The organism is Kitasatospora sp. NPDC005748 (genome assembly GCF_040630735.1).
Lineage (GTDB): Bacteria > Actinomycetota > Actinomycetes > Streptomycetales > Streptomycetaceae > Kitasatospora.
On sequence record NZ_JBEXYD010000004.1, the window covers coordinates 1 to 115343 of the forward strand.

Here is a 115343-nt window from a genome sequence, read left to right on the forward strand (position 1 = left end):
GACGACGAGGCGGCCGCCGGCGTTGAGGGTGGCGCCGGTGACGGTGTCGCCGACGGTGACCTCGACCGGGACGGACTCGCCGGTGAGCATCGAGGTGTCCACCGCGGAGGAGCCCTCGACCACGGTGCCGTCCGTCGCGATCTTCTCCCCCGGACGCACCACGAACCGCATCCCGGGGGTCAGCCGGTCCACCGGCAGCCGGACCTCGACGCCGCCGCGCAGCACCGCCACGTCCTTGGCACCCAGCCCGAGCAGGGCGTGCAGCGCGGCGCCGGCGCGGCGCTTGGAGCGGGCCTCCAGGTAGCGGCCGAAGAGGATCAGCACGGTGACCGCGGCGGCCGTCTCCAGGTACAGGGTGGAGGAGGCGTCGGTGGCGCCGATCGACAGCGAGAACTCGTGGCGCATGCCCGGCATCCCGGCCCGGCCCCAGAACAGGGCCCAGCACGACCAGCCGAAGGCGGCCAGCGTGCCGAGCGAGACCAGGGTGTCCATGGTCGCGGCGCCGTGCTTCAGGTTGGTCCAGGCGGCCCGGTGGAACGGCAGCCCGCCGTAGACGACGACCGGGCCGGTGAGGGCGAAGGCCAGCCACTGCCAGTTGGCGAACTGCAGGGACGGGATCATCGACAGCATGACCACCGGCACGCTGAGGACGGCGCTGATCAGCAGCCGGTCCAGCAGCGGGTCGGCCGCGGGTTCCGCCGTCGCGGGGGCCGGCCCGGCGGGCGCGGCGGCCGGTTCGACGGCCGGCGGTGCGGGGAGCTCGGCGGTGTAGCCGGTGTTCTCGACGGTGCTGATGAGGTCGGCGACGCTCACCGCCGGTCCGAAGTCGATCCGGGCCTTCTCGGTCGCGTAGTTGACCGTGGCCTCGACGCCCTCCATCCGGTTGAGCTTCTTCTCGATCCGGGCCGCGCACGCTGCGCAGGTCATCCCGCCGATCGACAGCTCGACGCGGTCGCGTACCGGGGCGGTGCCGTCCTGGTCACGCGGGCCGCTCGGGCCGGCGGCGGTGGTGGCCGGGGTGGCGGTGCTCATGCTGATCAGCTCCTTGGGGAGGGCGTACGGCGGGGGCCGGGGCGAGCGGCCCCCGCCGCGCCGCGGGGCTCAGACGGACCGGCCGACCAGCTCGTAGCCGGCCTCGTCGACGGCCGCGCGGACCTGGTCGTCGTCGAGCGGGGCGGCGGAGGAGACCGTCACGGTGCCGGCCTTGGCGTCGGCCGCCACCTGGGTGACGCCGGCCAGCGCGGTGAGCTCCTTGCTGACCGAGCTCTCGCAGTGGCCGCAGCTCATGCCGGTCACGGTGTAGGTGATGGTGCTGGACATCGGGGCCTCCGGGAGGTCTGTTCGGCCGCGGGCGTGCGCCCGGGCTCCCACTCTTGATGACACCATACCCCGGCGGGGTATTCCCTGAAGGGGGTGGTGTGGTGCGGATCGCATCGGGGACGCGGTCCGACAGCAGAGCGTATGCGCCCGGACACGCTGCGCCCGAATCCGCGCCGCGCGGCGGGCGCGTCCGGGGCGGCCGCCTCCCGGGGGGTGCGGACGATGAGCGTCCGTTATGTTCGAGAGGTGTTCCCGATCCGCCGAGCCCAATCGCCCGCGGCCCCCACCGCCACGGGACTGCCGCCGGAGCGGCGGCGCGGCGCGCTGCTGGCGGCCGACCTCCAGGACGTACCGCTCTGGCGCCGGGCGAGCCCCGCGCTGATCGCGATCGTCCTGGTCGGGCTGGCCGACCTGTTCTCCGGCAAGGACCGCTACCTCGCCCCGCTGATGACGGTCGTCCCCACCATCGCCGCGCTCACCCTGCGGCCGCTCGAACTGCTGATGGTCTGCCTGCTCGGCCTGTTCGCGGTCTTCGGCCTCAGCCACTACGACGAGGTCGACAACGTCAACGACGAGCGCTTCCTCTACGGCGCGATGGTCAGCTATCTGCTGCTCACCGTGTTCTCCGCCTGGGTGGCCAAGATCCGCATGCGGCGGGCCGCCGCCTTCGCGGCCGTCAGCTCCGTCGCGGAGGCCGCCCAGCGCGCGCTGCTGCGGCTGCCCGGACCGGTGGTCGGTCCGCTGCACCTGGCCGTGCGGTACGTGTCCGCCGCCGACGCCTCCCGGATCGGCGGGGACCTCTACTCCGTGCTGGAGACCCCGCACGGCACCCGGGTGGCGGTCGGCGACGTCCGCGGCAAGGGGCTCGGCGCGGTGCAGACCGCCGCCGTGGTGCTCGGCTCGTTCCGGGAGGCGGCCTACGACGAGGCCGGGCTGCGCGGGGTCGCGGCGCGGATCGAGGCCAGCGTCGAGCGGCACGCCCCGGACGGGGAGTTCACCACCGCGCTGTTCGCCGAGTTCCGGGTGCCGGGCGTGATGCAGCTGCTGCAGTACGGGCATGTCCCGCCGATCCGGGTGGACCACGACGGCGGCGCGCACGTGCTGCACGCGCCCGACCCGTGGGTGCCGCTCGGGCTGGGCCGGCTGGCCGTCGGCGAGCCGACCACCTGGGAACAGCCGTTCGGGCCCGACGACGTGCTGGTGCTCTGCACCGACGGCGTGATCGAGGCCCGGCACCGCGAGCACGGCGACTTCTACCCGCTGGCGGAGCGGGTCGGCCCGCTGGTCCGGGGCGCGGCCCGCTCCGCGACGGAGCTGGAGGCGGCGGTCGGCCGGGTCTACGCCGACCTGCTGGAGCACACCGGCGGGGAGCTGCGCGACGACGCGCTGCTCCTGCTGATCTCCCGGACGGACCGGTAGGGCCGGAGCCGCTCCGGGGCTACTCCGCGCCGACCACCTCCGCCAGGGCGCGGAAGAGCAGGGCGGTGGAGGTGGCGCCCGGGTCCTGGTGGCCGACGCTGCGCGGGCCCAGGTAGGAGGCGCGGCCCTTGCGGGCCTGGAGCGGCACGGTGGCCAGCGCGCCCTGCTCGGCCGCGTCCGCCGCGGCCCCGACGGCCCGCGGCAGGTCGGCGCCGGCCGCCACCGCCTCGGCGTACGCGGCCAGCGCCGGGGTGTAGGCGTCGACGATGGTCTTGTCGCCCGGCTCCGCCTTGCCGAGGGCCTGGACCGCCCGCAGCCCCTCGGCCAGCGCCTCGCCGAAGGCGACCGGGTCGGCCGGCCCGGGCAGTGCGGCGCCCAGCGCGCGGAAGGCCTTGCCGTACAGCGGGCCGGAGGCACCGCCGACCTTGGAGATCAGCGTGCTGCCCGTTTTGCTCAGGACCGCCCCCGGGCTGTCGGGGGCGAGCGAGTCCAGTGCGGTGAGCACGGCGGTGAAGCCGCGCCGCAGGTTGCTGCCGTGGTCGCCGTCGCCGATCGCGGAGTCCAGCTCGGTGAGCCGCCCCTGTTCCTCGTCGACCGCGGCCGCGATCGCGCGGACCCAGGCCTCGGCCAGTGCGGTGTCGAAGTCCATGACCGTCCCTCCTCCGTCAGGCCCGCTTGAGGGCGGGGGTGTCCACCGGGGCGTCCCAGAGCTCCAGGAACCGGGCGTCGGCCTTGGTCAGGGTGAGTGAGAAGCCCGCCATGTCCAGGCTGGTCACGTAGTTCCCGACCAGGCTGCGGGCCACCGTGATGCCGCGCTCGGCGAGCCGGGCGGCGACCTCGCCGAAGACGACGTACAGCTCCAGCAGCGGGGTGCCGCCGAGGCCGTTCAGCAGGGCGATCACCTCGTCGCCGGCGCTCAGGTGGTGGTCGGCGAGCACGGTCTCCACCACCTCGGCGGCGAGCTCACGGGCCGGACGGAGCTTCTCGCGGCGGCGGCCGGGCTCGCCGTGGATGCCGACGCCGACCTCGATCTCGTCCTCCGGCAGGTCGAAGCCGGGCTTGCCGGCGGCCGGGGTGGTCGCGGCGGTCAGCGCGATCGCGAACGACCGGGAGGCCGCGTTGACCCGGGCGCCCATGGCGGTGACCTCCTCCAGCGCGGCGCCGCGCTCGGCCAGCGCGCCGGCGATCTTCTCCACCAGCACCGTCGCGCCGGTGCCCCGGCGGCCGGCCGTCCAGGTCGAGTCCTCGACCGCGACGTCGTCGTCGACCAGCACCGTGCGGACCTCGATGCCCTCCTCGGTGGCGAGCTCGGCGGCCAGCGCGAAGTTCATCACGTCGCCGGTGTAGTTCTTGACGACGAAGACCACCCCGGCGCCGGAGTCGACGGCCTTGGCGGCGGCCAGCATCTGGTCCGGCACCGGGGAGGTGAAGACCTCGCCGGGGCAGGCGGCGTCCAGCATCCCCGGGCCGACGAACCCGCCGTGCAGCGGTTCGTGGCCGGAGCCGCCGCCGGAGACCAGGGCGACCTTCGACGCCGCCGGGCGGACCGCGCGGGTGATCACCCGATGCGCGATGTCCACCGTCAACTCCCGGTGGGCGGCGGCGATTCCGGCCAGGGCGTCCTCCAGGACGCTCTCCGGGGTGTTGATCAGCTTCTTCACAGCGCTTCGCTCCCTCGGCAGACGGTGCTGACCCGACGCTACGCCAGACGGGGGTGCCCGGCACGGGGTGCGACACGCCCCCGGGCGGCCCGCGGTACGACACGCGGGGCCGGCCGGCCCCCTCCCGCGGAGCGCCGGGGCGGTCGTAGGGTCGGCGGTATGAGCGACTACGTGGGCATCGTCCTGGTCTCGCACAGCGCACAGCTCGCCGCCGGGCTGCGGGAGCTGCTGGCGGAACTCGCCTCCGGTGCGGTGCGGGTGGTGGTGGCGGCCGGGACGGAGGACGGCGGGCTCGGGACCAGCTACGACCTGATCGCCCGGGCCGTCACGGAGGCGGACGGCGGAGCGGGCGTGGTGGTGCTGGCCGACCTCGGCAGCTCGGTGCTGACCGCCGTCACGCTGCTGGAGGACGAGCCGCGGCCCGGGGTGGTGCTGGTGGACGCCCCGTTCGTGGAGGGCGCGGTCGCGGCCGCGGTGACGGCCTCCACCGGGGCGGGCGTCACCGAGGTGGCCGCGGCGGCCGAGGAGGCGCGGGCGTTCCGCAAGCTGTAGCGGGCGGCCTGCGCGGCCGGCGCCGGTGCGCGGCCGGTCCTGGGCGCGCGGGCCGGCCCCGGCTACTTGGCGTCGGCGTAGCAGTCCACCACGGCGGTGGTGAGCGGGAACCGGACCGGGGTGTCCCCGAAGACCAGCCGGCGGGCCTCGTCGGCGGACTCGGCGACGGCGGCGGCCACCTCGTCGGCGAGGTTCGCCGGGGTGTGCACCACCACCTCGTCGTGCTGGAAGAACACCAGGTGCGGCCGGTCGTCCGGGCCGGTGGCGGGCAGCGCGTTCAGCCGGCGGCGCAACGCCGCGAGCAGGGCGAGCGCCCAGTCGGCCGCACTGGCCTGGATCACGAAGTTGCGGGTGAAGCGGCCCCGGGCCCTCGCCGAGCGGCCGCCGGCCTCCCCGGCCGTCTCCGGCGCCTCGGTGAGGTCGAGCCAGTCGGCCGAGGGCGGTGGGCAGGCCCGGCCGAGCCGGGAGGCGACCACACCGCCGTCCTCGCCGGTCCGGGCGGCCGCCTCGACGTAGCCCATCGCGGCCGGGTAGCGCCGGCGCAGGGTGGCGAGGAGCACGCCGATGTCCCCGCTGGTCTGGCCGTACATGGCGCCGAGCAGACCGAGCTTGGCCTTGTCGCGGTCCCCCTGGAAGGCGGAGGCGGCCAGTGCCTCGTAGAGGTCCCCGCCGGCGGCGGTGCGGGCCAGGCCGGCGTCCTGGGAGAGCGCGGCCAGGACGCGGGGCTCCAACTGGGCGGCGTCGGCGACGACCAGCAGCCAGCCCGGATCGGCCACCACGGCGCGGCGCAGGATGCGCGGGATCTGCAGCGCGCCGCCGCCCCGGCTGGCCCAGCGGCCCGAGACCACGCCGCCGACCACGTACTCGGGGCGGAACCGGCCGCCGCGGGCCCAGGCGTCCTGCCAGGCCCAGCCGTGCGCGGCGTGGATCCGGGAGAGCTCCTTGTAACGGATCATCAGCGCGGCGGCCGGGTGGTCCACCGCCTTCAGCTCCCAGGAGCGGGTGGAGCCGAGCTGGACGCCCCGGTCGGCGAAGGCGCGCAGCACCTGGCTGTGCGAGTCGGGGTTGAACGGCCGGCCGCCGAGGGCCTCCTGGAGCTCGACGGCCAGCTCGGCGAGCAGCCTGGGCTGGGTGCCGGGGACGGTCGGACGGGGGCCGAGCAGCTCGGTGAGCAGCCGGTCGTGGACGTCGGTGCGCCAGGGCAGGCCGTCGTGCGCCATCTCGGCGGCCACCAGCGCGCCGGCCGACTCGGCGGCGACCAGCAGCCGGAACCGGGCGCGGTCACCCGGCTCGGCGATCGCGGCGAGCCGGCGCTGCTGCTCGGCGTGGACGGCCGCCACGGCGGCCAGCGCGTCGGCCCCGGGCGGGAGTTGCAGCCGGTCGGGGGCGAACAGGGTGTCCTGGCCGTCCCCGGAGTCGGCGGAGCCGGGCTCGGGCAGGTCGGCCGGGACGGGCCGCCCGTTCAGCCGGGCCCAGGCGGCGCCGAGCGAGCGGGGCGCGCCGAACCGGCCCTCGTACGCCAGCAGCAGGGCCTCGGTCAGCCGGAGGTCGTGGCAGCGGGAGAGCCGGTCGGGCAGCCGGGGGAGCAGCGGCGCGTAGGCGCTGTCGGCGGCCGCCCAGACCCAGCGCGGGTGCTCGGCGGCCTCCCGCTCGGCGACGGCGGCCGCGAGGTCCGCCACGGCGGCGGGCGGCCCGAGCGGGGCCCCGGCGTCGTCGAGGGGCAGCAGCCGGCCGCCGGGGCCGTGCGGGTCGGGGACGAGGGCGATCCGGGGTGCCACGGGGGCTCCTCCTCTCGGGCGTACGGGCTGCGGACCTCGACGGTAACCGGTGGGTACGACAACCGGCGCAGGCGCGCGTGCCGATCCGTGCGCCCGTGCGCCGACGGTGCGCCGCCCGCCGGGCCGGACGCGTGTGCCCGGCCGTTGCCACGGCGTAGGGTCGGCGAAATGACCGAGAACCCGTTCTTCAAGCCCAGCGCCCTGGTCTACGAACTGCCTCCTTTCGCCGAGATCCGGGAGGAGCACTACCTGCCCGCGTTCGAGCGCGGGATGGCCGAGCAGCTCGCCGAGATCGCCGAGATCGCCGCCAACCCGGAGCCGCCGACCTTCGACAACACCCTGATCGCGCTGGAGCGCTCGGGTGCGCTGCTGAAGCGGGTCCGGGCGGTCTTCGACAACCAGGTCTCCTCGGACACCACCCCGGGCGTGGACCGGCTGGACACCGAGATCAGCCCGAGGCTGGCGGCCCACCGGGACGCGATCCACCTGGACGCCGCGCTGTTCGCCCGGATCGAGGAGCTGCACGGGCGACGGGACGGGCTCGGCCTGGACGCGGAGTCGCGGCGGCTGCTGGAGCGCCGGCACACCGCCTTCGTCCGGGCCGGCGCCCGGCTCGGCGCCGCCGACCAGCGGCGGCTGCGCGGGCTGAACGCCGAACTGGCCGCCGGCGCCTCGGCGTTCCGCCGCAACGTGTCGGCGGACTCGAAGGCGCGGGCGCTGGTGCTGGACTCCGCGGCCGAACTGGCCGGGCTCTCGCCGGACGCGATCGCCGGCGCGGCCGCGAACGCCCGGGCGCTCGGCCACGAGGGCAAGTACGTGCTGAACCTGAAGAACTTCTCCAACCAGACCGAGCTGGCCTTCCTCACCGACCGCTCGGTGCGCGAACGCCTGCTGGCGGCCTCGCTGGGCCGGGCGGCCGACGCCAACGGCCCGCTGGCGATCCGGATGTCCGCGCTGCGCGCCGAGCGGGCCCGGCTGCTGGGGTACGACACGCACGCGGCCCACGTGGTGGCGGACGAGACGGCCGGCACCGTCGAGGCGGTCGACGCGCTGCTGACCCGGCTGGTGCCGCCGGCGGTGGCCAACGCGCGGCGGGAGGCGGTCGAGCTGGCCGCGGCGGCGGCCGTCGACGGCGTCCAGGAGATCGCCGCGCACGACTGGGCGTACTACTCGGAGCTGGTCCGGCAGTCCTCCTACCAGGTGGACGCGGCCGCGCTGCGCCCGTACCTGGAGCTGGAGCGGGTGCTGCGCGACGGGGTCTTCTTCGCCGCGAACCTGGCCTACGGGGTGACCTTCACCGAGCGGCCGGACCTCCCGGCGTACCACCCGGACGTGCGGGTCTTCGAGGTGTTCGAGGAGGACGGCGGCTCGCTCGGCCTCTTCCTCGCGGACTTCCACGCCCGGGCGTCCAAGCGCGGCGGCGCCTGGATGGACGAACTGGTCACCCAGTCGCGGCTGCTGGGCCGGCGGCCGGTGGTGATGAACAACCTGAACGTGCCCCGCCCGGCCCCGGGCGAGCCGGTGCTGCTCTCCTGGGACGAGGTGCGCACGCTGTTCCACGAGTTCGGCCACGCGTTGCACGGGCTCTTCTCGGACGTGCGCTACCCGTACTTCGCCGGGACGGACGTGCCGCGGGACTTCGTGGAGTTCCCCTCGCAGGTCAACGAGATGTGGATGGTCCGGCCCGAGGTGCTGGCCAACTACGCGAAGCACCACGTGACCGGCGAGCCGCTGCCGGCCGAGCTGGTCGAGCGGATGGCGGCGGCCGACGGCTTCGGGCAGGGGTTCCGGACCGTGGAGTACCTGGCGGCGGCCCTGCTGGACCTGGCCTGGCACACCGTGGCGCCGGGCCAGGAGATCGCGGACGCCGAGGAGTTCGAGGCGCAGGCGCTGGCGAAGGCCGGGCTCGCGGTGGCGGCGATCCCGCCGCGCTACCGGACGGCGTACTTCTCGCACATCTTCGCCGGCGGGTACAGCGCGGGGTACTACGCGTACATCTGGTCCGAGGTGCTGGACGCGGAGACGGTGGACTGGTTCGAGGGGAACGGCCGCGGGGTGCGGGAGAGCGGCGAGGTGTTCCGCCGGGAGCTGCTCGCGCGCGGGGACAGCCGGGACCCGCTGGACTCCTTCCGGGCGGTGGTCGGGCGTGACCCGCGGACCGGGCCGCTGCTGGCCCGCCGCGGTCTGGCCTGAGCCGGTTCGAGCCCGGTAGGAGCCCGGTGCCGGGCCTCGCGCGGTGGCCCGTCCCGTGGTCCCGGGTTCTCGTGGTCGGGGCGGGCCACCGGGCCTCAGCGGGGCGTGACGGTCACCGTGACCGGGGTGCCCGGGCGGGTGTGCGGCAGGCGGATCCGGGCGGTGCCGGCCCGGCCGCCGGCCGGCTGGTCGACCTCGACCCGGGCCGCCGGCGTGACGGTGATCCGCGCACCGGCCGGGAAGGCGGCGGCGGGCAGCACCAGGTCGGTGGTCCGGCCGCTGCCGTCGGCGTTCCAGCGCACCAGGTGCCCGCCCGCCGCGGCGCCGGTGCGCACGGCCGTCCCGGCGACCGCCGCCGGGTAGGGGCCGAAGACCGGCTCGTCGCCGGGGGCGGGCCGGCCGGCCGGATCGAACGCGCAGTAGCCGCCGTTGCCCCGGCACCAGTACCACATCGTCCAGCCGGCGGCGAAGCCGTCCATGGCGGCGACCTGGCGGCGGACCAGCTGGGAGTTGCCCGGGGTCCGCGCGTCCGGCGGCCCCCACTCGCCCACCAGGACCGGCAGGCGGTGGGCGGCGGGGTAGGCGGTGATCGCGGCGGTGTAGTTCTCGACGAAGCCGCCGGAGGGGTCCCAGTCGGCGCCGCCCTCGACCGTGGTGTCGTAGAAGTGCGGCGCGTAGCCGAGCCGGGGCGCGCCGGGGCGCGGGTCGCCGAAGCCGGGCAGCCGGGTGGGGACGCCCTGGCCGACCAGTACCGTCGGCTCGACGAACAGCCAGGCGCGGGAGTCCACGCGGCGCACGGCCCGGATCAGCCGGCGGTACATGTCGGCGAGCCGGCCCTCTTCGAGGGCGGCGGAGGAGGCGGCGAGCACGGCCGGGTCGGTCGGGTCGCCGTCCACCGGGCCGAACGGCTCGTTGAACAGGTCGTAGCCCAGCAGCGAGCGGTGGCCGCGCAGTTCGCGGGCCAGCCGGGTGTAGAAGTCGGCCTGCCAGGCGCGCAGGTCGGGGTCGTCGTAGAGGTGGCGGAAGGCCGCCTGGACGGCGGGCTGGAAGTAGCCGGCGAACCAGTCGTCCGGGTCCGGGGTGAACGGCAGGCCGTCGTCGCGGGTGGCCCAGAGCGGGACGCCGCGGTCCCCGCCGCCGAACTTGGGCCCGTAGACGTCCTGGTGGAAGTCGACCAGGGCCAGCACGCCGTAGCGGTCGGCCCAGTCCAGCACCCGCTGCACGCGGTGCAGTTCGGTCGGGTCGAGGTGCCCGCGGACGGGCTCCAGCCTGGTCCAGGAGACGGCCACCCGGACCAGGGTGAAGCCCTGGGCGGCCAGGGACGCGACGTCCTGCTCGGTGGCCTCGGCGTACTTGTCGAGGTTGAAGCCGCGGAGCCGCAGCCGGCGGCCGGTGGCGTCGGTGAGGTCGGTGGTGCCGTCCGGCGCGGTGGCGGTGCCGGTGGGGAACCCGGCCCGGAACGGGGCCGGTGACCGGGAGGCGTCCGGCGACGCGGCCAGGGCGGGGGTGGGGGCGGCCAGGCCGGCGGTGGCGGCGAGTAGGAGGGCAACGGCGGTGCGGCGCAAGCGCATCGGTACCTCGCGGGATCTCGCGGAGCGTGGGGGGGCGGGGCCCGATGATGCCCGAACTGGCATGCACAGCACAAGAGTTCAGCCCGACGACGGGTCCTGCGCCGGAGCCGGCAGGGCGGCGGTCGGCAGGTCGGCGGCGGCGGCCAGCCGGCCCCAGAGGAGGTCGGCGAGCGCCTGCACCATCCGGGTGCGCGAGCACGGTCTGGACTCCAGCCACCAGTCCCCGGCGGCCAGCACCATGCCGGTGATCCCCCGGCCCCAGGCCTCCGCGAGGAGTTCCCGGTCGGCCCCGAGGTCCACCTGGCTCTGCACGGCCCGGGTGATCTCCTGGGCGATCTGCCGCAGCGCCGGGGCGAGCGCGTTGCCGACGCCGGACGGGTCGCCGGGCTCGGGGTGGGTGAGCAGCCGGTAGACCTGCGGGCGGGCCTCGATCCCCGCGAGGTAGGTGTCCAGCACGTGCTCGACGCGGTCGCGGCGCTCCAGCGGTTCGCTCAGCGCGGCCCGTACGGCGGCCAGCAGGCCGCTGGTGTGGCGTTCGGTCAGTGCCCGGATCAGGCCGTTCCGGTCGCCGAAGTGGCGGTAGAGGATCGGCTTGGTGATCCCGGCCTCGGCCGCGATGGCGTTCATGCTGGCGCCCGGGCCCTCCCGCTGGACCACCCGGTCGGCGGCGTTGAGCAGCTGCTCCCGGCGGGGTGCGTCGGAGGGCGGCATGAGGTCTCCTGGCGGGTCTGGCCGACGGGGGTTGCGGCTGCGGGGTGGTGCGGGCGCGGTGCGGGCGGTCGGGTGGAGCGGTCGGGTGGAGCGGTCGGGGGCGTACGGGGGCGTGGCGCGGGGCAGGCGTGCCGCGGAGCTGCCCGGCGGGGGCGTCGACGGCCCCGGGGCGTTGACATTCCTACCTATGAGTAGCAGACTCCCCGCGATGTTACCCCCGGTAACACCTGTCCGACACCCCCACTGCCCCGCCTTGCGTCCGCCGCCCCGCCGGGCGGCGAGGGGCCCCTTCGACCGGAGGCATCATGAGCACGTTCTCGCTGGACCCGGGTGCGGACCAGCTCGCCGTACGCGACTGGCTGCACGGCTTCGCCGCCGACGTGATGCGCCCCGCCGCGGCCGAGTGGGACGAGCGCGAGGAGACCCCCTGGCCGGTCATCCAGGAGGCCGCCAAGCTGGGGATCTACTCCCTGGACTTCTACGCCCAGCAGTACTTCGACCCCTCCGGCGTCGGCATCCCGATCGCCATGGAGGAGCTGTTCTGGGGCGACGCGGGCATCGGCCTCTCGATCGTCGGCACGACGCTGGCCGCCGTCGCCGTGCTCGCCAACGGCACCGACGAGCAGATCGGCACCTGGGCGCCGCAGATGTTCGGCACCCCGGACGACCTCAAGGTGGCCGCCTTCTGCTCCTCCGAGCCGGACGCCGGCTCCGACGTGTCCGCGCTGCGCACCCGGGCCGTCTACGACGAGGCCAAGGACGAGTGGGTGCTGAACGGCACCAAGACCTGGGCGACCAACGGCGGGATCGCCGCCGTCCACGTGGTGGTGGCCGCCGTCGACCCGGCGCTCGGAGCGCGCGGCCAGGCGTCCTTCGTGGTGCCGCCGGGCACGCCCGGGCTGAGCCAGGGCCAGAAGTTCAAGAAGCACGGCATCCGCGCCTCGCACACCGCCGAGGTGGTCCTGGACGGCGTCCGACTGCCGGGGCACTGCCTGCTCGGTGGCAAGGAGAAGCTGGACGAGCGGCTGGCCCGGGCCCGCGAGGGGGCCAAGCGCGGCGGCGGCCGGGGCAACGCGGCGATGGCCACCTTCGAGGCCTCCCGGCCGGCCGTCGGGGCGCAGGCGATCGGCATCGCCCGCGCCGCGTACGAGGTGGCGCTGGACTACGCGAAGACCCGGGTGCAGTTCGGCCGCCCGATCATCGACAACCAGGGCGTGGCCTTCCAGCTGGCGGACATGAAGACCCGGATCGACGCCGCCCGGCTGCTGGTCTGGCGGGCCTCCTGGATGGCGGCGAACAACCAGCCGTTCACCGCCGCCGAGGGCTCGATGTCCAAGCTCTACGCGGGCGAGACCGCCAAGTGGGTCACCGCGCAGGCGATGCAGATCCTCGGCGGCAACGGCTTCACCCGCGAGTACCCGGTCGAGCGGATGCACCGGGACAGCGCGATCTACTCGATCTTCGAGGGCACCAGCGAGATCCAGCGGCTGGTGATCGCCCGGGCGATCTCGGGGATGCCGATCCGCTGAGTGCGGCGGGGCCGGGCGGCGCGACCGGCGGGTGCGCCCGTGCGTCCGTCCGGCCCGGGCCGGTCAGAACCGGGGCGGCCGGCCCTCCAGGAAGGCGGCGAGACCCTCGCGGACGTCCGGGGCCTGCCGGGAGCGGCGCTCCCAGGGGTGCAGCGCCTCGGCGGCCCGCTCCGGCGGGACGGCCAGCGCGGCCTTGACCGCGCCGATGGTCTGCGACGAGCGGGTGGTCAGCAGCCGGGCGAACTCCAGCGCCCCGGCGTCGAGTTCGGCGCCCGGCAGGACCCGGTCGGCGAGACCGAGCGTGAGGCACTCCCGGCCGGTCACCAACTCGCCGGAGAAGAGCAGGTACTTGGCCCGCGACGGGCCCACCAGCCGGGCCAGCCGAAGGGTCGGCACCGCCGGGTAGACCACCCCGAGCTTGGCCGGGGTGATGCCCAGCCGGGCGTCCTCGGCGACGAACCGCAGGTCGCAGGCGACGGCCAGCTGACAGCCGCCGCCGACGCAGGCGCCGTGCACCACCGCGACGGTCGGATGCGGGAAGTCCGCCAGCGCCTCCTCGGCCGCGACGTTGACGGCGTGGTAGTCGTCGGCGCGGTCCGGGTCGGCGTAGATCCCGGACAGTTCGGCGATGTCCGCGCCGGCGCTGAAGGTGCCGCCCGCGCCGGTGACCAGCAGGGCCCGCAGACCGGGCTGCTCGGCGAGCCGGAGCAGGACCTTCGGCAGGGCCTGCCAGATCGCCAGGGTGACGGCGTTGCGCCGGTGCGGCCGGGCGAACTCCAGCACCGCGACGCCGTCCTCGCCGGTGTAGGCGTGGAGGCCGTCGACGTGGGTGGGCAGCGGGGAGCGGTCCCGCGTGAGCAGCGGCTGGTCCATGCGCACCTCCGGAGTTCGTGGTGCGGACACTCTCTCAGGCGCGGCCGCGGCCCTGTCGGGCGGACCGTCCGCCGCCGGGCGGCGAACGGTCAGGCGGGCCGGGTGCCGTAGTCGCCGAGGCCGTGCTCGGCCAGGTCGAAGCTGCGCCGGGCGTTCTCCAGGGCCTCCGGCAGCACGTCGGCGGCCCGTTCGCCGGCCAGCATCCGGCGGTGGTTCTCGTTGGTCAGCGCCAGCCGGACGCTCATCAGCTGGGCGGCCGCGACCTGGGCCCGGAGCCGGTCGCCGGCCGGGTCCTGGGCGAGCAGCTCGGCGGCGAGCAGCTCGTTCGCCGCCCGGCCCCACGCGGTGGTCGCGCGCAGGGTCAGTGCCGGTGTCCGGTGGATCAGGCGGATCACGTCGAGCACGAAGCGGTCGTCGCTCAGACCGGTGGCCGGGTCGAACCGCTCCAGGCCCGCCGCGAACCCGGCGCGCAGCGCGGCCACCGCCGAGACGCCCGGGGCACGGTCGCGGACCGCCTCGGCGGCCTCGCCGGTGTGCCGCTCCATCGGGCTCATGACCAGGTCTTCCTTGGACGGGAAGTAGTTGAAGACGGTCATCTTCGAGACGTCGGCCGCGGCGGCGATCTCGGCGACCGACACCTCGTCGAAGCCGCGCTCGGCGAAGAGGGCGATCGCGCTGTGCCAGATCCGACGGGCCGTCTGGCGCTTCTTGCGCTCGCGCAGGCTCAGTGCCGCGTCCGCGGCCGCCTCCACTGCCTCGGGCCCGGTGGTCGTGCTGCGCTCTGCCATGGCATGACTGTACCAGGATCAAAGATTGACCGGGCTTAATGATGGACTGCGGCGAACCATTGACTCCAGCAAACAATTGACCGGGTCAAAAATACCTGCCATGGTGAGGGCGTGCCGCCGAGCCGCACCTGTCCGGTGCGGTCCGGTCCGTAGCCGAATGCCCGAATTCCGCGATCCCCGGGGGGACTTCCCATGGCCGCCACCGCGCCGGCAGCAGCTCTGATGACGGAGCCCCAGCGCAAGCTGGGCATGCTGCTCTGCCTGATCACGATCGTCCTGGCGGTGCTCGACATGAACATCGTGTCGGCCGCCACCGTGCCGATCGTCCAGGACCTCGACCCCGTCCACGGCGTCGACCGACTGCCCTGGCTGGTGAGTGCCTTCGCCCTGGCGGCGACGGCGCTGCTGCCGCTCTACGGCAAGCTCTGCGACCTCTACGGTGCCAAGCGGGCACTGCTGGGGGCGGTCGGCGTCTTCCTGCTCGGCTCGGCGCTCTGCGGAGCGGCCCAGTCGATGACCGAGCTGATCGCCTTCCGGGCGGTCCAGGGCATCGGCGGCGGCGGGCTGATGAGCGTGACGATGGTGGTGATGGCGCAGCTCAAGGACCCGGACGACGCCAAGGGCGGCGGTGGCGGCGTCGGCGGCATCGTGGGCGGCGCGGGCATGGCCGTGGGCCCGCTGATCGGCGCGCTCCTGGCGGACCACCTCGACTGGCGCTGGATCTTCTACATCAACCTGCCGCTCGGCCTGCTCGTCCTGGTCGGCTCCGCGCTCGTGCTCAAGCTTCCGCGTTCGGCCGGCCGGCGCGGCCTGGACTTCCCGGGCGCCGCCCTGGCGGCCGCGTTCGCCACCGGGCTACTGCTGGTGACCGAGTGGGGCGGCAAGACCTACGCCTGGACGTCGCCGGAGATCCTCGGTCTGGCCGCCGCCACCCTCGCGGCCCTCGGCCTCTTCCTGTGGCGCCAGGCCACCGCCGCCGAGCCGGTCCTGCCGCTCTCGCTGTTCCGCATCCCGGAGATCCGGATCGGCTTCGCGGTGCAGGGGCTGGTCGGAATGGGCCTGATGGGCGCGATCATGTACGTGATGCTGTACCTGCAGGTGGCCCGCGGGGTCGCCGCGACCTCCGCCAGCCTCTATCTGATCCCGATGGCGCTCGGCATGACGGCGGTCGGTCTCGCGGCCAACCGGTTCGCCGCACGGGGCTGGTCGGTCCGGGCGATCCTGGCCTCCGGCGCCGCCTGCGCCACGGTCGCCCTGCTGCTGCTCGGGCTGAGCGGCCCGGAGACCTCGCTCTGGCTGGTGCGGGCCGAGCTCGTCCTGCTGGGCCTCGGCCTCGGCCAGTTGATCGGCCGCCTCATCACCGTCGTCCAGGAGGCCGCCCCGGCCCACCAGCTGGGTGTCGCCACCACCGGTGTCCGGTTCTTCCAGACGCTCGGCAGCGCGCTGGGCGCCGCGCTCTTCGGTACCGTGCTGGCCCGGGTCTTCGACAGCGGCGAGCCCGGTACCGCGCTCGGTGCGGTGGGCCGGCTGACCGGCGCCGCCAGGACGCACGCGGTGCACAGCTTCATCGGCGCGGTGGACGTGGTGTTCCTCTCGGCGGCCGGGGTGATGGCGCTGGTCCTCGTCCTGGCCCTGCGGCTGCGCCCGCGCCCGGTGCCCGAGCCGGCGGCGCAGGGGCAGGCACTGGCCGCCTGAGCGGGAGCGGTACGGGGTGGGAGTGGTGCGGCGCGGGAGTGGTGCGGCGCGGGGCCCGGTGGACGACCGTCCACCGGGCCCCGCGCCGTGCGCCGCCGTCAGCCGGTCGGCTGCCACTCGTGGGCGAGCAGCGACCAGATCTCGGAGTCCTGGTGGACGCCGTTGACCAGGTACGACTCCCGCATGACACCGTCCAGCCGCATGCCCAGCCGCTGCGCGAGCGAGCGGCTGCGGAGGTTGGTCGGGCTGGTGTGCCACTCCAGGCGGTGCAGGCCGCGGGTGGTGAACGCGTAGTCGACCAGGTGGCGGACGGCGGCGCCCACCAGGCCCCGGCCCTCGCCGGCGGGCTCCGTCCAGACGCCGATCTCGGCGACCCCGGCGACGGCGTCGAAGGAGACGAACATCGTGCCGCCGACCAGCGTGCCGTCCAGCCAGATGCCGTAGAGCCGGCCGGCGTCGGCGGCCTGCCGGTCGGCGTAGCCCTGCAGGGTGGCGCGGGCCGACGCCAGGTCGGTGGAGCGGTGGGCCCAGGTGATCCACGGGTTCATGTGGTCGCGGGCGCGGTCCATGTGGGTCAGGAACTCGGTGGCCTGCCACGGTTCCAGAGGGCGCAGTTCGGCACGGTCGGCGAGCGGGACGGCGAACATCGGCGGGCCTTTCGGGCGGGGCCGGGTGTGGGAGCGGGGCGCGGCCCGGCCGTTCCGGCATGCATAACAAACGTTTGGTAGGTACCATACCGCTTATGACACCAGCCCGGGGAGACCATGAAGCCCGCCGCGAGGACGTCTCCGAGGCGGTCTGGCGGGTGCTCTCCTCGCGCGGCTTCGAGGGGCTGACGCTGCGTGCGGTGGCCTCCGAAATGGGCGCCTCCACCGGTTTGTTGACGCACTACTTCCCCAACAAGCGGGCGCTCGTGGCACACGCCCTCGACGTACTGGACCGGCGTTCCCAGCAGCGGCCGCGCCGGACCGCCCCGGCGGACGGCAGCCCGCCGCCGCCCGCCGGACTGCCCAGGCTGCGGGCGGCTCTGCTCGACATCCTTCCGCTGGACGGGGCCGGCACGGCCGGCAACCGGATCTGGGTCGGCTCCTGGGACGTCGCGCTGGCCGACCCGGAGCTGGCCGCCGCGCACGCGGCCCGCTACGGGCGGGCGCGGGCGCTGCTGGCCGAGTCGGTGGCCGCCGCGCAGCGGCTGGGGGAGCTGCCGGACGGCGTGGCCGCCGAGCAGCTCGCCGCGGGGGCGCAGGCCTTCGCGCTGGGGCTCGTGGTGCAGGCGCTGTTCGCCCCGGCGGAGTTCCCGCCCGAGCGGCAGGTGGCGCTGCTGGACGCCTATCTGGCGGGGCTGCCCGGAGCGGCCGCCGGCCCGGGTTGAGCGGAGCCGAGCGGGACTTCGCGGTGCTGAGTGGCGCTGAGCGGGACTTCGCGGTGCCGGGGACGGCCCGCAGCTGCCGTCCGGATCGGCACCGGAGGCGAGGGGCGCGGCGGCCCCGGGGGTGTTGTCTGATTCGCCCGTTGTTTCCGTTCGGGCCGTACGACCGGTTCGTGCCGGTGTTTCCCCCGGTGTCGTTTCCGCCCCTGCCACGACACGCATTGTCACGGGCTATGCGCGTTGGGTACACGGGATTATCCGGCGGTCCGGCCGGGCAAAGCCCTCGCCGAGGGCGTGGCCTGCGGGAATTCGGTGCGGTGCCCCCAGCAGGATTCGAACCTGCGACCTACCGCTTAGAAGGCGGGTGCTCTATCCGCTGAGCTATGGGGGCGGGACGGACGGCGCCCTGATGGGCGTGACCGTTGCCGGGATCGGGCGACGAGCGCGCGGGGCGCCCGCTGTCCGGCCCCGTGCCTGAGGGTGGGGTGGGGGTTGGCGGGGCCTTGCCCTGTCGGGGACAGGATAAGGGTGTCCAGAACCTCGGCCGGGTGTAACAACACCGTCGCGGGTGTGTCGGCTTCGGTGGAGCGGTCCGATAATCGCAGGTGACGGCCGTGCGTGCAGCGGTCTGGCCCGCTTCGGCGCCGGACGTTGTGCAGTCGTTACGGGGCTGCCGCCCCACCCGTTATGGATTCGGCACGGAGAAACTACCGGTCTCGGCGCGGGTGGGGGGCCGTATTCGGGTTCGTTCGGTCGGATGACGTGGGCGGACGGCCGGGCAGGCCACCCCTGGGGGTGCGCGGGTACGGCGGGAAGCGGGGCGTTTGTTGTCATGGCCCCGTAGAAGCCAGGCCGAAAGTAGGACCGGAAGGGCCGAAATTCACCCCTGTGAGTGACACCGGTTTTCCACAGGGCCGACTTGTCCACAGGATTTCCGATCTGCCTGGTGCGGATTTTCCGGGAAGCGCACTCTCAACTCGCGCCGGTCGATTCCGTACGGTGCATCCGGGAGAACGGAGCGTGTTCTGTGAACGAGACCCAGGTGACGGTCATCGGCAATGTCGCGACCGAGGTGAGCTGCACGCGGACGGCGGACGGGGTGGCGGTGGCCAACTTCCGGCTGGCGTCGACGGAGCGCCGGTACGACCGGCTGCGGGAGGCCTGGGTGGACGGCGAGACGCAGTGGGTGACGGTGACGGCCTGGCGGGCGCTGGCCGCTCATCTGATCGGCTCGCTGTCGAAGGGTGATCCGGTGGTGGTGAGCGGGCGGTTGAGGGTCCGGGAGTGGATGGACGGCGAGGCGCGGCGCAGCAGAGTCGAGATCGACGCCCGGTCGGTCGGGCACGACCTCAGTCGTGGCACCGCCGTCTTCACATGGGGTGCGGCCTCGCGGGCGGAGCCGGCGGAGGGCCGGGAGGTGTCCGTGGGCGAGGCGGTACCGGGCTGGATCGCGGACGCACTGCAGGCGCGGAGGGCGGCGGTCGGCCCGCCGGTGGCACCCCTGTTGGAGGTCGCCGGGGTAGGGGCGCGGGTGGACGGCGGAGGAACGGAGAGTGACGCCCTGGCTTCTTCGGTCTGACCGTCGACCGGTCTCAACTGTCGACAAATATGTTGATCGAGACGGTTGTTGTGCCCGCGCGTGCAAACACCGGACCGGTTAAGTGAAAGATCGGGAGTTTCTGGCTGATCGTCAGCTTGTGTGGATGATGGGAGCATTGATAACGATACAGATACGGAATCGTCCTGATTTCGCATGGGGGTTTGCGCGCCTCCCTGGCTCAATAGGATTCGTCTGGTTCACACACGTGCAGCGGCGCCACAGGGGGCGCGGCAATGCAAGGCGGGCAGCCCATCGGCATGGCCCGGCCCGGAGGGATCCCAGATGTTCCAGAGGCAGGGGCGGAGTCTTCCGCGCATAACCACTGTCATGCTCACGACCAGCGTAGCGCTGGGTGGGAGCCTGCTCGCAGCCGGTGCGGCGGCTGCGGCCGACGCACCGGGTGCGGGCGTCACGGCGGTGATCCAGCCGACCATGCAGAGCGAGGAGATCGCCATCGAGGGCGGTCACTCCGTTCAGGGCGGTCTGTTCACCCTCAAGACGGCCAACGGCGAGCTTCGTACGTACTGCATCGACATCGACCACCCGGTCAACATCGAGAGCAGGGTCGAGTACCAGGAGTCGGACTGGAAGTCGAGCTCGCTCGGCCGCAAGGAGAAGGCTCAGGACGCCGCCAAGATCCGTTGGATCCTGGAGAACTCCTACCCGCAGGTCACCGACCTCAAGAAGCTGGCCGACGCGGCCGGCATCAAGGACGGTCAGCTCACCGCCGACGACGCCGCCGCGGGCACCCAGGCCGCGATCTGGAAGTTCTCCGACGGCAAGAACGCCACCCCGGTCGACGCGCAGGCCAAGAAGCTGCGCGACTACCTGGTCAGCGACGCCAACAAGGGCATCGCGGCCGAGCCCAAGCCCTCGCTGAGCCTCACGCCGGACTCGGTGTCGGGCAAGCCGGGCAACAAGCTCGGTCCGTTCACCATCAACACCAGTGCCTCCGAGGTGAAGCTCGCGCTCTCCGGCGACGCCGCGGACAAGGCGAAGCTGGTCGACAAGGACGGCAAGCCGGTCACCGGCCTGACCGGCCCGGTCGCCAAGGACACCCAGCTGTTCCTGGACGTGCCGGCCGGCACCCCGGACGGCACGGCCACGGTGACGGCCTCGGCCGAGACCGTCGTGCCCAACGGCCGGGTCTTCCTGAGCAAGGGCTACACCCCCGAGAAGCACAGCCAGACCATGATCCTGGCCGGCTCCACCAAGCTCAGCGTGGTGGACGCGGCCAAGGCCGCGTGGAAGGCCGGCAAGGGCCCGCTGCTGGACAGCAACGCCCAGGTCGAGTGCGACTCCAACGGTGTCCGCGTCAACGTCGCCAACGGCGGCGACGAGGCGGCCTCCGTGACCGTCGCACCGGGCAAGACGGTCACCGTCCAGCCCGGCAAGATGGAGAGCGTGCTGGTCCAGGTCAACGAGGACACCGCCTACGACATCAAGGTGACCGGCCCTAACGGCTTCACCAAGGAGTTCAAGGGCATCCTGGACTGCAAGGTCACCAGCGTGACCACGCCGACCGCCACCCCGTCGGCCGGCACCAGCGCCACGGCCACGGCCACGCCGACCCCGAGCGGTACCGGTACGCCGACCGCCGCTCCGTCCAGCTCCTCGGCGCACCCGGCCCCGGCCGCCAGCAGCCCGGCTCCCGGCACCACGGGCGGCCTGGCCGCCACCGGTGGTAACGACGCCACCCCGATCCTCGCCGCCGTCGCCGGTGGCCTGGTCGTGGCGGGCGGTGCCGCGGTCTTCGTCCTGCGCCGCCGCGGTCGCCACGGTCGCAGCGCCGCCTGAGGCAGCGCCGCACCGGTACTGAAGTAGTACTGAACGCAGTGAAGGGCGCCCGGCCTGCTCCGGCAGGGCGGGCGCCCACCACCCGGCCCGGTTCCCCGCACTCGCTGCGGGGAACCGGGCCGCGGTGCGTCCGGCGGGGCCGCGCCGGGCGGTGGTGGCCGGGGCCGGCGCGGGCGTCCGGGGCGGGATACCGGCGGGATACCCCAGTGGGGCAAGGCTGGCGGTTCGGGCTCTCGGCCGGGTGCGGCACAATGGAAGGCTGCAAGCCGAATTACTCCCGACGACGCCGGAGCGATCTCACGTGGCGGAATACATCTACACGATGCGCAAGGTACGCAAGGCGCACGGAGACAAGGTCATCCTTGACGACGTGACGCTCAGCTTCCTCCCGGGGGCGAAGATCGGCGTCGTGGGCCCCAACGGCGCGGGTAAGTCCACCGTGCTGAAGATGATGGCCGGCCTGGAGCAGCCGTCCAACGGCGACGCCTTCCTCTCGCCCGGGTTCACCGTCGGCATGCTGCTCCAGGAGCCGCCGCTCGACGAGACCAAGACCGTTCTGGAGAACGTCGAGGACGGCGTCAAGGAGATCAAGGGGAAGCTCAACCGCTTCAACGAGATCGCCGAGCTGATGGCCACCGACTACTCGGACGCGCTGCTCGACGAGATGGGCAAGCTCCAGGAGGACCTGGACCACGCCAACGCCTGGGACCTCGAAGCCCAGCTGGAGCAGGCCATGGACGCGCTGGGCTGCCCGCCCGGCGACTGGCCGGTCACCAAGCTCTCCGGTGGCGAGAAGCGCCGCGTGGCGCTCTGCAAGCTGCTGCTGGAGGCCCCCGACCTGCTGCTGCTCGACGAGCCCACCAACCACCTGGACGCCGAGTCGGTGAACTGGCTGGAGCAGCACCTGGCCAAGTACGCCGGCACCGTCGTCGCCGTCACCCACGACCGGTACTTCCTGGACAACGTGGCCGGCTGGATCCTGGAGCTCGACCGCGGCCGCGCGATCGGCTACGAGGGCAACTACTCCACCTACCTGGAGAGCAAGCAGTCGCGCCTCAAGGTCGAGGGCCAGAAGGACGCCAAGCGCGCCAAGCGGCTCCGCGAGGAGCTGGAGTGGGTCCGCTCCAACGCCAAGGGCCGTCAGGCGAAGTCCAAGGCGCGTCTGGCCCGCTACGAGGAGATGGCGGCCGAGGCCGACAAGATGCGGAAGCTGGACTTCGAGGAGATCCAGATCCCGCCGGGCCCGCGTCTGGGCAGCATCGTCATCGAGGTCGAGAACCTCAACAAGGCCTTCGGCGAGAAGGTCCTGATCGACGACCTGAGCTTCACCCTGCCGCGCAACGGCATCGTCGGCATCATCGGCCCCAACGGCGCCGGCAAGACGACGCTGTTCAAGATGCTGCAGGACATGGAGACCCCGGACTCCGGCACCGTCAAGGTCGGCGAGACCGTCAAGATCAGCTACGTCGACCAGAGCCGCGCCAACATCGACCCGAAGAAGACGCTCTGGGAGGTCGTCTCCGACGGCCTGGACTGGATCAACGTCGGCCAGGTCGAGATGCCGTCCCGCGCCTACGTCTCGGCGTTCGGCTTCAAGGGCCCGGACCAGCAGAAGCCGGCCGGCGTGCTCTCCGGCGGTGAGCGCAACCGCCTGAACCTGGCGCTCACCCTCAAGCAGGGCGGCAACCTGCTGCTCCTCGACGAGCCCACCAACGACCTGGACGTCGAGACCCTCTCCTCGCTGGAGAACGCGCTGCTGGAGTTCCCCGGCTGCGCCGTGGTCATCTCCCACGACCGCTGGTTCCTGGACCGGGTGGCCACCCACATCCTCGCCTACGAGGGCGAGAGCAAGTGGTTCTGGTTCGAGGGCAACTTCGAGTCGTACGAGAAGAACAAGATCGAGCGGCTGGGCGCCGACGCGGCCCGTCCGCACCGGGCCACCTACAAGAAGCTGACCCGAGGCTGACACCCAGCTGTCACAACGGCCCGGCAGACTGCCCCCGGGGGCGGCCTGCCGGGCCGCGGCCCACCGGCCGTCACCCGCCGGCGGGTCACCGGACATCGAGGAGAACACCCGTGGCACGCCACATCTACGCCTGTCCGCTGCGTTGGTCCGACATGGACGCCTTCGGGCACGTCAACAACGTGGTCTTCCTGCGCTACCTGGAGGAGGCCCGGATCGACTTCATGTTCACCCAGGCCGCCGCGGCCGGTGCGGGGGAGTTCGCGGGCGGCTCGGTGGTGGCCCGCCACGAGATCGACTACAAGCGCCCGCTGGTGCACCGGCCCGAGCCGGTCACCATCGAGACCTGGGTCACCAAGATCGGCGGCGCCTCGCTGACCGTGTCGTACGAGATCAAGGACACCGCCGAGGACGGCACCGAGACGGTGTACGTCCGGGCGTCCACCGTGGTCGTCCCCTACGACCTGGCCGAGGGCCGCCCGCGCCGGATCAGCCCGGTGGAGCGGGAGTTCCTGGGCCGCTTCACGGACGACGACCGCGGCGCGGACGGGCACAGCCGGGACGGACGCAGCCTGGACGCCGCGGCGGCCTGAGCCCCCGGCCCGGACCACCACCCATCACCGAATACACGGATTCGAGCTGAAGCGCGTTGACCCCCACCGCCGCCCTCGCCCTCGCCGACGCCGGGGAGGCCGCCGACCTGGGTGCCTTCCTGGTCCGTCTGCTGCGCTTCGACCGGGCGGCGGCGGTGCGCCTGCAGGCGGTGGCGAAGCAGGCCGGCGGCGACGGCGTGCTGGCCGTCTTCGGCCGGCTGCCGCTGGGGAGTTCCGGCGCGCTGGCGGTCCGGACCGCGCGGCTCGCCGGGCCGGTCGGGCCGGCCGACCGCACGGTCTCGGCGGGGCAGTTGCTGGACGGCCTGGACAGTGCCGGGAACACCGTGGAGCTGCCCGCGCCCGTGACCGGTCCGGCCTGGGCCGGCCTGTTGCCGCCGCGCTCCGGCTGGCGCCCGGTCGGCGAGCCGCCGGTGGCCGAGGTGTACCCCGAACTGATGGCCGGGGTGCGGGAGTTCCGTGAGCGCAGCGAGGCCGTCCCGGCGCACCACCGGACCCGAGCGGTGCTGGACGGGCTGGCCGACGAGATCTGGTCCCGGCCGGTGGGCGCCCTTCCCGAGCTGCCGCTGCGCGCCGCGCACGCGGCCTATGTGATCGGGTTCCTCAAGCCGGGTGCGCCGCTGACCGTGCACCGCGCCGGTGGCTGGCTGCGGTTGAGCGCGCCGGCGGGGTCGGTGGCGGTGCGGACCGCGGCGGCGCCCGGGGCCGGGCTCGGGCTCAGCCCGATGCGCTAGACCCCGATGCGCTGGAACCGGATGCGCTGGACCCCGATGCGCGGGGCCAGGGCGCGGGGCCCCGGGCGAAGGGGCCCGGGTCAGCCCTCGGTGTTGACCATCGAGGCGGCGGCGTAGGTGAGGTAGTCCCACAGCTGCCGCTCGGCGTCGGCCGGCAGCGCCAGCTCGTCCACCGCGGCCCGCATGTGCTTCAGCCAGGCGTCGTGCGCCGCGCGGTCGACCCGGAACGGCACGTGCCGCATCCGCAGCCGCGGGTGCCCGCGCTGCTCGCTGTAGGTGCGCGGGCCGCCCCAGTACTGCATCAGGAAGAGCGTGAGGCGCTCCTCGGCCGGGCCGAGGTCCTCCTCGGGGTACATCGGCCGCAGCAACTCGTCCCCCGCGACGCCCTGGTAGAACCGGTGCACCAGTCGCCGGAAGGTCGGCTCGCCGCCGACCTGTTCGAAGAAGGTCTCCTCGCTGAGCGTGCCACGCCGGATCTCTTTCACCCGACCATGGTCGCAGACGGCGGCGGGGCCGTACACCGGGACCTGGGGACCAGGACCGGGGGCGTACGACCCCGCCGCCGTCAGCGTTCGGCTCAGGCGTCCTCCCAGCGGAAGAACCGCCAGGCGATCGCGGTGAGCACGGCGGCGAACGCCAGCAGCCCGCCCATGGTCGGCAGCGCGTCCATCACGCCGCCGCCCCGGGAGAGCACCGACTGCGCCGCGGTGACCAGGTGCTTGAGCGGCAGCGCCTCGGAGACGGCCTTCAGCCAGGTCGGCATGTCATCGGTCGGGAAGAACGAGCCGGACAGGAACGACATCGGCAGCACGATGATCTGCGAGATGCCGTTGGCCGCCTCCTCGGTCTTCGCCAGCGACCCGGCCAGCAGGCCGATCGACATGAAGGCGATCGTGGCGCAGACCACCAGCGGGATGATCAGCCACCAGTCGCCGGTGAGCTTCAGCCCGAAGAACGGCATGGTGGCGACGACGAGGAAGACGGCGGTCTGGACCAGGGCCGTCAGCACCGAGACGGCGATCCGGGAGGCCACGATCGACCCGGCGCTCACCGGGGCCAGCCGCAGCCGCCGCAGCACCTGCTTCTTCCGCCAGGACACCAGGGTCAGCGAGGCACCGAACACCGCGCCGGTGGCCACCGCCCAGCCGAGCAGGCCGGGGGTGAGGAACTGGATCGGCTTCAGCGAGTTGTCCTCGACCTGGCCGGAGTCCAGGACGAAGGCGGCGGGCTTGCCGCTGGCGGCCTGGTTGGCCTGCTGGACGACCGAGTTGACGATGCCCTGGACGGAGCCGGCGCGGACCTGGTCGGCGGCGCTGAAGCGCAGCACCACCTTGCCGTCCGGGCCCTCCTTGATCATCGCGTCCAGGTCGCCCTTGCGGACCTTCTCCAGCGCGGCGGCCTCGTCGTCGCCGCGGCTGATCGTGAGGACCTTCTCCAGCGCGGCCCGGCCGTCGCCCTGCACCGAGTCCAGCACCTGGACCGCGCCGACCTGCGCCACCTTGGCGTGCGGGCTGGTCGCGCCCTTGAGCAGGGTGCCGAACAGCAGCAGGAACATCAGGGGGAAGAGGATCACGAAGAAGACGGCGGTGCGGTCCCGGAGGAAGGCGACCACCATCACCCGCGAGAGGCTGGCGAACGCGCTCACCCGCTCGCGCTCCGGCTGCCCGGCGGGCGCGCCGGCGGGTTCGGGCGTGCGCTGGGCCGGAACGGCCGCGTCCCGCGTGCGTTCGGCGCTCATGCGCGGTACTCCCGTCCGGTGAGCTGGAGGAAGACGTCCTCCAGGGTGGCGCCGCGGACTTCGAGTCCGCGCAGCGCGTTCTGCTCGGCCAGCACGGCGAGCACCGGGGCCGGGAGGCGGGTCGAGACCGAGAGCGAGACCCCGTCGTCCTCGACCGAGGCGATCTCGGCGCCGGTCGCGTCGAGCAGGTCACGCACCCGCTCGACGGTCAGCAGCCCCGACTCCACGCTGATCCGCACCGTGTCGTCGATCTCGCGGACCAGCGCGGCCGGTGCGCCGGTGCGCAGGACCTTGCCGTGGTCCATCACCGAGACGCGGTCGCAGAGCACCTCGGCCTCGTCCAGGTAGTGGGTGGTCAGCACGACCGTGCGGCCCTCGGCGTTGATGTCCCGCAGGAGGTCCCAGAGGTTGCGGCGGGCCTGCGGGTCGAGACCGGTGGTCGGCTCGTCCAGGAAGACCAGCTCCGGGTCGTGGGCCAGCGCGCAGGCGATCGAGAGGCGCTGGGCCTGGCCGCCGGACATCTTGTCGGTCATCACCCCGGCCGACTCGGTGAGGCCCACCCGCTCCAGCATCGCGTCGGCCCGCTTGGGGCCGACGCCGTAGAACGAGGCGAAGGTGCGGATCGTCTCCCGCGCCGTCAGTTTGTTGAAGAAGGCCGAAGCCTGGAACTGCACGCCGATCCGCGGCAGCAGTTTCGCGTTGCGCGGCCAGGGCGCCATCCCCAGCAGTTCGATCCGGCCCTCGTCGGGCTTCCGGATTCCCTCCAGAATCTCCAGTGTGGTCGTTTTCCCGGCGCCGTTCGGGCCCAGGATCCCGTAGAACTCGCCGACCTCGACGGTGAGGGACACCCCGTCGACGGCCTGCACATCCCCGTACCGCTGACGGATTCCGTCGGCGGATATAGCTGCAGTCATGTGGCCTGAGCGTAGGGGTACACGGGGTGTGCTGGGGAGACCGGGCGGACGTGATTTGAAGATCATTTTGCCGGGCCGCCGGGCCCCCGACCAGGGGTCCGGACCGTGCGTGTACGGGGTGAGGGCCACTGCGCGCGGTGGCGGACGCCGAGGGGCCCGGGCGGGAGCGGACTCCCGCCCGGGCCCGGGCGTCAGGGGCCCGACCTCGGGGTCAGGCGCGGTGCAGGGTGATGGTGGTCCACGCCCCGATGTGGATCCGGTCGCCGTCGTTCAGCGGGACGGCGGTGTGCGGGGTGAGCGACTCGGCGCCGCCGTTCATCGTGGTGCCGTTGGTGGAGTCCTGGTCGACCAGCACCCAGCTGCCGTCCGACTGTTCGGCGAGCAGCGCGTGCTGGTGCGAGGCGCCCGGGTCCTCCGGCGGGACGGAGAGGTCGATCTCCGGCACGGTGCCGCGGTGCTGGCTGCGCCGGCCGATCCGCAGCTGGCCGCGGCCGGTCAGCGGGATGCGCCGCTCGGGGCAGTACGGGGGGAAGAAGAGACCCGCGGCCTCCGGACCGCTGCGGGCCATCATGTCGGTGAAGTAGTCGCGGTCGGCCGAGACCACGGCGATCCAGTTGGTCCGGACCGGCTCGGGCTGCGCGCCCTGGTACGGCGGCTGGTGCGCCTGCTGCTGGGCCTGCTCCGGCTGCGGGGCGGGCTGGGGCGGCTGCGGGACCTGCTGACCGTGCGGGTGCTGCTGCGGAGCCTGCTGCTGGACCTGCTGCGGAGCCTGCGGCGGCTGCGGAGCCTGCGGCGGCTGCGGCAGGACCGGCGGGGCCAGGTTGAACGAGGTGCCGAACTCGGCGCCGCGCCCGTTCGGACCGGGCTGGGCGTAGACCGGACCGGAGTCCTCGCGCGGCCGCTCCTGGTAGGGCTGCTGCTCCTGGTAGCCGGACTCCTGGTACGGGGCCTCCTGGTAGGGGCGCTCCTGGTACGCGGCCTCCTGGTAGGGCTGCTCCTGGTACGCCGGCTCCTGGTGCCGTGCCTCCTGGTACGGCTCGCCGCCGAGCTGCGGGTAGCCGTAGGCGGGCCGCTGCTGCTGGGCGTGCGGCGGCTGCGGCTGCTGGGCCGGCGGCTGGGGGCCGCCGTACGCCGCCGGGATGTTCAGCGGGCCGGGTCCGGGCCCGCCCGCCGGTGCCCCGCCGGACGGCGGGGGCTGGCGCCGCGAGGGCGAGGAGAGGTCGTAGTCGTACCCGCACTCCTCGCAGAACCGGCCGGTCTGCGGGCTGCGGCAGATCGGGCAGACCACCAGGCCTTCGGTGAGGTCCGGGAAGCCCTGCGCGCCCGGCGGGACGGCGCCCGGGCCCGGCTGCTCGGGGCGCGGCTGCACCGGCCCGCCGAACGGCGCGCCGCCGTGGCCGGGGTACCCCTGCCCGCCGTGCGCCCCGGGGCCGCCGAAACCGTCGTGCCCGCCGTGACCACCGTGCGCCGCCGGTGCCCCGGGCGCGCCCGGGTGGGTGCCGGGCGGCGGCGGGATCGGCGGTGGCGGTGTCATCGGAAAGCCGCAGAAGTCGCACCAGTCCTCGGCCTGCGACTCGTGCCCCCTCGGGCAGATCGGCATCAGGTCCCCCCTCGATTTCCAGCCAGCTGGGGCAGCGTCCGGCCGGGCCGCGGCCCCACCGGTACTTCAGCGGTCATTTCTTCACACGGACGGTTTTGGTCGACCGGGTCTCAAGGGTCATCGAGTCGGCCTCACTCACATTCTTACGGAACCGAACCGTACCCTCCTTCGGGTCGACCACGTCCACCACCTTCTGCAGCAGCTTGAAGGTGCCCTCGTTCCCGGTCGCGTGGGCGATCCGGACGGCGGCGCCGAGCTTGGCGGTGGCGCGGTCGACGTCCCCGGCGCGGTGCGCCTCCAGGCCCTCCTGGATCGAGGAGGCCAGCTCGGCCTGCCCGGTGTAGTGGGCGACCTGCGGGCTGATCCGGGTGGACGAGGCCAGGTCGTCCGTCCAGACCGCCTTGACCAGGCCCTGCGACAGCACCTCGGGGGTGCTCCCGGTCTGCGGCGGCAGGACGAGGCTGATCCGGGCGGCGAGCATCTCGTTGCCGACGGCGGCGGCCGGGACCTCCACGCAGACGTGGTAGTCGCGGCTCTCGTCCCCCCAGGAGCCGGTGGGGTAGTCGCCGGCCCGCGGCCCGGCCTCGGTGCGGCGGCCGGTGAGGTCCTCCACGGTGGGGGCGACCTGCTTGACGAAGGTCACCACGGCGTTGGCCGGCGTCCAGATCCGCAGCGCGACGTCGGCGACCTGCTTGCCCATGGCGCCTTCCATCATGGAGCGGAAGTCCTCGGCGAGGCCGGACGGTTCGGCGACGATGTCGACGGTGCCGAGCAGCGCGGAGGAGATCCGGCGCAGTTCGTCCACCCGCCAGTCGGTGCCGACGCCGCGGCAGTCGGCGGTGAAGTGGCCGGTGACGCGCTCGATCACCCGCTCCAGGTCGGCCGCCGACTCGTGCTCGTTCTTGCCGTCGGTGAGCAGGATGGCGTGCCGGATGGCGATGTCACGGCGGGTCAGGAAGAGCGCGTCGGCCTTGGCGAGCCAGGTGCTCATGGCGGTGCCGCCGGCCGCGCTGAGCCGGCGCAGCGCCTCCTTGGCCTGGGCCCGGGTGGCCGGCGAGGCGGTCGCGAGGCCGCCGTCGCCGGGGAAGATCTCCCGGGCCTCGTGGGTGCCGGCCACCACGGCGAAGGCGACGCCGTCGCGGACGGTGTCGATGGCGGCGGCGGTGGCCTCCCGGGCGCCGCGCATCTTGCTGGCCGGGTAGTCCATCGAGCCGGAGCAGTCCACCATGATCACCACGGCGGCGGAGTGCGCTCCCGCGTCCAGCGGCCCGCTGTCGGTCACCCCGAGCGGCCGGCCGCCGGAGGTGCCGCCGCCGGTCGCGGTGACGGTGACGATGGCGTTCACCTCGCGGGCGCCGTCGGCGAGGAACGCGTTCTGGAAGATCTCCACGTCGAACCTGGGCAGGTTCGGCTTAGCCAGTGTTGCCATGGGCCGGTGGCTCCCGTCGGGTGGTCGGATGGTGCGAACGGTCGGTGGAGTGGGCCGCGGCAGGGCGTCAGCCCAGCGGCGGCTGCGGCGGGCGCGGCGGGACGCCGGGCCGCGCGGGGGGAGCCGGCGGGGCCGGCGGCAGGGGCGCGGCGGGCGAGCCGATCACCGGCAGGTCCGGCAGCGTCGGGTCGTGGTCCTCCTCGTCGTCCGCCGGTCCGCCGGCGGGGGCGGCCGCCGGGCGGAGCACCGGCAGGTCCAGGGCGGTGGCGGTGCGCTCGTCCTCGGCGTCCGGCCACGCCGCGCCGGCCAGACCGGTCGGCGGGTCGATCGGCAGCACGGCGACGGTGATGTTGTCGTGCCCGCCGGCCGCGACCGCGAACTTCACCAGCGTCCGGGCGGCGGCGAGCGGCTCGGCCCGGGCGTCCTGGCGCACGTAGAACGCGAGGTCGGTGGCGGCCTCGGCGTAGTTCCAGAGGCCGTCGGTGCAGATCAGCAGCACCCCGGGGACGTGCGGGGTGAAGTCCAGGGTGTGCGGGACGACCTCCTCGGCGTCCGCGCCGAGCCAGCCGGTGATGGCGTGGGCGCGCGGGTCCGCGTAGGCCTCGGCCTCGCCCATCAGCCCGGCCTCGACCATCCGGGCGGCCCAGGAGTCGTCCTGGGTGAGCCGGAACGGCTCGGCGGCGACCCGGTCGTCCGGGATCCAGTACGCCCGGGTGTCGCCGACCCAGCCGATGGTGACCCGGCCGCCGGAGGCTATGGCGCTGACGTAGGTGCAGGCCGGTGCGTTGACGTCGGGCCGGGCGGGCGCGCCGCCGTCCTCGGCGAGCGCGGCGACGGCGGCGGCCGCGTCGGCGATCGCGTCGCGCATCGCGGCCTCGGGGTCGCGGCCGGCCTCCAGCGCGGTCAGCAGGGATTCCGACGCCGCGTCGACGGCGGTCTCGGAGGCCTGGTCGGGCCGGTCGGAGGAGGAGACCCCGTCGCAGACCACGGCCACCACGACCGGCTCGCCACCGGGCAGCGAGGTGGCGGCGACGGTGAAGGAGTCCTCGTTGCGGTGGTGGCGCAGACCGCGGTCGCTGACCCCGGCGACGCCCCCGAGGGCCTTCTCCATGTGGTCGCGCGGGCGCGGCTGGGCGCCCCCGCAGGCCTCGCAGTAGCCGTCGGAGGTGACCTGCGGCAGGCCGCAGTGCACGCAGCCGGGGCCACCCTGGGCGGGCACGGCCGCTCCGGGCGCGGCGGCGGGCACCACCGGCACCGGCACGGTCGGCGCGTGGTCCGCCCCGCCGGCGCCCTGGGCGGCGGACCAGCTCGCGGGCATCGCGCCCGGAGCCGGACGGCCGTTCCGGCTCGCCCCGCAGGAGCCGCAGTACGCGTCCTCCTGGTCCAGCGGCTCGGAACAGCTCTGGCACACGGTCTGCTGCGGCATTGCTACACCCACGTTCTGGGGCGGGCGCGGTTGGCCCGCTCCACCATCTCGATCCTGATCTCGGCCCGGTCGGCCAACCGGGCTAGTACCCGGTAGGACTGCTCCAGTGCGAGCCGCAGTTCCCGGTCGGCGGCCGGCCGTCCGAGGACGGTGACCTCGCCGGTCGTCGCGGTCCCACCGGTCCCGTCCGCCCCGCTCGCCCCGGCCGTTGCGCCCGCCTGCCCGGCGCCGCCGGGCGAGCCGGCGGACACCCAGCCGAGCGCGCTGTCGAGCACCTCGACGGAGAGCTCCTCGCGGGTCCGGTCGTCCAGCCGCAGGGCGGTCAACTGCTCGGAGCAGGCGCCGAGGTCGGCGCCGAGCGGGTCGGTGGCGGGCCGTTCGCGCAGCCGGGCCCGGACGGCGGCGATCCGGGCGGCGGTGAACTGGCTGGAGGTGGCCGGTACCGACTCCAGCGCCCGGACGGCGCCGGGGCGGTCCCCGTCGGCGAGGCGGACCCGGGCCAGGCCGAAGGCGGCGCTGAGGTAGGCCTGGTCGGTCGTCCACACCAGGCGGTAGAACTCGGCCGCGTCGCCGCCGTCGCCGAGCAGTTCGGCGCAGATGGCGAGGGCGAGCTTGGGGGCGGACTCGCCGGGGAAGGCGTCGTAGACGGCGTCGAAGGCCTCGGCGGCGGCCCGCAGCCTCGCCTCGTCGGGTTCGCCGGGGGACCCGGGACCGGAGGAGCCGCTGACGGAGTCGACCAGGGCGACGAGGCCGCGGTACCAGACCACCCGCCAGTCGTCCGGGTGGTCCTTCTCCAGGGCGGCGAGCATCCGGTCGGCGTCGGCGCGGCTGCGCAGTTCCAGGTGGGCGCGCAGTTCGCGCAGCCGGCGCTCGGTGGAGACGGCGGGGGCGCCGGCCAGCGCGGCGAGTGCCTCCGCCGGGTCGGCGGCCAGCAGGGCGGCCAGGAAGCCCGCGTTCGGGTCGTTCGGGTCGACCCGCGGGACGGGCAGCGCCAGGGCGGCGGCGGCCGGGTCCAGCGCGGTCACCCGCAGCTCGCCGCGGCGCACCGCGGGGAGCACCAGCTCGGTGTCGACCACCCGCAGTTCCGGGCCGAAGAGGGTGGAGAGGGCGGGGCGGGGCCGCTGGTCCTGGAGCGCCAGCACCTCGCGGAGCACGCCGGTGAGCTGGTCGGCCATCTCCTCGGCGGAGCCGAAGCGGCGGGCCGGGTCCGGGTCGGTGGCGCGGACCAGGAAGCGGTAGTAGGACTCGTACTCGGCGAAGGCCGGCACCGACTCCGGCCCGGGCAGGCTCTCCTGGTAGGTGGTGCTGTAGCCCTGGAAGTCGAAGGTGAGCACGGCCAGCGTGCGGGCCACCGTGTAGAGGTCGGAGGCGGGGGAGGGGCCGTCGGTGGCGATCTCCGGGGCCTGGTAGCCGATGGTGCCGTAGATCGGGCCGTCGTCGTCGAGGCGGCGGACGGCGCCCATGTCGATGATCTTGAGCGCGTCGCCGCTCTGGATCACGTTGTCGATCTTGAAGTCGCAGTAGACCAGGCCCCGGCTGTGCAGGTACCCGAGCGCCGGCAGCGCCTCCAGCGCGTACGCGATGCCCTGTTCCACCGGCAGCGGCAGCCGCCGGCCGTCCGGCGCCCGGCGCTCGTTGGCGATGTCCTTGAGCGACTTGCCGCCGACGTACTCCATCACGATGTAGCCGTCGGTGGAGCCGGTGCGCAGGTCCGGGTGCTCGGCGAAGTTGATGATGCGGACGATGTTGGGGTGGTCCACCTCGGCGAGGAAGCGCCGCTCGGCCACGGCCACCGCGAGCGCGTCCTCGTCCCCGGTGTCCAGCAGGCCCTTGAGGACCACCCACTTGTCGTTGACCCGCCGGTCGATGGCGAGGTAGATCCAGCCGAGCCCGCCGTGCGCCAGGCAGCCGACCACCTCGTACTGCCCGCCGACCAGGTCCCCCCGGCGGAGCTTGGGCGTGAACGAGTACGGCGTGCCGCACTTGGTGCAGAAGCCGTCGGGGCGCCCCGGCCGGCCGTTCTTCTCCCGGCCCACCGGGGTCTCGCACTTGGAGCAGAACCGCTTGCGCTCCGGCACCTCCGGGTCGGCCAGCACCGCCGCCGTCGGATCGGCCGCCGGCACGGTCGGCACCGTCACCAGACCGGCGCCGAGCCGGTGGCGGGTGCCCGCGCTGACGCTGCCCCGGCTGCTGCGCACCGAGACCGAACGGCCGCTGCCGGTCCGGGTGGAGCGGTGCGAGCGGGAGCGGCCGGACAGCGAGCGGGACGAGCCGGTCCGGGAGGAGCGCGCCGAGTCGGGATCGACCCGCGCGGACGGCACGTACGGCTGGGTCAGTCCGGTGTCACCGCCGGGGGCGGTCAGGCCGCACTCGTCGCAGTACCCGTCGTCGTCGATGGTTCCGGCGCACTCCCGGGGGCAGGGCGAGCCGGGGCCCGCCGCGGCCGTGCCCGCCGGGGCGGCGGAGCCCGTCGAGGGGGAGCCCGTCGGGGCGGCGCCCGCCGGGGAGCCCGCGGCCGCAGGGGAGCCCGCGCCCGTCGGGGCGAGCCCGCACTCGTCGCAGTAGCCGTCCGCGTCGATCGTCCCGTCGCCGGTGCACTCCGGCCGTACGCACGCCTGCGCCATGAACCTCAGCCCCCCAGTCCGTGTTGCTGTGTCTGTCCGTCGACCGGCCCGGCGCCGGGCGGCTCGACCTGCGCCGGCCGCAGCGACTGCTGGAAGCGGGCCACCGCGCCGGCCGCCGCCCGCAGGTCGCAGGGCGCGCTCCAGAGCAGCCAGCGGGCCTTCTCGTAGCGCTCGATCACGACCGGGTCCTCGGCCACCCGCAGCCGGGCCGCCATCGCCTTGTACGCGTCCAGGCGCCCCCGCAGCTCGGAGCGGACGGCCAGCGGCTGGGTCACCTCGGTCAGCGACTGCCGGGCCCGGCCCAGCTCCTTGGCGGCCGCGTCCTCCAGCGCGTCCAGCAGCGGCGCCAGCCGGTGCCACTGGCCGCTCTGGCGCAACTCCAGGGCCAGCACGATCTGTTCGCGCAGCGCCGAGGCCGGTCCCGGCACGGCCGGCACCTCGGTGGCGGCTATCTTCGCCAGCACCTCGCCGCGCGCCCGGCGGGCCTGCGCCAGCGTGGCGTCGGCCCGTTGCAGCAGGTCGCCGACGCCCTGCAGCCGTTCCTCCGCGTCGTCGCGCAGCCGCAGCAGGTCCTCCAGCTCGACCCGGACGCCGTCCAGCGCCCGGCCGGCCCGGTCGAAGCGCTCGGTGTCCACCACGCCGGACGGTGTGGCGAGCGCGGTGCCGTCCGGGCGGGTGCCGCGCTGGGCCGGTACCCGGGCCGGGCGCCAGAGCGCCAGCGGGTCGCCGCGCACCTCGGTGCGCAGCTCCGTCAGATCGGCTTCGAGCCCGGCCAGGTCGTCGCCGAGCGGGTGGTTGCCGGTGTGCACGCCGAGCGAGGCCGCCAGCGTCTGCACCCGGCGCAGTTCGGCCAGCAGCAGGTCGATCCGGGCGGGCAGCGCCGACCAGACGGCGTCGGCGGCGCTCACCACCTCCAGCACGGTGGCGTACCAGGAGTTCATCCTGGTCATCAGGTCGTCCAGGCTGACCCGCTCGACCAGCTTGGCGGGTGCGCCGAGCAGCTGCGGGCCGTCCGGCACCGCGCCGCCGGGCACGGTGACCGCCTCGCCGGTGAGCAGTTCGCTCAGCTCGGCGAGTTCGGCCGCGCCCGGCCTGGACCGGCGGGCGCGCACCGCGCGGGCCGAGGCCAGGGCCTCCGAATAACGGTCGAACAGCGACCAGAGCAGCGGCAGGCCCTGCCCGGCGACGGACCAGCGCTCCTGCGTCCGCCCGGTCAGCGCGGCGCCGTCGAGCAGCCGCAGGCCCGCGTGGTCCTGGAGCGAGAGCAGCGCCGACTCGACCGCGTCGCGGTCCGCGCCGAGGCGTGCCAGCGCACGGTCGACCTCCTCCCGGCTCAGTACCGGGCCAGCGGAAGCTGCCAACGCCCTCTCTCCTTCTCTGTCCTGGATCGTTCTCGCTGCCCCGGACCGATCCGCCCCGACCCTAGCCTGTGGCCGCGGGGCCGGACCGGGGCCGGGCGCCGACGGGCCGTCATCGGGCCGTCATCGGTTCCTCGGGGGGCGCCGGGGTCGCCCCGGGCCGGTCAACGCTGCGCCGGCCAGTAGTGCTCGGCGTCGTTCAGCATGTACGGCTTGAGCCAGCGGTCGTACGCCGCCCGCCACGCGCCGCTCGCGTGGTAGTCGGCGAGCACCTGGTTCACCCGGGCGGTCAGGTCGGTGCTGTTCTTGAGCATCGCGATGCCCATCACGGCCGGCCGGACCTCGCCGTCGACCAGCCGGACGGTCTGGTCCTGGGCGGCCTGGCTGGCCGCGAGGCCGTCGTCGGTCATGGTCGCGTCGACCTTGCCGAGCTGCATCAGCACCAGGCAGTCCAGGTGGTTCTCCACCGAGACGATCTTCGCGACCTTCGGACGGGACTTCAGCTCGTCCTCGGCGGAGGAACTGGTCGCCGCGCAGACGGTCTTGCCGTCCACCGCCTCGTCGATCGTCCTCGCCGCAGACGCCTTGGGGACCACCACGCGCTGGCTGGTGTTGAAGTACGGCTTGGAGAAGGCGATCTGCTGGAGCCGGTCGCAGGTGATGGTCATGGTCCGGACGATCAGGTCGACCCGGCCCTCCTGGACGAACTTGACCCGCTCGGCGGTCGGGACGGCCTTGAGGGTCACCTTGTCCGGATCGCCCATGATCGCGGCGCCGATCGCCCGGGCGAGGTCGATGTCGAAGCCCTCGATCTGGCCCGTGTTGGGGTTGCGGGAGCCCCAGCGGAAGCTGTTCTGGTCGACGCCGATCACCAGGCTGCGCTTGGCCTTGACGGCCTTCACCGCCGGGCCGTCCTCGCTGCTCGGCGGCACGCTCTGGTAGACGTCGCAGTCGTTGCCGGCCTGCTCCTGCCGGGGCGCCGTGGCCGGCGCGGCGGCGCCCGCCGACAGCACCGCGCCCTGCGGGCCGCCCGCGCCGAGCACCGCCGCGCAGCAGGCGAGCAGCGCCGCCGCGGTGGCCGATCCGGCCCGTACCGTTGTCCTGCCCATCGTGTCCGTCCCCCTTCTACCGGTACTCGGCCAGTCGCCGGCCGAGGCCGCGCAGGGCCGCGGCGGCGGCCACCAGGGCCAGCACCGCGACCGCCGCGGCGGCGGTGCGCAAGTCCCCGCCGGTGCCCTCGGCGGCCCGCTTGAACTCCTGGAGCTCGGTCGCGGCGGCCTGCGCCAGCCGCTGGTCGGTGGCGTTGAACGCGGCGTCGGAGGTCTTCGGCGCGTCCGCCTCCTTGACGGTCACCGTGGCGTCCAGCGCGCCCTGGTAGTCCGCTTGGACGTTCTCCAGGTCGCTCGCCGCCTGGTGCCGCTGGCGCCACTGGTCGTACTGCCGCATGGCGTCGAGGATGGCCGCGCCGGCGTCCTCGGGTGCCAGCCGCCGGGCCTCGGCCAGGGTGCCGCCCGTCCCGGGGCGACCGGTGTCGGAGCTGAAGAGGTGCTCGGTGGTCTTCGCCCAGAGGTCCGCGTACTGGGTGCTGGAGCCGCGGGCCACCAGGTGGAGGTTCTCCGCCAGCCGGGCGGTCAGCACGTCGACCCGGGCGGCGTTGAGGGCCTTCAGCGGGTTGGCGCCGTCGAGCTGGCTCTTGCGCAGCGTGGAGTTGGCGCCCGTCCCGGCCACCGTCAGCCAGAGCACCGCGGCCAGTACGGCGGCGGTCGAGCCGAGCAGCCCGATGTTGAAGACCCGGTTGGTCCGCCGGTACAGCGTCGTCTGCACCCAGACCAGCGCGGTGAGCGTCACCACGCCCAGGCCGTACGCGGCCCAGGGGATGGACTGCGCCTCGGCGTAGTCGTCCGCCAGCGCCTGGTTCTCGGCGGCGCTGAGCTGGGCCGCGGCGGGCAGCAGCACGGTGCGCATCTGGTCCGAGGCGTGGCGCAGGTAGGCGCCGCCGAGCGGGAAGCCCTGGCGGTTGTCGGCCCGCGCCGTCTCCACCAGGCCGGCGTACACCGGGACCTGCTGGTTGAGCGTGGCGAGCCAGCCCTGGGCGGGGGAGGAGGTGGTGGTGCGCGCCGCCGCCTCGGCGATCAGCCGGGACGCCGTCGCGAGGTCCTGTTCGTAGCGGTCCCGGACGGCCTTCGGCTCGGCGCCCGCCAGCAGGAAGCCGGTGGCCGCCGTGGTGTCCGCGTCGGCCAGCGAGCGGTGGATGTCGGCGGCCGCCTGGCTCAGCGGCTGGCTGTACGAGACCACCCGCTGAGCCGCCTGTGCGCGGGAGTTGACCTGCCAGGCGGTGAGCGCGCCGAAGGCCACGGTGAGCACCGCCAGCAGCGCTCCGGCCAGCCGCAGCCGGCCCGGTGCCGTCCGGGTGGCGCGGCGCAGCCGGCCGAGCGGGCCGGTCTCCCGGGCCGCGGCCGTGCCGCCGGGCCGCGCCGGCGCCACCGTGCGGGGCCGCTCCGTACGTACTGGTGTCGCCACCGGCCTCACCCTCCCCTGTGGCCGGCTCCGTCATCCGGGGCCCGGCCGTTGCCAGCAGTATGGCCGTCACTCCCCGCGGCCACACCCGACTTGCGCCGATCTTGAGCATCGCGGGGGCCCGGTCCCGGGCCCCCGCTCCGCGGGCACTGCTGCGATCACTGGTACGAGTGCGGCCGACCACGGGGTCGAGCCCTGCCGGCGGCCGCCAGGGCTCGCCGGGGTCCGTCGCCCCGGTGCGCGGGGCGGGTCGGTGATCGGGTCGACGCGGGATGCACCCTATGCGGTTCCCCGGACAGTCGGAGGGGAGGGGTCCGGTTGTGCCGCTCCGGTCTCCGGAAGGGCCGTCCGTACCATGGCGGCATGCGACTTCTGGGAACGATCTCCGCCGACCGTCCGCTGCTCGTCGTCGCCGTCCGGGAGGAGGCCGCGTACCTGGGTGACCGGCTCCCGGTCCTGCTGACGGGCATCGGCAAGGTCAACGCGACCGCCGCGCTGGCGACCGTCCTCGCCCGTGGCGAGCACCCCTCCGAGGTGGTCAACCTCGGAACCGCGGGCGCGCTGCGCTCCGGCTGGGCCGGCACCCACACGGTCGTCCAGGTGATCCAGCACGACCTCGACAGCCCGGCGCTGCTGGAGCTGACCGGCCGTACCTACGGCGCTCCGCTGATGGTCGGCAAGGGGGACGGCCCGGTGCTGGCCACCGGCGACCAGTTCGTCTCCGGCGCGGCCGCCCGTGACCGGCTCGCCGAGCACGCGGACCTCGTCGACATGGAGGGCTACGCCGTCGCCACCGTCGCCCACCGGGCCGGACTCCCCGTGCGGCTGGTGAAGCACGTCAGCGACGAGGCCGGCGAGGGCGCCGTGCACTCCTGGCGGGAGTCCGTCGACGACTGCGCCCGCCACCTCGGGGACTGGGTCCACCACCAGGGCTGGTGACGGGACGGCTCGTTAGCCTGGCGGGCGTGACCGACAACACCGCCGCGAACGAGCACCGTGACGTCCGCCCGCCGGGCCTCGACGCCGACGAACCGACCACCCTGCTGACCTTCCTGGACTACCTGCGCGAGGCCGTCATCGGCAAGACCGACGGCCTCACCGACGAGGACGCCCGGCGCCCCGGCGTCGCCTCCGGCACCAGTCTGCTCTGGCTGGTCCGGCACCTCACCGCCGTCGAGCTCAACTGGTTCCTCTGGGCCTACCGGGGCGAGGGCGACCAGCCGTGGGACGACGAGGCCGCCTCGCGCGGCGACGAGACGGTGGCCGGGTCGGTCGCCGCCTACCGGGCCGCGATCGCCCGCGCCAACGAGGTGATCGCCGCCGCCTCCGACCGGCTCGACCGCCCCGGGGTCCGGTCGCTGCGGCCCGGCGCCGAAGCGCCGTCGATGCGCTGGCTGCTGGTCCACATGATCGAGGAGACCGGTCGGCACGCCGGCCACGCCGACATCCTCCGCGAGCAGCTGGACGGCTCGGTCGGCCGGTAGGGCCCTGCCCGGACCCCGCCCCGCCCCCGGACCCCGTTGCCGGGCACCCGCCCGCGGCGCGACGCCGGGGGCGGGTGCGCCCGCACCTGACGGACAGTGGAATACTCCCCCGCGCACCGCGGCGCCGTCTCGACGGCGCCGCGCGCTTTCACACATGGGGGATTCGGAAGTTCATGTCATCGTCAGTCAGATCCACGCGTTCCGCCCGGGCCGTCCTCGGGGCGTCGGTCCTCGCACTCACCCTGCTCGGCACCTCGGCGTGCGGGCCGGACAACAGCTCGGCGGACACCGCCGCCGCGGCGGGCGCGCCGGCCCTCGGCCTCCCCGCCAACCTCGACGACCTGAAGAAGTGGAAGTTCGAGGACTGGGAGAAGTGGGCGAAGGACTACGCCCTCCCGGCCGCCACCAAGGGGTTCTGGACCCTGGAGAAGCTGCTCCAGGCCAAGCCGAACGAGCCGATCGAGCCGCCGGCGCCGCAGCCCGCGGGCACCCAGGCGCCCGCCCAGCCGTCGGCCCCGGGGCCGAGCACCCCGGCGGCGGGCAGCAAGCCGCCGGCCGGCCAGCCCACCCAGCCGGGGCACCCGACCACGCCGGCCGCCGCGACCACCCCGGCGGCGCCGAAGCCGTCCAACACCCAGCAGCCGGCCTCGCAGGCCCCGGCGCCGCCCAAGCAGCCGGCGCAGCAGCCCTCCCAGGCCCCGGCCCAGCCGACCCAGGCCCCGGCCCCGGCCCAGCCTTCCCAGCCCGCGCAGCCGCCGGCCCAGCCCGGGCAGCCGCCCGCGCAGCCCGCCGACAACGGCAACGACCCGCTGCCGAAGACCGTCAACGCCCAGCCCCTGCAGCACCCGTACACCAAGCTCGCCGTGCACGGGAAGCTGTTCGCGGACGAGCCGGGCGCCGGAGCGGCCGGCGGCGGTCTGGGCCGTTCGCAGTGCTCGGCGACCGTGGTGGCCGACCCGGCCCACCCCGGCAAGAGCAACCTGGTCTGGACGGCGGGCCACTGCGTCCACCAGGGCAAGGGCGGTTCGTTCTACAGCAACATCTCCTTCATCCCGGCCTTCAACAGCAATGCCGCGATGAGCGGTGGCAAGCAGGCGGACGAGTCCCAGTACGCGCCGTTCGGCATCTGGGGCGCGACCCAGGCGGTGACGTCCCCGCAGTGGAAGGCCGAGGGCGGCAAGACCGGTGACGCGGCCACCCACTACGACTTCGCGGTCATCCGGGTGAAGCCCGCGGACGGCGCGAAGTCGCTGGAGGAGACGGTCGGCGGTGCGGTGCCGGTCTGGTTCAACGCGCCGCGCGACCAGCTGAGCGTCACCGAGTACGGCTACCCGGCCGCCCCGCCGTTCGACGGCATGGAGCTGAACCGCTGCGAGAGCGGCAAGCCGGGCCGGCTGTCCTACGAGCCGACCCGCCCGCCGATGCTGGTCATCGGCTGCACCATGACCGGCGGCTCCAGCGGGGGCGGCTGGCTGGCGGTCAAGGACGGCAAGCCGGCGCTGGTCAGCAACGTCTCGGTCGGGAAGCACACCGGCGACCCGATGTACCAGGCCGGCCCGTACCTGGACGACGTCGCCGCGGGGGCGTACGACTTCCTCTCCAAGAAGGGCTGAGCCCCCGGCGCCCGCCCCCGCACCCCGGTGTGCGGGGGCGGCCGCCGCCGGGTCCTGTCGGTGCCTGGAGTGACTGCCGGGGCGGGGTTTCGTCCTGCTCGACGCGGTGGAGGGCGCGGCCCATGAGGCGCTGATCAGCTGACCGCCGCCGCCAGGACGGCGCCGGTGGTGACCACCTTGGCGAAGCGCATCGCGTGCAGCACCGTCGCGGTGGCCCGGGCGAGTTCGGCGGCCGGCACGGTCACGCCGTCCGGCCCGGCCATGTCGAAGGTGTGCATGGCATCGGTCGGGAAGATCGTGTCGTACCCGAGGTTGCCCGCCATCCGCGCGGTGGTCTCGTTGCACACGTTCGTCATGATCCCGACGATGACGACCTGGCGGGCGCCCCGCTGCCGGAGCCAGGCGTGCAGGTCCGGGGTGCCGTAGAAGGCGCTGTTCACCGGCTTGGTGATGTGCAGGTCCGCCTTGACGTCCGCCACCACGTCCTTCAGCTCGTACCCCGGGGTGCCCGGCGCCAGCGGCCCGGTCTGCGAGGCGTGCTGCACCACCACGACCGGGCGCCCGGTCTCCTGCCAGGTGCCGATCAGCTCGCCGATCCGCCGCTCGGCCTCCGGGTTGTCCCGCTCGCCCCAGAACGCGTGGTCGTCGAAGCCCTTCTGGACGTCGATGACGACGAGTACGGCGTCGGAGTCGATGCTGAGCGGGGCGTCGAATGCGTCGGTGTTCGTCATGCGTCCATCGTGTCGGCGCCCGGGCAGCCCGGGTGAGGGGCGCCGGCGCCACCCATCGATCGATTCCTGCCACCGCGCCCGGGCGCCAGGGCGCCCTTCGTCGCTAGATTTCTGCCATGCGGACTGTGGGTTGCCTGATCTTCGAGGGCGTGCGGGCGTTCGACTACGCGGTGATCGGCGAGGTGTGGTCGAACCGGCTGACCCGGCCCGGGCTGCCCGCCTTCGACCTGCGGGTCTGCGGGCCGCAGGGCGCCCGGGTGCGGCTCGGCGGTGGGCTGGAGCGGGTGCCGGACTTCGGCCTGGAGACGCTTCGGGAGTGCGATCTGGTCGTCGTCCCGGGGATGGAGCGGCTGAACGAGCCGCGCGACCCGGCCGTGCCGGCCGCCCTGCGCGCCGCCCACGAGGGCGGCGTCACCGTCGCCTCGCTCTGCGCGGGCGCCTTCGTCCTCGCCGAGGCCGGGCTGCTGGACGGCCGGACCGCCACCACCCACTGGGCGCTGGCCGGCGAACTGGCCCGGCGCTTCCCGGCGGTGGACGTCCGTCCGGAGGTGCTCTTCACCGGCGAGGGAGGGCTCTGGACCTCCGCCGGGGTGGCGGCCGGCATCGACCTCTGTCTGCACCTGGTGCGCGCCGCGCACGGCCAGCAGGCCGCCGCCACGATCGCTAGGGCGATGGTCACCGCGCCCTTCCGGGCCGGCGGGCAGGCGCAGTTCATCCCGTCGCCGGTCCCCGAGGACGCCGGCGGTGACGACGTCCTGGCCCGGGTCCGCGCCGAGGTCCTGGCCGCCCTCGACACCCCGTGGACGGTCCGCGGGATGGCCGGGCTGGCGCTGATGTCGGAGCGCTCGTTCGCCCGCCGCTTCGCCGGCGCGACGGGCACCACGCCGCTGCGCTGGCTGCTGGAGCAACGCGTGCTCCTGGCCCAGCGGTTGCTGGAGGAGACGGACCTGCCGGTGGACGCCGTCGCGGTCCGCTGCGGCTTCGGTGCGGCGGTCTCGCTGCGGCCTGTCTTCGTCGCCCGGGTCGGGGTCGCCCCGCGCGAGTACCGCCGGGCCTTCCGGGGGCGCGAGGGGGATCAGGGACCGGCGGGCGCCCCCGGGCCGACGCGCGAGGCCAGTCCGTCCAGCAGATTGGCCAGGCCGAACTCGAACAGGGTGTCCAGGTCCAGGTCGTAGCCGTTCGGGAGGTCGGCCATCAGCCGGCCGAACACCGGGAAGCGGCCGGAGTCGGCGAGCGCGCCGATGACGGGGAGCTGGCGGTCCATCCACTGGTCCTCGGTGACGCCGGTGGCGGCTCGGGCCTGGTCCTCGCGCTCCAGGTTGACGGCGATGCCCTCGATGTAGCTGTACAGCAGCACGTGGATGTCGAGCATGGCCGGCGCGGAGAGGGCGTGGCCGTCGAGCGCGGCGAGCGCCCATTCGGCGTGCACCAGCAGGTTGGGCAGCAGCAGCGGCCGGGTGACCGGGCTGAGCTGCGCGAGCCAGGGGTGGCGGCGGAACAGGGCCCAGAGGGTGCGGGCGCCCAGCTCCAGGCGGGGCCGCCAGCCGGCGGGCGGGTCGGCCGGGTAGCGGGCCTCGCCGAATGCCGCGTCGGCGGCCAGCATGACCAGCTCCTCCTTGCTGGTGACGTAGCGGTACGGCGACATCGCGGACACCCCGAGCCGCCCGGCGACGGCGCGCATCGAGAGCGAGCCGAGCCCTTCGGCGTCGGCCAGCTCCAGCGCTGCCCGGACGATCCGCTCCCGGCTCAGCTCGCCGTCCCCGGCGGGCGCGCGGTCCGGTGCGGGGGTGGTGGCGGCTGCGGTGGGCGGGGCGGGCACGGGCGCGACGGCAGCTGCGGCCGGCGCGACCTCCGGGCCTGCCGCGACCGCCGCGTCCGGTCCGGTCGGGCCGCCGGCCACCACGGTGCCGACCCGGGCCCGGGCCTCCACCAGCCCCTCCAGCCGCAGCACGGTCAGCGCCTTGGTGGCGGTGGCGAGGGCGACGCCCCACTCCTGGGCGAGCCGGCGGTTCGAGGGCACCCGCTCGCCCGGGGCGAGCGTGCCGGTGGCGATCCGCCGTCGGAGGTCGGCGGCGATGCGCCGGTAGGGCGGGTCCATGTCCGTGGCCATGCTGTCGACTCCTCGGAAGATCTTTTCGCGGTCATCCGCCCTGTACTAGCTCAGAGCCGACCGGCCGAGATGCCTGCCGAAAGGCTTGCTGTACTAGCACAGATGCGGCCTGACCTGCTGGTCAGGCCCTTGCATGCCTCTGAATTTACGTCGTACATTCAGAGCGCGAGCTGCGCGCGAGCAGCTCGCTTACAGCGTACAGACACAGGCGTCCGGGTGACCGGTCGCGAACAGGGGGAGTTCCTCATGCAGACCGTCCTCGTCTCCGGTGGCGGCATCGCCGGCCTCACCCTCGCCCACTGGCTGCGCCGCAACGGCTTCGCCCCGACGGTGGTGGAACTCGCCGCCGCCCCGCGCCGTGGCGGCCAGGCCGTCGACATCCGGGGCGTCGCACTCGACGTCGTCGACCGGATGGGTCTGACCGGGCCGATCCGGGCCGCCCGGACCCGGATGCGCGGCATGTCCGTCCTCGACGCCGACGGCAACGAGGTGCACCGCTCCACCGAGGCCACCTACAGCAGCGGCCGGCTCGACAGCGACGACGTCGAGCTGCTGCGCGAGGACCTCGTCGCCCTGCTGCACGAACACGCCTCCGAAGGCGTCGAGTTCGTGAGCGGCGACAGCATCACCGGGCTCCGGGAGGACGAGCACGGCGTGCACGTCACCTTCGCGCACGGCGCGCCCCGCACCTTCGACCTGGTGGTCGGCGCGGACGGCCTGCACTCCGGGGTCCGCAGGCTGGCCTTCGGCCCCGAGGAGCGGTTCCTGCGCCACCTCGGCTCCCACGTCGCCATCTTCGGCGCGGACAACTTCCTCGGCCTGGAGGACTGGCAGGTCTGGCAGCGCGACGGCCACGCCGGCTACGGCATCTACCCGGTGCGCGGCAACCGCGAGCTGCGGATCACCTTCGGCTACGGGAGCGACGAACCGGCCGTGCGCGACATGGCGCAGGCCAGGCGGCAGGTCGCCGAGCGGATGGGCGCGCTGCGCTGGGAGACGCCCCGGCTGCTGGCCGCGCTGGAGCGGGCGCCCGACTTCTACGCCGACGTGATGGCCCAGGTGCACCTCGACCGCTGGTCCGTCGGCCGGACCGCCCTGGTCGGCGACGCCGGGTACTGCGCCTCGCTGCTCTCCGGCCAGGGCACCAGCCTCGCGCTGGTCGGCGCCCATGTGCTCGCCGACGAGCTCGGGCGGGAAAGGGCGGCGGGCGGGGACCACCGCGCCGCCTTCACCCGCTACGAGGAGCGGATGCGCCCCTTCGTGGCCCTCAACCAGGCGCTGGCCACCGAGAACCCCGGCGGCCCGCCGGCCGAGGAGTCGGTCGAGCGGGCCAAGCACGCCATCGCCCTCGACCGCTGAGCGGCTCAGGCGCCGAGCGGGCGCAGGGGCAGGGGCAGGGGCAGGGGCAGGGGCTCAGGGCCGAGGACGCCCCTGGAAGTCGCCCGCCCGGCGCAGGACGAGGTCGGCGACGGCCTCCCAATGGGCGTCCGGCGCGGTCACGACGAGGTGCCCGGCGCCGCACGGCAGCGAGGCGCTGGTGCAGCCGTGGGACCGGTACCCCGCCACCCGGGTGGCGAGCCCGTCCAGGCGGAGGACGACCTCGTGGCGGACGGGCCCGAGGTCCTCCGGGAACGTCCCGTGGCTGATCCGCCCGGAGTTGGCGAGGAAGACCCAGAGCTCGGACTCGGGCGTGCTGAATGGCCGGACCCGGTGGCTCTCCGGCAGCGGCCGGGAGGTCTGGACGGTCGCCATCAGGTCGGTGCCGCGGTGGTAGCCGACGTCGAGGCAGTGCAGGAACCCGTCCGAGCTCTGCCGCCCCAGCAGGGTGAGCCACCCGGCCGGGGCGTCGCGGAGCACGGCGACCGGCTCGCCGAACTCCTCGGCGGTCTCCCGGTCGGGCGTCCGGATGCCGGGCGGGCGCCGGTCGTCGCTGTGGAACACGGCTCCCCCAAGTGCGCGCTGCGCGGGTCGACTTGATCCAGTACACCACGGCGGGCCGGTCCCCCGGGCCGGGTCGGGCGGTCACCGGGACGGCGTGACCAGCCCGGCCTCGTAGGCGGTGATCACGAGCTGGACCCGGTCCCGGGCGCCCAGCTTGGCGAGCAGCCGCGACACGTGCGACTTGGCGGTGGCCACCGTGATGAAGAGGTCCTCGGCGATCTCGGCGTTCGACCGGCCGCGCCCGACCAGGGTCAGCACCTCCCGCTCCCGCTCGGTGATGCCCTCGACCGTCGGGGGCGGGCCCTCCGGGGCGGCCCCGGGGCGGGCGGCCCCGGGGCGCCCGACGAAGTCCGCGATCAGCCGGCGCGTCACGCCCGGCGCGATCAGCGCGTCGCCGTCGGCGACCACCCGGACCGCCGCGAGGATGTCGTCCAGCGCCATGTCCTTGACCACGAAGCCGCTCGCCCCGGCCCGCAGCGCGTCGTAGACGTGGTCGTCCTCGTCGAAGGTGGTCAGCACGAGGACGCGGGCCGTCGCCGGTCCGGCCGTGATCAGCCGGGTGGCCTCGATCCCGTCCATGCCGGGCATCCGGATGTCCATCACCACGACGTCGGGGCCCAGCTCGCCGACCAGCCGGACGGCCTCGGCGCCGTCGGCGGCCTCGCCGACCACCAGCAGGTCGGGGTGGTCGGCCATGATCACGCGCAGTCCGGACCGCACCAGCGGCTGGTCGTCGACGAGCAGGACGCGGACGCTCATCGGGCCACCGCCGTGACTGCGGCGGGCAGCGGCAGCCGGGCGGCCACCCGGAAGCCGCCCCCGGGGCGCGGCCCGGCGCTCAGCCGGCCGTGCAGCAGGGCGACCCGCTCCCGCATGCCCACCAGCCCGAAGCCGTGGTCCGGCCCGCTCGTGGCGGCGCCGCGCCCGTCGTCGACGATCTCCACCGACAGCTCCCCGTCCCCGTGATCGATGGTCACCCGGCAGTGCCCGGTGGCCGCGTGGCGGACCACGTTGGTCAGCGCCTCCTGGACGATACGGTAGGCGGACAGCTCGATCTCGGCCGGCAGCGGACGCCGCTCCCCCCGGTGGCGCAGGTCGACCCGCACCCCCGCGTCGGCCGTCGCCGCCACCAGCCCGTCGATGTCCGCCAGACCCGGCGAGGGCGCGAGCGGCGCCCGCTTCGACTCCGCGGGCCCCGGGTCGCTCTGCCGCAGCGCCACCAGCGTGCGGCGCAGACCCGCCAGCGTCTCGCGGCTGGTGGCCTCGATGGCGCGCAGCGCCTCCCGGGCCTCCGCGGGCTGGGTCTCGATCACCCGGCTCCCGACCCCGGCCTGGATGGCGATGATGCCGATGCTGTGCGCGACCATGTCGTGCAACTCCCGCGCGATCCGGAGCCGTTCGGCGGTCACCGCCTCGGCCACCTCCTGCGAGCGCAGCGCCACCGCGTGCTCGCGGCGCTCGCGGACCAGCAGGCCGACGGTGCAGGCCGCGGCCGTCGCCAGGACGGCGATCACGGCGTTGGCGGTCAGGTTGTCCCCGTGGGCGAAGCCGCCGACCAGCAGCAGTTGGACGAGGGTGGACACGGTCACGGCGCCGATCCAGGCCCGGCGCGCACCGGTGGCGACGACGAAGCCCAGGAGGGCGTCCACCGCCAGGAAGGGCAGGAACTGGCTCTGGTAGGTCAGCGCCAGGTGCGGACCGCCGGAGTTCCCGGTGCCCACCACCACGAGGGCGGAGCCGAGCAGAGCCATCGTCAGCGCCAGCAGCGGCATCCTCCGCAGCACACCGACGAGCAGGCTCACGGCCAGCAGCGACCCGACGGCGTGCAGCGCGTGCGGAGCCCGCGGCGTGGCCCCCGCCAGCAGGGCCGTCGCGAGGACGTAGACGGAGCCGCCCACCCAGGCCGCGACCCGCGTGCCGGTCACCGGCACGGCGGCTCTCGGCCGGGGCGGGGGCGTGGCGGTGCGCGGGGTGATCGTTCCGACGTTCATGCGGCGAGGTTAGCCAGCGGCCGGCCACGCGGCATCGGCCCGGGGGCGTACGCCCGTGGGCGGATCCCGCCGGCCGAGGTGTCGCCCCGGGCCCGATGCCCGGACGAGGGCCGCCCGGGCAGAGTCGTCCTCGTGATCGAAGTCAAGGAACTCACCAAGCACTACGGCGGCAGGACCGCCGTCGACCGTCTCACCTTCACCGTGCGGCCGGGCCGGGTCACCGGCTTCCTCGGCCCCAACGGTGCCGGCAAGACCACCACCCTGCGGATGATCCTCGGCCTGGACGCGCCGACGGCCGGCACCGCCACCGTCGGCGGCCTCCCCTTCCGCACCCACCCGCGCGGCCTGCGGCACGTCGGCGCGCTCCTCGACGCCAACCAGGTGCACGGCGGACGCAGCGCCGCGGCCCAACTGTCCGCCCTGGCCCGCAGCAACGGCATTCCGCTGCGCCGGGTCGACGAGGTGCTGCGGGAGGTGGGGCTGGCCGAGGCGGCGGCCCGCCGGATCGCCGGGTTCTCGCTGGGCATGAAGCAGCGGCTCGGGATCGCCACCGCCCTGCTCGGCGACCCGCCCGTGCTGGTCTTCGACGAACCGGTCAACGGCATGGACCCGGAGGGCGTGCTCTGGATGCGCCGGCTGTTCCGGCGCCTGGCCGCCGAGGGGCGCACGGTGCTGCTGTCGAGCCACCTGATGTCGGAGATGGAGCACACCGCCGACGACCTCGTGGTGATCGGCCGGGGCCGGCTCATCGCCGCCGAGCCGGTCGGGGAGTTCGCGGCCCGCAGTACCGGCCGGGGCGTCGTGGTGGGCACCCGGCAGGCCGCCGAACTGGCGGCGGTGCTGACCGCCGCGGGCGGCTCGGTCGCACCGCCGGACCCGGCCGGTACCGGGAGGCTCACCGTGACCGGACTGCCGGCGGACCGGATCGGCGCGCTCGCCCTGGAGCACCGGATCCTGCTGGACGAACTGACCACCCGGAACGCCTCCTTGGAGGAGGCCTTCATGGAACTCACCGCCGACAGCGTCGAATACCTGGCAGGAGAGCCCCGATGACCACGTCCACGGCCGCCCCGGCGGCAGCCCCCGCAGTCGCCCCCGCAGCCGTCCCGGCGACTGCCTCCCCCGTGCGCTTCGGAGACCTGCTCGCCTCCGAGTGGATCAAGATGCGGTCGCTGCGCTCCACCCCGTGGGCGATCGCGGTCACCACGGTGTTCGTCATCGGCTCCGCCGTCGCGGCGACGATGGCGGCGCACGACGGCGCCGCGGTCCCGGGCGCGCCCCGCGAGTTCCTCCCCTTCAACGCCTTCCCGGCGGCCGGGTACTGGACCCTGATGCTGGTCGCCGCCACGATGGGCGCCATCACCGTGGTGAGCGAGTACAGCAGCGGGCTGATCCGCACCACCACGGTGGCCGTCCCCGCCCGTGGCCAGGTGGTCCTCGCCAAGGCGGCCGTCACCGCCGCGCTGTGGACCGCGGTCGGCGCGGCGACCGCCGTCGGCTCCTTCCTGGCCTCCCAGGCCGTGCGGGGCGGGGGAGCCCCGGCCACCCACCCCGGGCTGGCCCGGGCCCTGGTGGCGTGCACCCTGGTGGCCCCGATCTGCGCCCTGGTCGGGCTGGGTCTCGGGGTGCTGATCCGGCACACCGCCACCACCGTGGTCACCGGGGTCTTCACGCTGGTGCTGCTGCCCCCGATGTTCTCGGAGGGGACGCGCTGGTCGGCGGACGTCAACCACCTGATGCCGTCCACCGCCTGGCGGCGCCTGGTCCAGAACTGGCCGGCGGATCCCGACTCCCTCGCGTACACCGCGACCGTCCCCGGCTCGTGGGCGGTGTACCTGCTCTGGCCGCTGGTCGCCGTCGTGCTCGCGGTGGTCGTCGTGCGGCGCCGGGACGTTTGAACAGCTGGTGCGGAGAGCTCGGATGACGTCGGGTCATGTCGGGCGGCATCGAGAATTGACCCATGGAAGTGGGTCGGAAATGCACCCTGGCCCGGGTCTCTCGACTGCGTAGAGTCGTAGACACAAGGCCACGGCGAGAGACCCGGGGCCCACCACCCGAAACACGGAGAACGACTGTGAACACCGCTGCGAACCTCATCCCGGCCGCCGCCGACCTCAAGCCCGTGCTGACCCGCGCGGCCGAGGCCGAGACCACCAGTGACCCGAGCAGCGTGATGACCCTGCTGGCCGACTGCGGCACCGACGGCAGCTCGATCACCAGCTACCGCTCGACCTTCGCCAAGGGCGCGGTCGGCGCCCCGGCACACTTCCACACCCGGGCCTCGGAGCTGTTCTTCGTGATCGACGGCTCGCTGCAGGTGCTGGTCGAGAACGAGATCAAGGTCCTCGGCGCCGGCGACCTGCTGCTCGTCCCGCCGCACACCCCGCACGCCTTCGCGGCGGCGCCCGGCTCCGAGGCCGACGTGCTCTTCGTCTTCACCCCGGGCATGCCCCGCTTCGACTACCTGCGCCTGCTCGGCCGGGTGATGCGCGGCGAGGCGAGCCCGCAGGAGATCAAGGACTCCTCCGAGCAGTACGACAACCACTACGTCGACAGCCCGCTCTGGCGCGCCACCCTCGACGCCGCGAAGTAGCGAGCAGCGGATAGTCGTCGACCGGGGGAGGAGCGGCGAACGGGGTGGCAGCCCTCAGCGCCGCCACCCCGCCCGGGACTTGCGCCGCATGGGGCATCGGTACGCATGGGCCGATGGGTTGAGCCAAACCCCACGTTGGGGGGAAACCGTTGCGGGGCGCACGGTGAGTGCGCCGGGCGGCGCTGCCGTCAGAAGGCGACGACGCCGGGAGAACGACCGAAGGCGGGACCGGTGTACTCGGGCCCGGGGGCGACCAGGGCCCAGACGAACTTGCCCACCCCGCCCGCACGCGGGCGGCAACCCCACCGGTCCGCGAGCTCGTTGACGAGAAAGAGGCCCCGCCCGTGCTCGTCGTCGGTGGCGGAGAGCCGGGCGGTCGGGCGGCCGGTGCCCGCGTCGTGCACCTCGATCCGGAGCCGGTCGGTGATCAGCGCGAACCGGACCTCGATCATGCGGTCCGGCGGCGCGTCACTGTGCTGGACGGCGTTGGCGAAGAGTTCGCCGAGCAGCAACTCGCCGACGTCCGAATAGCGTTCGCCCTGCGGCATCCCGGCCAGATAGGCCCGCAGCATCAGCCGGGCCAGGGGAGTGCAGGCAGCCCGGGAGTCCAGCCGCGCCGCGAATTCACGCGGCCGACGGTGCTGGGGGCCGAACAGCCGGCGGTCTACGCAGTTCTTGGACATGGCGTGGCTACCTCCTGGGGCGATGGGGGAGTGGAAGCGGCTCGCGGGACGGCGCGTGGTCACGCGGTGCAAGCAGAAGATTGCGTTCCGGCATCAATCATCGAGGGGACGGAGGTACGGTGGCGACCAATTCGGCGTGACGGGGGGTCCCGCCACGAGAGGGGGCGGGGATGTCACATCGGAAGGGCCGCTCGGGGCCGACTGCCAGTTCGGCCGAACTGTTCGGCGAGGAGCTGCGGTTCGCACGAGAGGCGGCCGGGCTCACGCAGGAGGAGCTGGGCAAGCTCCTGCACTGCGACCGGACGGTGGTCACCAAGTCGGAGGGCGGCAAGCGCAAGTTCCCGGTCGAGCTGCTGGAGGAGGCGGACAAGGCGCTGCGGACGGGAGGCCTGCTCTCCCGGCTGTACGAGCGGGTCGACTGGAACGCGGAGGTCGAGCACCCTGACTGGTTCCAGAGGTTCGTGGAACTGGAGGCCGCGGCAGTGGCCGAGAGAGTCTTCCAGTACGCCCGGATCAATGGGTTGCTCCAGTGCGAGGAATACGCCCGTGCCCTGTTCAGTCTGGGAGAGGCCCGTGGCAACGCAGAGCTGCTTGCCGAGCGTGTGTTGGCTCGGCTGAGTAGGCAGGACCGCTTCCTCGCGTCCGACGGTCCGTTGCTGCTGGTGGTCCTTCATGAGAGCGCCATTCGCAATGTCACTGGAGGGCCAGGTGTCATGCGGGCCCAGATGGAGCACCTTCTCGCGATGAGTGATCGACCCAACGTCGGCATCCAGGTGGCGCCCTTCCAGAATGCGGGGATCAGGCTTCCATCTGTCTCAATGTTCCTTCTGGAGATGGCAGATGGGGTCGAGTGGCTCTACTCGGAGAGCCTCGTCCGAGGGCACTTCAGCGAGGAGCCGGCGCTCGTTTCGGAGCATCGGCGCGACTATGATCTCGTGCGCGGGGAAGTACTCTCGGCCAGCGACTCCCGCGCGCTGATCGCCGAAGCGATGGAGGAGTACCGAGATGACGAAGTCCGAGTTCGCCGCGGCTTCTTGGCTGAAGAGCAGCTACAGCGCCGATCACGGCGGCGAGTGCATCGAAGTAGCCCCCGGATTCCCCGGCCTCGTGCCGGTGCGTGACTCGAAGGACCCCGACGGGCCCGCCCTCCTCTTCCCCGCCTCCGCCTGGGACTCCTTCCTCGCCGCCGTCCGGGCCGGCGACTTCCCCGTCTGACCGGTCGGCCAACTCCGGTCATCCGCCAACTACGGCCGAACAATCTCGATCACTCTGCGTGTTCCGCTGGTGCGGTGCGTGATCAAACCATTACGGTCACCGACTGTGCGCACGTGATCCCCCGTTCGACTGGACCGAGGCGGTAGTCATGACACAGGAACCCCGGATCGACGTAGCCCTGACCCTCAAGGGGGGCCAGGCGGAACCCAGCCAGGCAGAGGTGGCGGAGCTCGCCGCCTCGCTGACGACCGACGTGTGGTTCGCCTCCGCGCTGGAGCGCTCGGCCCCTGGCGGACGCCAGGCCGACGTGGTCTGGGAGCTGATCGGCGCCGAGTACAAGGGACAGGCCGCGAAGGGCGAGGCGGCCGTCTACTACGCCAACCCGAAGGTCGGCCTGCGCAAGCCCTTCCTCTTCGCGGACGGCTTCAGCTACGGCCCGAGCAAGCTCCCCGAGCTGTTCGCGTACTTCAACCAGCCCTACGGCGACAAGCAGGGGCTCTTCGACCAGCTGCTCGCCCGGGGCTTCGACATCGTCCTGCTCGGCTTCGAGGAGCGGCACACCCACATCCAGGCCAACGCCGAGGTCGCGATCGCGGCGATCCAGAGGGTGATCGGCGAGCGGGTGGGCGACGAGCGGCTGACCGTCGGCGGGGTGAGCATGGGCGGGATCGTCACCCGCTTCGCGCTCGCCAAGCTGGAGACGCAGAAGATGGACCACCAGACGGAGACGTACCTCTCCTACGACTCGCCCCACAACGGCGCGTGGATTCCGCTCGTGCTCCAGCAGATGGCCTACTTCTTCGAGGACTACACCCCGGCGGGCCCGGACGGCGCCAAGCAGGCCGACCTGATCCGCAGCCCCGCCGCCCAGCAGCTGCTCTGGGCCTGGGTGGAGAACTCCAAGTACTCCGGGCCGGTCGCCACCTCCAGCCCGCTGCGCGAGGAGTTCCTCGCGGACCTCAAGCGCTTCGACGAGTTCCCGTCGATCCCGCGCAAGCTGGGCGTCTCCAACGGCCGCCGCGACGGCGTCGGCCGCCCGCTGCCGGCGGGCGAGGTTGCCTTCGACTGGCAGGCCCTGATCGCCAGCGCCACGGCCCGCTTCCAGCCGGAGCGGGGCGAGGAGCAGCCGATCGGCGGCATGCACCTCGGCCTGGCGATGCGCCGCAGCACCACCACCGAGGTCCCGGCACTGGACGGGGCGCCCGGCGGCACCCTGGACTCCTTCGGCAAGGTCGCGGACGCGCTGAAGGCGAAGATCTCCGAGGACTTCCGCAGCGGCGCCTTCGTCCCGTCCGTCAGCGCGGCGGCGCTGGACTTCGACCCGGTGCGGTGGAACGTCGACGTGAACCTCTCCATCACCGACGCGGACCTCGACCGGGGCCACCTGGACGAGGTCGCCTTCGACGACGACAACACCGTGCACAGCAACGGGTCCCCCGTGCTGCTGGACTGGATCGTGGAGCGCCTCGCCGGCTGATCCCGGCGGCCCCACTGACCTGGTTCGGAGCACCCGCGCGGATGGGCTACGATTTACCTCATCACCCAGATGCGCGGGTGGCGGAATAGGCAGACGCGCTGGATTCAGGTTCCAGTGCCCGAAAGGGCGTGGGGGTTCAACTCCCCCCTCGCGCACACTTGGTCGTCAGACCAGCGGAAGGCCGGTCGGCCCGACACCACGTCGGGCCGACCGGCCTTCTCGTTGTCCCGGGGTCACCGCCTCGGGCGGCCGGCCTTCCGGACCTCGTCGTGGACGGCCCAGGCGTCGGCGACCGGGCCGAGGTGGCCGAGCTTGTCGGGGTTGAGGACCAGGCGGATGGCCTGGACCCGGCCGTCGAGCACGTCGAGCGACAGCGCCTGCAACACCCTGCCGTTCCGGTCGCGGAGGATCCCGCCCGGCTGGCGGTTGACCTCGTGCGGCTCGCAGGTCACGTCGACCAGCGCCAGCCGGGGGAAGAAGGCGGCCAGCAGCCGGGCCACGTTCCCGGCGCCGACGATGGCCCTGGCCAGCTGCGGGGTCTTGCCGCCGCCGTCGCCGACCATCGTCACGTCGGCGGCCAGCAGCTCCTGCAGACCGGCCACATCACCCTCGCGCAGGGCCTCGAAGAACCGCGCCGACAGCTCCTCCTGCTCCGTGCGGACCGCCTCGAAGCGCGGCCGTCCGGCCTCCATGTGCCGGCGGGCCCGCACCACCAGCTGTCGGCAGGCGGCCTCGGACCGGCCGACCGTCGCCGCCACCTCGTCGTACCCGAAGCCGAACACCTCCCGCAGCACGAACGCCGCCCGCTCCAGCGGACTGAGCCGCTCCAGCAGCAGCAGCGCCGCCATCGACACCGAGTCGGCCAGCTCCGCCGACCGCGCCGGGTCCTGGTAGGGGTCGTCCAGCAGCGGCTCGGGGAACCACGCGCCCACGTACGCCTCCCGCCGCACCCGGGCCGAGCGCAGGACGTCGATCGAGATCCGCGTCACCGTCGCCGACAGGAAGGCCCTGACCGACGTGGGCCGGGTCGCCGAGCCGTCGTAGCGCAGCCACGTCTCCTGCACCGCGTCCTCGGCCTCGCTCACGCTGCCCAGGATGCGGTAGGCGATCGAGAACAGCAGCGACCGCAGCTCCTCGAACTCCTCGACCTTGCTCACGCCGGATCCCCTCTCCTGATCGTCCGAACCATCCGCGGGCGGGAGCCCCTCGCCCCGGCCCGTCGCGTACTCAGTGGAACTGACCGACCTCGTAGTCGCCGGCGGGCTGCCGGGTGATGACGTTGAGCCGGTTCACCATGTTCATGAGCGAGACCAGCATCGTCAGGGCGGCCAACTGCTCCTCGTCGAAGTGCGCGGCGGCCCGCGCCCACACCTCGTCGTCGACCCCGCCGGCCGCGTCCGCGACCCGCGTCCCCTGCTCCGCCAGCTCCAGCGCGGCCCGTTCGGCCTCGGTGAAGACCGTCGCCTCCCGCCACGCCGCCACCAGGTTGAGCCGCGCCGCGGTCTCGCCGGCGGCCGCGGCCTCCTTGCCGTGCATGTCGATGCAGACCGCGCAGCCGTTGATCTGGCTCACCCGCAGCGCCACCAGCTCCTGCGTCGCCGCCGGCAGCGGTCCGTCCTTGAGCGTCCTGCCCAGCGCCATCAGGTGCCTGAAGGCCTTCCCGGCGGCCGGGGTGGCGAACAGGCTCAGTCGCGCGTCCATGGGGGTGCTCCTCCGTTGTCGTCCGTCCCTGCACCCCTTGAGACGGACTGGGCGGCCGGGTTGTGACACGCACGGATGTGACCCGCGTCTCGGCGTCGCCGGTGCGTCCCGCGGGGCGCGAAATTGGCGATCAAGGCGGGGCCGTCGTCGCTAGACTCCGCCTGCCCAGGAGCTGCTGTGACGGTCACGGCAGTCGGGCGTTCCAGACCTTGGGGGGTACGTATGAGCATGCTGCCGTCAGGCAGACGCGTGCGACAGAGACGGAGGGGAGCGGGCATCGCCGCTCCGGGGACCCTGCTGCTCGCCGTGCTGGCCGCACTGGTGGGCCAGATCGCCCCCGCGGCGGCGGCCACACCGCCGGCCGCCTCGGCCTCCGCCGCGCCGTCGGCCGCTTCGCCGGCCACGCCCGCCGCGCCGTCCGCGAGCCCGGGCACGGCGCCCGCCGCCGGCCCGAAGGCCGCGCCCACGATGGACCCGACGACCGAGCAGGCGGCCGCGGCCCGCGAGCTCGCGGAGGCCGGGCCGACCGGCGCCTGCCCGGAGACGCTGACCGCGGGGACGGTGGTCACCTGCACCCTCGGGGGCTACCAGAGCGCCACCCTCTCGTTCACCCTGACGCAGGCCCAGGACCTCGTGTTCGTCCAGGCCGTCGGGTCGAGCGGCGGAGCGGGGATCTACCAGTCCCTGGCCGCCCCGGACGGCACCGCGGTGACCTGCGAGAGCCCGTCGGGCGGGCCCACGTGGGGGAGTTCGCTGCTGCGCTGCGCCACCGGCCAGGCCGGGACGTACAAGCTCACGGCCCGCGACGGCAGCGGTCAGCAGAACGGCCTCGCGGTCTCGTACCTGCCGCTGCTGTCGCCCGGTTCCTGCAAGGCGGCGAGCGGCACCGACCTCGCGCTCGGCGCTCCGACCGCGTTCCACGGTGAGCTGCCGGTCGGCTCCTCGGGGCACTGCTTCGCGCCGGCCGAGCTGGCCGCCGGGGACGTGCTGCGGCTCCACTCGTCGGTCTACCAGACCGCGGAGGACGTCTACGACGCCACCGGCAAGCGGGTCTGCACCACCTACGGCACGAGCGAGTCCACCGAGCTCGACTGCACGCTCGCCGGTCCGGCCCCGTACCGGGTGACGACGCAGCAGGTCTGGGGCTCGGCCCAGACGTACGACCTCACCCTGGCGCGGCTCACCCGCCCGGAGGGCTGCCCGGTGGTGGACGCCCAGGCGTTCGGCGTCGCCCCGGACCTGAGCCCGGTCGCGCGCTGCCGTGTGCTGCGGTTCACCGAGCAGGCCCCGTACTCGTTCGCCGCGCTCCGGGCCGACGGGTCCGAGCTGTACGGCGGACTGTTCGCCGCCGACGGCACCCAGCAGTTCGGCGGCTGCGCGACGCACGCCGGCTGTCAGCTCCCTCCCGGGACGTACACCTGGGTGGTCGAGGGGCGCAGCCCGAGCGTCGGCGCGTTCGGGATGTCCTTCCGCTCGGACGCGGAGACCCGGGGCTGCACCCCGGCCAAGGACGACGGCCTGGTCTCCGGCCCGGCCACCGGCACCTTCGGCGCCCAGGGCGCACAGGCCTGCCGCACCCTGCCGACGGCCTCCGGGAACGGTCTCTACCTGCTCGACCGGCCACCGACGGGCGGGAGCAGGACGAGTGTCACGGTCTACGACGCGGCCGGTGCGGTCCAGTGCGACCACGTCGTCTGCAAACTGACCGGTACGGCGCCGTTCCGCGCCGTCCTGAGCGGCACGGCGAACCAGGCGTACCAGCTGGTGATCCACCGGACCGGTGAGACGGCCGGCTGCGCCGCCTGGTCGCGGAGCGGGTACGACGGCTCCTGGGGCGCGGAGGTCACGCTGACCAACGAGCTGCCGCAGGCGTGCCTGGCCCTGCCCGCCGATCAGCACTCCACCGCCGAGATGGCCGACTACACCAACACGCAGAACCAGCTGAACGCCGCGCTGGAGATGGTCGACCCGCAGGGCAACGTGGCCTGCTCGACGGCTTCGAGCTCGGTCATCACCTGCCCGCTCACGGCCGGCGTGTCCTACACGGCGCTGCTGACCAACCTGCGGTGGGGCGACAGTTACAAGCTGGTCCGCCGGGACATCTCACCCAGCGCGGACTGCCTCGCACCCGTCTCGACCACGGCCGGTGGCCGCTCCGTCCCGATGGACCTGCACTCCGCGCTGGACGCCCGGTGCGTCCGGGTCGCCGCCGCCGACACGGACAAGTTCTGGCTGGGCGCGCGGCCGACCGGTGGCTCGGTGCAGGCGCAGGTCCTCGACGCGGACGGCAGGAACGTCTGCGTCCAGGGCGGTGTCTCCTGCAAGGTCACGGGCTCCACCTCCTACACCGTGCTGGTGCTCGCGGCCGGCTACCAGGGCAAGGACATCCACGTCAACGTGGACACCTGGAAGGTCGGTACGGCGGACGGCTGGGCCGCGGAGTGCACCGCCCACCCGCTCCCGGCGGACGGTTTCCCGGTGCGGAGCGGGGTGCTCACCGAGTCGTCGTCCGGCTACTGCGCGGTGATCGACATGAAGCCGTCGCAGTCCTTCAGCGTCTTCGGCACCAGTAGCGCCGTCGGCGGGGACCAGCCGTACATCTCCCTCGTGGGACCGGCGATGTGGGACGGCTACGACCTCAGCTACCAGTGCAGCGGCAGCTACGGCCAGTTCGGCACCCGCTGCCAGACCACCCAGAGCGCCGCCGCGGGGCAGGCCGTCCTGGTGGTCAGCGCGGCGAAGGCGGCGACGCCGGTCGAGTACAGCATGCAGGGAGCCTGCGGCGTCTTCGACTGCAGCAGGCCCCGGGTGGAGGTCCTCGGCTCGATCAGTCCCGCGACCGGCGCGGCCGGGACGCAGACCCAGGCCGTGCTGCGCGGCAGCAACCTCACCCTGGGATCCAAGGTGAAGCTGAGCCGCAACGGCTCCTGGAGCAGCACCCAGCCGTTCGTCAAGCCCATCTCGGTCAGCCCGGACAGCACGTCGCTCACCGTCCTGGTCGACACCAACGGCCTGGAGCCGGGGAGTTACGACCTGCTGCTGGACGCGGGCGGCACGGGCAGCGGCCTCACCAAGGCGTTCACCGTGACGCCCGCGGTGGCGGCGGCGAAGGGCCGGTTCGTCCCGGTCACACCGGCGCGCATCCTGAACACCGTCTCGGGCGTCGGCGCTCCCGCCGGCCGGCTCGGCCAGGGCGGCGTGGTGTCGCTCCAGGTGACCGGCGTGGGCGGCGTCCCCACCACCGGCGTCACGGCGGTCGTGATGAACGTGACGGCGGTCAACCCCTCGCAGAACAGCGCCGTCTCGGTGTACCCGAGCGGCCAGGCGGTGCCCGACCTGCCGACGGTGAGCTTCGCGGCCGGGCAGAACGTGCCCAACCTGGTGACCGTGCCGCCGGCCAACGGGAAGGTGGACATCCGCAACGCGTGGGGCTCCGTCGACCTCGGCGTCGACATCGCCGGGTACTACACCGACAGCGGGGCCGGCGCCCTGCTGAGCCCGGTCACCCCGGCGCGCATCCTGAACACCGTCTCGGGCGTCGGCGCTCCCGCCGGCCGGGTCGGCGGGGGCGGCGTGGTGCCGCTCCAGGTGACCGGCGTGGGCGGGGTCCCGGCGACCGGCGTCACGGCGGTCGTGATGAGCGTGACGGCCGTCAACCCCTCACAGGTCGGCTATGTGACGGTCTACCCGAACGGTCAGGCGGCGCCCGACGCGTCCAACCTGAACTTCACCGCCGGGCAGAACGTGTCGAACCTGGTGACCGTGCCGGTGGTGAACGGGAAGGTGGACATCCGCAACGCCTGGGGCTCCGTCGACCTCGGCGTCGACGTCGTCGGCTACTACGGCGGCACGGGCGCGAGCTACTCGGCGGCCCGGCTGGTGCGGTTGCTGGACACCCGGGACGGCGAGGGCGCCCGCGCCGGTGCGCTGGGCGGGGCGGAGGACATGGTCAGCCTGAAGGTGGCCGGTGTCGAGGGCGTGCCTGCGACCGGCGTCACCTCGGTGCTGTTGAACGTCACGACGGTCTGGCCCACCGAGACCAGCTTCCTGACGGTCTATCCGCACGGGATCGACCGGCCGGACGCCTCGAACGTCAACTACCGGCCGGGCACGGTGGTGTCGGCCCTGGTGATGGTCCCGGTGGTGGACGGCCGGGTGTCGTTCGCCAACCAGTGGGGCTCGACCGACGTGGTCGCCGATCTGATCGGCTACTTCTCGGCCTGATCCCCGGGCTGGTTCCAGGTCTGATCCCCCGGCCCGCTTCCGGGCGGCCGTACGAGGGCCGGTCGGCCCGACACTTCGTCGGGTCGACCGGCCCTTCGCCGTCCCGGCCCTTCGCCGTCCCGGGCGGGCCCGGGCCCGGGCCGGGGTGGCTACGGCAGCTCCTGCTCGGCCCAGATGGTCTTGCCGTTGCGGGTGTAGCGGCTGCCCCAGCGGCTGGTGAGCTGGGCGACCAGGTACAGGCCCCGGCCGCCCTCGTCGGTGAGCCGGGCCCGGCGCATCCGCGGCTGGGTGGCGCTGGGGTCGGAGACCTCGCAGGTCAGCCGCTCCGCCAGGATCAGCCGCACCTCGACCGGGCCGCCGGCGTAGCGGATGGCGTTGGTGACCAGCTCGCTCAGCACCAGCTCGGTGGTGAAGACCAGCTCCTCCAGGCCCCAGTCGCGCAGCCGCGCCGTCGCACTCCCGCGGACCCGGGCGACGGCCGCCGGGTCGGCCTCCACCGACCAGGTGGCGGTGGCGTCGGTCGGCACCGCCCGGGTGCGGGCGAGCAGCAGGGTGACGTCGTCGGCCAGCCGGTGCGCCGGCTGACCGTCGACGATGGCGCGGCCGAGCTCCCGCAGCGGCGCGGCGGCGGCGCCGGGGCGGGACATCCGGCTGCGCAGTTCGGCCAGCCCCTCGTCGAGGTCGCCCCCGTACCCCACGATCAGCCCGTCGGTGTAGAGCGCCAGTACGCTGCCCGGCGCCAGCTCGACCTCCGCCACCTCGAACGGCAGACCGCTGACGCCCAGCGGCGGGCCCGGGCGCACCGGCACGTACTCGACGGTGCCGTCCGGCGCCGCGACGGCGGGCGGCGGGTGTCCGGCGGAGGCCATCGCGCACCGCCGCGAGACCGGGTCGTAGACGGCGTAGACGCAGGTGGCGCCGAACGGGCCGGTTCGCTGACCGGCGGGCCACTCGCCGTCCTCCTCCGGCCTCTCGCCCTCGATCAGCAACTGGCAGACCAGGTCGTCGAGATGGACCAGCAGCTCGTCGGGTTCCAGGTCGAGGTCGGCGAGGGTCCGGACGGCGGTGCGCAGCCGGCCCATGGTGGCGCTGGCCTCCAGTCCGTGACCGACCACGTCCCCGGCGACCAGCGCGACCCGGGCCGAGGAGAGCGGGATCACGTCGAACCAGTCGCCGCCGACGCCGCTGGCGGTGTCCGTGGGCAGGTAGACGCTGGCGGTGGTCACGGCGGCGGTCTCGAAGTGCGCGGGCGGCAGCAGGCTGCGCTGGAGGCTGACGGCGGCGCGGTGCTCGCGGGTGTAGCGGCGGGCGTTGTCCAGCGCGAGGGCGGTGCGGGCGGCGATCTCACGCAGCAGGTCCAGATCGGCCGGTTCGTAGGCGAGGCGGCCGGCGGCGCGGTGGACGGTCACCCGGCCGAGGAGGCTGCCCCGGGCGCGCAGCGGCGCGGTCATCGTGCCGGCCGTGCTCGGGGAGGCGTCCGCGGTGGTCAGGGTAGGAGGGCCGGCGGGGGCGATCGGTGAGCCCTCGGTGTCGAACTCCACCGCCGTCGTCTCCGCCACCCGGTCCAGCCCCGCGTCCTCCAGCAGGTCCGCGTCCCCGGTGACGGCGGTCCGGCGGAGCAGCAGCCGGCCGTCCCGGCCCGGCGCCGGCTCCTCGCCGGTGAACACCGCCTCGGCGATCTCGACCACAGCCAGGTCGGCCAGCCCGGGCGCCAAAACGGCGGCGAGGTCCCCGGCGGTGCCGGTGACCGAGAGCGATCCGCCGACCGCCGCCGTCGCGCGGTGCAGCACGGCGAGCCGCTCGCCGGAGCGGTGGAGCGCGGTGACGTCGGTGAACAGCGCCGTCACCCCGATCACCTGACCGTCGGCGGCCTGCAGCCGGAAGGCCGAGATCGCCATCGCCGCGCCGCCGCCCGGCTCCTCGATCGTCCGCACCAGCTCCCCGGAGATCACCAGCGGCCGGCCCGTCCGCAGCACCTCGTGCAGTTGCGTCTCGACCGCCTCGGCGCCCGCGGGCTCCAGGAAGTCCCCGAGGCGCCGTCCGGTCAGGTCCGGCGGGAGGCCGGAGTAGGGGAGCAGGTGGGTGTTGGTCCTGACCAGTCGCAGCTGGGTGTCGAACACGGCGAGGCCCACCCGGTCCTGGAGGAACAGCTCCCGGGTGAACGCCTGGTCCTGCCGCCACTGGGTGACGAGTTCGGCGGGGGCGGCGAGCACGAAGTACCGGGCCGCGCCCGAGGGCTTCCGGCCGTCGCTGTCCTCCAGCGGGAGCACCTGGAAGACGATCCCCAGCTCCTCGCCCCGGCCGGAGCGCACCAGCGCGGTGCCGGACCAGGTGTCGGAGGACTGCTCCGGGGACTGCGTCGCCGCCGGCTCGGCGGAGGCCGCCCGCTCCGCTGCCGCCCGCTCCGCTGCCGCCGCGCGTTCGGCCCGGCGTTCGGCCAGTAGGGCGGTCCAGGTGGCCGGGTCGGCCAGCAGCTCACGGACCGGGCGGCCGCAGACCTCGGAGGCGGGCAGGGACAGCAGCTGCTCGGCCTCCCGGGTCCAGCGGACGATCCTGCCGTCCGCGTCCAGCAGGGCACCGGCCGCGCTGTCGACGAAGGGGGGTCGTCGGCTGTCCATGGTGCGCACCTCGGATGTGTCGTGCGGTCTCGGCCGTCTGGGGTTCGTCCGTCCGTCCGATGGTCACCCTCCCTCCGGCCGTCGGGCCGCATGCCGCCGCAGGCCGCCATCCGGGTGATGTGCTGCCCCGCCGTCGCCGGGCCGCCGGGTCACCGCCCGCCGGGCAGGGGCGGCGGCAGAGCCGGCGTCCGCCGGGGGGACCGGGTGCCGGGCGCGGCCCACCGGTGACCGGGGGCCGAGGGGGAGGAGGTCCACCGTGCTCATCCGGTCGCTCCTCTCCTCCGGCCGCGAGCGCGCCGCTCCGTACTCCCCGCTGCCTGGCCCGGGGCTTCTCCATCATCCCTCCGGCGCGCTTCGCCGCCAGTCACGGCGGGCTACCGGCGGCGGCCGGGCCGGGGCCTGTGCGGGGCCCGGGCCGGGGTGTCCCGTCAGGCGTTGCCGGGGTGTCCCACGGGCTCGGGGTGCGGTCGGTGCGCCGGGCCGGGGCCCGTCCCGGCCCGCGCCCGTCCGGTCGAGGACCGCCGGGCGCCCGGCATCCGCCGCGCGGACATCGCGCGAGGCCCGGGCCGTCACCGACCGGACACACGAAGGGGCCCGCTGGGCCGAACCGGCGAGTAACACTACGCTGAGCCGCCTCGATCCCGAGCCGTCCTGCCGGTCCACCGCGAGCGGCCGGCCCGGGCCCCGACCACGCAGGAGGCACCATGACGATCCCGACCCGGGCACCGGCACCGGCCCCGATCCCGGTCCAGGTCCGTGCCCAGGCCGCCGCCGTCCGCGCGGCCTACGCGCTGCCGCGGCCGCTGCGCCGGCTGATCGCCGGCGCGCCCGTCCGACGGGACGGCCAGCGGCTGGCCCTCGACGCCCAACTGCTGCTGAGCCTCCAGCGGATCTCCGGGAACCACCTGGTCAGGCCCGCCGGAGTGGCCGCGTCACGGGTCGGGCTGGACCACGGCCGCCACCTGGTGAGCGGCCCGGTGATCGAGCCGGTGGCCACCCGCGAGATCCGGATCCCGGTCGAGCACGGCGAACTGCCGGCCACCCTGTACACGCCGGACGGCCTGGCCGCCCCGTCCGGGCTGCTGGTCTTCTTCCACGGCGGCGGCTGGGTACTCGGCACCCGGACCAGCCACGACAACACCGCGCGCTTCCTCGCCCGGCACGCGGGTGTCCGGGTGCTCTCGGTCGAGTACCGGCTGGCCCCGGAGCACGTCTTCCCGGCTGCCGTGGACGACGCGCTGGCCGCCTTCGACCACGCCCACGCCGAGGCCGCCGACCTCGGCGTGGACCCGGACCGGATCGCGGTCGGCGGCGACAGCGCCGGCGGCAACCTGGCGGCCGTCACCGCCCAGCTGGCGGTCCGGCGCGGCGGGCCCGCGCCCGCGTTCCAGCTGCTCTTCTACCCGGCCGTCGACGCCTCCCGGCGCCGCCCGTCCCGGGAGCTGTTCGCCGACGGGTTCCTCCTCACCAGCGCGCACATGGACTGGTTCGCCGACCACTACGCACCCGAGGGCGTGGACCGCTCGGACCCCCGGCTCTCCCCGCTGCTCACCCCCGACCTGACCGGCCTGCCGCCCGCGTACATCGCCACCGCGGGCTTCGACCCGCTGCGCGACGAGGGGGAGGCGTACGCCGAGCGGCTGCGCGAGGCGGGCGTGGTGGTCGCGCTCAGCCGCCAGCCCGACCTGATCCACGGCTACATCAACTACCTGGGGATAGGCCGGCGGTTCCGCGAGGCCACGGCGGAGGCCGCCGGGGCACTCCGGCTGGCGCTCAGCCCGAACGCGTGAAACCCCCGGCAGCGTGACGGGCCGCGATGCCCGAGGGACCGCAACGCCCGAGGGACCGCAACGCCTGACGGCCCGCAACGCCCGAGTGGATGCGACACCTGACGGGCCGCCATGCTGACGCGCCGCCCGGGTTCCGCCGGAGGCCGGTGCGCGAGGGCTTCTCGCGCCCGGCCTCTTATTGTACTCTCCGTCTAATAAGCGGGGCGGGCGGGAACCCCGCGCAGGGCACGCACCTGGAGGCAGCCATGGCTCACCCCGGCACGGCAGCAGGGATCCACGCTCACACCTCGGCCGACGACGACGTCTCGAAGCGACTGCTCGACTCGGCCGCGACCCTCTCCTACGACCCGGCGACCGAGATCGACTGGGAGGCGCCGCTCCCCGAGGACGGCTACGGGCTCAACCCCGAGTGGAGCACGCTCTACGGCACCCGGCTGTGGGACGAGATGACCGAGCGGCAGCGGGTCACCCTCACCCGGCACGAGGTCTGCTCGATCATGACCACCGGCATCTGGTTCGAGATGATCCTGCAGCAGATGGTGCTGCGCGACCAGTACCTGAAGAACCCGGCCAGCGCCGAGTTCCGCTTCGCCCTCACCGAGATAGCCGACGAGTGCCGGCACTCGATCATGTTCGCGCGCGCCTGCGAGAAGATGGGCGTCCCGCAGTACCGGCCGGCTGCGGTGATCGCCCAGGCCGGCCGCCTCTTCAAGGCCACCGCCAAGGGTGAACTCGCCTACGGCGGGATCCTGGTGGCCGAAGAGGTGCTCGACGTCATGCAGCGCGACTGGATGCGCGGCGAGAACGTCCTGGACATCGTCCGCGGGACGTCCCGGATCCATGTCGTCGAGGAATCGCGGCACATGAAGTTCGCCCGCCAGGAGATCCGCGAGCGGCTGCGCGGCGCCGGCCGCGCCCGTCGGCGGGCCGCCGGGACCGGCATCGCGGTGGCGGCCTACGTCATCGTCAGCAGCATGGTCCACCGGGGCGTGTACCGGGCCGCCGGGCTGGACACCGAGCGGGCGCTGGCCGAGGTGCGGGCCAACCAGCACCGCAAGGCGATGATGCGCACCAGCTCCAGCCACCTGATGGCCTTCCTCGGCGAGGCCGGGCTGCTCAACAGCTCCGCGGCCGCGGTCTACCGCCGCGTCGACATGCTCTGACCCGAGCCGACCCGAGCCGGCGCTCGCCGACGCGACCGCGACGCCGCCCCGTCCCGACCCCGTCCCGACCCCGATCCGTCCCGCCCCGAGAGCCGGCCGACGCCCGCGCCGACCGGCTCGACGCCTGCGCCCGACCCGACCCGGCGTGACCCGACCGCCCCCCCACGCAGCGAGGACCCCACCCGGCCATGGCCTACGCGATCACCCAGACCTGCTGCAACGACGCCTCGTGCGTGTTCGTCTGCCCGGTCAACTGCATCCACCCCACCCCGGACGAGCCGGAGTTCGGCCGTACCGACATGCTCTTCATCGACCCGGTCGCCTGCATCGACTGCGGCGCCTGCGCGGACGCCTGCCCGGTCGACGCCGTCTACCCCGTCGACCGGCTCGCCGGCCCCGACACCGTCTTCGGGGAGCTCAACCGCGACTACTACCGGGACCACCCGGCCGACCACAGCTGGGGAGCGCCGACCTTCCCCCGGAGCCTGCCGGACGACCTCGGGCCGCTGCGGATAGCGATCGTCGGCACCGGCCCGTCCGCGAGCTACACCGCCCAGTCGCTGCTGCGCACCACCGGCGCGGAGATCACCATGATCGACCGGCTGCCGGTCGCCGGCGGCCTGCTGCGGCACGGCGTCGCCCCCGACCACCAGTCGACCAAGCGGATCGCCGAGAGCTTCGCGAGCGTGTTCCACCACCCCCGGCTGCGGGTCCACCTCAACGTCGAGATCGGCAAGGACCTCAGCCACGCCGAACTGGCCGCCCACCACCACGCGGTCGTGTACGCGGTCGGCGCCGCCACCGACCGCCGGCTCGGCCTGCCCGGCGAGGACCTCCCCGGCAGCCTGCCCGCCACCACCTTCGTCGGCTGGTACAACGCCGACCCGACCGTCCCGGCCGAGGCCGTCGACCTCTCCGCCGAGCGGGCGGTCGTCGTCGGCAACGGCAACGTCGCCGTGGACGTCGCCCGGATCCTGCTGCTCGACCCGGACCGGCTCGCCGCGACCGACATCGCCGACCACGCCCTCGCCGCCCTGCGGAACAGCCGGGTGCGGGAGGTGGTGCTGCTCGCCCGCCGGGGGCCCGAGCAGGCGGCCTGGACGCGGTCCGAGTTCCTCGCGCTCCAGCACCTGCCCGGCGTCGAACTCGTCGTCGAGGACCACCCCGAGGTCCGCGCCGCGATCGCCGCCGCGCCGGAGGGCTCCAAGGCCGCGCTGCTCGCCGGGCTGCCGCTGGAGCACGTCGACGGCGGCGAGCTGCCGCGCCCCGGCCGCCGGATCGTGCTGCGCTTCTTCGCCGCGCCCACCGAACTCCTGGGCACGGGCCGCGTCGAGGGCGTCCGGCTCGGCGGGACGGCGCTCGTGGCCGGCCCCGACGGTCCGCGTGCCGAACCCACCGGCGAGCACGGCACCCTCCGGGCCGGGCTGGTGGTGCGGTCCATCGGCTACCGGGGCGTCCCCGTGCCCGGTCTGCCCTTCGACGCCGCCGCCGCGGCCGTGCCGCACCGGGGCGGCCGCGTGATCGACCCGGAGACCGGCCGGCCGCTGCCCGGCACCTACGTCGTGGGCTGGGCCAAGCGCGGCCCGTCCGGCGGGATCGGGGCCAACCGGGCCTGCGCGCAGGAGACCGTGGAGGCCCTGCTGGACGATGCCGCGGCCGGTGCGCTGCCCGATTCGTCCGGCACCCGACGGGAGTTGGCCCGGCTGGTCCGCAGCCGGCGGCCGGACGCCGTCGGGCTGAAGCAGCTGCGGGCCATCGACCGCGCCGAGCGCGCCCTCGGTGAGGCCGCCGGCCGTCCCCGGGTCAAGTTCGCCACCCTCCCCGCCCTCCTGGCGGCCGGCCGCCGCTGACCCCCGGGCCCGCCCCCGCGCCCGCCCGGGCCCCGGCCGGTCGTCGCCCGGTCCCGGGCGAGGGCGCCCGGCCGCGCGCGGGTCCGCTGTCCCGGCCGCAGCCGGCGCGGGTTGGCGTAGCAAGCCGGTGGTGAGGCGCCCGGCCCGGGAGCCGCCGGCCCGCCGACGGGTCCGCACCGGGCGGGACCGGCCTGCCCGGTGCGCGTCCGCTGATCGGCCTCAAAGGCCCAGGACGGCGCCGCCGTTGACCCCGATGACCTGGCCGGTGACGTAGCCGGCCTCCGGGGAGGCCAGGTAGGCGACGGCTGCCGCCACGTCCTCCGGGGTGCCGGCCCGGCCGACCAGGGTGGCGGCGATCTTGTCGGCGTGGAACTCCGGCGTCCAGCCGCTGCCGAAGATCTCGGTGGACTCGACGTAGCCGGGGGCGAGCATGTTGACGGTGATGCCCTCCGGGCCGAACTGCCGGGCGAGGCCGAAGCCCCAGCCGTGCAGGGCGGCCTTGGCGGCGGCGTAGGAACCGGCCGAGTGCGGGCCGGCCCCGCCGCGCTGGGCGGCGGCGGAGCTGATCAGGATCACCCGGCCGCCCGGTCGGCGCAGCCGGTCGGCGAGCGCGCCGGTGAGCAGGACGGCGGACAGGAGGTTGGTGTCCAGGTCCCGCCGCCAGGCCTCGGCCAGGGCTTCGAGGGAGGCGTCGGCGGGCGGGGTGATCACCGCGCCCGCGTTGTTGACCAGCACGTCCACCGGGCCGAGTGCCGCGATCGCCTCGGCCGCCGCCGCGACCTCGGCGGCCACCGTGAGGTCGGCCGCGACCGGCACCACGTCGCCCCCGATCTCCGCGGCGGCCTTCGCCAGCACCTCGGCCCGTCGTCCGACGATCGCCACCCGGTAGCCGCGTCCGGCGAGTTCGGCGGCGACGGCCCGGCCGATCCCCGTCCCGCCGCCCGACACCACCGCGGTCCGTCGCTGCTCCATCGTGTGCGCCCCCTGCTCCTGCGTCGATCGACGACCCCGGCCCGGAGCCTACCGAACGGTAACTTCCCGGCGGGTCCGAACGGCCGGCTCACGCGCCCGATCGGGCCGGCCCGCCGGCCCCGCCCGGGTGGAGCGGCTTGCCGTACACCGTCGAGCCGAGCCGGACGGTCATCCCCACCCGCTGGTAGAGCGCGAGCGCGCCGGTCTCCGAGTGCGTCCACAGCGTGCAGGCCCGCCGGCCGCGCCGGTGGAACGCGGCGAACGCCTCCCGCAACAGCGCCCGGGCGACGCCCCGGCCGCGGTGGTCCCGCCGGACCGCGACCCGCTCGATGTAGCCCTCGCCGGTGTCCGGCAGGTCCAGCGACAGCACCGCGCCGACCATCTCCCCGCCCGCGAACGCGACCGGGGAGAGCGCGGGCGCGAAGGTGTCCCGCTCGACGGTGTGCCGCGCCCACTCCTCGTAGGGCTTGCGCCGCACCTGCCACTCGTCGAACGCGTCCTCGGTGAGCCGGTACGCGGCCCGCTCGTCGCCGGCGCGGAACGGCCGGACGGTGATCCCGTCCGGTGGTACGGGCGCCGCCGGCCCGGCGGGCAGCGCGATCTCCAGCAGCCACTGCGTGACGAACGGCCCGTACCCGCGCGAACGCAGCAGCGCGTCGGCGGCGCGGTCGCCGTCCCGGACGGTCTGCGAGAGCCGCTCGCTGCCCAGCTCCCGGGCCCGCGCCTCGACCCAGTCGAGCAGCGCGCCGCCCAACCCCTGGCCCCGGTGCGCCGGGTGGACGTCCACCTTGCTCCGCCGGCCGCCGTGCACCCAGGCCCGGGCGACCACGGTGCCCGCCGCGTCCAGCACCAGCAGCGTGTCGCGGGCCGGGTCCAGACCGGGCAGGGCCAGGTCGGCGGCCACGCCGTCGACCGCGTGCTCGGCCCCGCCGCCGGCGCCGCCGGGCAGCTCGCGTTCGCGGGCGGCGACCAGCCGGTGGATCGCCGGTGCGTCGGCCGGGGTGGCGGCCCGGCTCCGGTAGTGGGCCGGGAGGGACGGCAGCGGAAGTCGGGGCATGCCGCGACTCTGCGCCATCGGCGGCCGCCCTGTCGACCGGATCGGGCGAGCCGACCCGGCCGGACGGGGCCCGGGGCCGCCTCCGGCACGATCGGGTGCGGAGGCGGCCCACTGGCCCGAGGCCGGTCGTCACCCTACGGACGGGGCATCGACCGCGTCGTTCGACCGGCCACGATCCCCGGCGGCGTGCGCCGCCGTCGATGCCCATCCCACACCATGAAGTGCGGTTGAGGTCAAGGCCGCACGGCGCGAGAAGTCGGCCGGTCCGACTTCTCGCGCGGCCGCGGTCACGGTGGCAGAACGGCCGCGGCGACAACACGGCTGCGCGGCCGCGGTCGCCGGGGGAAGGCCCGGCACCCGCGCCGCCACCGCCCCCGGCGCCCGCCGCACGGGGACCGCCCCCGACGGGTGTGCGGACCTGTCGGGGGCGGAGTCTCGGGGGCCTGCGGTGGGTCAGGCGGCGACCGGGTGGGCCGGGTCGTACGCCTCGCGCACCCGGGCCTGGGCCGCCGGCCCGGCCGCGAGGTGGTCGAGGCCGAGCAGCGCGGCGCCGAGCACCGGCGGCGCCACGACGACCCGCGGCTCGGCCAGCGGCGCCGCCGCGGCCAGGCGCGCCGTCAGGTTGTCGAGCAGCAGCGGCTGCCGGGAGGAGAGCACCCCGCCGCCGAGCACCAGCGGGGTGGGCTCGTCCAGCAGGTCCAGGCGGCGCAGCGCGACGACGGCGAGCCGGGTGATCTCGTCGGCCTGCCGGTCGATCAGCTCCAGGGCGACCGGGTCGCCGGTCTCCGCCACCGCGAACAGCACCCGGACGATCTCGTGCAGCCGCCCGAAGGGCAGGTGCCCGAGGTGGATCGCCTCGGCGACGGCGCCGGTGTCCGGCAGGCCGAAGTGCTCGGCGATGGCGCGGGCGAGCCCGGTCGGGCCGCCGCGGCCGTCCTCGGCGCGGACGGCGTGCCACATGCTGCTGACGGCGAGGCCGCTGCCGCCGCCCCAGTCGCCGGTCAGCTCGCCGAGGGCGGGGAACCGGGCGGTGCGGCCGTCGGGCAGCAGGCCGACGCAGTTGATGCCGGCCCCGCAGACGACGGCCACGCCGCGCGGGCCGTCGGTGCCGGCCCGCAGCAGGCCGAAGGTGTCGTTGACGACGGTGTTGCTGAGGCCCCAGGGGTGCGATTCCAGGGCGGTGCGCAGGGCGGCCTCCTCCACCGGGAGGTCGGCGTTGGCGAGGCAGGCGCTGACGTGGGTGGTCAGCACACCGCTGCGGAAGGTCAGCCCGGCAGCGGTGGCCGCCTCCTCGACCAGCGGCGCGAGGCCGGCGACGGCCGCCGCGCCACCGATCTTCTGCGGTGCGAAGCCGCCGCCCCGGGCGGCGCCGAGCACGGTGCCGTCGGCGCCGATCAGGGCGACGTCGGTCTTGGAGTTGCCCGCGTCGATGGCGAGAACGCCGGGCAGTAGTGGTTCGGGCTGGTGGGTCATGAGGTCCCCGCGGCTCGTACGTGGCCCGGCCGTTGTCCCCGGCCGGGGGTGGTCGGTCTCCTCGCGGCCCGGCGGGCCGTCGCCGCGGTCGGCGGCGACGGCGGCCGGGGGCGCGGGCCGGACGGAACGGGCACGTCAGGCCCAGGCGAGGTGCTCGCGGTTGTGGGCGAGCAGCCGGTCCGTCAGCTGGTCGGCGAGTTCGATCTGGCCGACCAGCGGGTGGGCGAGCAGGGCGTCGAAGACCCGGTCGCGGCCGCCGTGCAGGGCGGCGTCGAGGGCGAGCCGCTCGTACGAGGTCACCGCGGCGATGAGGCCGGCGTACAGCGGCTCGACGGGGCGCTGCGGCAGCGGGCGCACGCCGGCGGCGTCCACCTCGGCGGGCACCTCGATCACGGCGTCGTCGGGCAGGAACGGCAGCACGCCGTCGTTGCGGGCGTTCACCACCTGCACGGACGTCCTGCCGCCGGTGCCCAGCAGGGCGGCGATCAGCTGGACGGCGGCCTCGGAGTAGAACGCGCCGCCGCGCTGCCCGAGCAGCTCCGGCTTGGTGTCCAGGGCCGGGTCGGCGTACATCTCCAGCAGCTGCCGCTCGATCTCGGCGACCTCGGCGGCCCGGGAGCCCTTGACCTTCAGCTCCTCCACGACCAGGTCGTGCTGGTAGAAGTACCGCAGGTAGTAGGAGGGCACCACGCCGAGGCGCTCGACGACGCGCCGCGGCAGCCGGATGTCGTCCGCGATCTCCTTGCCGAAGCCGGTGAGCAGCTCCGGCAGTACCTCGCGCCCGGTGGTCGCGCCCGGGGCGTCGAGCAGGGTGACGCCGCGCTCCCAGGTGAGGTGGTTGAGGCCGACGTGGTCGAGGCGGATCAGCTCGGGGTCGACGCCGAGGTGCCCGGCGAACCGCCGCTGGAAGCCGATCGCGACGTTGCACAGGCCGACGGCCTTGTGCCCGGCGCGCTGCAGCGCCCGGGTCACGATGCCGACCGGGTTGGTGAAGTCGATGATCCACGCGTCGGGGTTGGTCCGGCGGACCTTCTCGGCGATGTCCAGCACCACCGGCACCGTGCGCAGGGCCTTGGCCAGGCCGCCCGCCCCGGTGGTCTCCTGGCCGACGCAGCCGCACTCCAGCGGCCAGGTCTCGTCCTGGTTGCGGGCCGCCTGCCCGCCGACCCGCAGCTGCAGCAGCACCGCGTCGGCGTCGGCGACGCCCGCCTCGACGTCGGTCGTCGTGGTGACCACGGCGCCGTGCCCCTGCTTGGCGAAGATCCGCCGGGCCAGCCCGCCGATCAGCTCCAGCCGGTCGGCGGCCGGGTCGATCAGGACGAGTTCGGCGATCGGCAGGGTGTCGCGCAGCCGGGCGAAACCGTCGATGAGTTCGGGGGTGTACGTCGAACCGCCACCCACGATGGCCAACTTCAGTGCGGACATCAGCCCTTGACCCCTGTCAGTGTCACGCCTTCGATGAAGGCCTTCTGTGCGAAGAAGAAGAGGACGATCACCGGCGCCATCACCAGCAGGGTGGCGGCCATGGTGAGGTTCCAGTTGGTGTGGTGGGCGCCCTTGAACGACTCCAGGCCGTAGGAGAGGGTCCAGGCGCCGGGCTTGTTGCTGGCGTAGATCTGCGGGCCGAAGTAGTCGTTCCAGCAGTAGAAGAACTGGAACAGGGCGACGGCGGCGATGGCCGGCTTGGCCATCGGCAGCACGACCTTGAGCAGGGTGCGCAGGTCGCCGCAGCCGTCGATCCGGGCCGCCTCGATGTACTCCTTGGGGATGGTCATCAGGAACTGCCGCAGCAGGAAGATGGAGAAGGCGTCCCCGAAGGCCATCGGGATGATCAGCGGCCAGAGCGAGCCGCTCAGCCCGAGCTCCTTCGCCCAGAACAGGTACATCGGGATGATGGTGACCTGCGGCGGCAGCATCATCATCGAGATGACGGCCATCAGCGCCAGATTGCGGCCTCGGAAGCGGAACTTGGCGAGCGCGTAGGCCACCGGCAGGCTGGAGACGATGGTCAGCGCGGTGCCGAGGCCGGCGTACAGCAGGGTGTTGCGCCACCAGGTGAGGAAGCCGGGCGTGTTCCAGACCTTGGCGTAGTTGCCCCACTCCCAGGAGGTCGGCCAGTAGTCCGTGGTGAGCGCCTGGTTGTCCGTCATGACGGAGGTGAGGAAGGCGAAGACGAACGGCAGCAGGAAGAACAGCGTGGCGGCGATGGCGAGCGAGTGCACGGCCACCCAGTTGAGCAGCGCGCGGCGGCGGGCGGCGCGGGCGGCGGCGGTGGGGGCGCCGCGCCGGGCGGGCCCCTTCGCGGGGGCCTGCGCCGTGAGGGTGGAGCTGAGAGTCATGATCGTGTCCTCACTGGGCCCTAGTCGTCGTTCGACATGAAGCCGGACTTGCGGCGGAGCAGGACCGAGGTGACCGCCATCGAGATGGCGAACAGCACCAGGGCGACGACGCACGCCGCGCCGTAGTTGAAGCGCTGGAAGCCGAGGTTGTAGACCATCTGCGGCAGGGTCCAGGTGGAGCCCTGCGGGTAGCCGGGTTCGAACTGCTGCCCGGAGTTGCCCGCGTTGCCGCCGGCCACCTTCCCGGCGACGATCGCCTGCGTGTAGTACTGCATGGTCTGGATGACGCCGGTGACCACCGCGAACATGATGATCGGCGAGATGTTCGGCAGGGTGACGAACCGGAACCGCTGGAGCGGGCCGGCGCCGTCCAGTTCGGCGGCCTCGTACTGCTCCTTCGGGACGTCCAGCAGGGACGCCATGAAGATGACCATCAGGTCGCCGATCCCCCACATGGCGAGCATGGTGAGCGAGGGCTTGGACCAGGACGGGTCGGAGAACCAGCCGGGCTGCGGCAGTCCGATCTCGCCGAGGAAGTGGTTGACCGGGCCGGTGCCGGGGTTGAGCAGGAAGGCGAAGGCGACGGTCGCGGCCACCGGCGGTGCCAGGTACGGCAGGTAGAACGCGGTGCGGAAGAAGCCGGCGCCGGTCTTGACCTTGGTGATCAGCAGGCCGATGCCGAGGCCGAAGGCCACCCGCAGGCCGACCATGATGAAGACCAGCCAGACGGTGTTGCGCAGGCCCTGCCAGAACGCCGGGAGGTCGTTGAAGACGTAGTCCCAGTTCTGCAGGCCGGTGAAGGCCGGCGAGCCGAAGCCGTTGTACTTGGTGAAGGAGAAGTAGACCGTCGAGATCAGCGGGTACAGGAAGAAGACGCCGAAGCCGATCAGCCAGGGGGAGAGGAAGGCGAGGGTGCGGGCCGCCTCCCGGCGGCGCTTCCGGCGCAGCAGGTGCTGCGTGGAGGGCGCCGCCGGGTCGGTCGATCCGGGGCCCTTGCGGGTGCCGAACGCGAGTGACATGGGAGCTCCGTGGGCCGCTGGCTACTTGGCCTGGGCGATGGCGGCGTCGATCTCCTTGGCGGTGGCCGTCAGGCCGGCCGGGAGGTCCTTCTGCTGACCGGACTCGTAGGCGTAGCCGAGGTTCTGCAGCGACACGATGTACGCGCCGCCGTTGACGCTCGCCGGCGTGGTGCCGGAGTGCTGGTTCTTGGCGATGTCCAGGAAGGTCTTGAAGTTCGCGTCGCTGATCAGCTTCGGCGAGTTGAGCGCGTCGAAGGTGCTCGGCACGTTGTGGATCGCGTTGGCGAAGCTGACCACCGCGTCGGTGTCGGTGGTCAGGAACTTGACCAGCTCCCAGGCGGCGGCCTGCTTCTTGCTGGTGCTGGCGATGCCGACGATGGTGCCGGTCTGGTAGCCGCGGCCGTAGGTGTCGACCTGGTCGTCCGGCACCGGGAACGGCGCGGTGGCCCACTCGAAGTCGGGCTTGTTCTCGGCCAGCGAGGCGGTCCGCCACTCACCGTCGATGGCCATCGCCACCTGGCCGGTGTGGAAGGGGTTCTTGGCGCTGAACTCCTCGCCGAAGGTGGCGCGGAACTTGTCCAGCTTGTCGTAGCCGCCGAGCTTGTCGACCAGGCCCTTCTGCCAGGTCAGCATCGAGGCGATCTTGGGGTCGGTGGCGAGGTTCGACTTGCCGGAGCCGTCGAAGTAGCTGGGGCCCCACTGGCCGAGGAAGTGCTCGGTGGTCGACTCGTAGCCGTGGTACAGCGGCATGAAGCCGAGCTGCTTGTAGCCGTCGCCCTCGGGGACGGTCAGCGCGGCCGCGGCGGCGGCGAACTCGCTGAAGGTCTTCGGCGCGGCGGTGATGCCGGCGGCGGCGAAGGCGGCCTTGTTGTAGTACAGGCCGAAGGCGTCGCCGAGCAGCGGCAGCGAACACTGGTTGCCCTGGTACTGCGTGTAGTTGAGCATCGCGGCCGGGAAGGTCTTGGCCGCGTCGATGTTGTCCTTGGCGAGGAAGGGCTTGAGGTCGGCGAAGGCCTTGGTCGAGCAGAACATGCCGACGTTGTTGGTGGTGAAGGAGGAGACCACGTCGGGGGCCGCGTCGCCGCCGGCCCGCAGCGCCTGGTTGACCTTGTCGTCGGCGATGTTGCCGGTCGTCTTGACGTGGATGTTCGGGTGGGCCTTCTCGAAGGCGGCGATGTTGTCGTTGATCGCCTTCACCTCGGAGTCCTGGCTCCAGCCGTGCCAGAAGCTGATGGTGACGTCCTTGCCGGAGGCGGAGTCGTCGCTGCCGCCGCCGTCGCTGGACCCGGTGCAGGCGGTGGCGAGCAGGGCCAGTACGGCGCTGCCGGTCACGGCGGCGATCGTCCGGCGGCTTCTGCGAGAGGTGGTGGAGTGCACTTCGAGATCCTCCTGGGGGCGCGCGGGCAGGCGTCATTGCCTCTGGTCCCGCGTAAGGGGGTTGGGGAGAGGTGTGCAGGGGCTTTGGTGCAGGGCTTCGGTGCGGTGGGAACCGGCGGTGGGCGGTGCGGCGGGGGCCGCGGTGGGGCGGCCTTCAGTGCGTGGAGAAGACCGCCTCGCGAGCGGCTGCCAGGGCGCGTTGCAGTGCGCCGAGCAGGACGGGTGAGCCGGGCAGGGCACTGCTGCGGACCTCCGGCCGGGCGATCGAGATCCGGGCCAGCTCCTCCTCGACGAGGGCGCGCAGCCGCTCGCCGCCCGCGTTCGGCACGCCGCCGGAGACCACCACGAGCTCGGGGTCCACGACGGCGACGATCGCGGCCAGTCCGACGGCGAGCCGGCCGGCCAGCGCGGCGAGGAACTCGTCGCCGGCCCCCGGGGTCGCCAGGGCCTTGGCGAGCGACTCCTCCGCGCTGGGCGCGCCGAGCCCGTACTCCCGGGCCAGGGCCCGGACGGCGGGTGCGCCGGCCAGCTCCTGGAACCCGCCGGAGTTGCGGCGGCGGACGTCCCGCACCACCGGCGAGCCGGGGACGGGCATGTAGCCGACCTCTCCGGCGCCCCCGGTGAAGCCGCGGTGCAGCCGGCCGGCGATCACGATCGCCGCGCCGATGCCCTCGCCGGCCCAGAGCAGGACGAAGTCCTCGAACCCGCGCGCCGCGCCGGAGGCCTGCTCGGCGACGGCGGCCAGGTTCACGTCGTTCTCGATCGACACCGGTGCGCCGATCGCCTCGGAGAGGTCCTGCACCAGTCGCGGGGAGTGCCAGCCGGGCAGGTGGGAGGCGTAGCGGAGCTTGCCGGTGACGGGGTCGGGCGCGCCGCCGACGCCGATCGCCACCGTGCGCAGGGCGCCCTCGGCGAGCCCGGCGGCCCGGACCGTCCCGGCGACGGCCGCGGCGACCCGGGTGACCGTCTCGGCGGCGGTCCAGCCCTTGGTCGGTACGACGTGCTCGGCCAGCGTGACGCCGGTGATGTCGGCGACCGCGATCCGGGCGTGGCTGTTGGTGACGTCCAGGCCGGCGACGTGACCGGCCGCCGGGTTCACTTGGTACAGCTGCGCGTTGGGGCCCGGCCCGCCGGCGGTGGTGCCCACCGGCAGGACGAGCCCGGCCGCCTCCAGGCGGGCCAGCAGCTGGGAGGCGGTGGGCTTGGAGAGGCCGGTCAGGGTGCCGATCTGGGTCCGCGAGAGCGGGCCGTTCTCCAGTAGCAGTTCGAGGGCCGCGCGGTCGTTGATGGCGCGCAGCAGGCTGGGGGTGCCGGCGAGGGGGGCCTTGGCGGATGGTCTGCTCACGACGCGGATCCTCCTCTCCTGACACGTCACGGTGATCACCGGGTGGGCTCGAAGCGAACTGTTAGGAAACTTTCCAGTCGCTTGGACAGGACCGTACGGTCCTCGTCAGGAGGGTGTCAATGGTCCCTCCGGCGGTGGATGCCGAAGCGTTACCGGGCAGCGCGAAGCCCCGCTCCCCGATGTCCGGGAGGCGGGGCTTTGCTCCGGTTCGCGCCGCGCTCCGGCGCCGTCGGCGCCCGGGTGCGCGGGTCGCCCGGGCCGGGCGGCGGGGCCGTCGGCGTCCGGGCGCCCGGGCCGTCAGGGCGCCTTGGAGGCGTCGTCGGCGGGCTTGACGGGAGCCGGTATCGGCGCCGTCGCGAGGTAGCGCGGCGAGGCCGGGTCGGCCAGCGCGGACGGCGGGGCGGTGTCGGCGGACGGTGTCACCGAGGCGGCCGTCAGCACCACCCCGGAGGCCGCCGCCCCGGTGGCCGCGGCGACGCCGGCGGCGGCCGGCGGCTCCTCCTTGACCTTGATCCCGGCCTGGTCGAACGCGGTCTTCAGCCGGTGCCGCAGCGCCCGGGCGACCGACAGCGCCTTGCCCGGGGCGGTGCGCGCCTCGACCCGCAGCACCACCGAGTCCACCGCGACGGACTCCACGCCCAGGATCGAGACCGGCGCCCAGACCAGCTCGTCGAACGGCGCCTCCTTGGCCAGCGTCTCCGCGGTCTCCTGGATCAGCGCCTCGACCCGGGCCAGGTCCTCCTTGTAGCCGACCTGGACGTCCACCGAGGCGGTCGACCAGCCCTGGCTCATGTTGGCGATCCGCTTCACCTCGCCGTTGCGGATGTACCAGATCTCGCCGCCCGCGCCGCGCAGCTTGGTGACCCGCAGGCCGACCTCCAGCACCGTGCCGGTGGCCACCCCGGTGTCGATCTCGTCGCCGACGCCGTACTGGTCCTCCATGATCATGAAGACCCCGGAGAGGAAGTCCGTGACCAGGTTGCGGGCGCCGAAACCGATCGCCACACCGGCCACACCGGCACTCGCCAGCAGCGGCGCCAGGTTCACCCCGAGCGCCGAGAGGACCATCAGCGCGGCCGTGCCCAGGATGCTGAACGACGCGACGCTGCGCAGCACCGAGCCGATCGCCTCGGAGCGCTGCTGCCGGCGCTCGGGGTTGACCACCCCGGTGTTGGCCAGCAGCCCGCCGAGCCGGCCGGGCTCCTCGTCGGCCTCGTTCGGCTTGATCATCCGCGCGATCAACTGGGTGATCAGCTTGCGCACCACGGCCCGCAGCACCAGCGCCAGCACGACGATGAAGACGATCCGCACCCCGCCGGCCAGCCAGTCCTGCCAGTGCGAGTCGAACCAGCCGGCCGCCTGCTTGGTGGTGTCGCTGACCTCCTGCGCGCTGGTCGGGATTCTGAGGTCGAACTGCGGCAGCTGCGGGGCCGTGGGGCTCGGGGACGGGCTCGGCGGCGTGGACGAGAGCGTCGTGGACGCGTCGGCGAGGAGACCGGCGGCACCGGACCTGAACACGTGCGGGGACCTTCCTGCAGGGGGCGTGGCACAGCCCGCCGACGCGGAAGCACACCCGGGGCCTGCGGACCGTCCGCCTTAGCCTATCCGCCGTCCGGCCGCGCCCCGGACACGCCGGGCGGCCGCCACCCGCCCGGCGGGAGCCGCTCCGGGGCGCGTGACCACGGCCCGGACGCCCCGTCAACGCCCCGGCACGCCCCGGGTCGGGCCCCCGGGCGACCCCCGCGCGGCCCCTGAACGGTGCCGGGACGGCCCGGGCGCCGTCCGGGCGGCACCCGGGTGGCCCGCTGCTCCGAGCGGGCGAAGGGTCCTCCGGGAGGGCACCCGGGTGCAACCCGTCCTTCGCCCGGGCATATCGGGTATGACAGAACCCACACCCGGAGTTCACATCCGCTCCGTTACACAGGAGTGGTGGCGCCGTACAAAGGCGTAAGGCGACACTGGGGGAGATCACGCACCCGTTGCGCGGTCGAACCGCTCGTCCCGGCGCGAGCCACGCGCCGCAGGCGTCCAAGGAGGCATCCGTGCCGCATGTCCTGGTCCTCAACGCGTCCTACGAGCCGCTCGGCGTCGTATCGATGCGCCGCGCACTCATCCTGGTCCTCAACCACAAGGCGGTCAGCCTGGAGGACTCGGGAGTCACTCTGCACAGCGCCACCAGCGCCCTTCCGGCGCCGTCCGTCGTCCGTCTGACCCGCTTCGTCCGGGTCCCGTTCTGCGGGCCGGTCCCGCTCACCCGCCGGGCGCTGTTCGCCCGTGACCACGGCCGCTGCGTCTACTGCGGGGCCGCCGCCACCAGCGTCGACCACGTCATCCCGCGCAGCCGGGGCGGCCAGCACCGGTGGGACAACGTGGTGGCAGCCTGCCGCCGCTGCAACCACACCAAGGCCGACCGCCACCTCACCGAACTCGGCTGGCGGATGAAGCGCCCGCCCGCCCCGCCCAGCGGCCTGGCCTGGCGCATCATCGGCACCGGGATCAAGGATCCGCGCTGGCGGCCCTACCTGGAGCCGTACGGCGGCGGCGACCAGCTGCACGCCCCGCAGTGGGCCGAGTACGAGCACCACGACCATACCGAGGCCGCGCACGCGCTGCCGCTCACCCGGGCGCACGGCGCCCACTCCGCCCCCGTCCGCCGCGGTGAGCAGGCCGAACCGCTCTCCGCCTGACCCCGCTCCACCAAGGGCTTGCCCGTCATATCTCCGGTACGCCTCATGGGCCGCCGCGCACCCCGTATCGGGGAGCGCGGCGGCCCGCCGTTCGAGGGCCCGTCACGGCCCCGCGCGGCGGGCTCCGCTACGGCTTCCGCGCGGGCCACGGCTTCCGCGTGGGCTACGGCTTCCGCGCGGGCCATGGCTTCCGCGTGGGCTACGGCTTCTGCGAGGGCGATCCGGACGGCGTCACCGGTGCGGTGGTCGCGGGCGGGGCGGCCGGCACCGCGGGCGTGGCCGGTACCGCCGGGGTGCCCGGTGTCGTGGCCGGCTGCCCGGCCGTCGCCGGGTCGGTGACGGCGTACAGCTCCACGCCCCAGAGCGAGTAGCCGTACTTGGTCGCCCGGGCGACGCCCTGGACCCGCAGGAACTTCGCGTCCGGCGCGTCGAACCGCACCGTCTCGTTGCCGCCCTTGCCGTCGTCGACCGTCGCCACCGTCGTCCAGGAGACGCCGTCCGCCGAGGCCTGGATCTTGTACGAGGAGGCGTACGCGGCCTGCCAGTGCAGCACCGCCGAGCCCAGGTGGGCGGCCTTCGGCAGCTCCAGCTGGACCCAGGCGTCGTCCTTGGCGGGGGAGGACCAGCGGCTCTTCGGGTCGCCGTCGGCCACCGCCGAGGCGGGGAAGGCCGAGGTCTCGTCGGCCGAGGAGGCGGCCTTCGCGGTGCCGGCGAGGTCCGGGCCGCCGGTCGGCGGCACCACGTGCACCTGCAGCACCTGCCGCACGGTGGTCGAGCCGGTCACGAACTGCACCGGCACCTGGTAGGTGCCGGACGGCGTCCCCGGCGCGGCGCTGATCAGCAGCGGCACGCCCACCCGGCCGCCGCGCGGCACGCTCACCCCGGAGGCCGGCGCCACGGTCAGGCCCTTGGCCACGGCCGGCACCTCGGTGCGCAGCTCGCCCACCGCGCCCTCCGGCCGGCCCGCCTCGATCATCGCGCGGGCCTGCACCGGCGCGGCCGCGCCGGTCACCACGTCCAGCGCGGCGTCGGCCAGGCTCAGCCGGGCGGCCGGGGCGTCCGCGTACCAGGGGATCACCTGGTTGACGACCGGCGGCTCCCCGCCGGGCTTCCAGGCCAGCCGGAAGGCGTCCGCGCTCTGGCCGCCGGCCGGCAGCTCGTTGTAGCCGGGCTGCACGGTGCCGATCTCCGCCCAGCTGCCGTCGGCGCGCCGCACCGAGACGGTGGCCGAGGCCCGCACGGTCGGGTCGGTGAGGACGGTCAGCCGGTCCAGCGGCCGGGCCGCGCCCAGCTCGACGGTGAGCGGCTCGTCGGCGGCGGTCGGCGCGGTGGCCGCCCGGTAGGCGGTGTCCGGGTTGCCGTCCAGCACGGCGCCGGCCGAGGCGCCGGGCAGCGCGGCCGGGCCGCCGGTGACACTGGCCGGGGCCTCGTCCGGCGCGGTCACGGTGAACTCGCGGACCGCGACGGCGGTCTTCTGGGCGGCGGTGGCCCGCAGCCGCACCCCGCGCACGACCGCCCCGCCGGGCAGCTGGGCGGTGACGCTCTTCTGGTTCCTCACCTGGGTGAGCTGCTTCCAGCCGCCCTCGCCGGTGGAGTACTCCAGCACCCCGTCGTGGATGTAGTCGTCCAGCGCGTTCTGGCCGTCCGGGCCGCTGCCCCAGGAGCCCATCAGCACGGTGACGCTGCCGACCGGGCGGCCGCCGCCGAGGTCGAGGCCCACCGAGTCGCCGGGCTGCGGCGGCGCCGAGCTCCAGTAGAAGGTGTCGGCCACGCCGTCGGTCATCAGCGCCGGCAGGTGGTCGTGCGCGGTGCCCAGGGTGGTGGTCGGGGCGGCCCCGCCGCCGACCACGCCGGCCCAGTTGTCGGCGGCCCGCACGGCGCGCTCCAGGAACGGGCCGAGCACGCCCGCCCCGACCGTCGCCGGGCTCTGGGCGAGCTGCTCGCGCAGCTTGTTGAGCTCCACCCGGGCCCGCCAGGCCGCCGCGCCGTCGCCGCCGCGCTGGGCCAGCAGCATGTCCAGCGCCGCCTGGCCGGCCAAGCCGTAGTCGCGCAGCGGGGCCAGCCAGGGGCCGGCCTCGGCGGCCAGCGGGGCGGTGGCCGGCGTGGCGCTCAGGGTCTGCTGGGCGCCCGCCATCGCGGCGAAGGACTCCCGCAGCGGGGCCGCCGCCTCTATCAGCCGGGCGAGGTCGGGCGCCGCGCCGGCGTTCGGCTCGGCGGTCGCCCAGAACCGCTCCAGCAGCGGGTTGAGGTAGCCGGACTCCTCCTTGGACAGCGGCGAGGAGGAGCTGTTGCCGGCCAGCGCGGTGACGGAGGCCAGGACCGCCCCGGCCGGGGCGGCGGTGGCGCCGGCCGGGCCCGCCAGCGAGCGCAGCGCGGCCTGCCAGGAGTCCTCCGGCTTGTACCCGCCCGGGTTCCAGGCGAAGTCCCCGGCGGTCGCCAGGGCGATCCGCGAGGCCACCGGCTGCTCCATCGCACCGGTCAGCATGACGGCCGACCGGGTGGCGACCTCGGCGTCCCGGCCGGTGTAGGCGCCGAGGAAGAGCCGGTCCGGGCTGGCGTCGTTCACCGGGTAGTTGTCCATGGTGACCAGCGGATGCCCGTACAGCTCGGCGGTCTCGGCGGCCTGAGCGCCCGTGATCTTCTCCGGGATCACCCCGACACCGCTCCAGGCCACCTGCACGCCCGCCGGCAGCGCCGCCGCCAGCGCCTTGCGGTACGGCGTGGAGCCCTGCTGGTGGTACTCGGTCGGCACCACGGACAGCGGCGCCAGCCCTGGGTGCTTCGCGATCAGCCGGTCCTGCACCTTGGCCGCCAGCTCGGCCTGCGCCTTGGCGGCGGCGGCCGGACCGGTGCCGTACTTGGAGCGGTCGTCGCCGCAGTGCCACTCGTCGTAGGAGACGTCCAGGAACTGCAGCTGGAAGGCGGTGAAGCCGAGCGCCCGGAGCCCGTCCAGCTTGGCGACCAGCGCGTCCGCGTCCTTGGCCGAGCTGTAGCAGAACGACTGCCCCGGGTCGATCGCGTAGCCGGCCGTCACGTGGTTCGCCCCGGCCCGGGCGGTCAGCGCCTTGAGGTCCTCGGCCCGGGCCGCCGGGTAGGCGTCGCGCCAGCGGGAGAGCCGGTACGGGTCGTCACCGGGGGCGTAGAGGTAGAAGTTCTGCTTGGAGCGGCCCAGGAAGTCCAGCTGGTCGAGGCGCTGCTGCTGGCTCCACGGGGTGCCGTAGAACGCCTCCGCGGTACCGCGCACCGGTGCGCCGGACGGCCAGTCGCGCAGCGTGATCCCGGGCAGCCCGAGACCGGCAGCGCCCGGCGCCTGCCCCTGTCCGGCCGGTACGGCGGCCAGCAGCTGGCGCATGCTCTGCGCCGCGTAGAAGGTGCCCGCCTGGTCGGCCCCGGCCAGCACCACCACGCCGTACGTCCCGCCGCCCGGGGCCGGCAGCTGGCCGGCCGAGAGCACGTACCCGCCGGCCGGCATCCCCGCCGTGGAGGGCGCACCGCCGTCCTTGCCGCCGGCCGCCGCGGTCAGTTCGCGCAGCGCCCGGTCGACCTCGCCGCCGGCCTCCTCGGCCGGTCCGCCGACGTAGACCACCAGCGATCCGGCGGCCGGCGTCCCGGCCTCCGCCTGCGGCGTCACCGTGGTGGCCCCGGCCACGCCCAGCACCTCGCGCACGGTGTCCACCGCGCCGTGGTCCGCCTTCGCCGAGGTCACCAGCGTCACCGCGGCGGGCACCGTGACCGGCCTGCCGGCCACGCTCTGCTCCTGCGGCCGCGGGAAGACCTGAGGGTTGCTCACACTGCCCAGCGGCGTCTGCGCCGCGGTGCTCACCACGTCCGGCCCGGGGCTGTAGGCGTACGCGGCCGGGCCGCTGACCAGCAGTCCGCCGACCACGGCCGCGGCCGAGAGCGTCGCCGCCACCTGCAGCGTCCGGCGCCGGCTCGGCGTCCAGGCCCGGGCCCGCTCGGCCCGCACCGACGCCAGCAGCGGCTCCGTGCCCTTGAGATCCGCGATCAGCCGGTCCGCCGTCCGGGGCGCCAGCTGACGGCACGTCCGCGCCGTCGCCCGCCGCGCCGCGAGCGCCGCCGGGTGCTGCAACACGTCCCGCAGCGCCGGACTCTGCTCCAGCTGCTGCCTCAACCGCCGCCCCGCGGCGACGGACACTCGGGCTTGCACAGGAGCCTCCTCGCCAGGCATCGACCACAACGCGCCAAAGCCCACCAGTTGGCCATGCCGGTGTCAACGTCGCCGACGGGTATGCCAAGTTTGTCCTTTTTGTACTTTCCTCGCCCTGCTGCCGGAAGCCCCCGGGTCCGTTCCGCCGATCACTCGGCGGAACGGACCCGGAGGGCTGCTCATGCTCCCGGTCGGGAACCGGGCATCACGACAGCGGTGGGGCGGGGAGGACGGCTGTCCTCAGTGCGGAAACGATCCACTGCTGGGACGCGCCGGGGTGGCAGTCCCAGAGCTGCAGCCGGTTCCCGTTGGTGGCACTCCAGCCCGGCAGGTCCAGACAACGGCCGGAATCCGGGTGGAACAGTGTGTTGTCGGCGAGCGGGATCCACTTCTGCGATTCGGTGCCGTTGCAGGTGCGGTACTCCATCTTCACGCCGTTGTCGCGCCCTGCTCCGACCGGCGTCAAGCATCCGCCCAGCACCCGGACCGTCCCGTCGTTGCCGAGCGAGAACTGCTGGGAGGTGTCACCGTGACAGTCCCACAGCTGAATCGGGGTGCCGTCGGCGGTCCCGAAACCGGCGTCGTCCGCGCACATCGACGGGTTGACGGCGGACTGGACGGTGCTCCTGGCGCCGGAGGCGGCCGGTCCGACCGCGAACGGGTAGACGGCGGTGCCGCTGATGCTCCCGTCGAAGCTGGTGCTCGCGGCCGACTGGTACTTGTACCGGCCCAGCGCGAACGGCCCGGAGGACGGCGGGCTCTCGTTGGACCTGTGGTAGCCCGTTGCGGCGAGCACACCGTCGACGTAGAGCGACATCAGTCCGGTACCCGCGTTGTACGAGGCGGTGAGCCTGGTCCAGACGCCTGGTCGGACCGCCGCTGAGGCGTTCGTCGCGCTCGTCCAGTGATAGGGCCAGTTGTCGTCGTCGCCGTAGGCGAGCGCGAAGACCCAGTTCCGCCCGGCGCCCTCGCTGTACAGCATGAAGTTGCTGCCGTGGGCGGTGTCCTGGCTCGCAACCATACCCCCGCCGGTGCCGGACTTGGCCCAGGTGGAGACGGTGAAGCTCTTACGGGTGTCGACCACCGGGCCGGACATGGTGATCACCGAGCTGTCCGCAGGGCCGAACCTCGCGACCGTGGTGCTGCGGCCGCCCACGGTGTCCTGGGCCCAACCGACCCGATCGGCGCGGGCGTTCGTCCGGCCTTGGCCGTCGGTGACGGAGTCGGTGCCGTTCGGGGCGGCCAGCCAGTTGCCGATCGGCCGGTTGAGGTTGCCGAGCACGACCGGTTCCGCGGCCAGCCCGGTGACGGTCGGGCCGCTCTTCGGGATGCCTGCGGACGTGGAGCCGACACCACTCCAGACCACCAACTGCTTGTTGGTGTCGACAGCCCAGAGATCGGGGATTCCGTCACCGGTGAGGTCACCGTCGCTGCCGACCTTCGGGTACAGCTTCGCATCGAAGCCACCGCCGAGCCAGCCCTGGGCGGGGTCGGCGAACGCGGCGGCGTCGAACGTGGAGCCGTTCTTCTTGAACGCATACGCGTGGATGGTGCCGTCGACCTTCGAACGGGCCCAAAGGGTAGGGGTGTCCGAACCCTTGGCGGGTCCTGGGGCTACCAGGTCGTAGGAGCTCCAGTCCTGGTTGTTCTGAGAGAGCAGGAATGCCGACCCCAGTTGCTGAGTGCCGTCCGCACGAGCCAGCCACAACCTGCCGTTGTCGATGTAAAGCACGGAGGTACGGGGAAGGCCCAGCAGCCCTGTGCCACGCTTGATCGGCGTGTCCCCTTCGGGCGAGCCGAAAGCCGCGATCTGCGTGACGGTCGACCAGTTGGTCCCGGCGCCGTAGTCGGCGCAGGAGATCGGTGTGGCATCCGCCAGCATGCATTCCGTGGGCTTGAGCAGCTCGACGTTGGCCTGACTGTCGAAACGTCCGACTATTCCGTCGTTGGCATACAGGCGGGCGATGGGATCCCCTGGCACGTGTGCGATCAGATCGTCGTAGTTCTGGTCGGTGAACGAGCCGCGGTGGGTGACGTCGACGCCCTCCCAACCGCCACCGCCGGGTGCACCGGCGTTCAGGGCGCCCGCCGCGCTGTGGGGGTCCGTTCCGGCCCCCGTCAGCCGCAGGTTTCCGGCGCCGTCGGGAAGCAACACGTCCGGGTTGGAGTCGTAGTCCAGGTCACCATAGACCGGTGCGGGGCCGGCGGGGTTGTGCGGGACGTAGTAGGTGTACGCGACGGGCTGGGACATGTTGCCGGCGTTGTCCTGGGTTTGCAGGTAGAGGAAGTTGGTGCCCCAGCGCCACGGCGTCAGCGACAGCTGGTAGGCCCCTGCACCGTTCATCTTGACGATGTTTCCGCCGTCGTTGCAGTTCCATCCGGTGGCCGCGGCCTGGACCGGATCGGCGGTCCAACGGGCGCACGCCAGACCCGACGACCGACCGCCGGTGGCCGGCGCGGGGTCGGTACCGGTGAGCGTGAACGTGCCCTCCTGGCCGACGAGCTTCGGGTGGCCGCCGAGCGTGCCCGACTCCGGGAAGTCCGTCGAGGTGATCCTGGCGGTCGGCGGCGTCCGGTCGATGAGCAGGAAGCACATGTCGGTGTTCCCGCTGTGCAGTGTTCCGTCGTCGGTCACGCCGTACCAGCCGTACTGGTGGCCGTCGATCAGTGAACCGACGTCGAAGTTGACCCGACCGGAGCCGGCACCCCACCCGGTCTCGTATGTCTTGGACGAGCCGCCGTCGTCGTCGTCCCAGAGCTTGAACGTGGTCCAGAGTTGCTGGCCGGTCGGCGACCAGGTGTCGGCGCTGATGTTGATGTCGGTGTTGGCTCCGATCCACCCCGGGTTGTCCCAGGGATTGACGGTGCCGCGGGTCTTGCAGGCATCGAAGACGGCATCCTCGGCGAAGCCGGGCGTGGGGCTGGTCGCCGGCGTGCTGACGAGCGGCGCGATGTCGTAGGTGACCACGACGTGCGGGTTGTTGGCGAAACGCTGCCGGTAGTACTTGTTGGTCTCGTCATCGGGGGAGAAGGCGAAGGTCCAACCTCCCCACTTCTCGGCGGCCGCCCGGGCCATCAGTGAGGTCACGTCGAACTCGACCCCGCCGGTGCCCTTGAGCCAGGTCGTGGTGATTTTGGAGCAGGCGGCCCCGATCGGTCCCTTGCCGCACGGCTGGGCGTTCCAACGGGTCCACTGGTTGATCGGGTTGTCGTTGCCCGAGCCGGTCGAGTACAGGTTCATCGGCGTGGACGTGCTGGGGCTGGACGAGCGCACCACGTTGGCGTAGAGCGTGGCGTTCAGCACCGTGGAGTTCCAGAACTGCGAACTGAGGCCGAGCTGGAAGTAGGCCCGCTCGCGTCCCTTCCGCTCACAGGGGTTGGCGCTGTCGACGTAGTCGCAGTACCCGGTGGCCGGCTTGTCCTGGTCGTAGACGGTGCCGTTGTACTCCGGGTTGTCCGGCCAGCCCTCCTGGACCTGGGCCCAGGCCTGGGCGCCGTTGTCGACGCTCGGGTTCCAACCCGGGTCGATGTACCAGGGGCCGGTGCCCTGTCCGAGGACCGTCGTGTCGGGCACCAGGTCGATCCCGCTGCCGCTCACGGTTGTGGCGACCGGCGCGATCTTCGCATGGTCGCCGGGTGCCTCCGCGCTCGAGGGCACCGGGCCAGTAGTGCTGTCCGCCTGCGGTGCCTCGGCGGACTTTCCGAGGGTCGTCGGCTGCGCGGCGGCCGGTGCGGCTGCGGAGTCCCACATCACCGGGACCGGGGCGGTGAACCTGACCTTGCCCTCGGCGTCCTCGGCCGTCAGGTTGCCGTGTGTGTCGGCCTTGACCATCAGACCGTCGCCGGAGATGTCCAGGTGGAGCTGCTTGACCCGAGGGTCGGCCGCCGCCGTCACCGTACGGACGATCAGAACCTGCCGCCAGCCGCCGGCCGCGGTGGCGCTCAGCTGCAGATCGACGTCCGGCAGGACGGACCGGTACAGGGCACTGTCGCCGTCGAGTTGGGGCTTGGGGAGGTCGAAGGGAGCCTTGAACGCGAGCTTCTTCCCGTCCGACGTGGTCATGGTCGCCATCGGACCTTTGCCGCCTCCGGAGAACGTCAGCGCGGAGGGGACGGCGGCAGGAGTCAATGTGCCGTCGGACGCGGTGCGCAGGGTCGCATCGATGGCGCGCCACGTTCCGTCGTTGTTCCTGACGCGTTCCGCCACCGGACTGGAGTCGGTGGTCAGCGTTCCGTCGGGGTTGGCCGAGGTCAGGCTCCCCGCGCTGGTGAGTCTGTCGACCACGACGGGCTTGCCGGTGCTCTTCGCCTGAGCCATCGCCTTCGCGACGGCCGCCGCCTGCTCGCCCTGCGCCGGCTTGGCAGGGTGGGCGGGCCAGGAGGGATCGGCGGGTCCGTGGTGGCGATCGGCCACCGGAGTGGCTGCCGCCGTCTGAGGGGCAACCAGCACGGTGGTGCCGAGGGCGAGGGCCGAGGCGCAGGCGAGTGGGAGAAATGCTGCCCCGAACGTCCGACTTGCCGTAGTTCGCCTGCGAGACATGAGTACGGACGGTTTTGACCTTGGCATGAGTACCTGTCATCCGAGTGAAGTGAGCAGGGTCGTCCGCACGCTGCCTTCACGTCCGCTTCGCTGTCAAAGCGTTTTGTCGACAGGGTGTCCGGGTTGTCTCGGCTGGTGATGCATTGGCCGCGAAGTGACTCTGCTCACATCCGACGAACCCAGAAAACTACTACCTGTGATCGAACAAGTGCACATAGGGTGCCGGATGTCCTGGGCTGATGCATGGGCCTTTCGGGGCCTCGGCACTCTGTGGGGGGATCAGTTGTCTCGACGTGCACGTTTGTTCACCCGACCACATCGCTCGCGCGTTGCTGCGGCAGCCGCCTTGGCGGTTCTGATGTCAATCGTGACGATTCCCTCGGCGGAGGCGGTTGCCAAGGCGGTCAAGGACGAGAAGATCTGGGAACCGCCGAACACCCCGGTGCCGGTGACCAAGCCGGTGACGGGCACCGATGCCAAGGTGGCGGGTCATCGGGCCGACCCGGGCGCCAAGTGGACACCGCCTGCCGACTCGAGCCCGCCGTCCGGCAGAGCCGTCGCAGTGCTGGAAAGCACCGCCGGGAAGGCGCTTCCGGCGCAGCCCGAGGCGAACGCCGCCTCCGGGTCCACCGCCTCCTCGCCCGTTCAGGTCGGATCGTTGCCGGTCTGGGTCGCCCGGACACAGACGTCGAAGCAGGCGGCCAAGAGTGTGCCGCTCGCCCCGGCCCCGGGAGGCCCTGCCGCGCTCCAGGTCGAGGTGGCCGACCGCGGCCGAACCGACGCGGCAGGGGTCAACGGCGCGCTGGTCGCCCTCACCGACGCCGGCGAGAGCGGTGCGGCCGGTCGCGTCCAGGTCGGGATCGACACCACCTCCTGGGCGAAGAACGCCGGCGCCGACTGGGCTTCCCGTGTCCACGTCGTGCAGCTGCCCGGCTGCGCCCTGACCACACCCGGCCTGCCCGGTTGCACCAGGCGCACGCCCGTACCCTCCCAGCGTGACGGCGAGTCCGGCCGCCTGCTCGTCGAGGTCGACGTGCCGCAGACCTCGGCCGCCTCGGGTAAGTCGCTCTCCTCCAGCGCCTTTGCCGCGCCGCAGTCGGGAGGCGGCCCGGCGATCGCGCTCGCGGTCGAGGCCGCCTCTGCCGGCAGCGCCGGCGACTTCGCCGCCTCGCCGATCACGCCATCGGCCTCCTGGCAGGCCGGAGTCAACGCGGGTAACTTCACCTACGGCTACACCGTCGAGCTGCCCTCCGCGCTCGCAGGCGCCGCGCCCAGCGTCTCGCTCGGTTACGACTCCTCCGCATCGGACGGCAAGACGGCATCCACCAATGCGCAGCCGTCCTGGGTCGGTGAGGGCTGGGAGTGGCACCCGGGTTCCATCACCCGCGGCTACAAGGGGTGCAAGGACGCCGGCATCGACAAGTCGGGCGACCAGTGCTGGGGCGGTGACCTGCTCCAGCTCTCCCTCGCGGGCCATGCCGGACTGCTGGTCCGGGACGACACATCCTGCGAGTGGCACCTCAAGGGCGAGGACGGCACCAAGGTCGAGCGGCTGACCGATCGGAACAACGGCGCCTGGAACGGCGAGGCTTGGCGGGTCACGACCGTCGATGGCACGCAGTTCTATTTCGGTGCCAACCACCTGCCCGGCGGCGACGGTTCGGACCAGACCAGCAACTCGGTCTCCACGGTGCCGGTCTACTGGCCGGGCGGCCAGGACCCGTGCCTGAAGTCGGGCTCGCCGGCCACCGGCTCCTGGTCACAGATGGGCTGGCAGTGGTCGCTGGACTACGTCGTGGACCCGCACCAGAACCTGATCAGCTACCGCTACGAGCAGGAGCAGAACCACTACGTCCAGGGCGGGGGCCAGAACGACGGCAACGGCCCCCGGGTCCAGTACCAGCGCGCCAGTTACCCGGTCTGGGTCGGCTACGGTCAGCGACTGCCCGACCAGATCGCGGCGAAGGGCACGGCCAAGCCGGCCGCCCAGGTGTGGTTCCGCACGGCCGAGCGCTGCCTGCCGGGCGGCGACATCACCTGCGAACCGTCCCAGCGGACCAAGTCCAACGCGAAGTTCTGGCCGGACACTCCGATCGACCAGAACTGCGACGCGAGCGGTGAGTGCACCGTCTACTCGCCCACCTTCTGGTCAACCAAGCGCCTGACGAAGATCGACACCGAGGTCTGGGACGGCTCCGCGTTCCGGCCGGTCGACTCCTTCGCCCTCAACCAGTCGTTCCAGGACCCGGGCGACGGCACCTCGCCGGCGCTCTGGTTGGACTCCGTCCAGCGCACCGGGAGCAACGGGAGGGCTCCGATCACGCTGCCCGAGGTCTTCTTCGAGCCGCTGCAGATCGCCAACCGAGTGGACGGCAGGATCGTCCGTCCGGACGGTACCTCGGCATCCGTCGAGCCCTTCAAGCGTCCGCGCATCCAGAAGATCACTACCGAGACCGGCGGTCTGATCAACGTCGTCTACGGACCTGCCGAATGCTCGCGTGCGGCCGGCCGGATGCCGTCGTCCGAGGACGGCAACACGATGGCCTGCATGCCGGTGAAGTGGTACTTGCCGGGGCAGTCCGCGCCGGAGCCGGTGAACGACTGGTTCAACAAAATCGTCGTCCAGTCCGTCACCTCGCAGGACACGGTCGCGGGCGCCGTCTCCGTGGTCACCAACTACGTGTACGGCGGCGGAGCGGCCTGGCACCGCAACGACTCCGAGCTCGCCGACCCGAAGTCGCGCACCTGGGACCAGTTCCGCGGCTACGCCACGGTGACCACCCTCTCCGGCAACGGCAGTGACCTCGAGGCGCCCAGGACCAAGACCGTCTCGACCTTCCTGCGCGGCATGGACGGCGACATCCTGGCCAGTGGAACCACACGGACGGTCGACGTCGCCGACGTGCATGGTGGCACGATCAAGGACCAGGACGCTCTCGCCGGGTACATCCGCGACACCGCCAACTACGAAGCGGAGAACGGAAGCATAGTCTCCACGGTGGTCTCCGACCCTTGGCTCGGCGCCGTGACAGCGACCCGCACCCAGTCCGGCGGCATGCCGGCCCTCACCGCGAGGGCGGTCAACACCTCGAAGGTGACCAGTCGCGAGAAGCTGGTGAACGGCTGGCGTACGAGCGAGAAGTCCACCGACTACGACGACACCCTGCTCTCCCGGCCGACCGTCGTGAGGGACAACGGCGATCTGGCCCATCCCGAGCAGTTGCTCTGCACCTCGTTCAGCTACGCCACCGGTCCGGGTGGTGCGTTGAGCCAACTCGCGTCGCGGACCGTCGTACTCAAGGGCACCTGCGGTCCGACGGCCACCAAGGACAACACGGTCGCCGACACCCGGGCCTACTTCGACGGGCTGCCGTTCGGTCAGGCGGGGGCCAAGGCCGAGCAGACCGCGACCGAGGTACTGGAGCGCTACGACACCTCCGGAAAGCCGGTCTACAAGCCCACGGCCCGAGCGAGCTTCGACGCCTACGGCCGAGTCGTCAGCACCGTCGACCCGAGTCGTACCGACGCCACCCATGCCACCAGCGCCGAGACCAGGACGGCCTACTCGCCGGCCTCCGGCCAGCTACCGACCCAGATCACCCACACCAACCCGATGGGATGGCAGACCGTCGCCACCCTGGACGTCGGCCGCGGCTCGGCGCTCAGGATCCGGGACGAGAACGGGCGCGTCTCGGAGCAGGAGTTCGACGGACTCGGCCGTTCGGTCGCGGGCTGGAGTCCTGGCAACGACCGGAGTACGCACCAGAACCGCCCGAACCGGAAGTTCTCCTACGCGGTCAACGGAGCCAACGCACCCTCACAGGTGCTCACCCAGGCACTGATGGGCGACCTGGAGACCTACACGTCGAGCTACACCATCTATGACGGCCTCGGCCGGATCCGTCAGACCCAGGCCAGCGCTCCATCGGGCGTTGCCGGGCGAATGGTCACCGATGCTCTGTTCGACTCCCACAGCTGGCAGACCAAGACCAGCGCCGCGTACTACAACGACCAGGCGGCCCCGAGCGGCCAGCTCTTCCTGCCCAACGGCGGGGTGACCCCGGACAGCAAGATCCCGTCGCAGACCGTGCAGAAGTACGACGGCATGGGCCGCGTCACGGACTCGATCTTCCAGTCCCACGGCATCGAGCAGTGGCGCAGCCGCACCGAGTACGCGGGGGCGGACGAGATCCGCACCATCCCGCCGGCCGGGGGGTACGCGACCGCGACCGTCATGGACGGGCGCGGGAACACCGTCGCCCTTCGCCAGTACAAGGCGAACACCCCGACCGGTGCGTACGACGAGACGACGTACGGCTACACGCCTGAGGGCAAGGAGGCCTGGCGCAGGGATGCGGCCGGGAACCTGTGGACCTATGAGTACGACCTGCTCGGCCGCCCGGTGAAGGGCACCGACCCCGACTCGGGAACGGGCACCACGACCTACGACGACAGCCGGAACCTCGTCACGGTCACGGACTCCCGGGGCAAGAGCGCCACCAGCGTCACCGACCTGCTCGGTCGCACCGTCGCGACCTACGAAGGTACGGCCGTCGACCCGGCCAAGCAGGTCGCGGGGTGGACCTACGACAGCCTCGCCCTCGGCAAGCCCACCTCCACCACCCGGTATGTCGGCGGTGCGAGCGGAGCGGCGTACAAGTCGGAGATCACCGGCTACGACATCGGCTATCGCGAGTCGGGGGCCAAGACCACGGTTCCGGCCGTTGAGGGCAAGCTGGCCGGTACCTATCTCACCGACAACACGTACGACAAGGCCGGTCGGCTGGCGAACACCCTGATGCCCGCTGTGGCGGGCCTGCCCAGAGAGCGGCTCAAGTTCGCGACCGACACCGTCGGTCAGCTGACCGCGATGTCGAGCACGATCGGTGGCGACCCGTCGACCACCTTCATCGCCGGAGTTCGGTACGACCCCTACGGACGGGCGTTCCGCACGACACTCGGTCCCGGCGGGGCCAATCTCGTCGCCACAACCGTGATCGACGAAGCCACGGGCCGGGTCACCCGCTCGATCCTGGACAAGGAGAACGCTCCGACCGCGAGCGTCGACGTCGTCGACTACACCTACAACGCGCTCGGCCAGGTCACTTCGGCCCGCAACGCCCAGGACGGTGAGGCCGCCGACCTGCAGTGCTTCAACCACGACTACCTCGGTCGGCTGACCCAGGCCTGGACGGACACCGGCGCGCAGACGACGCTGTCGCACCCGAACGTCCCGGCGGTCGGCTCCTGCGCCAACGCCAACGGCCCGGAACTGAACGCCGGCAGGTCGAGTGTGGGCGGCCCGGCTCCGTACTGGCAGCAGTACGAGTACGACCTGATCGGCAACCGCACCAAGCTCGTCAAGAAGGACGTCGACGGCGACACCGGCAAGGACGTCGTCACCACCCAGACGTTCGGCAGCGGTCCGAACACCCCGTCCTCCGATCCACGTACGGGCGGCGGCACCGGCGGCCCGCACGCGCTGATGAAGTCCACGGAGGCCGGCCCGGACGGGACCGCGGTGACCTCCTACACCTATGACGCCGCAGGCAATACGACGTCCGTCACCGACACCCCGGGCACCAAGACCCTGACGTGGAACGCCCAGGGCAAGCTCGACCAGATCACCGGGACCGGGCAGAGTGCCGGCACCAGCTACCTGTACGACGTCTCCGGCAATCAGCTGATCCGCCGAGATCCGGGGAAGACGACCCTCAACCTCGGCGCCGACCAGCTCACGCTGGACACCACGACCGGGGTGGTCACCAACGTCCGCTCCTACGGGGCACCCAACGGCCTCTCCATCACACGGACCACCACCGACGGCACCTCCACGCTCGCCTACCAGAGTTCGGATCCGCACGGCACCAACGGTGTCCAGTTCGACGCCTACGACCTCTCGCAGGTCCGCCGGCCCACCGACCCGTTCGGCAACGAGCGCGGCGCCCAGCCGGGCGCGGGGATCTGGGCCGGTGACAAGGGCTTCGTCGGAGGCACGAAGGAGAAGGCCACCGGCTTCACCCTCCTCGGCGCCCGCGAGTACGACTCGAAGACGGGCCGCTTCATCAGCCCCGACCCGATCACGGACGCTGGCGACCCCCAGCAATGGAACGCGTACGCGTACGCCAACAACAGCCCCATCAACAAGTCGGACGCCAACGGCCTGAAGGTCGGTTGTGACAACCCCGACGAGTGCAGGAACAACCACGAGCCTCGTGCCAATGGCCAGGCGGTCGATGCGGTATTCATCTACAGCCCTCCCGGCCCGGTCGAGCCGCCTGACGCAGGGGTGCAGAAGGCTCTGGCGAAGCAGGACGCCGCCGACCAGGTTGTCAAGGAGGGCAAGCGCAAGCGCGACGAGATCGTGCACAAGGTCGTCGACCTGATCGGCGAACTGATCGGCTTCAACGACGCCCGGGACTGCTTCACCAAGGGCGACGTGATGGCCTGCGTCAACACCGCGCTCAACGCGGTGCCCTGGGGCAAGCTCTTCAAGGCCATCAAGGTCGGCATCAAGGCCTTCAAGATCTACAAGGAGATCGACAAGGCCTACGACATGATCCGCTCCGGCGAACGCGCCGCAGCGGAGGCCAGTCAAGCCGTCGCCGTAGCCAGGACGGCGGCCGCAGAAGCGAAGGCGGCGGAAAGAGCCGCAGCCAAGGCCGCAGAAGAGAAGGCGGCGAAGGAAACGGCTTCTGATGCTGCTGGGGTCGAATCGGGAGCAAGTAAGGCAGAGTCGGATGCTGAGGTTTCCCCGAAGGAGAAGGATGGCGGAGCGGAGGTATCGGCCGATACGGAATACGGTGGAGGGCATGAAGGGAATGTATGGGCTGACCGGGCCACCATCGAAGCCGCTAATGGCAAGTCATCCACTTCGCGCACCCGCGCGCTGGCTTCCGTTGTGGCCGAGGATTTTAAGGATCTGAACTTCACTTACATTCCTCAATATAGTCCGACTGCGAATACCGGAATGGCGAAGAAGGGTGTGGGGACGCAGATTGGGCGGAAGAGGTTCTCGAGTCGAAATGACCTAAGGAATACGGTGGTCCACGAGGAGCTTCATCACCGATGGTATGCTCGGGGAATAACAGGTCACCATCCGCGTGATGGCTCTGGTGCATCTCAGCGCTTTTATGACACAGTCGACAGGTATATGCGAATGAGGGGGTGGGCGGAATGATCGAGCAGGGGGTGCGGGTCGGCCTAAAGTGCACAAACTGTGGCGCTGATGCTCGTGGCTGGAATGCCCAAGTGATCCGGGCGGGTTTGCTGGGTTGGGTCTCTGAATGGGAATGTGAGTCCTGTGGGCTTGTCAGTGACGATGGCGGATCTGGGCCTGGCCCGCAGTGGCTGCGAAGTTCTGTAATGCGTGAGCATGGCGCAGTGCGGCTTAGGGTTGTCTCTATAGGGCCTCGACGTGCTCTTGTGATCAAAGAGATCAGGCGGGTGCTGGGTCTGACTATCGGCGATGCCGTCGCGCTGCTGGGGGAACTGAATTCTGCGGGGATCACGCAGACCGCAGCCGAGGCTAAGATTCTCAGGCGGGCCCTCGAGGTTGCTGGGGCAGAATGTTCCGAGGAGCCGATCTTCGCTCGATCATGAGTTGCTGGGATCGGTAGTCCTCCGGTGTCAGGCAGGGCGAGCTGTCTCGCGAGTGAGTGATGGTGCTTCGGACACGCTGACCCGAGGGTCGCGGCGGTGTGATGCTTCGCCCGTGTGTCGCACCGGGTGACCGGGGTGTCACGCGGGTAGGACTGTGGCTGTTCTGACCGGGCGTTGCCGAGACATCGCAGGAGCCGCGAGTGGCCGCTTATCTCGACCGTGACGGAGCCGACGGCCTGGAGGTGCCCGCGCAGGACGCGCCGCCGCCTCCCGCCGAGCTGGTCGCGCTGGCGCAGGCGTACGGGGTGGACACGGCCCTCCAGCCGTCGGCGCGGACACTGGTGGCGGTACTGGCCGCGCTGGGCGTGGAGGCGGGCACGCCGGAGGCGGCCCGGGCGGCACTGGAGCGCCACCGGGCCGGGCAGCGGGCGCGGTCGCTGCCGCCCTGCGTGGTGGTGCGGGCCGGGCGGCGGACGGCGCTGGACGCGCCGGCGGACGCCCGGCTCAGCGTCGAGCTGGAGGACGGCGGCGTCTGGGAGCTGCCGCGCGGGCACTCCCACTGGCTGCCCGCCGACCTGCCGCTCGGGCGGCACCGGCTCAGCGCGGTGACCGACGGCACGCGCCAGGACGCCCATCTGATCGTCGCCCCGGAGCGGCTGCCGCAACTCCCCGGCCGCGGCTGGGGCTTCCTCGCGCAGCTCTACTCCGTGCTCTCCGACCGCTCCTGGGGCATGGGCGACCTCGCCGACCTCGCCGAACTCACCCAGTGGGCCGGGAGCCTCGGCGCGGGCTTCGTGCAGATCAACCCGCTGCACGCGGGGCTGCCGGGCACCCCCTCCGACCCGTCCCCCTACCGGCCCTCCTCGCGCCGCTTCGCCGACCCCGTCCACCTGCGGGTCGAGGCGGTGCCCGAGTACGCGTACCTGACGGGCGAGCAGCGGGCCGAGGCCGAGGAGCTGGGCCGGCGTGCCGCCCGGCTGCGCGCCGAGGTGCTGGGCCACGACGGCCTGATCGACCGGGACGCCGTCTGGGCGCTCAAGCGCCGCGCCCTGGAGCTGCTGCACGAGGTGGAGCGCGGCGCGGGCGCCCGGGCCGCCTACGAGGCCTTCCGGCGGCGGGAGGGCGAGTGGCTGGAGCGGTACGCGCTCTGGAACGCCCTCGCCGAGGTGCACGGCGCCGACTGGCACGCCTGGCCGAAGGGGCTGCGCCATCCGGACAGCCCGCACGTCGTCCTCGCCGCCGAGGAGCTGGCGGACCGCGTGGAGTTCCACCGCTGGCTCGCCTGGCAGGTCGACCGGCAGCTCGCCGCGGCCCAGCAGGCCGCGCGCACCGCCGGCATGGCCGTCGGACTGATCCACGACCTCGCCGTCGGCGTCCACCCCGACGGCGCCGACGCCTGGGCGCTCCAGGACGCGCTGGGCGGCGGCATCTCGGTCGGCGCCCCGCCGGACGCCTTCAACGCCCACGGCCAGGACTGGGGCCTGCCGCCCTGGCGTCCGGACGCCCTGGCCGCCTCCGGCTACGCCCCGTACGCGGAGCTGCTGCGCTCGGCGGCCCGGCACGCGGGGGCGATCCGGATCGACCACGTGATGGGCCTGTTCCGGCTCTGGTGGGTGCCGGCCGGCCACCCGCCGACCGAGGGCGCCTACGTCCACTACGACGCCGAGGCGATGCTGGGCGTGCTGGCCCTGGAGGCGCACCGGGCCGGCACGGCGGTGATCGGCGAGGACCTCGGCACCGTGGAGCCGGGCGTCCGCGAGGAGCTGGCGGCGCGCGGCGTCCTGGGCACCTCGGTGCTCTGGTTCGAGCGGGACTGGCAGGCCGGGGGCGAGATCCTGCCCCCGGAGCGCTGGCGGCCGGGCAGCCTGGCCACCCTGACCACCCACGACCTCCCGAGCACCGCCGCCCGGCTGACCGGCGAGCACGTGGAGCTGCGCCACCGGCTCGGCCTGCTCGCCAGGTCGCTCGACGAGGAGCAGGCGCAGGCGGCGGCCGAGCTGGCCGAGTGGCGGGCCGAACTGGCCCGGCTGGGCCTGCTGGCCGAGGGCGAGGAGCTCTCGGCGGCGGCGCTGTACCGCTTCCTGCGGGCCACCCCGGCCGAGCTGGTCGGCCTCTGGCTGCCCGACCTGGTGGGGGACCCGCGCCCGCAGAACCTGCCCGGCACCTGGGACCAGTACCCCAATTGGCGGCTGCCGGTCGCGGACGGCTCCGGCCGCCCGGTGACGCTGGACGAGCTGGCCGCCGCCCCGGCCGCACAGGCCCTGACCGGCGTTCTGCGGGCCGCCGGCGGGCAGGCCCGAAAGGCCGACCCCGCCGAGCGCGGCGACGTAAGCGGCGGGTAAGTTGAGCAGCGTGGACAAGAGGAACGCTTTGCGAGCCGGCGCGGTCACCGCAACGGTCACGCTGATGATGCTGCTGTCGTCGCCCGCCATGGCCCTCTCCCGGGACGACGGCGACGACCCGGGTAGCGGCCTGAGCGTCGCCCAGACCCTCGGCCTGTACGTGCTGCTGCCGATCGTGGCCTTCGTGGTCATCGCCGGCCTCGCCGGGCTGCCGTACGGCAGCAAGGACAAGAAGAAGTAACCGAGGGCTTCCACCCGAGCCTGGTACAACGCCCGAGGGGGCGCCGGACATCGTCCGGCGCCCCCTCGGGCGTCAGCGGGGTCCCGGGGCTCGGCCCCGGGACCCCGACCGGCTCAGTGCCCCGGTGCCCGGGCGCCCGCCGCCCGGTCGGCGGCCTGCGCCTTGATGGCGCGCTCGACCCCGGCGCGCTGCTCGATCACCCGGCGACGCAGCGCCGGCGCCGGCTCGGCCGTGCTCAGCCAGGCGTCGGTGGCGTCCAGCGTGGCCTGCTCGACCTGCAGCGACGGGTACAGCCCCACGATGATCAGCATCGCGATCTCGTGGCTGCGGCTCTCCCAGATGCCCTTGAGCGCCGCGAAGTACTTCGCGCCGTAGGGCGCCAGCAGCTCGCGCTGGTCGGCCTGCTGGAAGCCGGCGATCACCGCGTCCTGGACGTAGTTGGTGAGCTTGTCCGACTCCATCACCGAGGCCCAGGCCGCGGCCTTGGCCTCGGCGGTCGGCACGGCGGCGCGGCAGCTGGCGGCGTGCTCCTGGCCGGCCGCGGTGTTGTCGCGGGCCAGCTCGGCCGCGATGGCGGCCTCGTCGGCTCGGCCGGTGGCGGCCAGCCGGCCGAGCAGCGTCCAGCGCAGCTCGGTGTCCACGGCCAGGCCCTTGATCTCGACCGAGCCGTCCAGCAGCGCGGCGAGCAGGTCCAGCTGCCCCTCGCTGCGGGCGACGGCGGCCAGCGCGCGGGCCCAGGCCAGCTGGTGGTCGCTGCCGGGCTGGGCGGCGCGCAGCTGCTCCTCGGCGGCCTCGGCCCAGCGGGCGAGACCCTGCTCGCTCCACGCCGGGTCGGTGTAGGCGTCGAGGGCGAGCTTGACCTGGCGGTGCACCGACTGGACGACGCCGATGTCGGACTCCCGGCGGAGGCCCGAGACGGCCAGCTCCAGGTAGTCGCGGGCGGCCATCTCGCCGTCGCGGGTCATGTCCCAGGCGGAGGCCCAGCACAGGGCGCGCGGCAGCGAGTCGGTGAAGCCGCCGAGGTGCTCGGTGACGACGGCCAGCGAGTCCTCGTCCAGGCGGACCTTGGCGTAGGAGAGGTCGTCGTCGTTGAGCAGGATGACGGCCGGGCGGTGCCGGCCGACCAGCTCGGGGACCTCGGTGCGCGGACCGTCGACGTCCAGCTCGATCCGGTCGGTGCGCACCAGCGCGCCGTCGGCCAGCTCGTAGAGGCCGATGGCGATCCGGTGCGGGCGCAGGACGGCCTCGCCCTTGGCACCGGCCGGCAGCGCGGGGGCCTCCTGCAGCACGGCGAAGGACTCGATCTCGCCGTCGGTGTTGAGGGTGAGGGCCGGGCGCAGCACGTTGATGCCGGCCGTCTCCAGCCACGCCTTGGACCAGGCCTTGAGGTCGCGCCCGCTGGCCTCCTCCAGTGCGCCGAGCAGGTCGGCCAGGCGGGTGTTGCCCCAGGCGTGCCGCTTGAAGTAGGCCTGCACGCCCTGGAAGAAGGCGTCCTGGCCGACGTACGCCACCAGCTGCTTGAGGACCGAGGCGCCCTTGGCGTAGGTGATGCCGTCGAAGTTGACCTGGACGTCCTCCAGGTCGTTGATGTCGGCCATGATCGGGTGGGTGGACGGCAGCTGGTCCTGCCGGTACGCCCAGGTCTTCATCTGGTTGGCGAAGGTGGTCCAGGAGTGCGGCCACTTCGAACCGGGGGCCTCGGCCTGGCAGACGGCCTCGGCGAAGGTCGCGAACGACTCGTTCAGCCAGAGGTCGTTCCACCACTCCATGGTGACGAGGTCGCCGAACCACATGTGGGCGAGCTCGTGCAGGATGGTCGCGGCCCGCGCCTCGTACGCGGCGTCGGTCACCTTGGAGCGGAACACGTACTGGTCCCGCAGGGTGACGGCGCCCGCGTTCTCCATCGCGCCGGCGTTGAACTCCGGGACGAACAGCTGGTCGTACTTGGCGAACGGGTAGGGGAAGTCGAACTTCTCCTGGAAGTAGTCGAAGCCCTGCTTGGTGACCTCGAAGATCGCCTCGGCGTCCAGGAACTCACGCAGCGACGGGCGGCAGTACACGCCCAGCGGGACCTTCTGGTCGCCGTTCTCGTAGCTGTCGAAGACCCCGACGTACGGGCCGGCGACCAGTGCCGTGATGTAGGAGGAGATCCGGCCGGTGGGCTCGAACGTCCAGACCTGGCTGTCGCCCTCGCCGACCGGGGTCGGGGTGGGCGAGTTGGAGACCACGACCCAGCCGGTGGGCGCGGTCACCGTGAAGGCGAACGTGGCCTTGAGGTCGGGCTGCTCGAAGGTGGCGAAGACGCGACGGGCGTCCGGCACCTCGAACTGGGTGTACAGGTAGGTCTCGTCGTCGACCGGGTCGACGAACCGGTGCAGGCCCTCACCGGTGTTGGTGTAGGCGCAGTCGGCGACGATCCGCAGCTCGTTCTCGGCGGCCAGGTTCGGCAGCGTGATCCGGCTGTCGGAGAAGTTGGCGTTGTCGAGCCGCTCGCCGTTGAGGGTGATCTCCTCGACGCTCGGCGCCACGAGGTCGATGAAGGAGGACGCGCCTGGGGTGTTGGCGCTGAACCGGACCACGGTGGTGGACCGGAAGGTGCCTCCCTCCCGGGCCGAGCTCAGGTCGAGCTCGATGTCGTACGCGTCCACGTGCAGGAGGTCGGCCCGGGTACGGGCCTCCTCACGGGTGAGGTTGGTGCCGGGCACTCGCAGGACTCCTTCGTCAGGCTGATGCTTCGCATCCTCCCATGCCCGGCGCGCGGCGCCCGGGGAAATGTTCGAGGGCGGGGCGGAACAGGCGGGTTGGCCTGTTCCGCCCCGCCCTCGACCGGGTCGGGCACCGGGGCGCTACGCCCCCGGCGTCACTTCTTCGCGTACTTGACCACGGGCGCGTCCGAGCCCGCGCTGCGGGCGAAGCCGTACAGCGAACCGTCCGACTGCAGCACGTACTCGGTGGTGCTGGAGCCGATGAAGTCGGAGTTCTTCTGGCTGGTGATGGTGCCGAGTTCGGTCACCGCGCCGTCGGCCGGCGCGAGCGTGACGATCTTGGCACCCTTGCCGTAGCCCATGTCCAGCACGGCCCGGACCTTGCCGTCCTTGTCGGTGCCGGAGACCAGCCGGATGCCGTCGTTGGTGCCGCCGGTGGACGACCAGAGCCGCTTGCCGGTCGTCAGGTCGTAGGCGTTGACGGCGGGCTTGCTCGGGTTGGTCTGGACGTACAGCGTGGTGCCGCTGACGACGTTCTGGGTGAACGCGTCCGCCTGGCCGGAGAGCCGCAGGCTGTCCGCCCCGGGCTCCTTGACCGACATCGGGGTCATCGGCTTGTTGCTCTTGTCGAACGGCAGGATGTAGTCGCCGTTCGGACCGCTGGTCACCAGCAGCACCAGCGGCTGGTCCGAGACGACCTTGTCGATGCGCTCGATGCTGCCGGTGAACGGGACCGGCGCGGGGCTGGTGGTCTTGCCGGTGTCGGTGTCGACCAGCACCAGCTGCGACTTGGGGTTGGCGTTGGAGCCGTAGCAGCGGTCGCTCACCGCGATCTGGGTGCCGGCGACCTTGCCGTAGACGTTGCAGTCCTTGTCACGGGGCTGGAACTGCCAGACCGGCGAGCCGTCGGCGATGTTCACCGCGCCGGCCACGTTGCCGCCGATGCCGATGACCTTCTCGGTGACGGTCAGGGTGGGCGAGGACATCCGCTCGGTGCTGACCTTGGCCGACCAGAGCAGCTTGCCGGTGCTGATGTCGACCGCGCCGACGGTGGAGCAGTCGCTGTCACCGGTGTTGAGCGCCACGGCGGCGATGTGCTTCGAGTTCACCCCGTACGAGACGGCGCAGAACTCCTTGCTGCCGGCCGGCGGCGCGAGCGTCCACAGCTCCTTGCCGTCGGCCGAGTTGAGCGCGCGGATGCCGTAGCTGTCGGCGCGCACCACGGCCTTGTCGGCGCCCCAGATGCCGAGCAGCTGCGAGCCGCTGGCCGCGTTGGCCGGCTTGGCGGCGGTCCAGGCGAGGCTGTAGGAGCCCGCCTTGCCGCCGCTGCCGCCGCCGGTGCCCGCGGAGGGGTCGGTGGTCGAGCTGTCGGTGGTGCCGCCCGTGCTGCTGGTGCCGCCGTCCGCGGACGGGGTGTCCGGGTCCTTCTTGTTCTCGGTGAACAGCACGACCAGACCGGCGACGATGGCGATCGCCAGCACACCGCCGATGATGCCGCCCCAGACCATCACCGGGTTGCGCCGCTTGGGCGGCGCCGGCACCGGCGCGCCGGGGAAGGCGTACCCGGGCTGCTGCTGCGGGTAGCCGTACCCGGCTCCGCCGTCGGCCGGCGGCGGGGCGGTGTAGCCGTACTGCTGGCCGGCGTTGGGGGCCGGGAACGGGGGCTGGGCCGGGTTGTACGGGCCGGCCGGTGCGGCGCCGGGCGGCGGCGGGGCGCTCTGGGCGGGGAAGGCGGCGGCGGTGGGCGCGTAGGCGTACTCGCTGCCCGGGGCCGGCGGCTGCCCGGGTGCGGCGCCCGGCGCGGCCGGTCCGCCCTGCCCGGGGACCGGAGCCCCGTCGAGCTGTGTCATCTGGTTCGCCACGGCGGCCGGGTCCACGCCTCCCGGCGTGCGGCCGAGCGAGACGCCCCGATTGTCCTGCGGCCCGGTACCGGGTGTGTCGCCTGCCCCCGGCGTAGGGTGATCCCCTGCCATCTGATGCCCCGTCATGTCTGGAAGCGTCCCCCGGCCGGTCACGTCCGTGGCCGGTGGGACGGGTGAGAATGGGCACCATGGTACGGGTGGGCGGTTTTCGGCCGGTCGCAGGAGCCCGGCAGGCCGCGCGTCGCGGCTCTGAGCTGGGGCCCCGTCCCCGGCGCCCGGCCCCCCGGCGGTACCCCGCACGGCGCCCGGTGGCACACCGCCCGGCGCCGTGCGAGGCCCCCGGAGCAGTCCACCGGGACCACCTTCCCCACCCCTTCCCCTTCCCTTCCCCACTCCGCCACCGCGGTAGCCGCGCCACCCGACGCCATCAGGCCCTAGGCTTCAGGAGTTGAAGGGATCGCCCGGCGGAGGGGTTCCCTCGCCCTTGGAAGGGTGGATCATGGCGACGGACACACCGGGTTCGCAGTCCTCACTGCACCGGGCCAACCTGGAGCGGGTGCTGCGCGCGGTACGGATGGCCGGCTCGCTGACCCAGGCCGAGATCGCCCGCGCCACCGGCCTCTCGGCGGCGACCGTGTCCAACATCGTCCGGGAGCTCAAGGAGAGCGGCACCGTCGTGGTCGCCGACACCTCCTCCGGCGGCCGCCGCGCCCGCAGCGTCTCGCTCAGCGGCGACGCCGGCATCGTGGTGGGGATCGATTTCGGCCACACCCACCTCCGGGTCGCCGTCGGCAACCTCGCGCACCGGGTGCTCGCCGAGGAGAGCGAGCCGATCGACGTCGACGTCTCCGCGGCCCAGGGCTTCGACCGCGCCGAGGCGCTGGTGGACCGGCTGCTCCAGGAGGCCGGCTTCCGCCCGGACAAGGTGATCGGCGTCGGCCTCGGCGTCCCCGGCCCGATCGACGTGGAGACCGGCGCGCTGGGCTCCACCGCGATCCTGCCCGGCTGGACGGGCATCGCCCCCGGCCGGGAGCTGGCCGAGCGGCTCGGCATGCCGGTGCACGTGGACAACGACGCCAACCTGGGCGCGCTCGGCGAACTCGTCTGGGGCGCCGGCCGCGGTCTGAGCGACCTCGCCTACATCAAGGTGGCCAGCGGCGTCGGCGCGGGACTGGTGGTCAACGGGCAGATCTACCGCGGCCCGGGCGGCACCGCCGGTGAGATAGGGCACATCACGCTGGACGAGGCCGGCCCGGTCTGCCGCTGCGGCAACCGCGGCTGCCTGGAGACCTTCGTCGGCTCCCGCTACCTGCTCGGCCTGCTCTCCTCCACGCTCGGCCAGGACCTGAGCGTGCCCCGGGTGGTCGAGCTGGCCCACCAGGGCGACCTCGGCTGCCGCCGGGTGATCGCCGACGCCGGCCGGCAGATCGGCACCGGTGTCGCCACCCTCTGCAACCTGCTCAACCCGCGCCGGGTGATCCTCGGCGGGGACCTCGCCGACGCCGGTGAGCTGGTGCTCGGCCCGATCCGCGACTCGGTGGCCCGCTACGCCATCCCCAGCGCGGCCCGCCAGCTCTCGGTCGTCCCGGGCACCCTGGGCGGCCGGGCCGAGGTGCTCGGCGCGCTCGCCCTGGTGATGAGCGAGATGGACGACTCCAGCCCGATCGGGCGGTCCGTACAGGCGTCCGTCGCCCGGCCGTGAGTGCCGGCCGGTCCGCGGCGGTCCGACCGTCCGTGTCCGGCACCGACCGGGTCTGCCGCCCTTCGACCGTCCGTGCCCGCCCCCGGACCCTCCGTGGCCGCGGCGCGCCGTGAACGGCGAGTACGGGCCGCCGGCACCGGGCACCCCGCTCGGTGTCCGGTAGGCGGACATTAGACTCGACCGGTCGGCGCACCGCCGAGACCGATCGGCGCGACGGCACACGGGCAGCGAGGCCCGTCGGACCGCCCGCGGTCCGCGACTTTGAACGAGGAGGAACGGGTGGCCCTGCTGACCCGCATTCGGGGACCGCGCGATCTCGACCGGCTCACGCCCGGACAGCTGGCCGCGCTGGCCCAGGAGATCCGGACCTTCCTGGTGACGGAGGTCTCCAAGACGGGCGGCCACCTCGGGCCCAACCTCGGCGTCGTGGAGCTGACCGTCGCGCTGCACCGGGTCTTCGACTCGCCGCGCGACCGCATCCTCTTCGACACCGGCCACCAGAGCTACGTCCACAAGCTGCTCACCGGCCGCCAGGACTTCTCCCGGCTGCGGATGAAGGACGGCCTCTCCGGCTACCCCTCCCGCGCCGAGTCCGAGCACGACGTCATCGAGAACTCGCACGCCTCGACCGTGCTCTCCTACGCCGACGGCCTGGCCAAGGCCAACCAGCTCCAGGGGAAGAAGGACCCGGTCGTCGCCGTGATCGGCGACGGCGCCCTCACCGGCGGCATGGCCTGGGAGGCGCTCAACAACATCGCCGACTCCAAGGACCGCCCGCTGGTCATCGTCGTCAACGACAACGAGCGGTCCTACTCCCCGACCATCGGCGGGATGGCGAACCACCTGGCCACGCTGCGCACCACCCAGGGCTACGAGCGCTTCCTCTCCTGGGGCAAGGACGCCCTGCAGCGCACCCCGGTGGTCGGCCAGCAGCTCTTCGAGACGCTGCACGGCGCCAAGAAGGGCCTCAAGGACTTCATCGCCCCGCAGGGCATGTTCGAGGACCTCGGCCTCAAGTACATCGGCCCGATCGACGGCCACGACCTCACCGCCCTGGAGTCCGCGCTCACCAAGGCGCGCGGCTTCGGCGGCCCGGTGATCGTGCACTGCCTCACCGAGAAGGGCCGCGGCTACCACGCCGCCGAGAACAACGAGGAGGACCGCTTCCACGCGGTCGGCGTGATCCACCCGGAGACCGGCCTGCCGATCAAGAGCGCCGGCAAGGACTGGACGTCCGTCTTCGGTGAGGAGATGGTCGCGCTCGGCCGCGAGCGCGAGGACATCGTCGGCATCACCGCCGCGATGCTCCACCCGGTCGGCCTGGCCCCGTTCGCCAAGGCCTTCCCGGACCGGATCTTCGACGTCGGCATCGCCGAGCAGCACGCCGTGACCAGCGCGGCCGGCATGGCCACCAACGGCCTGCACCCGGTGTTCGCGGTCTACGCGACCTTCCTCAACCGGGCCTTCGACCAGGTCCTGATGGATGTGGCGCTGCACCGGCTGGGCGTCACCTTCGTGCTGGACCGGGCCGGTGTCACCGGCACCGACGGCGCCTCGCACAACGGCATGTGGGACATGTCGATCCTCCAGGTCGTCCCCGGTCTGCGGCTCGCGGCCCCGCGCGACGCCGACCAGCTGCGCGCCCAGCTGCGCGAGGCCGTGGAGGTGGCGGACGCCCCGACCGTGGTCCGCTACTCCAAGGGCACGGTCGGCCCGGCCGTCCCCGCGGTCGGCCGGATCGGCGGCATGGACGTGCTGCGCGCCCCCGAGGCCCCGGCCGAGGAGCGCCGCGCCGACGTGCTGATCGTCTCGGTCGGCGCGATGGCCGCGACGAGCCTGGAGGTCGCCGACCTGCTGGCGGCCGAGGGCGTCACCGCCACCGTGGTGGACCCGCGCTGGGTCAAGCCGGTGGACCGCGCCCTGCCGGGCCTGGCCGCCGAGCACCGCGCGGTCGTCACGATCGAGGACAACGGCCGCGTCGGCGGTGTGGGCGCCGCCGTGGCGCAGGCGCTGCGCGACGCCGAGGTGGACGTCCCGGTGCGCGACTTCGGCATCCCGCAGGAGTTCCTGGACCACGCCTCGCGGCCCGAGATCCTCGCCGAGATCGGTCTCACCGCCCCGGACATCGCCCGCAAGGTGACGGCCCTGGTCTCCCGGCTGGACGTGGCGGCCGTCCGGGCCTGAGCCGCCCGGTCCGCGGCCGTTTGCCACAACTGGGCAACAGTTCGTCGCAAGACAGGCTGATAATCGCACCGAAAGGCGGGACCGGCGCTGCCCGCGCCGATCCCGCCCGGTAGGTTGTCATCCGTGCCGACCCCCACCCGCCCCCGCCTCGTCGGGCTTGCCGAGCGCCTGCCCGACCGCGTCCGCCAGGGTTACTGGACGAGGCTGGTGCCGGTGCTGGCCCTGGTCGCGCTCGCCACCCACATCCCCTCCTTCGTCCGGCCGGTCTGGAGCCCCGACGAGGGGTTCCTGGCCACCCAGGCCCGGATGCTGGCGGACGGCGGCGTCCTCTACGACACCGTGGTCGACCGCAAGCCGCCGCTGCTGCCCTGGCTCTACCAGGCCTGCTTCGCCGTCTTCGGCTCCGCCTCGCTCTGGCCGCTGCGCACCCTGGCGGTGGTCGCCCACCTGGTCACCGCGATCCTGCTGGCCTCGATCGCCCGCGGCCGCTGGGGCAACCGGGCGGGCGCCGGGGCGGGTCTGCTCTACCTGCTGGTCTCCATCGGGCTCTCCCCGGAGGACACCCAGGCGGCGACCTTCGAGGTCTTCATGCTGCCCGCCATGGTGGCCGCCTTCCGGTACGCCGAGCGCCGCCGCTGGCTGGCCGCCGGCATCGCGGTGGCACTCTGCTCGCTGACCAAGCAGACCGGCGGCGCCGTCCTGCTGCCGGTGCTCTGGATGCTGTTCCAGGACGCCCGCCGGCGCGGGGTCCGCTGGCCGCCCGCCCTGTTCAAGATCGGATTCGGCTTCACCCTGCCGATAGCGCTGGTCGCGGTGATCCTCACCAAACCCAAGGGCTTCCTGTTCTGGGTGGTCACCGGCAGCGGGGACTACGCCTCGGTGGGCGGCGCCTGGCTGCAGATGGCCGGCCGCGCGCTGGGCAACTCGGCGATCCTGGTCGGCGCCGGCCTGGGCTTCCTGCTGCCGGTCGGCCGCCGGCTCTGGCTGAAGCACCGCCACCGCCCGCTGCCGGTCGCCGGGGAGGAGCACGGCTCCACCACCGACCTCTGGGTCTGGCTGCTCTCCTCGGTGGTCGCGGTCAGCGTCGGGTTCCACTTCTTCGGCCACTACTACCTGCAGCTGATGCCCCCGCTGGTGCTGCTGGGCACCGGCGCGGTCGCCACCTCGGCGATCCGCTGGAAACCGGTCCTGGTGTACACCACGGCCGCCGCCACGGTGTTCTGGGGCCTCGCGCTGGCCTGGCCGGGGGAGCGGCTCACCCGGACCACCGAGGTGGCCACCGCGGTCGCCGCGCAGAGCAAGCCGCAGGACACCGTGCTGGTCTGGGGCATGCACCCGGAGCTGTACTGGCTGGCCGACCGCAAGCCGGCCACCCGCTACCTGACCGCGGGCTTCCTGACCAACTTCAGCGGCGGCAAGGACGGCAACGCCAACGTCGGCGAGCAGTTCAGCGTCAGCAACGCCTGGCAGACCTTCGACCGGGAGATCGCCAAGGGCCTGCCCGAGATCGTCGTGGACGACTCCGGCCTGGCGCCCTACCAGCCCGGCATGATCCCGAAGATCGAGAACCTGCTGGACACCCACTACGAGATGGTCGGCGTCTTCGCCGACACCGTGGTCTACCGCCTCAAGCGCTGACCGCGCCCGGCGCGCGACAGGGCCCTCGCGCCCGCGCCCCGGGCTCCCCGGGCCCCGCCCCGCCGAGAGTGCCCGCCGCGCCCCACCGCCCCCGCCACGACGCGCAGGAGCCCCGGTGACCCTGAGGTCACCGGGGCTCCCGCGTCGTTACGGGGCCTACGCCTTAGGCGGGCACCGAGGCCACGCCGGGGGCGAGGAACCGCTTGCCGTTCACCCGCTCCGAGACGCCCTCACGGTCCAGGTACGGGGTGATCCCGCCCAGGTGGAAGGGCCAGCCGGCGCCGGTGATCATGCAGAGGTCGATGTCCTGCGCCTCGGCGACGACACCCTCCTCCAGCATCAGGCCGATCTCCTGCGCGACGGCCTCCAGAGCGCGGTTCAGCACCTGCTCCTCGGTCAGCACGGTGTCGCCGAAGGTGAGCAGCTCCAGCACCTCGGGGTCGAGCACCTGCTTGCCGTCGACCCAGGTGTAGAAGCCGCGCTTGCCGGCCTTGACCACCCGGCCGAGGTTCTCGGAGACGGTGAACCGCTCCGGGAAGGCGCCGCGCAGCGTCTCCGAGACGTGCAGCGCGATGGCCGGGCCGACCAGCTCCAGCAGCACGATCGGGGACATCGGCAGGCCGAGCGGCTCGACGCCCTTCTCGACCGTGGCGATCGGGGTGCCCTCGTCGATGATGTCCTGGATCTCGCCCATGAAGCGGGTCAGGATCCGGTTCACCACGAACGCCGGGGCGTCCTTGACCAGCACCGAGGTCTTCTTCAGCTTCTTCGAGACACCGAAGGCGGTGGCCAGCGCGTCGTCGTCGGTCTGCTCGCCGCGGACGATCTCCAGCAGCGGCAGGATCGCGACGGGGTTGAAGAAGTGGAAGCCGACGACCCGCTCGGGGTGCTTCAGCTTCGAGGCCATCTCGGTGACCGAGAGGGAGGAGGTGTTGGTCGCCAGCACGCAGGTCGGCGAGACCACGTTCTCCAGGTCCGCGAAGACGTTCTGCTTGACGCCCATCTCCTCGAACACGGCCTCGATCACGAAGTCCGCGTCGGCGAAGCCGGCGGCCTTGTCGAGCGAGCCGGTGACCAGGCCCTTGAGCCGGTTGGCCTTGTCCTGGCCGATCCGGCCCTTGCCGAGCAGCTTGTCGATCTCGGCGTGGACGTAGCCGACGCCCTTGTCGATGCGCTCCTGGTCGATGTCGGTGAGGACCACCGGCACCTCCATCCGGCGGGCGAACAGCAGCGCCAGCTGCGAGGCCATCAGACCGGCGCCCACGACGCCGACCTTGGTGACCGGGCGGGCCAGCGACTTGTCCGGCGCACCGAACGGACGCTTCGCCCGGCGCTGCACCAGGTTGAAGGCGTAGATGCCGCTGCGCAGCTCGCCGCTCATGATGAGGTCGGCCAGCGCCGCGTCCTCGGCGTCGAAGCCGGCCTGCAGGTCGGCGTCCTTGACCTGCTGGATGATGTCCAGCGCCTTGTAGGCGGCCGGGGCCGCGCCGTGCACCTTGGAGTCGGCGACCAGCCGGCCCCAGGCGACGGCGTCGTCCCAGGCCTTGCCGCGGTCGATCGCCTCGCGCTCGACCACGACGTCGCCCGTGAGCACCTTGGCGGCCCAGAGCAGCGACTGCTCCAGGAAGTCGGCCGGCTCGAAGATCGCGTCGGCGATCCCCAGCTCGAACACGTCCTTGCCCTTGAGCTGCTTGTTCTGGCTCATCGAGTTCTCGATGATGACCTTGATCGCCTTCGAGGGGCCGATCAGGTTCGGCAGGATGGTGCAGCCGCCCCAGCCGGGGACGAGGCCCAGGAAGACCTCCGGCAGCGAGAACGCCGGAACGCCCGCGCTGACGGTGCGGTAGGTGGCGTGCAGGCCGACCTCGACGCCGCCGCCCATCGCCGCGCCGTTGTAGAAGGCGAAGGAGGGGACGGGCAGCGCGGCGATCCGCTTGAAGACCTCGTGGCCGCCCTTGCCGATGGCCAGTGCGTCCGCGTGCTCCTTGAGGATCTCGACGCCCTTGAGGTCGGCGCCGACCGCGAAGATGAACGGCTTGCCGGTGATCGCGACACCGACGATCGTGCCCGCGGCGGCCTCGGCCTCGACCTGGTCCAGCGCGGTGGACAGCTTCAGCAGCGAGCCCGGGCCGAAGGTGGTCGGCTTGGTGTGGTCGAAGCCGTTGTCCAGGGTGATCAGGGCCAGCCGGCCGGCCTGCAGCGGCAGGTCCAGGTGGCGGACGTGCGCGGTCGTGACGACCTCGCCGGGGAACAGCTCGGCGCCCTGCTGCAGCAGCTCAGTCGTGGTGCTCATGGTCACTTACCACCCTCGAAGTGCGGGTTCTCCCAGATGATGGTGCCGCCCATGCCGAAGCCGATGCACATCGTGGTGAGGCCGTAACGGACGTCCGGGCGCTGCTCGAAGCGGCGGGCCAGCTGGTTCATCAGGCGCACGCCCGAGGAGGCCAGCGGGTGGCCGAAGGCGATCGCACCGCCGAACGGGTTGACCCGCTCGTCGTCGTCCGCGATGCCGTAGTGGTCCAGGAAGGCCAGCACCTGGACGGCGAAGGCCTCGTTGACCTCGAAGGCCTGGATGTCGTCGATGGTCAGACCGGCCTTGGCCAGCGCCTTCTCGGTGGCCGGCACCGGGCCGATGCCCATCACCTCGGGCTCGACGCCCGCGAAGGCGAACGAGACCAGGCGCATCTTGACCGGCAGGCCGAGCTCCTCGGCGACGTCCTCGGCGGCCAGCAGCGACGCGGTGGCGCCGTCGTTCAGACCGGCCGAGTTGCCCGCGGTGATGTTGCCGTGCGGGCGGAACGGGGTCTTCAGACCCGCCAGCGACTCCATCGTCGTGCCCGGGCGCATCGGCTCGTCCGTGGTCGACAGGCCCCAGCCGGTCTCGCCGACCTCGGGGTTGGAGTTGCGGACCGAGATCGGCACCAGGTCGGGCTGGATGTCGCCGTTGGCGTACGCCTTGGCGGCCTTCTCCTGCGAGCGCACGGCGTAGGCGTCGCAGCGCTCCTTGGTGATGTGCGGGAACCGGTCGTGCAGGTTCTCCGCGGTCATCCCCATGAACAGGGCGGACTCGTCGACGAGCTTCTCGGACACGAAGCGCGGGTTCGGGTCGACGCCCTCGCCCATCGGGTGACGGCCCATGTGCTCGACGCCGCCGGCCACGACCACGTCGTACGCGCCGAAGGCGATGCCGCCGGCGGTCGTGGTCACGGCGGTCAGCGCGCCCGCACACATGCGGTCGATGGCGTAACCGGGAACGGACTTCGGCAGGCCGGACAGCAGGGCCGCGGTGCGGCCGATGGTCAGACCCTGGTCGCCGATCTGCGTGGTGGCCGCGATGGCGACCTCGTCGATCCGCTCGACGGGCAGGTTCGGGTTACGGCGCACGAGCTCCCGGATGCACTTGACGACGAGGTCGTCGGCGCGCGTCTCGTGGTAGATGCCCTTCGGGCCGGCCTTGCCGAACGGGGTGCGGACGCCATCGACGAAGACGACGTCCCTCGCGGTACGAGGCACGGGGGCTCTCCTCCCAGGGACCAACAGGTTGAGGTGGGCAGGCTGCCGCCGTCCGTCGCACGGGGGCACGTGAGCGGCGCTGCTTCACCGTCATGCTACCCGCCGGTAACCAACCTGCCCAGGCCCGACGGCCGGTTCACCCCGTGTGTCCCCCGACACGTCCTCCCGGCGGAGCCCGGGAGCGGTGGCGCCGGGGCGCGCGGGCGGCCGCCCGGACACGACGGAGGGGATGCCGTCGCACGACGGCATCCCCTCCGCCGCGGCAGCGTTCCGCCGCTGCCACGGTCTCCGGTCCGGCCCGCGGGCTACTCCGGCTCGACCTCCGCGGCCTTGACGAAGGCCGCGGCCACGACCGGTGCCACCAGGTCGACCTGCCACTGCCGGGCGCCCAGCCGGCGCAGCGCGGCGGCCACGCCGACCGCGCTCGGGTCGGCCGGCGGCTCCCAGGAGACCCGGCGGACGAGGTCCGGCGTGATCAGGTTCTCGGCCGGCAGGTTGCGCGCCTCGGCCAGCTCGCTCACCGCGGCCCGGGCCCCGGACAGCCGGGCGGCCGCGACCGGGTCCTTCTCGGCCCAGGCGCGCGGCGGCGGCGGGCCGTCGTGCGGGGCGGCGGCCGGCGGCAGCTGGTTCTCCGGGACCTCCCGGCCCCGCTGGACGGCGGCCAGCCACTGCTCCAGCTGGCGGCGGTGGACCCGCGGCCCGAAGCCCTGGACGGCCTGCAGGGCGGCGATGTTCAGCGGCATGGCCAGCGCGGCGTTGACGATCGCGGCGTCCGAGAGCACCCGGCCGGGCGAGACGTCGCGCTCCTGCGCCAGCCGGTCCCGGGTCAGCCAGAGCTCGCGCACCACGGCGAGCTGGCGGCGCCGGCGGACCTTGTGCAGCTGCGAGGTGCGGCGCCAGGGGTCGGTGCGGGGGGCCGGGCGGGGTGCGGCGGCGATCGCCGCGAACTCCTCCAGCGCCCAGCCGAGCTTGCCCTGGGCGTCCAGCTCCTGTTCGAGTGCGTCCCGCAGCTCGACCAGCACCTCGACGTCCAGAGCGGCGTAGCGCAGCCACGGCTCGGGCAGCGGGCGGGTGGACCAGTCGACGGCGGAGTGCTCCTTGGCCAGGCTCAGCCCGAGCACGCTCTCGGTCATCGGTCCGAGGCCGACCCGGGCGAAGCCGGCGATCCGTCCGGCCAGCTCGGTGTCGAAGAGCCGCTGCGGCCGCATCCCGACCTCGGCCAGGCAGGGCAGGTCCTGGGTGGCGGCGTGCACCACCCATTCGGTGTCCGCGAGGGCGGCGCCGAGCCCGCTGAGGTCCGGGCAGGCGATCGGGTCGATCAGCGCGGTGCCGGCGCCCGCGCGGCGCAGCTGGATGAGGTACGCCCGTTGGCCGTAGCGGTAGCCGGAGGCTCGCTCGGCGTCCACGGCGACCGGTCCGGTGCCCGCTGCGAAGGCGGCGACGGTGGCGGCCAGCGCCTCCTCGTCCGCCACGACTGGCGGGATCCCCTCCTTCGGTTCGAGGAGCGGGACCGGGGCTGCTTCTTCTTGGGTGGCTGCTACGGCGTCGGTCACTCACCAAGGGTACGACGGACCTCGGGGCCAGGAGTGTTGTCGGACTGGTCAGACCGGGTTCGTGACTATGCCACCGGGCGGCCTGCGCCGTCCCCGCTCCCGTGGTCCGGGACCGGGGGCGGTCCGGAGCGGCCGCGGGGGCCGCGGTGACGCCGCCGCGGGGCCGTCCGGACGCCGCTGCGGCGGTCCTGGAGGAAACGTTCCTCCAGGACCGCCGCAGCGGCCCACCGATCGCTCAGTGGATGATGCCGGTGCGCAGCGCGACGGCGACCATCCCGGCCCGGTCACCGGTGCCCAGCTTGCGGGCGATCCGGGCCAGGTGGCTCTTCACGGTGAGCGCGGACAGGCCCATCGCGACGCCGATGGCCTTGTTGGACTGGCCCTCGGCGACCAGCCGCAGCACCTCGACCTCACGGCCGGAGAGCTCGCGGTAGGCGGACTGCTGGGTACCCGGCGCGCCCGGCGCACCGGGAGCTCCGGGGGCACCCGGCGCACCGGCGGCACCGGGCATCCCCGGCATGCCGGGGCGGCGCATCCGGCCGGCCAGACCACCCGCGCCGAGCGGCAGGCCGGGGCGACCCGGCATGGCCACGTTGGTGCGGGTACCGGTGACCACGTAGCCCTTGACGCCGCCGGCCAGCGCACTGCGGACCGCGCCGATGTCGTCGGCGGCGGAGAGCGCGAGGCCGTTGGGCCAGCCCGCGGCGCGGGTCTCGGCCAGGATGGTCAGCCCGGAGCCGTCCGGGAGGTGGACGTCGGCGACACAGATGTCGCGTGGGGTGGAGACCCGGGGGCGGGCCTCGGCGATCGAGGACACCTCGATCACGTCTCGGACGCCGAGCGCCCAGAGGTGGCGGGTGACGGTGTTTCGGACACGGGGGTCAGCGATGACCACCATGGCGGTGGGCTTGGTCGGCCGGTAGGCGACCACGTTTGCGGGGTGCTCAAGAAGGACCGACACCAGGCCTCCTGCGGGGAGTGGCGGACGGAACCCCGATGGGGCGGTCGGAGTGTTCCGCGTTTGGAAAGGGTCACAGTCTGCTTCGGCAGCTACCGTGCCCGGCTTTAGCGAAAGATCACGATCTAGTGAGTAACAATACGGACAAATCGCGCAGGTGACTGATGCGACATGCCTGGAATTCGTACAAAATCGATCAGAGTCGGCATGAATCGGTCACGTCAGGCATCGCGTCAGGCCGGACAAATCGCCGCAGAGCGGGTCCGAAGCCACACTCCGTCAGCCCTGGGGGTGGCGCTGGGTCCGGTACCGCCGCCGGCGGCCGCGGACCACCCGTCAGTGCGAGCGCGGGCGCCGGCGGGCGGGCATCGGGACCACCCCACCGAGTGACGGCACGTCGACGGCCGGCTGCGGCGCGGGCGCGACCGGGGGCAGACCGGCGCTGATGCAGAGCAGGTCCCCCCAGGCGGCCAGGTGCCGCTCGAAGCGGCCGTCGGCCGGCGTCCAGGAGGCCCGGATCTCGATCTCGGTGGACGACTCGCGGTCCGCCAGGGCGCCGAAGTACTGCGAGGCGCACCTGGTCACCGTCCCGGACGGCTCCGCGTACCCGGCGCCGTGCGCCTGCAGCGCGTCCATCAGCCAGGCCCAGCCGACCTCGGAGAGCATCGGATCGCCGGCCATCTCCGGCTCCAGCTCGGCCCGGGTCATGGTCACCACGCGGAAGTCCCCGTTCCAGGCCTCCTGCCCGGCCGGGTCGTACAGCAGCACCAGCCGGCCGTCGGCCAGCTCGTCGCCGTCCACCTCCACCGAGGCGGTCAGGGCGAACGCGTGGGGGGCGAGCCGGCGCGGCGCCGGGGCGGGGGAGAGTTCGAGCTCGGGCCGCAGCCGCGCCGCCGTCAGAGCCTCGACCGCGGCCCGGAACTCGCTCGGCGCCGCCTCCCGACCCGTTCCGCCACCTGTTCCGCCACCCTGTGCGGGGTGCCCGCCGACCGCTGCCATGCCCCGAAGACTAGGTCGAAGGCCGGGGTAATCGCCGCAACTTCTGCCCGCGCGGCGTGCCGGGACGGCAAACCGACCAGATCTTGGAGGAACCGACGAGACCGGGCGGGGAG

Annotated in this window: 80 protein-coding genes and 2 tRNA genes; 34 read left to right on the plus strand and 48 right to left on the minus strand. The window is 73.4% G+C overall.

Features of this window, described 5'->3' with window-relative positions:
- Together ABZ495_RS04630 and ABZ495_RS04635 are read right to left on the minus strand one after the other, a co-directional pair.
- On the minus strand, window positions 1-1032 hold a 1032-nt coding region (locus tag ABZ495_RS04630), incomplete at its 3' end, for a cation transporter (protein ID WP_359834404.1).
- Between the two features lie 69 nt (window positions 1033-1101).
- Window positions 1102-1320, minus strand: coding sequence for a cation transporter (locus ABZ495_RS04635; protein ID WP_329489908.1), 219 nt, complete (start codon window positions 1318-1320; stop codon window positions 1102-1104).
- 246 nt (window positions 1321-1566) lie between these two features.
- Between ABZ495_RS04635 and ABZ495_RS04640 the strand changes: the two genes are divergently transcribed.
- On the plus strand, window positions 1567-2739 hold the full coding sequence (locus ABZ495_RS04640; RefSeq protein WP_359834406.1) for a PP2C family protein-serine/threonine phosphatase: 1173 nt from the start codon (window positions 1567-1569) through the stop codon (window positions 2737-2739).
- A gap of 19 nt (window positions 2740-2758) precedes the next feature.
- On the opposite strand, the gene dhaL is transcribed toward ABZ495_RS04640, so the two are convergent.
- Both dhaL and dhaK read right to left on the minus strand, forming a co-directional pair.
- The gene (gene dhaL / locus ABZ495_RS04645; RefSeq protein WP_359834408.1) at window positions 2759-3388 is read right to left on the minus strand and encodes a dihydroxyacetone kinase subunit DhaL; all 630 of its coding nucleotides are present in this window, start codon (window positions 3386-3388) and stop codon (window positions 2759-2761) included.
- A gap of 16 nt (window positions 3389-3404) precedes the next feature.
- Window positions 3405-4400, minus strand: coding sequence for a dihydroxyacetone kinase subunit DhaK (gene dhaK / locus ABZ495_RS04650; RefSeq protein ID WP_359810432.1), 996 nt, complete (start codon window positions 4398-4400; stop codon window positions 3405-3407).
- A gap of 159 nt (window positions 4401-4559) precedes the next feature.
- Here dhaK and dhaM point away from each other — a divergent pair, with 159 nt between their 5' ends.
- Window positions 4560-4952, plus strand: a complete 393-nt coding sequence (gene dhaM, locus ABZ495_RS04655) for a dihydroxyacetone kinase phosphoryl donor subunit DhaM (RefSeq protein ID WP_329489912.1) — start codon at window positions 4560-4562, stop codon at window positions 4950-4952.
- A 62-nt stretch (window positions 4953-5014) separates the two neighbouring features.
- Here dhaM and ABZ495_RS04660 read toward each other — a convergent pair whose 3' ends face one another.
- Entirely contained in the window at window positions 5015-6730 is a 1716-nt protein-coding gene (locus ABZ495_RS04660) for a bifunctional 3'-5' exonuclease/DNA polymerase (protein WP_359834410.1), read from the minus strand.
- A 168-nt stretch (window positions 6731-6898) separates the two neighbouring features.
- Between ABZ495_RS04660 and ABZ495_RS04665 the strand changes: the two genes are divergently transcribed.
- Entirely contained in the window at window positions 6899-8923 is a 2025-nt protein-coding gene (locus ABZ495_RS04665; RefSeq protein WP_359834413.1) for a M3 family metallopeptidase, read from the plus strand.
- Window positions 8924-9018: 95 nt separating this feature from the next.
- Here the strand turns inward: ABZ495_RS04665 and ABZ495_RS04670 are convergent, their stop codons facing one another.
- Window positions 9019-10494, minus strand: a complete 1476-nt coding sequence (locus ABZ495_RS04670) for a cellulase family glycosylhydrolase (RefSeq protein WP_359834415.1) — start codon at window positions 10492-10494, stop codon at window positions 9019-9021.
- A gap of 78 nt (window positions 10495-10572) precedes the next feature.
- A complete protein-coding gene (locus tag ABZ495_RS04675) occupies window positions 10573-11205 on the minus strand; it encodes a TetR family transcriptional regulator (protein ID WP_359834417.1) in 633 nt (210 codons plus the stop codon).
- A 305-nt stretch (window positions 11206-11510) separates the two neighbouring features.
- On the opposite strand from ABZ495_RS04675, the gene ABZ495_RS04680 reads away from it, so the two are divergent.
- A complete protein-coding gene (locus tag ABZ495_RS04680; RefSeq protein ID WP_329489917.1) occupies window positions 11511-12734 on the plus strand; it encodes an acyl-CoA dehydrogenase family protein in 1224 nt (407 codons plus the stop codon).
- A 63-nt stretch (window positions 12735-12797) separates the two neighbouring features.
- Here ABZ495_RS04680 and ABZ495_RS04685 read toward each other — a convergent pair whose 3' ends face one another.
- Window positions 12798-13607 carry an enoyl-CoA hydratase/isomerase family protein gene (locus ABZ495_RS04685; protein WP_359834419.1) on the minus strand — a complete coding sequence of 270 codons (810 nt, stop codon included), beginning with the start codon at window positions 13605-13607 and terminating at the stop codon, window positions 12798-12800.
- 89 nt (window positions 13608-13696) lie between these two features.
- Window positions 13697-14395, minus strand: coding sequence for a TetR family transcriptional regulator (locus ABZ495_RS04690; RefSeq protein ID WP_359810450.1), 699 nt, complete (start codon window positions 14393-14395; stop codon window positions 13697-13699).
- 222 nt (window positions 14396-14617) lie between these two features.
- Between ABZ495_RS04690 and ABZ495_RS04695 the strand changes: the two genes are divergently transcribed.
- The gene (locus tag ABZ495_RS04695) at window positions 14618-16090 is read left to right on the plus strand and encodes an MFS transporter (RefSeq protein ID WP_359834421.1); all 1473 of its coding nucleotides are present in this window, start codon (window positions 14618-14620) and stop codon (window positions 16088-16090) included.
- 98 nt (window positions 16091-16188) lie between these two features.
- On the opposite strand, the gene ABZ495_RS04700 is transcribed toward ABZ495_RS04695, so the two are convergent.
- Window positions 16189-16737, minus strand: a complete 549-nt coding sequence (locus ABZ495_RS04700) for a GNAT family protein (protein WP_359810455.1) — start codon at window positions 16735-16737, stop codon at window positions 16189-16191.
- Window positions 16738-16832: 95 nt separating this feature from the next.
- On the opposite strand from ABZ495_RS04700, the gene ABZ495_RS04705 reads away from it, so the two are divergent.
- Window positions 16833-17462, plus strand: coding sequence for a TetR/AcrR family transcriptional regulator (locus ABZ495_RS04705; RefSeq protein WP_359834423.1), 630 nt, complete (start codon window positions 16833-16835; stop codon window positions 17460-17462).
- Window positions 17463-17777: 315 nt separating this feature from the next.
- Here ABZ495_RS04705 and ABZ495_RS04710 read toward each other — a convergent pair.
- Window positions 17778-17850, minus strand: a tRNA-Arg gene (locus ABZ495_RS04710).
- A gap of 636 nt (window positions 17851-18486) precedes the next feature.
- Between ABZ495_RS04710 and ssb the strand changes: the two genes are divergently transcribed.
- From ssb to ABZ495_RS04735, 5 genes are all read left to right on the plus strand, one after another.
- The gene (ssb, locus tag ABZ495_RS04715; RefSeq protein WP_359834425.1) at window positions 18487-19038 is read left to right on the plus strand and encodes a single-stranded DNA-binding protein; all 552 of its coding nucleotides are present in this window, start codon (window positions 18487-18489) and stop codon (window positions 19036-19038) included.
- Window positions 19039-19386: 348 nt separating this feature from the next.
- Window positions 19387-20856 carry a Cys-Gln thioester bond-forming surface protein gene (locus tag ABZ495_RS04720; RefSeq protein ID WP_359834427.1) on the plus strand — a complete coding sequence of 490 codons (1470 nt, stop codon included), beginning with the start codon at window positions 19387-19389 and terminating at the stop codon, window positions 20854-20856.
- Window positions 20857-21157: 301 nt separating this feature from the next.
- Window positions 21158-22822: an energy-dependent translational throttle protein EttA gene (gene ettA / locus ABZ495_RS04725; protein ID WP_352293832.1), complete on the plus strand. Its 1665-nt coding sequence runs from the start codon at window positions 21158-21160 to the stop codon at window positions 22820-22822.
- Window positions 22823-22932: 110 nt separating this feature from the next.
- The gene (locus tag ABZ495_RS04730; protein WP_329489926.1) at window positions 22933-23412 is read left to right on the plus strand and encodes a thioesterase family protein; all 480 of its coding nucleotides are present in this window, start codon (window positions 22933-22935) and stop codon (window positions 23410-23412) included.
- 56 nt (window positions 23413-23468) lie between these two features.
- A complete protein-coding gene (locus tag ABZ495_RS04735; RefSeq protein WP_329489927.1) occupies window positions 23469-24164 on the plus strand; it encodes a hypothetical protein in 696 nt (231 codons plus the stop codon).
- Window positions 24165-24244: 80 nt separating this feature from the next.
- Here ABZ495_RS04735 and ABZ495_RS04740 read toward each other — a convergent pair whose 3' ends face one another.
- The 10 genes from ABZ495_RS04740 to ABZ495_RS04785 form a co-directional block, all read right to left on the minus strand.
- Complete coding sequence (locus tag ABZ495_RS04740; protein ID WP_329489928.1) at window positions 24245-24649, minus strand: globin; 405 nt, start codon at window positions 24647-24649, stop codon at window positions 24245-24247.
- A 92-nt stretch (window positions 24650-24741) separates the two neighbouring features.
- The gene (locus ABZ495_RS04745) at window positions 24742-25902 is read right to left on the minus strand and encodes an ABC transporter permease (protein WP_359810468.1); all 1161 of its coding nucleotides are present in this window, start codon (window positions 25900-25902) and stop codon (window positions 24742-24744) included.
- Window positions 25899-26816, minus strand: a complete 918-nt coding sequence (locus tag ABZ495_RS04750; protein WP_352293840.1) for an ABC transporter ATP-binding protein — start codon at window positions 26814-26816, stop codon at window positions 25899-25901. The genes ABZ495_RS04745 and ABZ495_RS04750 overlap by 4 nt, the downstream gene beginning before the upstream one ends.
- 211 nt (window positions 26817-27027) lie before the next feature.
- The gene (locus tag ABZ495_RS04755; RefSeq protein WP_359834429.1) at window positions 27028-28416 is read right to left on the minus strand and encodes an FHA domain-containing protein; all 1389 of its coding nucleotides are present in this window, start codon (window positions 28414-28416) and stop codon (window positions 27028-27030) included.
- A gap of 73 nt (window positions 28417-28489) precedes the next feature.
- A complete protein-coding gene (locus ABZ495_RS04760; RefSeq protein WP_352293844.1) occupies window positions 28490-29845 on the minus strand; it encodes a VWA domain-containing protein in 1356 nt (451 codons plus the stop codon).
- Window positions 29846-29912: 67 nt separating this feature from the next.
- Entirely contained in the window at window positions 29913-31271 is a 1359-nt protein-coding gene (locus ABZ495_RS04765) for a PP2C family serine/threonine-protein phosphatase (protein ID WP_359810474.1), read from the minus strand.
- A gap of 2 nt (window positions 31272-31273) precedes the next feature.
- A complete protein-coding gene (locus ABZ495_RS04770; protein ID WP_359834431.1) occupies window positions 31274-33895 on the minus strand; it encodes a tetratricopeptide repeat protein in 2622 nt (873 codons plus the stop codon).
- Window positions 33896-33900: 5 nt separating this feature from the next.
- Complete coding sequence (locus ABZ495_RS04775; protein ID WP_359834433.1) at window positions 33901-35256, minus strand: hypothetical protein; 1356 nt, start codon at window positions 35254-35256, stop codon at window positions 33901-33903.
- A gap of 161 nt (window positions 35257-35417) precedes the next feature.
- Window positions 35418-36362 carry a glutamate ABC transporter substrate-binding protein gene (locus ABZ495_RS04780; RefSeq protein WP_359834435.1) on the minus strand — a complete coding sequence of 315 codons (945 nt, stop codon included), beginning with the start codon at window positions 36360-36362 and terminating at the stop codon, window positions 35418-35420.
- 16 nt (window positions 36363-36378) lie between these two features.
- Window positions 36379-37773 carry a hypothetical protein gene (locus ABZ495_RS04785; protein ID WP_359834438.1) on the minus strand — a complete coding sequence of 465 codons (1395 nt, stop codon included), beginning with the start codon at window positions 37771-37773 and terminating at the stop codon, window positions 36379-36381.
- 360 nt (window positions 37774-38133) lie between these two features.
- Between ABZ495_RS04785 and ABZ495_RS04790 the strand changes: the two genes are divergently transcribed.
- The 3 genes from ABZ495_RS04790 (at window position 38134) to ABZ495_RS04800 (ending at window position 40867) form a co-directional block, all read left to right on the plus strand.
- A complete protein-coding gene (locus ABZ495_RS04790) occupies window positions 38134-38709 on the plus strand; it encodes a nucleosidase (protein WP_352293856.1) in 576 nt (191 codons plus the stop codon).
- Between the two features lie 26 nt (window positions 38710-38735).
- The gene (locus ABZ495_RS04795; protein WP_359834440.1) at window positions 38736-39254 is read left to right on the plus strand and encodes a DinB family protein; all 519 of its coding nucleotides are present in this window, start codon (window positions 38736-38738) and stop codon (window positions 39252-39254) included.
- Between the two features lie 173 nt (window positions 39255-39427).
- Window positions 39428-40867, plus strand: coding sequence for a hypothetical protein (locus ABZ495_RS04800; RefSeq protein WP_359834442.1), 1440 nt, complete (start codon window positions 39428-39430; stop codon window positions 40865-40867).
- Window positions 40868-41001: 134 nt separating this feature from the next.
- Here the strand turns inward: ABZ495_RS04800 and ABZ495_RS04805 are convergent, their stop codons facing one another.
- Window positions 41002-41598, minus strand: coding sequence for a cysteine hydrolase family protein (locus ABZ495_RS04805; RefSeq protein ID WP_359834444.1), 597 nt, complete (start codon window positions 41596-41598; stop codon window positions 41002-41004).
- A 116-nt stretch (window positions 41599-41714) separates the two neighbouring features.
- Here ABZ495_RS04805 and ABZ495_RS04810 point away from each other — a divergent pair, with 116 nt between their 5' ends.
- The gene (locus tag ABZ495_RS04810) at window positions 41715-42773 is read left to right on the plus strand and encodes a helix-turn-helix domain-containing protein (RefSeq protein ID WP_359834446.1); all 1059 of its coding nucleotides are present in this window, start codon (window positions 41715-41717) and stop codon (window positions 42771-42773) included.
- Here ABZ495_RS04810 and ABZ495_RS04815 read toward each other — a convergent pair.
- Window positions 42674-43708, minus strand: coding sequence for a TetR/AcrR family transcriptional regulator C-terminal domain-containing protein (locus ABZ495_RS04815; RefSeq protein WP_359834448.1), 1035 nt, complete (start codon window positions 43706-43708; stop codon window positions 42674-42676). The genes ABZ495_RS04810 and ABZ495_RS04815 overlap by 100 nt on opposite strands.
- 246 nt (window positions 43709-43954) lie before the next feature.
- Between ABZ495_RS04815 and ABZ495_RS04820 the strand changes: the two genes are divergently transcribed.
- Window positions 43955-45067 carry an FAD-dependent monooxygenase gene (locus tag ABZ495_RS04820; protein ID WP_359834450.1) on the plus strand — a complete coding sequence of 371 codons (1113 nt, stop codon included), beginning with the start codon at window positions 43955-43957 and terminating at the stop codon, window positions 45065-45067.
- A gap of 54 nt (window positions 45068-45121) precedes the next feature.
- On the opposite strand, the gene ABZ495_RS04825 is transcribed toward ABZ495_RS04820, so the two are convergent.
- The 3 genes from ABZ495_RS04825 to ABZ495_RS04835 form a co-directional block, all read right to left on the minus strand.
- Window positions 45122-45649, minus strand: coding sequence for a hypothetical protein (locus ABZ495_RS04825; RefSeq protein ID WP_359834452.1), 528 nt, complete (start codon window positions 45647-45649; stop codon window positions 45122-45124).
- An 81-nt stretch (window positions 45650-45730) separates the two neighbouring features.
- Window positions 45731-46408: a response regulator transcription factor gene (locus tag ABZ495_RS04830; protein WP_329489946.1), complete on the minus strand. Its 678-nt coding sequence runs from the start codon at window positions 46406-46408 to the stop codon at window positions 45731-45733.
- Complete coding sequence (locus ABZ495_RS04835) at window positions 46405-47640, minus strand: sensor histidine kinase (protein ID WP_359834454.1); 1236 nt, start codon at window positions 47638-47640, stop codon at window positions 46405-46407. The genes ABZ495_RS04830 and ABZ495_RS04835 overlap by 4 nt, the downstream gene beginning before the upstream one ends.
- A 132-nt stretch (window positions 47641-47772) precedes the next feature.
- Here ABZ495_RS04835 and ABZ495_RS04840 point away from each other — a divergent pair, with 132 nt between their 5' ends.
- From ABZ495_RS04840 to ABZ495_RS04850, 3 genes are all read left to right on the plus strand, one after another.
- Window positions 47773-48693 (plus strand): ATP-binding cassette domain-containing protein, encoded by a 921-nt coding sequence (locus ABZ495_RS04840; protein WP_359834456.1) that lies wholly within the window; start codon window positions 47773-47775, stop codon window positions 48691-48693.
- Window positions 48690-49538, plus strand: coding sequence for an ABC transporter permease (locus tag ABZ495_RS04845; RefSeq protein ID WP_359834458.1), 849 nt, complete (start codon window positions 48690-48692; stop codon window positions 49536-49538). Before ABZ495_RS04840 ends, ABZ495_RS04845 begins: the two co-directional genes overlap by 4 nt.
- Before the next feature lie 176 nt (window positions 49539-49714).
- Window positions 49715-50233: a cupin domain-containing protein gene (locus ABZ495_RS04850; protein ID WP_329489950.1), complete on the plus strand. Its 519-nt coding sequence runs from the start codon at window positions 49715-49717 to the stop codon at window positions 50231-50233.
- A 188-nt stretch (window positions 50234-50421) separates the two neighbouring features.
- Here ABZ495_RS04850 and ABZ495_RS04855 read toward each other — a convergent pair whose 3' ends face one another.
- The gene (locus ABZ495_RS04855) at window positions 50422-50916 is read right to left on the minus strand and encodes an ATP-binding protein (protein WP_359834460.1); all 495 of its coding nucleotides are present in this window, start codon (window positions 50914-50916) and stop codon (window positions 50422-50424) included.
- A 170-nt stretch (window positions 50917-51086) separates the two neighbouring features.
- Here ABZ495_RS04855 and ABZ495_RS04860 point away from each other — a divergent pair, with 170 nt between their 5' ends.
- From ABZ495_RS04860 to ABZ495_RS04875, 4 genes are all read left to right on the plus strand, one after another.
- Complete coding sequence (locus ABZ495_RS04860; protein ID WP_359809025.1) at window positions 51087-52037, plus strand: helix-turn-helix transcriptional regulator; 951 nt, start codon at window positions 51087-51089, stop codon at window positions 52035-52037.
- Window positions 51994-52131: a DUF397 domain-containing protein gene (locus tag ABZ495_RS04865; RefSeq protein ID WP_329492275.1), complete on the plus strand. Its 138-nt coding sequence runs from the start codon at window positions 51994-51996 to the stop codon at window positions 52129-52131. Before ABZ495_RS04860 ends, ABZ495_RS04865 begins: the two co-directional genes overlap by 44 nt.
- A 148-nt stretch (window positions 52132-52279) precedes the next feature.
- Entirely contained in the window at window positions 52280-53608 is a 1329-nt protein-coding gene (locus ABZ495_RS04870; protein ID WP_359834461.1) for a hypothetical protein, read from the plus strand.
- A gap of 71 nt (window positions 53609-53679) precedes the next feature.
- Window positions 53680-53763 (plus strand) — tRNA-Leu (locus ABZ495_RS04875).
- A gap of 78 nt (window positions 53764-53841) precedes the next feature.
- On the opposite strand, the gene ABZ495_RS04880 is transcribed toward ABZ495_RS04875, so the two are convergent.
- Together ABZ495_RS04880 and ABZ495_RS04885 are read right to left on the minus strand one after the other, a co-directional pair.
- Window positions 53842-54765: an RNA polymerase sigma-70 factor gene (locus ABZ495_RS04880; protein ID WP_359834463.1), complete on the minus strand. Its 924-nt coding sequence runs from the start codon at window positions 54763-54765 to the stop codon at window positions 53842-53844.
- 70 nt (window positions 54766-54835) lie between these two features.
- Entirely contained in the window at window positions 54836-55309 is a 474-nt protein-coding gene (locus ABZ495_RS04885; protein ID WP_359809020.1) for a carboxymuconolactone decarboxylase family protein, read from the minus strand.
- Window positions 55310-55558: 249 nt separating this feature from the next.
- Here ABZ495_RS04885 and ABZ495_RS04890 point away from each other — a divergent pair, with 249 nt between their 5' ends.
- Window positions 55559-59533, plus strand: a complete 3975-nt coding sequence (locus tag ABZ495_RS04890) for a hypothetical protein (protein ID WP_359834465.1) — start codon at window positions 55559-55561, stop codon at window positions 59531-59533.
- A 149-nt stretch (window positions 59534-59682) separates the two neighbouring features.
- On the opposite strand, the gene ABZ495_RS04895 is transcribed toward ABZ495_RS04890, so the two are convergent.
- Entirely contained in the window at window positions 59683-62151 is a 2469-nt protein-coding gene (locus tag ABZ495_RS04895) for a SpoIIE family protein phosphatase (RefSeq protein ID WP_359809018.1), read from the minus strand.
- A gap of 704 nt (window positions 62152-62855) precedes the next feature.
- On the opposite strand from ABZ495_RS04895, the gene ABZ495_RS04900 reads away from it, so the two are divergent.
- The 3 genes from ABZ495_RS04900 (at window position 62856) to ABZ495_RS04910 (ending at window position 66954) form a co-directional block, all read left to right on the plus strand.
- Window positions 62856-63941: an alpha/beta hydrolase gene (locus tag ABZ495_RS04900; RefSeq protein ID WP_359809016.1), complete on the plus strand. Its 1086-nt coding sequence runs from the start codon at window positions 62856-62858 to the stop codon at window positions 63939-63941.
- A gap of 245 nt (window positions 63942-64186) precedes the next feature.
- Window positions 64187-65104, plus strand: coding sequence for a diiron oxygenase (locus tag ABZ495_RS04905; protein ID WP_359809014.1), 918 nt, complete (start codon window positions 64187-64189; stop codon window positions 65102-65104).
- Window positions 65105-65292: 188 nt separating this feature from the next.
- Window positions 65293-66954 (plus strand): FAD-dependent oxidoreductase, encoded by a 1662-nt coding sequence (locus ABZ495_RS04910; RefSeq protein ID WP_359834466.1) that lies wholly within the window; start codon window positions 65293-65295, stop codon window positions 66952-66954.
- Window positions 66955-67173: 219 nt separating this feature from the next.
- Here ABZ495_RS04910 and ABZ495_RS04915 read toward each other — a convergent pair whose 3' ends face one another.
- From ABZ495_RS04915 to ABZ495_RS04955, 9 genes are all read right to left on the minus strand, one after another.
- Window positions 67174-67926, minus strand: coding sequence for an SDR family oxidoreductase (locus tag ABZ495_RS04915; RefSeq protein ID WP_359834468.1), 753 nt, complete (start codon window positions 67924-67926; stop codon window positions 67174-67176).
- Window positions 67927-68014: 88 nt separating this feature from the next.
- Window positions 68015-68983, minus strand: a complete 969-nt coding sequence (locus ABZ495_RS04920; RefSeq protein ID WP_359834470.1) for a GNAT family N-acetyltransferase — start codon at window positions 68981-68983, stop codon at window positions 68015-68017.
- Between the two features lie 453 nt (window positions 68984-69436).
- Complete coding sequence (locus tag ABZ495_RS04925) at window positions 69437-70456, minus strand: BadF/BadG/BcrA/BcrD ATPase family protein (RefSeq protein ID WP_329489965.1); 1020 nt, start codon at window positions 70454-70456, stop codon at window positions 69437-69439.
- Window positions 70457-70591: 135 nt separating this feature from the next.
- A complete protein-coding gene (locus tag ABZ495_RS04930; RefSeq protein ID WP_359834602.1) occupies window positions 70592-71872 on the minus strand; it encodes a 6-phospho-beta-glucosidase in 1281 nt (426 codons plus the stop codon).
- Window positions 71873-71880: 8 nt separating this feature from the next.
- Window positions 71881-72795 carry a carbohydrate ABC transporter permease gene (locus tag ABZ495_RS04935; RefSeq protein ID WP_329489966.1) on the minus strand — a complete coding sequence of 305 codons (915 nt, stop codon included), beginning with the start codon at window positions 72793-72795 and terminating at the stop codon, window positions 71881-71883.
- A gap of 20 nt (window positions 72796-72815) precedes the next feature.
- Window positions 72816-73814, minus strand: coding sequence for a sugar ABC transporter permease (locus tag ABZ495_RS04940; protein WP_359809008.1), 999 nt, complete (start codon window positions 73812-73814; stop codon window positions 72816-72818).
- A gap of 21 nt (window positions 73815-73835) precedes the next feature.
- Window positions 73836-75146: an extracellular solute-binding protein gene (locus tag ABZ495_RS04945; RefSeq protein WP_359809007.1), complete on the minus strand. Its 1311-nt coding sequence runs from the start codon at window positions 75144-75146 to the stop codon at window positions 73836-73838.
- Window positions 75147-75345: 199 nt separating this feature from the next.
- The gene (locus ABZ495_RS04950; protein WP_329489969.1) at window positions 75346-76536 is read right to left on the minus strand and encodes an ROK family transcriptional regulator; all 1191 of its coding nucleotides are present in this window, start codon (window positions 76534-76536) and stop codon (window positions 75346-75348) included.
- Between the two features lie 297 nt (window positions 76537-76833).
- Window positions 76834-78054 (minus strand): mechanosensitive ion channel family protein, encoded by a 1221-nt coding sequence (locus ABZ495_RS04955; RefSeq protein WP_329489970.1) that lies wholly within the window; start codon window positions 78052-78054, stop codon window positions 76834-76836.
- A 524-nt stretch (window positions 78055-78578) separates the two neighbouring features.
- Between ABZ495_RS04955 and ABZ495_RS04960 the strand changes: the two genes are divergently transcribed.
- The gene (locus ABZ495_RS04960) at window positions 78579-79223 is read left to right on the plus strand and encodes an HNH endonuclease (protein ID WP_352293908.1); all 645 of its coding nucleotides are present in this window, start codon (window positions 78579-78581) and stop codon (window positions 79221-79223) included.
- 199 nt (window positions 79224-79422) lie between these two features.
- On the opposite strand, the gene ABZ495_RS04965 is transcribed toward ABZ495_RS04960, so the two are convergent.
- Window positions 79423-83391, minus strand: coding sequence for a beta-N-acetylglucosaminidase domain-containing protein (locus tag ABZ495_RS04965; RefSeq protein ID WP_359834472.1), 3969 nt, complete (start codon window positions 83389-83391; stop codon window positions 79423-79425).
- A 205-nt stretch (window positions 83392-83596) separates the two neighbouring features.
- Window positions 83597-87805 carry a ricin-type beta-trefoil lectin domain protein gene (locus tag ABZ495_RS04970; RefSeq protein WP_359834474.1) on the minus strand — a complete coding sequence of 1403 codons (4209 nt, stop codon included), beginning with the start codon at window positions 87803-87805 and terminating at the stop codon, window positions 83597-83599.
- Window positions 87806-88127: 322 nt separating this feature from the next.
- Between ABZ495_RS04970 and ABZ495_RS04975 the strand changes: the two genes are divergently transcribed.
- From ABZ495_RS04975 to ABZ495_RS04985, 3 genes are all read left to right on the plus strand, one after another.
- Window positions 88128-95111 (plus strand): RHS repeat-associated core domain-containing protein, encoded by a 6984-nt coding sequence (locus ABZ495_RS04975; RefSeq protein WP_359834476.1) that lies wholly within the window; start codon window positions 88128-88130, stop codon window positions 95109-95111.
- 664 nt (window positions 95112-95775) lie between these two features.
- A complete protein-coding gene (gene malQ, locus ABZ495_RS04980; RefSeq protein ID WP_359834604.1) occupies window positions 95776-97875 on the plus strand; it encodes a 4-alpha-glucanotransferase in 2100 nt (699 codons plus the stop codon).
- 1 nt (window position 97876) lies between these two features.
- Complete coding sequence (locus ABZ495_RS04985; RefSeq protein ID WP_329489973.1) at window positions 97877-98116, plus strand: hypothetical protein; 240 nt, start codon at window positions 97877-97879, stop codon at window positions 98114-98116.
- 113 nt (window positions 98117-98229) lie between these two features.
- Here the strand turns inward: ABZ495_RS04985 and pepN are convergent, their stop codons facing one another.
- Together pepN and ABZ495_RS04995 are read right to left on the minus strand one after the other, a co-directional pair.
- Window positions 98230-100821 (minus strand): aminopeptidase N, encoded by a 2592-nt coding sequence (gene pepN / locus ABZ495_RS04990; protein ID WP_359834478.1) that lies wholly within the window; start codon window positions 100819-100821, stop codon window positions 98230-98232.
- Between the two features lie 155 nt (window positions 100822-100976).
- Window positions 100977-102671, minus strand: a complete 1695-nt coding sequence (locus ABZ495_RS04995; RefSeq protein WP_359834480.1) for a PQQ-binding-like beta-propeller repeat protein — start codon at window positions 102669-102671, stop codon at window positions 100977-100979.
- Between the two features lie 511 nt (window positions 102672-103182).
- On the opposite strand from ABZ495_RS04995, the gene ABZ495_RS05000 reads away from it, so the two are divergent.
- The 3 genes from ABZ495_RS05000 (at window position 103183) to ABZ495_RS05010 (ending at window position 108207) form a co-directional block, all read left to right on the plus strand.
- Window positions 103183-104385 carry an ROK family transcriptional regulator gene (locus ABZ495_RS05000; RefSeq protein WP_329489976.1) on the plus strand — a complete coding sequence of 401 codons (1203 nt, stop codon included), beginning with the start codon at window positions 103183-103185 and terminating at the stop codon, window positions 104383-104385.
- 279 nt (window positions 104386-104664) lie between these two features.
- A complete protein-coding gene (dxs, locus tag ABZ495_RS05005; RefSeq protein ID WP_359834483.1) occupies window positions 104665-106569 on the plus strand; it encodes a 1-deoxy-D-xylulose-5-phosphate synthase in 1905 nt (634 codons plus the stop codon).
- Between the two features lie 123 nt (window positions 106570-106692).
- Window positions 106693-108207 carry a glycosyltransferase family 39 protein gene (locus ABZ495_RS05010; protein WP_352288085.1) on the plus strand — a complete coding sequence of 505 codons (1515 nt, stop codon included), beginning with the start codon at window positions 106693-106695 and terminating at the stop codon, window positions 108205-108207.
- Between the two features lie 163 nt (window positions 108208-108370).
- On the opposite strand, the gene ABZ495_RS05015 is transcribed toward ABZ495_RS05010, so the two are convergent.
- The 5 genes from ABZ495_RS05015 to ABZ495_RS05035 all read right to left on the minus strand — a co-directional run bounded on the left by ABZ495_RS05015 (window position 108371) and on the right by ABZ495_RS05035 (window position 115230).
- Entirely contained in the window at window positions 108371-110500 is a 2130-nt protein-coding gene (locus ABZ495_RS05015; RefSeq protein ID WP_359834485.1) for a 3-hydroxyacyl-CoA dehydrogenase NAD-binding domain-containing protein, read from the minus strand.
- 2 nt (window positions 110501-110502) lie between these two features.
- Window positions 110503-111720: an acetyl-CoA C-acyltransferase gene (locus tag ABZ495_RS05020; protein WP_329489980.1), complete on the minus strand. Its 1218-nt coding sequence runs from the start codon at window positions 111718-111720 to the stop codon at window positions 110503-110505.
- 305 nt (window positions 111721-112025) lie between these two features.
- The gene (locus tag ABZ495_RS05025; RefSeq protein ID WP_352288091.1) at window positions 112026-113273 is read right to left on the minus strand and encodes a ribonuclease D; all 1248 of its coding nucleotides are present in this window, start codon (window positions 113271-113273) and stop codon (window positions 112026-112028) included.
- A gap of 235 nt (window positions 113274-113508) precedes the next feature.
- A complete protein-coding gene (locus ABZ495_RS05030) occupies window positions 113509-114234 on the minus strand; it encodes a response regulator transcription factor (RefSeq protein ID WP_329489982.1) in 726 nt (241 codons plus the stop codon).
- 333 nt (window positions 114235-114567) lie between these two features.
- Window positions 114568-115230: a DUF3000 domain-containing protein gene (locus ABZ495_RS05035; protein WP_329489983.1), complete on the minus strand. Its 663-nt coding sequence runs from the start codon at window positions 115228-115230 to the stop codon at window positions 114568-114570.
- Between the last annotated feature and the right edge of the window lie 113 nt (window positions 115231-115343).

Coding starts and splice junctions, on each gene's coding strand:
- ABZ495_RS04635 (WP_329489908.1), bottom strand. CDS start 1,320: ATGTCCAGCACCATCACCTACACCGTGACCGGCATGAGCTGCGGCCAC.
- dhaL (WP_359834408.1), bottom strand. CDS start 3,388: ATGGACTTCGACACCGCACTGGCCGAGGCCTGGGTCCGCGCGATCGCG.
- dhaM (WP_329489912.1), top strand. CDS start 4,560: ATGAGCGACTACGTGGGCATCGTCCTGGTCTCGCACAGCGCACAGCTC.
- ABZ495_RS04665 (WP_359834413.1), top strand. CDS start 6,899: ATGACCGAGAACCCGTTCTTCAAGCCCAGCGCCCTGGTCTACGAACTG.
- ABZ495_RS04670 (WP_359834415.1), bottom strand. CDS start 10,494: ATGCGCTTGCGCCGCACCGCCGTTGCCCTCCTACTCGCCGCCACCGCC.
- ABZ495_RS04675 (WP_359834417.1), bottom strand. CDS start 11,205: ATGCCGCCCTCCGACGCACCCCGCCGGGAGCAGCTGCTCAACGCCGCC.
- ABZ495_RS04680 (WP_329489917.1), top strand. CDS start 11,511: ATGAGCACGTTCTCGCTGGACCCGGGTGCGGACCAGCTCGCCGTACGC.
- ABZ495_RS04685 (WP_359834419.1), bottom strand. CDS start 13,607: ATGGACCAGCCGCTGCTCACGCGGGACCGCTCCCCGCTGCCCACCCAC.
- ABZ495_RS04690 (WP_359810450.1), bottom strand. CDS start 14,395: ATGGCAGAGCGCAGCACGACCACCGGGCCCGAGGCAGTGGAGGCGGCC.
- ABZ495_RS04695 (WP_359834421.1), top strand. CDS start 14,618: ATGACGGAGCCCCAGCGCAAGCTGGGCATGCTGCTCTGCCTGATCACG.
- ABZ495_RS04700 (WP_359810455.1), bottom strand. CDS start 16,737: ATGTTCGCCGTCCCGCTCGCCGACCGTGCCGAACTGCGCCCTCTGGAA.
- ABZ495_RS04705 (WP_359834423.1), top strand. CDS start 16,833: ATGACACCAGCCCGGGGAGACCATGAAGCCCGCCGCGAGGACGTCTCC.
- ABZ495_RS04720 (WP_359834427.1), top strand. CDS start 19,387: ATGCTCACGACCAGCGTAGCGCTGGGTGGGAGCCTGCTCGCAGCCGGT.
- ABZ495_RS04745 (WP_359810468.1), bottom strand. CDS start 25,902: ATGAGCGCCGAACGCACGCGGGACGCGGCCGTTCCGGCCCAGCGCACG.
- ABZ495_RS04750 (WP_352293840.1), bottom strand. CDS start 26,816: ATGACTGCAGCTATATCCGCCGACGGAATCCGTCAGCGGTACGGGGAT.
- ABZ495_RS04755 (WP_359834429.1), bottom strand. CDS start 28,416: ATGCCGATCTGCCCGAGGGGGCACGAGTCGCAGGCCGAGGACTGGTGC.
- ABZ495_RS04760 (WP_352293844.1), bottom strand. CDS start 29,845: ATGGCAACACTGGCTAAGCCGAACCTGCCCAGGTTCGACGTGGAGATC.
- ABZ495_RS04765 (WP_359810474.1), bottom strand. CDS start 31,271: ATGCCGCAGCAGACCGTGTGCCAGAGCTGTTCCGAGCCGCTGGACCAG.
- ABZ495_RS04770 (WP_359834431.1), bottom strand. CDS start 33,895: ATGGCGCAGGCGTGCGTACGGCCGGAGTGCACCGGCGACGGGACGATC.
- ABZ495_RS04780 (WP_359834435.1), bottom strand. CDS start 36,362: ATGGGCAGGACAACGGTACGGGCCGGATCGGCCACCGCGGCGGCGCTG.
- ABZ495_RS04790 (WP_352293856.1), top strand. CDS start 38,134: ATGCGACTTCTGGGAACGATCTCCGCCGACCGTCCGCTGCTCGTCGTC.
- ABZ495_RS04800 (WP_359834442.1), top strand. CDS start 39,428: ATGTCATCGTCAGTCAGATCCACGCGTTCCGCCCGGGCCGTCCTCGGG.
- ABZ495_RS04805 (WP_359834444.1), bottom strand. CDS start 41,598: ATGACGAACACCGACGCATTCGACGCCCCGCTCAGCATCGACTCCGAC.
- ABZ495_RS04810 (WP_359834446.1), top strand. CDS start 41,715: ATGCGGACTGTGGGTTGCCTGATCTTCGAGGGCGTGCGGGCGTTCGAC.
- ABZ495_RS04815 (WP_359834448.1), bottom strand. CDS start 43,708: ATGGCCACGGACATGGACCCGCCCTACCGGCGCATCGCCGCCGACCTC.
- ABZ495_RS04820 (WP_359834450.1), top strand. CDS start 43,955: ATGCAGACCGTCCTCGTCTCCGGTGGCGGCATCGCCGGCCTCACCCTC.
- ABZ495_RS04830 (WP_329489946.1), bottom strand. CDS start 46,408: ATGAGCGTCCGCGTCCTGCTCGTCGACGACCAGCCGCTGGTGCGGTCC.
- ABZ495_RS04835 (WP_359834454.1), bottom strand. CDS start 47,640: ATGAACGTCGGAACGATCACCCCGCGCACCGCCACGCCCCCGCCCCGG.
- ABZ495_RS04845 (WP_359834458.1), top strand. CDS start 48,690: ATGACCACGTCCACGGCCGCCCCGGCGGCAGCCCCCGCAGTCGCCCCC.
- ABZ495_RS04855 (WP_359834460.1), bottom strand. CDS start 50,916: ATGTCCAAGAACTGCGTAGACCGCCGGCTGTTCGGCCCCCAGCACCGT.
- ABZ495_RS04860 (WP_359809025.1), top strand. CDS start 51,087: ATGTCACATCGGAAGGGCCGCTCGGGGCCGACTGCCAGTTCGGCCGAA.
- ABZ495_RS04870 (WP_359834461.1), top strand. CDS start 52,280: ATGACACAGGAACCCCGGATCGACGTAGCCCTGACCCTCAAGGGGGGC.
- ABZ495_RS04885 (WP_359809020.1), bottom strand. CDS start 55,309: ATGGACGCGCGACTGAGCCTGTTCGCCACCCCGGCCGCCGGGAAGGCC.
- ABZ495_RS04895 (WP_359809018.1), bottom strand. CDS start 62,151: ATGGACAGCCGACGACCCCCCTTCGTCGACAGCGCGGCCGGTGCCCTG.
- ABZ495_RS04900 (WP_359809016.1), top strand. CDS start 62,856: ATGACGATCCCGACCCGGGCACCGGCACCGGCCCCGATCCCGGTCCAG.
- ABZ495_RS04905 (WP_359809014.1), top strand. CDS start 64,187: ATGGCTCACCCCGGCACGGCAGCAGGGATCCACGCTCACACCTCGGCC.
- ABZ495_RS04910 (WP_359834466.1), top strand. CDS start 65,293: ATGGCCTACGCGATCACCCAGACCTGCTGCAACGACGCCTCGTGCGTG.
- ABZ495_RS04915 (WP_359834468.1), bottom strand. CDS start 67,926: ATGGAGCAGCGACGGACCGCGGTGGTGTCGGGCGGCGGGACGGGGATC.
- ABZ495_RS04920 (WP_359834470.1), bottom strand. CDS start 68,983: ATGCCCCGACTTCCGCTGCCGTCCCTCCCGGCCCACTACCGGAGCCGG.
- ABZ495_RS04925 (WP_329489965.1), bottom strand. CDS start 70,456: ATGACCCACCAGCCCGAACCACTACTGCCCGGCGTTCTCGCCATCGAC.
- ABZ495_RS04935 (WP_329489966.1), bottom strand. CDS start 72,795: ATGACTCTCAGCTCCACCCTCACGGCGCAGGCCCCCGCGAAGGGGCCC.
- ABZ495_RS04940 (WP_359809008.1), bottom strand. CDS start 73,814: ATGTCACTCGCGTTCGGCACCCGCAAGGGCCCCGGATCGACCGACCCG.
- ABZ495_RS04995 (WP_359834480.1), bottom strand. CDS start 102,671: ATGACACAGCTCGACGGGGCTCCGGTCCCCGGGCAGGGCGGACCGGCC.
- ABZ495_RS05000 (WP_329489976.1), top strand. CDS start 103,183: ATGGCGACGGACACACCGGGTTCGCAGTCCTCACTGCACCGGGCCAAC.
- ABZ495_RS05015 (WP_359834485.1), bottom strand. CDS start 110,500: ATGAGCACCACGACTGAGCTGCTGCAGCAGGGCGCCGAGCTGTTCCCC.
- ABZ495_RS05035 (WP_329489983.1), bottom strand. CDS start 115,230: ATGGCAGCGGTCGGCGGGCACCCCGCACAGGGTGGCGGAACAGGTGGC.